The organism is Caulobacter sp. GW821-FHT11A05 (assembly GCF_058809015.1).
The window spans coordinates 172,238-268,499 of the sequence record NZ_JBXASF010000006.1 but is presented as its reverse complement, the minus strand read 5'-3'; the positions used below and the strand labels follow the sequence as shown (position 1 = coordinate 268,499).

Genomic DNA, 96,262 nt, shown 5'->3' with positions numbered 1-96,262 from the left:
CCAGGCCTTCGCCCCGCCGCCGCCCCCGCCGCCGCCGCCCCCGCCGCCGGCGGCCCCGACCGAGGCGACCTCGGTGCTGATCAACGACGTGTTCAAGAAGGTCTGCATGCCGCTGGTCCAGGGCGGCGACATCACCAAGCTGGCCCCCGCCTTCGGCATGAAGCTGAAGAAGCGCGACATGGTCTGGGAAAAGACCTGGGCTCAGGGCCTGAAGGTCACGCTGCGCGAGCAGGGCGTGAACAAGAACGTCTGCAACGTCTCGGTCCAGCACACCATCAACGGCCTGGAGCCGACCATCGTCGATCTGCACAACTGGGCGATCTACAACGGCTGGACCCTGGAAGATAACGCCAAGCGGACCACCGACATGGAACGCACCAACCGCAAGTGGTCGCACGTCACCGCCGACAACAAGCGCGAAGACGTCATCCTGATCACCGTCCGCAAGATCGGCGGAACGCCGGTCAACTCCAAGTACGACCAGACCGACGTGGTCTACGCGATCACGCCGTAGGTGTTACGGGCCGGCGGGACGACCCGCCGGCCTTTTCTCCATCTCGGGACGACCCGGCATCTGGGAGACCCCGCATGGCCTGGATCATCCTCGTCATCGCCGGCCTGTTCGAGACCGGCTGGGCCGTTGGCCTGAAATACACCGAAGGCTTTACCCGCCTGTGGCCGACCGTCTGGACGGCCGTCGCCCTGGTCATCTCCATGGTCCTGCTCGGCTGGTCGGTGAAGACCCTGCCGCTGGGCACCGCCTATGCGGTCTGGACTGGGATCGGCGCGGTCGGCACGGTGATCGTCGGCATCCTCCTGTTCAAGGAGCCGGCCACGGTGGCGCGGCTGGTCTGCGTCGGCCTGATCGTCGCCGGCATCGTCGGCCTGAAGATTTTCTCCTCGCCCAGCGCCTGACCGCTTGAAGGCGCGAGGCCGCCGTTCGACAGTCCCTTCTCGACGTCGGACGGGGCCTGCATGAACATCCACACGCGCTGGGCGCTTGCCGCCCTGGTCAGCCTCGCCCTCGCCGCGCCGGCCCTGTCGGCGCCCGCCCTCGCAGCGCCCAAGGGGACGATGAACGAGGAGATCCGGCAGGTGCGCGAGGTCCGCGCCCTGGCTCTGTCGCCCTCCGGCGCCCAGGTGGCGGCGGTGATCAGCGACAGCACGGCCGACGGCGGCAAGACCCACATCTGGCTGCTGCCCGCCTCCGGGGCCGAGGGCCGCCAGCTGACCCGCTCGCCGGCCGACAAGGACGGCGGCGAGGACAGCCCGGTCTGGTCGGCCGACGGCCGCTACCTCTACTTCGCCGCCAGCCGGGCCGAGAGCCGCCGGCTGATGCGCCTGCCGCTGGACGGCGGCGAGGCGCAGCCCTTCCGCCTGGCCCGCAAGGACGAAAAGCTCAGCGCCGGCTGGTCGGTGAAGGCCGAGGGGGTCGAGACCTCGGTGAAAGGCTTCGTCCCCTCGCCGGACGGCAAGTGGCTGGCGGTGACCGCCACCGACGGCGACGACCCCAAGGTCGAGGAGGCCAAGGGCCGCAAGGACGACGCCCGCCGGGTCGGCTTCGAGGACAGCAAGACGCGGCTCTACCTGGTCGACGCCGCCACCGGCGCCGCCCGCGAGATCGCCCTGCCGCTGAACGCCGGAACCCCGACCTGGACGAGTGATTCCAAACGCCTGACCCTCGTCGTCGACCCCGAGAGCGACGACCTCGGCCCGGCCAGCCAGGCTTGGCTGGTCCCCGTCGAGGGCGCCGCTAAACGCCTGGAGGCCGCCCCCGTCACGGTCGGCGCCGCCCGGCTGGCCGGCGAGGCGCTGGTCTACACCGCCCAGTGCCAGGACGACGCCCCGCCCGGATGCTCCGACCTCTATGTCGTCGACAAGGCCGGCGCGGCGCCGCGCAACCTGACCCGGGGCCTCAAGGGCTCGCTGACCGGAGACTTCATCCTGACCCGCGACGGCACGGCGGCGGTGGCGTTGATCGACGTCGGGGTTCAGCAGCGCATCGGCGCCATACCCCTGGCCGGCGGCGAGATCGCCTGGATCGACACCGGCCTGCCGGTCACCAGCGGCCTGTCGGTGGGGCCCGGTCAGAGCGGCTGGACCTTCGTCGCCGGCTCCAGCGTCCAGCCGATGACGCCCTACGTCGTCGGAGCGCTGGGCGACAAACCCGTGAAGCTGACCACCCCGGTCCTCGTCCCGGCCAGTTGGAAGCCGGTCCAGAGCGAACTGATCCGCTGGCAGAGCGACGGCCTGACCATCGAAGGCCTCCTCTACCTGCCGCCCAACGCCAAAGGCAAAGTCCCGCTTATCGTCAACGTCCACGGCGGCCCGGCCGGCACCTTCCTCGACAGCAACTCCAACCTGGTCAACCTGCTGGTTTCCCAGGGCTGGGCGGTGCTGCAGCCCAACCCGCGCGGCGGCACCTCCTACGGGACCGCCTTCCTGGCCGCCAACAAGAACGACATGGGCGGCGGCGACTATCGCGACATCATGGCCGGCGTCGACGCGGTCATCGCCGACTACCCCATCGACGAGAAGAAGATGGCTCTGATCGGCTACAGCTACGGCGGCGAGATGGCCGGCTTCGTGGCCGGCCGCACCGACCGCTTCAAGGCCCTGGTCAGCGGCGCGCCGGTCATCGACCAGTTCAGCGAGTACGGCACCGAGGACTCCAGCTGGTATGACCGCTGGTACTACGGCCTGCCCTGGCGCAATTTCCAGGACGCCTGGCGTCAGAGTCCCTTGTCCACCGCCCACAAGGCCACCACGCCCTTCCTGCTGCTGCAGGGCGAGGACGACACCACCGACCCGCCCGGCCAGGCCTGGGAGATGTACCGCGCCCTGCGGCAGGAGGGCGTGCCGGTCGAGCTGATCCTCTACCCGCGCGCCAACCACGGCGTGCTGGGCGGCGCCTTCTCCGGCCGGGTCAGCCGCGAGCCCTGGCATGGGGTCGATCTGCGGCGGCGCATGATCAACTTCATCCAGGGCGCCTTCGACGGCGAGAAGATCCCTAAGGCGGAGTAGCCCCCGGTTTTGGGGCTGACCGCCAGCGGTGATCGGCGCTCATCTGGACCCCTCTTGAAAGGGAGTCCGCCATGCGTTCGTTGATCCTGGCCGCCGCCATCGCCGGCCTCGCCCTGCCGGCCGTCGCCCAGACGCCGGTCGATGAGCTGACCGGCTTCAGCCAGGGCGTGCAGGCCTGTCGGATCCTCGTCGAGGGCGGTGGAACGGCCGCCGCCAGGAAGGCCGGCGGGCTGGTCGACGGGCCGCCCGAGCCGGTCGGCCTGCAGAGCTACTTCTTCAAGGATGCGGTTCGGGTCGACTGGTGGGTGCGGCCGGTGACGGCCGGCCGGGTTCATGTCGGCTACGATCCGGCCGCCAACAAGTGCCGGGTCTTCCTGATGGCCGTCACCCGCCGTGACGCCGCCCAGCGGGCGCGGGACGCCCTGCCGCCGGGCTGGTTCGCCTATGAGGACGGCAAGACCTGGGTCCGGCGACGGGACGACGGCACCCTCTCCGTCCTGACCATCCTGCCGGGCGACGAGAGCAAGGGCATTGGGCCCAACACCCTCGCGGCCATGGCCCACCTCTGGCACAACACGGCGGAGTAGGTCAGGCGGCCTTCGAGAGCTTGCCGTCCAGCCAGGTCAGGCAACGGGCGGCGACGGCCTCCCAGCCGGGTTCGCCGGGCAGCCAGTGGCTCATGTCCTCGAAGATCACCGCCTCGCCGCCCATCCGTTGGGCGGTCTGGCGGATGGTGACCGGCGGGTGGATGACATCCTTGCCGCCGGCCATGGCCAGAACCGGCAGGCCGGGCTTGCTCGAGACCTGGGTGGTCATGAAGGGGTCCAGCCACCAGTTCAGCGTTTCCCACAGGGCCCGGCCGCTCTCCGGAACCATGCGGGCGAAGGCGGCGTCGCGGGCGGCCTTGTCCAGGCGGTCGAGGCTGTAGCTGTGGGCCAGGGTGCGGTCGGGGGTGATCGACTGCAGCCAGAAGGGGCCCAGCGCATAGAGGCTGACGGCGCTCGCCCCCTCCTCCATGGTCGAGCCGTAGACGCCCCAGGGGGCCGACGGGGCCAGCAGCACCAGGGCCGACAGCCGGGCCTTGCCGGCCGCCATCTGAGCGACCAGGCCGCCGAGCGAATGGCCGATCAGCACCGGCGGCGTCTCGCAGGCGGCGCAGACGGCGGCGATGTGGTCGGCGTAGTCGCTCATCGACTTGCCGGCCGGGTCCGCGCCCGGTGAATGGCCGGGCAGGTCGGGGGTCAGCACGGTGTGGCCGGCCGCCTCGAAAGACGTCTTGAAGTCATCCCAGATCCAGCCGCCGCAGAAGGCGCCGTGGACCATGACGATCGGCGGCAGGCTCAAGACTTCGGCTTCGCGGCCGGCTTCTTGGCCGCCGGTTTCTTGGCGGGGGCCTTGGCCTTGGGCGCGGGCTTGGCGGCCGCTTTCGGGGCGGCGGCCTTCGCGGCGGCCGGCTTCTTGGCCACGGGCTTGGGCGCCGGTTCAGCCTTGGCCTTGGCCGCCGCTTTCGGTTTGGCGGCGGCCTTCTTGGCCGGGGCCTTGGCGACGGGCGGGGGAGCAACCGGTTCCACGACGGCCGGCGCGGGCGCGGGCTTCACGGCCGGCTTGGCTTTGGCCGCGGCCTTCGGCTTGGCTGGCGCCGCCTTCTTCGCGGCCGGCGCTTTTGCCTTGGCGGCCGGGGCCTTCACGGCCGGCGGATCGGCGGTCAGGCCCTTGCTGTCCAGCCAGGCGGCGATGTCGGCGATCACCTGGTCGGTGCCGGGCTCGTCGACGATCCAGTGGGCGTTGTTGGGGTATTCCAGATAGTCGCCGCCGACCCGGCCGTACTTGGCCCCGACCCGGCGCACGTCGGCGATCGGGGTGGCGCGATCCTTGGCGCCGCCGATGGTCAGGAGCGGGATGGTGACCTTGCTCTCGTCGATGGTGGCGATCCGGTGCTCGTCCTTATCCGGATAGGCGATGTCGTTGTAGACCGCGCCGCTGTCGTAGACGGCGGTGGCGTAGATCTCGGCATGGCGGGCGGCGGGCACGCGGTTGAGCACGCCCCATTTGAAGCCGGTCGGCCATATCTTGTGCGGCTTGGTCTCCGGCTTGCCGGAGAACAGGATGTTGCCGAAGGTCACGGCCTGGGCCAGCGAGCTGCCGCTGCGCGCATCGGCCGGCGAGGCGGGGGTCAGCAGGACGGCGGCCCGGCCGACGCCGCGCTCGGCCAGCTTCTGGACGATCAGCCCGCCCATCGAATGGCCCATCAGCACCGGCGGCTGGCCGGTCTCGGCCTCCAGCTGGCGGGCGAGGGCCTCCATGTCGTCGACATAGTCCTTGAGGCGGATCAGCGGCAGGTCGGCCGGCGGCTTGCCGACGGTGCGCTTGTCAGGACGCAGGGTCGGGGCCTCGACCCGCCAACCCTTGGCGCGGAAGGCCGGCGCCAGCCGATCGAAGGCCTGGCCCGTCGCGCCCACGCCATGGATCATCAGGATCGCACCACTCATCGCCGTCTCCGCATATTGTCTGAAAGCTTCGACGACCTGGTCATAGGCCGCGCGCTTGAACGGTACGATGAGCCCGGGCGCCTCGTCGAGTCGCGCCCATCGCCAGGCGTCGAACTCGGGCGTTCCGTGCGCATCCAGCCGAACCTCCTTGTCCTTACCCGTGAAACGCATGGCGAACCACACCTGCTTCTGGCCGGTCCAGCCCTTGGTGAACTTCGAGCCGCGCGCGTAGTGGGGAAAGTCGTAGACGATCCAGCCCTCGGTGCGGCCGAGGACCTTGGCCGAGGTGATGCCGGTCTCCTCCGCCAGCTCGCGGCGGGCGGCGGCCTCGAAGTCCTCGCCGGGGTCGACGCCACCCTGCGGGAACTGCCAGCGATGCGCCGCATCGGTACTAGCGCGCCGGCCCAGCCAGACGCGGCCATCGCGATGGAACAGGACGACCCCGACGTTGGGGCGATGCTTGGGAAATGAGTCGGTCAACGTCCGCTGAGTAGAGCAGACGCCGGCGCCAGCTGGAAGCCGCGCGCTTCAAGCGACCGCGTCCAGATCGCCGCGCTCTCGACCGTCACCGGCCAGGCGTACCCGGAGCCCATGGCGTGGCCGTTGCTGCGGGCGCCGGCTTCCAGCGCCGCGAACTGGCGGACGATGGCTTCGGCCGACAGGTCTTCATCGACGACGCGGTCGGCGCTGGCGCGGGGCGGCCCCATGCCTTTGCGGGCCCCCAGGCCGTCGTCGATGAAGGCGACGCCGCGTTGTTTGAGCACGCCGCTGAAGCTGGCCATGGCGGGCTGAGAGGCCATGAAACGGCCGCCCTGGTAGTTGGTGAGGCCGAAGTAGCCGCTGGCCCGTGACAGCACCCATTCGGTCTTCTTGACGATCTCGCCCGGCGCCCCGCCGGCCAGCAGGGTGTAGGGCCCCGGGTCGTTCTGCGGATAGTTGTTGGGCTCCATCGGCGTCTCCAGCAGCACCTCATGGCCGTGGGCGCGGGCCAGGTCGATCCAGCCCTGCAGGCCCTCGGCATAGGAGGCGAAGGACAGGGTCACTTCCGGCGGCAGCAGTTCGATGGCGCGTCGGGTGATGGTGGGTTCGAGGCCCAGGCCGCCGATGATCAAGGCCACCTTGGGCTTGCCGTTGGCCGTGAACGGACGGGCGTAGGCCTGCCAGGGCTTGCGGCCGTCGCCGCCGATGACTGGCAGGACGGTGTCGCCGGGGCCGGGACCGGTCAGGCCAGAAAACGGCGCCTGGGCCAGGGCCCCGACGCCGGCGGCCATCGGCACGCCGGCGCCTTCGAGGCGTCCGCCCTCGGGCAGGGTGATGATCGCCGAGCCGCCGATCATGCCGTTGTCGGCCAGTTGGATGGGCTCGTCGGAAAGGGTCAGCTCGTCGGTGGTGACCAGGGGGGCCTCGCCCTCGTCGACCAGGGCTTCCTTCCAGCCGGGCACGTCGGAGCCGGCCTGGGCGGCGTGGGCCAGCGACAGCCGCACGACCGGTGTCCCGGCCTTGGCGTCGCCCATCACCAGGATCAGGATGATCAGGGTCAGCAGGAACAGCAGCCCGGCCCCGCCGGCGCTGAGCCAGGGGTTGTTGGCCACGCGCAGGGCGATGGCGCGCGCCTGCCCGGCCTTGCTGGCCGGTCGGGCGGGAGGCGTATGCGGAATCTGCGGCTTGCGCGAGAACATGGGCGGACGGCGCCGGAGGTAAGGAAAGGGTCCGCTGAAGGTGGACGACTATGGTTAATGAACCATGCAACTCCCTTCTCCCGCTTGCCGGGAGAAGGTGGCCCCGAAGGGGCCGGATGAGGGCAGCGCCGGCCCCTCCACAACCATCACCGTCATCCTAGGCCTTGTGCCTAGGACCCACCGTTCAGCCGCCGCGAGCTTTTGCCATGGAGGCGCGGCCGCGCCTCCACCCCACGGTTCGTGCGAGCGGACGCGTGGGTCCTAGGGACAAGCCCTAGGATGACGACGGTGGGGTGGCCGGAAAGGCCAGCGCTCTACTTCTTCGGAACCGACCCCGGCTTGGGAGCCACCGAGGCGATCTTCGGGGCGGGGGCCGGAAGCTTGGGCGTGGCCTGCACCGAGCCGTACTTCAGAACCTCGATGGCGCGGGCCAGCTGGAAGTCCTTCTTGTCGTCGAAGCTGGTCGGCGGGGCCTCGGCCGGGCTGTGGGCCTCGCGGCGCACCTTGCCTTCCTCGGCGTTCAGCGAGTTGCGCAGGGACGCTTCGCTGAACTGGAAGGAGCGGTTGGCGATCAGTTCGGCCTGCTCGCGGGTGGCGGCGACCTCGAGGTCCGGCTCGATGCCGGTCTTCTGGATCGAACGGCCGGCCGGGGTGTAGTAGCGGGCGGTGGTCAGCTTGACCGCCCCGTCGCCCTGGCCGGGCAGGGCGATGACCGACTGCACCGAGCCCTTGCCGAAGCTGGTCAGGCCGACGATCTCGGCCCGCTTGCGATCCTGCAGGGCGCCGGCGACGATCTCGGCGGCGCTGGCCGAGCCGTTGTCGACCAGCACCACCACCGGCAGGCCGTTCAGCAGGTCGCCCGCCTGGGCGTTGTAGCGTTCGATGTCCTTGGGATCGCGGCCGCGCTGGCTGACCACCTCGCCGCCGTCGAGGAAGATGTCGGCCACCCCGACCGCCTGGTCGAGCAGCCCGCCCGGATTGCGGCGCAGGTCGAAGACCAGGCCCTTCATCTTCGGGTTCTTTTTCTGCAGGTCCTTGATCGCCGCCTGCGTCTCCTCGGTGGCGTTCTCGTTGAACGAGCTCAGCCGCACATAGCCGTAGTCGCCCTCCACGCGGGAGGTGACGACCTTCTGCTTGATCACTTCGCGCACCAGGGTGACGTCGAAGGGGTCGGACTTCTCGCGGGCGATCGACAGCACGACCTTCTCGCCGGGCTTGCCGCGCATCTGCTTGACGGCTTCCGAAACCGGCAGGCCCAGCACGCTCTCGCCGTTGACGGCGGTGATGAAGTCGCCGGGCTTGAGGCCGGCGCGGTCGGCCGGGGTGTTGTCCATCGGCGAGACGATCTTGACGACCCCGTCCTCGCTGGTGATCTCGATGCCCAGCCCGCCGTATTCACCGCGGGTGGTTTCCTGCATGTCCTGGAAGGCTTCGCCGTTCAGGTAGCCCGAGTGCGGGTCGAGCGAGGAGAGCATGCCCTCCATGGCCGCCTCGATCAGCTTCTTCTCATCGACCTCGACGACGTACTGCTTCTCGGCCATCTCCAGCACGTTGCCGAAGACTTCCAGCATCCGGTAGGTCTCGGACTTGGGCCGGGCGGTCGCCTGGGCCTGCTGGCTGATATAGGCCATCGAGCCGGCGCCCAGGACGAAGGCGCAGCCGCCGATCAGAAGATGCTTCTTGAACATGACCAACCTTAAAGGGCTCCAATGCGGCGCCTTGAGGGCCGCGACACGCAACAAAACTATCCCTGCTGAACAGGAATATATCTCTTAACGCGCCGACAGCCAGCGGGCTGGATCCATCGGGGCCCCATCGCGCCGGAGCTCAAGATACAGCTCCGAAGCGCCGGGCGCACTTGCGGCCATGCGTCCCACCGGCTGGCCCGCCGTCACCGGGCTGCCGGCCGGAACCGTCGCCTGGTCCAGACCGGCCAGCACCAGATGGAAGCCGGTCTGTGTCCGGATGATCAGGATGACCCCCCAACCGGTCACCGGCCCAGCGAATTCAACCCGCCCTTGAACCGGACTGACCACTTCGCCGCCGGAAGGCGCGCGCAGCCATAGCCCGGGCGAGGCCGGCGCCTGGTAACCGCGCACCACCTGGCCCTCGACGGGCCGCCGCAGGGTCCCGGGGCCTTCGCCGGAGGCGCGGCGGGGGAAGCTGTCGACCAGGACGCCGGGGGAGCCCAGTTCGCGGCCGGCCGCCTGGGCGGTGCCCGGATAGCGGGCCTCGATCGCCTGCTGCTGGGCCAGCAGCCGTTCCAGGTCGCCCCGGCGGCCGGCGACGCGGCTCTCGGCGGTGAACAGCGAGGCGCTGGCCCCGGCCGCCTGGCGGCGCAGGTTGGAGATCTCGCGGGCCTCGACGGCGTAGGAGCGGGCGCGGCGCTCCAGCTCCGGGGTCATGGCCCGCATCAGGATGGCGGCCCGCACCGCGTCGCGGGCGTCGTCGGGCCGGACCAGCAGGGCCGGCGGCGGATCGCGCCGGAACAGGGTCAGGGCGGCGAGAAGGCCGCCCAGGCGCGAACGCTCGCGGCCCATCTGGGCGGTCAGGGCGGTCTCGCGGGTGTTGAGCAGGCTGAGGCGTTCGCGGGCGGCGTCGACGTCGCGGCCGCCCTGGGCCTGGCTGGAGGCGATGCGGCGCAGCTCCTCGCGCAGGGCGGCGATCTCCTGGCGGGCGGCGTCCTGGCTCTCGGGACTGCCGGGGCCGATGATCAGCATGGCCCGCGGCGACGGCGCATCAGCCGGCTCCTGCGCCACGCTGGCGGCGGCGAGGGCGGAGAGCGCTAGAACGGTGGCGAGGGCGAGGGGGCGCATTCGCCATCAGCTTTACACAGTTCCTCCCTCGGCGCGAAGCGGCGGGGGAGGGGGACCGCCGGCCCGACTCAGGGCCGGTGGTGGAGGGGGCAGCGCCGGCTTGTCAGGAGAAGGCGCGTTCTGGCGTGGTCGAAACAGCTGCGTTCATGACAAACCCGATCCGCCGGCGCTGCCCCCTCCACCACCGCCGCTAAGTCGCGGCGGCGGTCCCCCTCCCCCGTCAGGCCTCCGGCCTGCCGGAGGAGGAACTGTCGCTAATCCCGATGGTAGGGAGACCCCGCCAATATCGTCACCGCCCGGTACACCTGCTCGGCCAGCATCATCCGCGCCATCGCATGCGGCCAGGTCTGCGGCCCGAAGGCCAGGGTCTCGTTCGCCGCGCCGAGCACCGACGGATCCAGCCCGTCTGCGCCACCAATGATAAGAACCAGCCGCCGCGTCCCCCCGTCGCGCAGTCCGGCCACCCGGCCCGCGAAGGCGCGGCTGGTCCAGGCCTTGCCGTGCTCGTCGCAGGCAATGACATGGGCGTCCTTCAGATGGGGATGAAGCACCTCGGCCTCGGCGGCCTTGCCGGGTTTGCGGGCCTCGACCTCGATGATCTCGACCGGACCCAGGCCCAGCGCCCGGCCGGAAGCCGTGGCCCGCTGGGCGTAGTCGGCGGCGAGGGCGGCCGCGGGGTCTCGCCCCAGCCGCCCCACCGTCAGCAGCGTGACTTTCAGTTGGCCGCCTTGATGTGGTTGGAGTCGACCGACCAGATCTTCTCGATGTTGTAGAAGGTCCGCACTTCCGGCCGGAACAGGTGGACGACGACGTCACCGGCGTCGATCAGCACCCAGTCGCAGTGCGGCAGGCCCTCGACCCGGGCGCGGCCATGGCCGTTGTCCTTCAGCGTGCGCAGCACATGGTCGGCCAGCGCGCCGACATGGCGGTGCGAACGGCCGGACGCCACGATCATGGAATCCGCCATCGGGCTTTTGCCCTTCAGGTCGATGAGGACAATCTCTTGAGCCTTATCGTCGTCCAGCTTGGACAGGATCAGCTCTTCGAGCGAGCCCGGACGGGGCTCCTCGGTGGAGGCCGGGATAACGGCTTCCTGCGCCTGGGGCGCCAACTCGCGATTCAGCGGAGTGCTCCTTGTTCTCTCTCGCTACAAAAAGGAGCCATAGCAGGTTTTACGGCCTCCGTCAGGGCGCCTGATTCGGAGCGCTGCAAACGGCCCCCCGGGACAGTCCGTCGCATGCCGTGCAAGACCGGCCGCTGCCCGTTCTGGTCAAACCAAATCTAAACACAAGGGCGGCTAAAAAGTCCGCCTGATGAACGCCAGAACGACGTCCATTTCCCGCCGGTTCCTGATCAGCGTCGGCCTGCTGTCGATTGTGGTCACCCTGATCGCCTTCGGGGCCGCCTTCGTCGCCTTCCAGCAGGAGCTGGAGCGGCGCGAGATCGCCTACCTGCGCGACTACGTCACCCAGCGGGCCAATCAGGAAGAGCGCCGGTTCACCGACCTGGCCGACCTGCACCGCGACGCCGGCGCGGCCATGAAGGTCCGCATGGCCAAGCTGACCGACGCCGAGACCGACGGCCTGTTCGACCTCTACTTCCCGCTGCGGGCCGACGGCACCCGCCGCAGCCGCGACGCCGCCTTCGACGGCATGGCCAAGGCCGACGGCGACTACCTGTACGGCGTCGGCGCCTTCATCAAGGACGGCAAGCATGTCCCGATGGTCGAGAAGAAGGCCCTGGTCGCCGCCTTCCAGGTGGTGCCGCGCTTCGGCGAGGCGGCGGTCACCCGCTACGACAACTTCTACTTCTTCACCCCGGGCGCCCGGCTGGTGATGTTCGCGCCCAGCCGGCCCGACCGGCTGATGTTCTATCGCCATCAGGCCCCGGCCGACCTCGACATCTCTGGCGAGGAGATGAGCAAGATCACCGGCATGGCGCTCAACCCGGCGCGCAGCATCCGCTGCACCAGCCTGCAGCGGCTGTTGCAGGACAATGTCGGCGAGCGGCTGGCGACCGGCTGCATGACGCCGGTCGATGTCGAGGGCAGGCACCTGGGGGCGTTCGGCTCGTCGATCGAGCTGTCGGGCTATTTCATGCGGGCCATCCGCGACACCAGCCGCGGCGCGGTCAACCTGATCACCACCGGCTCGGGCGAGCTGATCGCCTATCCGGGCTTCGCCACCCCCGGCAAGGCGCCGGAGGCGACCCTGGCGGCCTACGAGAAGGACATGGGGCTGAAGGCCCTGGTGGGGTCGATCAAGGCGCAGCACAGTCCCCGCGGCGTGGTCCGCAGCCAGGACGGCAAGTACATCATCGCCTACGGCAAGCTGCGCGGGCCCGACTGGTATTTCCTGATCCGCTATCCGGCCAGCGCCGTGACCATGGCCGCCGCCAAGTCGGCGGCCTGGATCCTGCTGCTAGGCGTCGTGGCCGCCGTCCTGCAGGCCCTGCTGGTCATGGGCATGGCCCGCAAGGCCATCGGCCGGCCGCTGCAGAAGCTGGCCGAGTTCGCCGACACCCGCCGCCGCGACCCGCAGGGCCCGGCGCCGGCCGAGGAGACGGCCGAGCTCGCGGCCATCGAGGGCCGGCCCGACGAGATCGGCGCCCTGGCCCGGGCCCTCAAGGCCGCCCGCGCCGAGGCCGGCCAGGTGATGGCCGAGCTGGAGGACCGCGTCCTGGCCCGCACCGCCGAGCTGGAACGCGCCAACCAGGAGAAGTCCCGCTTCCTGGCCAACATGAGCCACGAACTGCGCACGCCGCTGAACGGGGTGGTCGCCGTCTCCGAGACCCTGGCCCGCGAACAGACCACGGCCCGCGGCAAGGAGCTGGCCGAGCTGATCTCCTCCTCCGGCCGCCTGCTGGAACAGGTGCTGACCGACATCCTCGACTTCTCCAAGATCGAGGCCGGCGAGCTGCGGCTGGAGATGGGGGTGTTCGACGCCCAGACCCTGGTCAACCGCATCGGGGCCCTGCATGCCGAGGCGGCGGCGACCAAGGGCCTGACCCTGGAATGGAGCGTCGATCCGGACGCCGACGGCGCCTGGCGGGGCGACGCGGTGCGCATCACCCAGATCCTCTCCAACCTGCTGTCCAACGCCGTCAAGTTCACCGACCGGGGCAGTGTCACACTCCATGTCGCCCGCCGCGAGACGGGCCTGACCTTCGGGGTCAGCGACACCGGCATCGGCTTCGATTCCGAGGCCGCCGCCCGCCTGTTCCGCCGCTTTGAACAGGCCGACGCCTCGATCACCCGGCGCTTCGGCGGCACGGGCCTGGGCCTGGCCATCTGCCGCTCGCTGGCCGAGCTGATGGGCGGCGCCATCCAGGCCATCTCCAACCCGGGCGAGGGCTCGACCTTCATGGTCATTCTGCCCCTGGAGCCGGCCGAGGCCGGCGCCGAAGGCGAGGCCGCCGCGCCCGCCGCCGAGGCCGAGGTCGCCGGCGTCCATGTGCTGCTGGCCGAGGACCACCCGACCAACCAGCGGGTCGTGCGCCTGATCCTGGAGGCCGCCGGCGTGCGCCTCGACGTCGTCGAGACCGGCGTCGCCGCCCTCGAACGGCTCAGCGTCCAGGCCTACGACGTGGTGCTGATGGACATGCAGATGCCGGAGATGGACGGCCTGACCGCCACCGCCCTGCTGCGCGAGCGCGAACGGACCCTGGGCATCCCCCGCACGCCGGTGATCATGCTGACCGCCAACGCCCTGGACGAGCACGTCCGGGCCAGCCTGACGGCCGGCGCCGACGCCCACCTCTCCAAACCGGTGCGGGCCGACAGCCTGCTGGCGGCGGTGTCGGCGGCGCTGGAGCCGATCGAGCCCGAGTTGGCCGCGGCGGGTTAGCGCTGCTCGGTATTCAAGTCCGTCACGGCTCGTCCCAAAGTCGGGCCGGTCGTTGCTTGAACTGGATAACCAGCGCGTCGCGCGCGTTCCGGCGGATCACCAGGTCAGGCACGGCCTGATCTTCGAGCCGCATGGTCTGCTCGACGGCGGCGAGCTGGCGGTCGGCGAGTTTCGTTGCCCGCTCCTCGATCGTTTCCCCGAGCGGCTTGATGGGCACGAAGGCATAGACGACCCTGCAGCCCATGGCCTCGGCGGCCCGTTCGAGGCTGTGCAGGCTGATGTTTCCGTGAAGCTCGGCCTTCTCCATTTCCGTGATGCGAGGCTGGGTGACGCCGATCCGCTTGGCGAGCTGAGCGGTGGTCATTCCGAGCGCATCGCGAATGGCCCGAATCCAGCCGCGCGAGGGCCGCGTCGCCTGCTCGAGAGCGGGGCGAAGTTCGGCGAAGCGACGGTCGAGCTGTTGTGAGGGCGTTATCACAAAATCAGAAATATCTGATTTAACTGGTGATTGTCAATCAGAAATATCTGATCGCTATTCGTATAAAAAATCAGAAATATCTGATCATCTTGGCTTGATTCAATATGTCTAGACATATTGGCGAGGTTCCCGAGCCCCTCCGGGGCTGCATCCGCCAGACCGTCACCAGCAAGGGCACATGCCGACCCACATCCAGCAACAGTCGACCACCGTTCCGGCCAACCGCGCGGACTACATTCGCTGACCCTCGACCATTCGAAAGAAGCCATATTTCAAAGGGTTTTGAAGAAACGCCGGCTGGCGGGCCGAGCGCTTGGTATAATGTTGGTCCGCTTCGATAAGCCTACCGCCCGGCCCGCATCCGCTCCCGCATGGCCGTCGAGGAGGCGAAGTTGAACGGGCCGCGCAGATAGACCCAGGCCGGCGTCTTCATGGTGGCCAGCAGCGGCGCTTCACGGGCCGGCCGGCGGTAGTGGGCGAAGCGGCGGGCGGCGGGCGACAGCCGCGCCTTCAGCGAGGCCCAGGGGCGCGAGACGACGGCGACCGGCACCTCCCGCATCAGCTGGGTCCAGCCGCGCCAGCGGTGGACGTCCTTCAGGCTGTCGGCGCCCATGATCCAGACGAAGTGGACGCCGGGATAGCGAGCTTTCAGGAGGCGCAGGGTGTCGATGGTGTACTGCGACCCCAGGCGGGTCTCGATGTCGCTGACCATCATCTGCGACCCGCCGACGGCCTTGCTCACCTCGGCCAGGCGCTGCTTCAGGGGGGCGGTGTCCTTCGAGGCCTTCAGCGGGTTCTGCGGCGAGACCAGCCAGATGACCCGGTCCAGGCCCAGCCGGGTGATGGCCGTGCGGGCGACGTGGAGGTGACCTTCATGCACCGGATTGAACGAGCCGCCGTAGAGGCCCACGCGCATTCCGGGCTTGAGGACGAAACCCGTCCGGAGGGCGGCCGGGCGGCCGGCCTCAGGGACGAGTCTGGCCGGACCCGCGAACCACATATTTGAATGTCGTCAATTGTTCCGCGCCCACCGGTCCCCGGGCGTGCAGCCGGTCCGTGGCGATGCCGATCTCCGCGCCGAATCCAAACTCTCCCCCGTCGGCGAACTGGGTGGAGGCGTTGACCAGGACGATGGCGCTGTCGACCTGCGCGATGAACTGTTCGGCCGCCGCCGGATCTTCGGTGACGATGGCGTCGGTGTGGCCCGAGCCGTAGGCGGCGATGTGGCGGGCGGCGCCGGCCACCCCGTCGACGATGGCGACGCTGAGGATGGCGGCCTGGTATTCGGTGGTCCAGTCGGCCGTGGTGGCGGCCTTCATCGAGGGTTCGATGGCTCGCGCCGCCGCATCGCCGCGCAGTTCGCAGCGCTCGCGGATCAGGGCGTCGGCGATCGGCGGCAGCAGGCGCTCGGCGGCGGCCTTGTCGATCAGCAGGGTCTCGGCCGCGCCGCAGACGCTGACCCGGCGAAGCTTGGCGTTGACGACGATCTGGACAGCCTTGGCCACATCGGCCGCCGCATGGACGAAGACATGGTTGAGGCCTTCCAGGTGGCCCAGCACCGGGGCCCGCGCCTCGGCCTGCACCCGCGCCACCAGGCCCTTGCCGCCGCGCGGGATGATCAGGTCGACCTGGTGGTCCAGGCCGGACAGCAGTTCGCCGACGGCGTCGCGGTCGGTGGTGCGGACGATCTGCACGGCGCTCTCGGGCAGGCCGGCGGCGCGCAGGCCGGTGGCGACGCAGGCGTGGATCGCCAGGTTGCTGGTGATGCACTCCGACCCGCCGCGCAGGATGACGGCGTTGCCGGCCCGCACACAGAGGGCGGCGGCGTCGGCGGTGACGTTGGGCCGGCTCTCATAGATCATCGCCACCACCCCGATGGGCGTGCGCACCCGGGCGATGTCGAGGCCGTTGGGCCGGGTCCAGCGGGCGATCTCGGCCCCGACGGGATCGGGAATGGCGGCGACGGTCTCGAGGGCGAGGGCCAGATCCTCGACCCGGCCCTCGTCCAGCATCAGCCGGTCGAGCAACGGGCCGGCCACCCCGGCGGCCTTGGCGGCGGTCAGGTCGCGGGCGTTGGCGGCCAGGATGGCGCCGGCCCCGTCGCGGATGGCGGCGGCCATGGCGGCGATCGCCGCCGTGCGCTGCTCGGGCGTAGCGAGCCGCAGGGCGCGCGCGCCTTCGCGCGCCGCCCGGCCCATGGCCAGCATCCTGCCCCGCAATGTCTGGCCCGCGTCGTCCATCCGCTCCGTATCCGGATTTGCTCGCGGTGAGCATTAGCGGGTTTGGCTCCGAGTGGATAGCGGCAAGGCCGGAGAGATCGGAACAAGGGGCCGGGACCGGGTCAGCCGCCGTGAGAGGTTCCTTCTCCCCTTGTGGGAGAAGGTGGCGCGAAGCGCCGGTTGAGGGGTCGATAGGTCTTCAAGCTGCGCAGAGGCGGTGGCGACAGACGGTGTCGGAGGCCGGTGCGACCCCTCATCCGCCCCTTCGGGGCACCTTCTCCCACAAGGGGAGAAGGGAGCCCGGAGGCGAACTCACGGACGTCCTCGTTACTCTTCGCCGTAGTCGAATTCGAACTTGGGGTTCTCCGCTTCCAGGCACTTGCCGTCGACCGGCGCCGTCGGGTTCTGGAAGAAGCCGCGAACCATCCCCCGGGTGCAGGGGCTGCGGAAGCTCACGCCGTGGGTGACATTCGGGGCGATGAACAGCTGGCCCTTGGAGAAGCGGGCGGCGGCGGCTTTCGCGAACTGCGGCGGGCAGCCGGGGTCGATCTCGGCGGCCAGGAACAGGGTGGGGACGTCGCTCGACTGCGGGGCGCCGTCGACGGGATAGGGCTTGCCGACCGGCCAGGCGTCGCAGACCTCGAAGTAGCGGCTCATCGAGGGGACCAGCAGGGCGGCGATCGGGTCGTCGCCGACGGCGGCGACCTTGGCGCGGTCCTCGAAGGGGAACTCCTCCTTGCAGAGGTGGGTCAGGTGCTGGCCCTCGTAGTAGGGGCTGCGGTCGGCGCGGTGGGCGTCCAGCGCCGCGAAATCGCTGGCCGCGATCTTCGCCAGGTCGACCGGCAGGTGGCGGGCCCCCTCGTCGCTGTAGGCGGCGTCCATCAGGAAGCCGCCGAGGTCGGAGGCGGTGTAGCTGCGGTTCTTGGCGGTCTGCGGGCCGGCCACGAAGCGTTTGGCCATGGCCACGACATCGGCTTCCAGGGTCGGGTAGCGCTTGTGGCACTCGGCGTCGGCAGCGCACTTTGCCATGACCAGGCGGACGGCGTCGGAGACCAGCTGCGGTCCGCCCTCGGCCCATTTGGCTTCGGGCGGCCAGGGGGAATCGAGGACCACGGCGCGGACGCCCTGCGGCGCGTGGCGCAGGATGGCCATGGCGGCGCTGGTCCCGTAGGAGGCGCCGAAGAGGTCGATCTGATTGTAGCCCAGCGCCTGGCGCAGGTCCTGGACGTCGAGGGCGACCTCGCGCTCGTTGTAGCGGGAAAGGTCGATGCCGGCGGCGGCGTTGCGCATGGCGCAGGCCTTCAGGCTCTCGGCGGCCCCGGGGGTCAGGGGGCCGGCGTCGTTCATCGGCACTTCGCCGCAGTCGAGCAGCGGCACGGCGAGGCCCGAGCCCCGCTCGTCGAAGAAGACCCAGTCCTGGTCGACGGCGATCATGTCCTTGGCCAGGGGCGAGCGGACGAGGCGGGAGACGCCAGCCACCGCCGCGCCGCCGGGGCCGCCCTGCAGGTAGAAGACCGGCGGCTGGCCGGGGCGGGGGGTCTGGGCCTTGATGACCGCCACCGGGATGGCGATGCGCCGGCTGTTCTTCACGCCCCGCGCCTCATCGACGATCAGCACGCCGCAGGAGACCCGCTCGGCCCCGACCGTGAAGTCGCCGGCGCAGGGCGTCGCCTTGTAGACGGGCTTGGCGGCCTGGGCCGGCAGGGCGAGGGCGACGCCGGCCAGGGCGAGGGCGGCGGCGAGAAGGGGGCGGATCATGCGATGGCTCCGAAGGGTTGCGGCACCCTATCGAAGCTGTCGGCCGGCGGGGATGAAATCTGAGACAGGTCCGGCGGCGTCAATCGGCCTCGACGTCGGGCAGGCGCTGCATGATCCGGTCGAACATCGAGCGGCGGGCCAGGGCGTCGTCGAGGCGGTCGAGCAGGCTGACGATGTCGCCCGCCTCGTCGTTCAGCTCGGCGGCGGCGGCGTTGAAGGCTTCCCAGACCGGGGCCAGCTCCCGCGCCAGGGCGCGGCCCTCGTCGGTGAGGTTCAGGTTGCGCTTGCGGCCGTCCTCGGGGGCGGCGGTGGAGGCGACGATGCCGGCCTTCTCCAGCGACCGGCTGGCCTCGCTGACCGAGACGTGGGTGATGCGCAGCACCGATGCGATGGCCCCCACCGACATCGGGCCGTTGGCGATCAGCTGGCGCAGGATGCCGTACCAGCGCTGCTCGAAGCGCACGTTGCGGGCGGCGTAGACCCGCGTGCCGTCACGGTCGAGCTGCTCCGACGCCCGGCGCAGGCGGGCGGCCAGGGCCGATCCCCGGAAACTGCGGCTGTAGTCGAAATCGTCGCTCATGCTTGAGCCATACCGCGATCCGCGCCGGCTGTGACCAGCCTTCCGCCCCAGCCTTCCGCAAGCGTCAAACAAGCGCTTGAATGCCGCAGCGTGAGGGCGCTTAGGTTCGCCGCGAATTCCAAATAGGAGGCGTTCCATGCCTGAAGCTCTGATCATCGACGCGGTCCGCACCCCCCGGGGCATCGGCAAGATCGGCAAGGGCGCCCTTGCCGAAATCCATCCGCAGGAACTGGGCGCCACGGTCCTGAAGGCCCTGGCCAAGCGCAACAATATCAACACCTCGGAAGTCGACGACATCTTCTGGGGCACCAGCAGCCAGGTCGGCATGCAGGGCGGGGACCTGGGCCGGATGTCGGCGCTGTCGGCCGGCTACGACATCAAATCCTCGGCCATGACCCTCGACCGCTTCTGCGGCTCGGGCATCACGGCGGTGAACCTGGCGGCCCACGCCATCATGTCGGGCATGGAAGACCTGGTCATCGCCGGCGGCACCGAGATGATGTCGATGGCCGGCCGTCGCGCCCCGTCGGACGGCCCGCCGATGCTGATGGACCGCGGCAACAAGAACCTGCGCGAGCTGCATCCGCAGTCGCACCAGGGCGTCTGCGCCGACGCCATCGCCACCCTGGAAGGCATCACCCGCGAGGACGTCGACGCCCTGGCCCTGGTCAGCCAGCAGCGCGCCGCCGCCGCCATCGCCGGCGGTCACTTCGACAAGTCCCTGGTGCCGGTCTACCACCCCGACGGCACCCTGGCCCTGGACAAGGAAGAGTTCCCGCGGCCGGAAACCACCGCCGAGGGCCTGGCTGGCCTGAAGCCCTCCTTCGCCGCCATGGCCGACGTGCCGCTGGACGAGGAAGGCACCACCTTCCGCAAGCTGATCACCGCCGTGCACAAGGACCTGGACATCCAGTTCATGCACCATGCCGGCAACAGCTCGGGCGTCGTCGATGGCTCGGCCGCCCTGCTGCTGGCCTCGCCGGCCTATGCCGCCAAGCACGGCCTCAAGGCCCGAGCCAAGGTCATCGCCACCGCCAACATGGGCGACAGCCCCACCCTGATGCTCAACGCCCCCGTCCCGGCCGCCAGGAAGGTGCTGGAGAAGGCCGGCCTGACGGTCGACGATATCGACCTGTGGGAAATCAACGAGGCCTTCGCCGTCGTCGCCGAGAAGTTCATCCGCGACCTGAAGCTCGACCGGGCCAAGGTCAATGTGAACGGCGGGGCCATGGCCCTGGGCCACCCGATCGGCGCGACGGGCGCCATCCTGATCGGCACCATGGTCGATGAACTGGAACGCCGCGGCCTCAAGCGCGGCCTGGTCACCATGTGCGCCGCCGGCGGCATGGCCCCGGCCATCATCATCGAGCGCGTCGAGAGCTAGGCTCTCGGTTCGACCAGACGAGAGGGGCCCCGGAGCGATCCGGGGCCCTTTTCATGAAGGCTTGCGGCCTGCGAGCGCCGTCGCCGCGATGCCGGCGCCGATCAGGACCACCCCGGCGGCGTGATAGGGATGGAAGGGCTCGCCCAGCAGCGCCACCGCCAGGACGGCGCCGAACATCGGCATCAGGTGCATGTACTGGCCGGCCGGGCCGGCCCCGATCAGCTCGACCCCACGGTTGAAGCACAGGTAGGCGAGGAAGGACGGGAAGAGGGCGACATAGCCGATGCCGGCCAGGGCCTGCCACGTCGGCTGGAAGGTGCGCCCCTGGACCAGTTCGTGAGCGTAGAGCGGGGCGGTGACCAGCGCCGCCAGCACGAAGTTGACCAGCAGCAGGCTCAAGGGATGCACCTGCGGGCGGCGGCGCAGCAGCAGGGAATAGGCGGCGTAGAGCACCACCCCGACCAGGATGACGCCGTCGCCGGGGTTGAGATGCAGGGAGAGCAGCGCCCAGGGCCGGCCCTCGCTGATCACCACCAGGACGCCCAGCAGCGACAGGGCGACGCCGACCAGGGCGCCGACGCCGATGCGGTCGCGCAGCAGGACGAAGCCGAAGAACAGGATCAGGGGCGGGATGGCCGCCTGCATCAGCAGGCTGTTCAAGGCGGTGGTGCTCTCCAGGCCCCAGTAGAGCAGGGCCCCGAACGAGGCGACGCCGCTGACCGACAGCAGCAGCACCATCCGCCAGCGGCGGCGCAGCTCCGGCCAGTCCGTCTTGAGGTGCTTCCAGGCCAGGGGCGCGACCATCAGGCTGGCCAGCACCCAACGCCAGAAGGTCAGGGTCATCGGCGGCACGACGCCGGCCATGGCCCGGCCGGCGATGGAGTTGCCGGCCCAGAACAGCATGGTGGCGGCGAGCAGCAGCGGGGCCGCGGCCCACAGACGATCCTTCAGACTCACGCGCCGATCGCCACGATCTCGACCTCGCCGCCGGCGACCATGGCGGTGTCGCCCTCGCCCTTGCCGAGCAGGGCCTGGGCGACGGGCGAGACCCAGGAGACGCTGCCCTTGGCCGGGTCGGCCTCGTCCTCGCCGACGATGCGGAAGGTCTGGCGGCGGCCGTCCTCGCGGTCGAAGGTGACACTGCAGCCGAACTGGACCGTGTCGCAGGTCTCGGGCGGCTGGGTCAGCTGGGCGCTGGCGCGGCGGGCGTTGTAGTAGCGCAGGTCGCGGGTGGCGCGGGCCATGGCGGTGCGGTCGGTTGAGACGTCCCCTTGCTGGGCGGCGCGATAGGCGGCCTGGGCGGCGGCCAGCGCCTCTTCCAACAGGGCCAGGCCCTGTGGGGTGACGAGGTTGGGGTGGGAGGAAATCGGGCGGTCCGGCAGGTCTGCCGCGGTGGCCTCGAGATCTCCCTCCTTGGTGAAGGCGACGCTCATCGGGCGGTTGTAGGCCGCCGCTTCCGCCGGACCAAGCCTAGAGGAAGAGTTCCTCGCCGGCCGGCCGTTCCGGCGGCGCTTCGGGCGACGCGGCCGGCGGACCGGCGGCCGGGGCCCCGGGCCGCAGCAGGCGGCGGACCCGGCGCAGAAGCATCTGGTCGTTGAACGGCTTGGCCAGGTAGTCCTTGGCCCCCAGGGCGATGGCCCGCTGCACGTCCTCGGCGGCGTTGCGGGCCGTCAGCATCAGGGTCGGCGGCGGCGCCCGGCGGGTCTTCCGCAGGGTCTCCAGCAGCTGGAAGCCGTCCATGCGCGGCATGCTGACGTCGAGCAGCATGGCGGCGGGCCGGCAGTTGCCCAGCTGGGTCAGGGCCTCGACGCCGTCGTTGGCGCTGATCGTCGTCAGGCCGTCCAGTTCCAGGCGGGTGCGCAGCAGGGCGCGGATGTGCTCGTCGTCGTCGACGATCAGCACCAGGGGGCTGTCAGGCCGCATGGCTTGTCGCCTCCTCGGCGAAAGGGGCTTCCAACGCCAGGCTGATGGCGGTCCGCAGGGCCTGCAGCTGGATCGGCTTGTCGATGACGCCAGCGAACACCGGGTCGAGGGCGCCGTCATGGCGCTGGGCGGTGAAGGCCAGGATCGGCACCCCGTCGTTGGGCCCGCCGCCGGTCTGGATGGCGCGCGCCGCCTCGACGCCGCCGAGCACCGGCATGCGCATGTCCATCAGGATCAGGTCGAAAGCCTGCTGCTCCGCCGCCTGCACGGCCGCCTGGCCGTCGGCGACCAGGTAGCAGTCGGCCCCCAGGGCCTCGAGCAGGGCGCGGGCGAGGTTGCGGTTGGCCGGGTTGTCGTCGGCGACCAGGATGCGGACGCCTGACAGGTCGCCGTCTTCAGCGTCCGGCGCGGCGCCAGACTCGCTGCCGGCGTCGACGCCCGAGCCGGCCAGCGGGGCCGGCAGTTCGAACCAGAAGATCGAACCCTGGCCGGGCGTGCTGTCGACGCCGATCTTGCCGCCCATCGCCTCGGTCAGGCCGCGGCAGATGGCCAGGCCCAGGCCCGTGCCGCCGTGACGGCGGGTGGAGGAGGCGTCGACCTGCGAGAACTTGCGGAACAGCAGGGCCTGGTTCTCGGCCGAGATACCCTCGCCGGTGTCGATGACGCCGACCCGCAGGCGATCGTAGGCCCAGGCCAGGCGTACGGTGACGCCGCCCTGGTCGGTGAATTTCACGGCGTTGCCGACCAGGTTGAGCAGGACCTGTCGCAGGCGGCCGGGATCGAGCCACAGGCCGGCGGGGGCGACGCCGTCGATGGCCAGGGTCAGGCCCTTGGCGTCGGCGCCTGCCTCGAACAGCTCCAGCGCCTCGCGGGCGACGGCGGCCGGGTCGCAGGCCTGGTGGCGGATTTCGACCTGGCCGGCTTCCAGCTTGGAGAAGTCGAGGATGTCATTGACCGTGGCCAGCAGGGCGCGGCCGCCGCTCTGGATGCGGCGCACATGGTCCTGGGCCTTGGCCGGCAGGTCGGGGCTGGCCGCCAGCAGGCCGGAGAAGCCGATGACGGCGGTCAGGGGCGTGCGGATCTCGTGGCTCATGTTGGCCAGGAATTCCGCCTTGGCGGCGGCGGCGGCCTCGGCCTCGGCGCGGGCGGCGACCAGTTCGGCCTCCATGGCCTTGCGCGAGGTGATGTCGCGCAGGACGGTGACCACCTCGGCGATCTCGCCGGCCTCGTCGCGGATAATCTTGGGACTGCCTTCAAGCCACAGTTCGCGGCCGTCGGGCGTGTGGATGAAGTGTTCGCGACGGGTCGAGCCGTCGGGCTCGATGCCGTCGAAAAGGCTGTCCATCACCGCCTGGGAATGGGCGACGTGACCGGGGGCGACGAGGCTGAGGACCGACTGGCCGGTCATCTTGTCCGGATCGGCGCCGATGCTGCGGCAGGACGGCGAGATGTAGCGGATGATGCCGTCGGGGCCGACGCGGACCAGGATGTCGGAGACGTTCTCGGCCAGGGTGCGGTAGCGTTGCTCGCTGTCGGCGAGGGCCTCTTCCATGGCCCGGCGGGCGGTGACGTCGCGGATCACCGCCACCATCTCGGCCGGATGGCCCTCGGCGTCGCGGACCAGCTTGAAGTGGGTCTCGACCCAGACGATGCCGCCGTCCTTGCGCACGGCGCGGTGCTCCAGGGTGCGGTGCTCGGCGCCCGAGGCCAGGGCGGCGTAGACGTCGAGGAGCATGCCGCGGTCGGCGGGGTGGACGAAGGACTGGGCAGTGCGGCCGGTCATCTCGGCGGGCTTGTAGCCAAGCAGCTCCTCGATGGCGGGCGAGATGTAGCCGCTGCGGCCGTCCAGCCGGATGCGGGTGATGACGTCGCCCATGTTGTCGGCCAGCAGGCGGAAGCGAGCCTCGCCGCGGCGGGCTTCGCGCAGGGCCGAGACCTGTTTGGTGACATCCTGCAGCACGCCGAAGATCGAGACCACCCTGCCGGCGGCGTCCCGTTCGCAGGCCGCCTTGCAGGTCATCACCCGCTCGCGCAGGTCATGGTCGATGAGCCGGGCCTGATACTCGAAGCCCTGCCCCTTGAGAATGGCGTCGCTGAAGTGCTGGCGAACGCGCTCGCGGTCGTCGGGGTGGTAGAAGTCGGTGGTTTCGACGGCGCCCGGGTCGAAGTTTTCGCGGGTGACGCCATGGAGGGCATAGACGGCGTCGGACCAGGTCAGCTCCCGGCTCCTGCAGTTGTAGCGCCAGGCGCCGATGCCGGACATCTGCTCGGCCATGCTGACCAGGGCGCGTTCACGCTCGGCTTCCCGGGCCCGGCGCCGGGTCTGCAGGCCCTCAACGACCATCTCGGCCAGGGCGACGAGCTGCTTCAACTGGCGGCCGGAGGGCTGGGGGCGGGCGACTGTGTCGAGCACGCAGAGGGAGCCGAGCACCGCGCCGCTGGCGGTGGTCAGGGCGGCGGCGGCGAAAAAACGCAGGCCCACCGGGCCGGTGACCAGCGTGTTGGCGGCAAAGCGCGGATCGAGGCTGGCGTCGGGCGTCACCAGAATCTCGCCGGGCGCCAGGTCGAGGGTGATCTGGCTGCAGCCCTCGTCGCGCGGGGCGCTGGCCTCGGTCACGCCATGGCGCGACTTGAACCACTGGCGGTCCTCGTCGATCAGCGACACCAGGGCCATGGGGGCGTCGAACAGGTCGGCCGCGAGGGCGGTCAGCCGGTCGAACGTCGGCTCAGGCGGGGTGTCGAGCACCTCCAGCGCCTTGAGGGCGGCGAGGCGCGCCTGTTCGGACACGGGCACTGCGGAAACTCCAGTTTGTCGGATTAGTGACTCCGGAGGCCTGCAAAGGTCTTAACCGGCCCTGTGGCCCGCTGACGCACGCACAGGTTGGGCCGCAACCATCCTGGGCCATGTAAATGGATCGCCCACGCCAAAGGCGCTAACAAGGCCGGCCAAAAGGAGCGTCCGTCATGCGTCTTGTCCTCGCCTTCAGCCTCGCCGCGCTCGCCGCAACCCCTGTGCTGGCAAGGGAAATCGATCCCAAGGCGCTGTCGGAAGACACCAAGGTGCTGGCCTCCGAAGCTTTCGAGGGCCGCGCTCCGGGCTCCGCCGCCGAGCAGAAGACGGTTGACTACATCGTGAAGCGGTTTTCCGAGTCCGGGCTGGAGCCGGGCGGCGAAAACGGCGGCTGGACGCAGAAGGTGCCGCTGGTCCGCACCCAGGTGAAGCCTGGCGGGGCCATGGCCGTGACCGTCGGCGGCAAGGTCCGGACGCTGGAGCAGTTCAAGGACATCTACGTCAACACCGTGCGGCCCACCGACCGCATCGCCGTCAAGGACGCCGGGCTGGTGTTCGTCGGCTATGGCGTCAACGCGCCCGAGCGCGGCTGGGACGATTTCAAGGGCGTCGACGTCAGGGGCAAGATCGTCGTCTTCCTGATCAACGACCCGGACTTCGAGGCGGGGCCGGGCGAGCCGGTGGCCGGCAAGTTCGGCGGCCAGGCGATGACCTACTACGGCCGCTGGACCTACAAGTACGAGGAGGCGGCCCGGCGTGGCGCGGCCGGGGCGCTGATCGTCCATGAGACGCCGGGGGCGGGTTATGGCTGGATCACCGTCGTCGCCCCCCGGGCCGAGAACTTCGATGTCGTCCGCGCCGACGGCGGGGCCGGCCGCGTGCCGTTCCAGGGCTGGATCGAGCGTGGCGTGGCCGCCGAGTTGCTGGCCTCGGCCGGGTTGGATCTGGAGACTTTGAAGAAACAGGCCCGCACGGCCGGGTTCAAGCCGGTCGAATTGAAGGGCGCGCGTTTCAGCGCCGACCTGGCGGTCGAGCACAGCCGGGTCGAGAGCCAGAACGTCATCGGCAAGCTGACCGGCGCCAAGCGGCCGGGCGAGACGGTGGCCTTCGCCGGTCACTGGGACGCCTACGGCCTGGCCGACAAGCCGGACGCGGCGGGACGGCGGGTGCGGGCGGGGGCGCTGGACGACGCCATCGGCATCGCCGGCCTGTTCGAGATCGCCCGGAACTTCAAGGCCGGACCGGCGCCGGAGCGCACGGTGCTGTTCGCCGCCTGGACAGGCGAGGAGCGGGGCCTGCTGGGCTCGGAATACTTCGCCCAGCATCCGACCGTGTCGCTGGAGAAAATGGCCGGGGCCTATACCCTGGACGTGCTGCAGCCGATGGGGCCGGCCAAGGACGTGGTGCTGGTCGGGGCCGGGCAGAACGAGCTGGAGGACGGGCTGGCGTCGGCGGCCAGGGCGCAGGGGCGGGTGATCACCCCGGACGCAAGGCCTGAGCGTGGCCTGTTCTATCGCGCCGACCATTTCTCGCTGGCCAAGCGCGGCGTGCCGGTCATCCTGATCATGGCGCTGGGCGGTGGGGCCGACCTGGTCGAGGGCGGCAGGGCGGCCGGCGACAAATGGGTCAGCGACTACACCGCCACGGCCTACCACCAGACGGGCGATACCTGGAGCGGCGACTGGGACCTGCGTGGCGCGGCGATGGACGTCGACCTGGTGTTCCAGGCCGGCAAGGCGCTGGCGAATGGCAACGCCTGGCCCGGCTGGAAGGCCGGGTCGGAGTTCGGGCCGGTGCGCGAGGGCTCGGCGGCCTCTCGCAAACCCTAGACCCTGTTAGACAGGGTCTGGATTCAGACGTTTGGAGCATGTCCGGGCGGCCGAACCGCAGACACTTCGACCTGACATGCTCCCGTCAATCCTGGGCGCCCTTGAGCCGGCGAGCGTCGGCCTTGCGGGTGGCCGCGTCATAGGCGGCGGCGTTCGACCGTGACGAGCTGACGGCGGCCGGCGGGGCCTCGGCGAAGTCGGGCTTGGGCCGGGCGCTGATCAGCCAGAGCAGGCCCAGGATGACGAGGGCCATGCCGAGCAGCATCAGGACGAAGGGTGACGGCAGCGGCAGGCGACGACGCGCGGGCGTGTCGCTCACGAAGCCGCGGCTTCGGCGGCGGCGATGCCGCTCTCACCCACCTGGCCGATGACCGTGGCGACGCCCAGCACATGCATAACCCCGTCGACGAAGCGGATCTCGTCGTCGGCGAACACCGGGCTGCGCTTGATCAGGGCGGTGTCGCGCAGGGTCAGGCGCAGGACCAGGTCCTGCGGTTGATGGCCGTTGGCCAGGGCCTCGTCGAGCCGCTTGCGCAGCTGGGCCATGGTCGGCGGCGGGGGGGGAGTCTGGGTCTTGGACATGCGGCGCCTTTCGCCCCCGACCTCCCGCGGCGCGGGAGCAGAAAATCGGGCAGGTCGGCAGAACAGGCCGGCAGGGTTCCTATGAGGATGCGGAACGGTGAGGCACTCTAGCACGACCCTTCGCCCCGTGGCGCCTAATCGTCGCCTTGGGCCGGCTAGCCATCGCCGAGGATGGCGCGGCGGCGGGCCAGGCTCTGCGCCGGCCACAGGGCCTGCATGTCGTAATAGACCTCGAACACCGCCGCTTCGGCCGTCAGATCGACCCAGGGCAGCTTGGAACGGGTAAAAATATGGGCGTCCGGCGGCAGGGCGGCGGGCGTATCCAGCGTGCCGACCCGCAGGAAGCGCAGGGCCGGACGGCCGCCATAGTCGCTCCACAGGGCCGTCTGGCAGGTCGGGCAGCGATAGATATCGTGCACCCGATCGCTCTCCGAGGGGCCGGGCGTCGGTTCTGGCGCGCCTTGCAGGATTTCGATCCGGTCGGTCTCGATCAGCGCGTTGATGACAAAGGCGCTGCCGGTCAGCCGCTGGCACTGGCTGCAGTGGCAGCAGTTGACGAACATCGGCGCGGTGGTCATCCGGTAGCGGACCTGACCGCAGGCGCAGCCGCCTTCGTGCATGATCCTTAAGCCTCCGCCCAGCGCCGCAGCAGGTTGTGGTAGACGCCGGTCAGGCTGACCAGGCTGGGATGGTCGTCGCCGACCTCGCCGCGCAGGCCCTGCAGGGCCATGTCCATGTCGAACAGCAGGGCCCGGGCGGCGTCGTCGCGCACATGGCTCTGGATCCAGAAGAAGCTGGCCGTCCGGGCGCCGCGCGTCACTGGCGTCACCTGATGCAGGGAGGTCGCCGGGTAGAGGATCAGCGAACCGGCGGCCAGCTTGACCGCATGGGCGCCGTAGACGTCCTCGATGACCAGTTCGCCGCCGTCGTAGTCTTCGGGATCGGTGAGGAACAGGGTGGCCGACAGGTCGGTGCGCAGGCGGCCGCCGTCCGGCAGGGCGCGCAGGGCGTTGTCGACATGGACGCCGAAGCTGTGCTCCCCCTCGTATCGGTTGAACAGCGGCGGGAAGACGCGGGTCGGCAGGGCCGCAGACTGGAACAGCAGGTTGGACGCCAGGGCCCGTTCGACCTGGGCGCCGAGGTCGCGAGCGACCTCGCTGGTCTCGGGAAGCTGCAGGTTGTTCTTGGCCAGGGCCGACTGGTAGCCGGCCGTCGCCTTGCCGTCGGCCCAGGGCGCGTCGGCCAGGACCGCCTGGAAATGGGCGACCTGGGCCGGCGTCAGCAGGTTCTCGATCTGGATCAGCATGGCATCGCAGCTAGACCCTTTGAGAACAGCTATCAACTGAAAGGGCGAGCACCGCCTCGGCGTCGCGCAGGCAAAGGCTGTGGTAGCGCCGGACCTCGGGGCAGGCGGCGGCCATCTCGGCGCGATGCCAGGCGGCGAGACGGGAGAGGTCGCGGCGGTGCAGGACGCGGGCGCCGCGCTCGGCGAGCGGCAGGGGACCGCCGAGGGCGAGGATCTCGCCGCCGCAGGTCCAGTAGCGGGCGAGGGCGTCGGGGGCGGCTCTCAAGAGACGGCTCCGGCGATGCGGAAGGCGCGGCCCTGGCACTCCAGCCAGCCCTCGCGCGGGGCCGGCGGCGGCAGACGGCGGCAGAAGCGCAGGCCGGCGCGGTCGAAGCTGTAGGCCAGGCCGCCATCGACGGCGGGCTGGAAGAAGACCCGGCCATAGTCGGGCTCCTCGGCCCCGTCGGGCCGCAGGCGGGGCAGGGTTGCGAACCACGCCGGATCGGCATGGCTCACCGGACGCGGCGGCGCGGTCAGGGGCGACTCCTGTGATGTAGGGAATATGCAACTGTACAAAAAATACAGTCACCCAGTCAAGAGGCGCCGTGCGGCCTGCTCTGTATTCGGAGGATCGAGGCCGCCGATCCCTGGCGCCGAACCCGAATTGGGGTTAACGGCCATTTTGCCGCATGGACCCGGAGATCAGGCGCGGTACCTAGCCTTCTGGGGCGGAAACGTCGGTTTTGTCGAGCGGCGGGAGATCGGGCGGGGGCCCGCCTGGCGGTTCGAGAGGGGGGAACAGAACTTGAAGGGCATTTCACGTGATCCCGCGCTGCGCACGCCGGTGCAGGAGCGGTTCCTGCTGCGGCTCGGCATGGATTATTTCCTGCGCCAGATGTCGGTGCTCAGCGCGCCGTTCGACGGCGACGTCATGCTGGCGGCGACCTTTCTGGCCATCTGCCAGGCCAGCGTGAAACATCTGAACGAGCCGGCGCTACCCAGTCCGCTGGCGGTCGAGGGGGTTTTTCCGGACGGCATGCGGCGGGCGGTGACCATCGCCTCGGTGGCCCGGACGCTGGGCATCCCGCGCGAGACGGCGCGGCGCTATGTGCATCGGCTGATCGCCAGCGGCCACTGCCGCCCGGTCGGGGCGCGGGGGGTGACCGTGCCGGCCGAGGTGCTGCGCTCCGAGCCGATCAATCGCCTGGCCCGCGAGCACGTCGACGCCCTGAACGACCTGTTCGAGGGCTTCGAACGCAGCCGGGAGCTGCTGCAGGCTTAAACCCGCAGGCCCATGAACGGCAGGGCCCAGAGCAGTTCGACATCCTCGATCGGCTTGAAGCGGGTGTTGATGCTCTCCAGGGTCCACAGGCCGGGGGCGGCGCCGCGGCGCAGGATCTTGACCATCTTGCGGCCGTCGGCGAGGCGGGCCATCACCTCCTGGCCGACCAGGGGGCTGGGGTCGTCGTAGCGGCGGCCGAAGATCAGGTGCTCGCCGTGGCGGAAGCGGGGCATCATGCTCTCGCCGTCGACGATCAGCACGATGCCGTCCTCGGGGACCATCGGGTCCAGCCAGTCGGCGGCGGCGCCCATCTCGTAGTCGTCGTCGAACAGGGCCTCGGCCCCGGCAGCCACCTTGCCCAGCACCGGCAGGCCGGCCCGCCTGGCCTTCATCGCCCCCTTGCCGGCGTACAGCCACTCGGCCCGCACCCCGAAGGCGCGGGCGTAGTCCTCGGCCTTGCGGAAGGAGAAGCTGGCGTTGCCGTTTTCGTTGGAAGCGTAGGTGTTGAGGTTCCAACCGTGGGCGCGGGCGGCCTCGGCGGCCGAGCCCAGGCCCTTGGCCCGGCGGGCGCGGCGCAGCCGCTCAGCCCCGGCTGCGAGAGGCGATGGGAGGTCGATGGTCGGGCTCATGTAGGAAACCTACGTTAATTCCTGTATGTTGTCTACAGATGGGGGTTGAGCTGGAGCTGTATTTTTTGTACAGTATGATCATGCCCGATACAGAACCCCATCGGAGCCACCGCGACGTCATTGCGCTCGCCGGTGGACCCTCACGGCTGGCCCGGCTGCTGAAATGCCCGGCCGGCCGCGCCCATCAGTGGAAGCGGTCGGACTCGATTCCGCCGCGTTACTGGGCGGCCATCGTGCTGCGCGGCCATGCCAGCTTGGAAGAGCTGGCGGGGGCGGCGGCCCGGCGGGCGCGCGCCTCGCCGGGCTGACCGACGGCGCCTGAGCCTTCCTCCCTTCCTCCTGTTTCAATGAGTGACCGACATGCAGATCGCCGCCGCTTCCGGCGCGACGGGGTGTTCCCGCGCGCCTGCTTCCCAGACCCCCCAACGGACGCGGGCTGAATGGCCGCGCGAGCGGCTGGACCAGCTGCGCGGCCTGTTCGACGCCGGCCTGTCGCACCTGTTGATCGCCGGCCGCATGGGGGTCGGCAAGGGCCTGATCAGCGCCAAGATCGCCCGGCTGGGCTGGCGGCGTGGCGAGACGCTGGAGGCGCAGGCTCCGGTCCGCGGCCCGGCCCCGCTGGTGATCGAGCCCGCGAAGGCGCGTCGGCTGGAGCAGCTGGGCGAAGAGGATTGCCACTGGCCGGTGGCCGAGGACGGCTGGGGCGTGCAGCTGTTCTGCGGCTGCGCCAGGGCGGCCAAAGGAGCCTACTGCGAGGGACACCGGGCGCGGTCGGTGCGCCGGCCGCGGGCCTGGGAGCGGCGGGCCATGGCGCCGGGCGCGCCGGAGCCGCCGCGCGAGGGGCTGGGCTGGGACCGATTCAAGGTCAGCGACAGGCCGCGCCGGGAGGAATGGTGAGCGAGCCCGGCGGCGCTTGACACTGACCGGGGGTCAGTAGCTAATGACCGTGGGTCAGCAAGGGAAGGTCGATGGACAAGCCGCTGCGTCGCCGCCTTCAGCCCGAGGCGCGGAAGCTGGAGATTGTCGAGGCGGCCGAGCGGCTGCTGCAGGCCCAGGGCTCGCGGGTGCGGGTGGAGGACGTGGTCCGCGAGGCGGGCGTCGCCAAGGGCACCTTCTTCCTCTACTTCCCGACCTGGGACGACCTGCTCGAGGCGGTCCGCCATCGGCTGGTGTCCGAGTTCGACACCGCCCATCCCCTGCCGACCGAGGCCCAAGGGCCGGTGGACTGGCCGAGGCTTGTGGAAGAGCAGGCGGGCGCCTTCATCGATTTCACCCTCTCGCGCCGGGGTCTCGGCGAGGCGATCTTTCACTCGGACTTCGCCGAGCGCCGACCGTTGGCCGACAACGCCATCCTGCGGCTCTCGGCCGTCATCCGCGCCGGCCAGGAGGCCGAGGCCTTTGGGCCAGTCGATCCGGAGCCGACGGCGCGGCTGCTGTTCGCCGCCATCCACGAGGCCGCCGACGCTGTGGCCGACGGCGCCGACCGCGCGGCCATCCTGGCGGCGCTGCGGGGCCTGCTGCGCGGCGCCCTGGCGCCCGATCGCCCTTGAGGAGGACCCCCGATGAGCGACACCCAAGTCAACGTTCGATACATGGTCGGTGACGTGCAGACCTGTGTCGACTGGTACGTCGGCAACTTCGGTTTTGGCGTGCAGCTCAATGCGGCGCCGGCCTTTGCGTCGGTGGAGCGCGGCGCGCTGCGGCTGCTGCTGAGCGGCGTCAAGAGTTCGGCCGGTCGGCCGATGCCGGATGGCCGGCAGCCGGAGGCCGGCGGCTGGAACCGCTTCCAGCTCATCGTCGAGGATATCGCGGCCGAGGTCGAACGGCTGCGCGGGGCCGGCGTGGCGTTTCGCAACGACATCGTCACCGGGCCCGGAGGGTCGCAGATCCTGGCGGAGGATCCGTCGGGCAATGTGGTCGAGCTGTTCCAGCCGGCGGGGCGCGGCTGAAGCTGGGGTAGCGTTCCTTCTCCCGGAAGCGGGCGAAGGCCTCATCTTGGATGATTACATCCCCGTAACTTACTTAATCTCACGTCATTCTCTTACAACGACGTCATGACGCAGGCTTAACAAGCCTTTTCAGACCTCATTCAGTATACCTCAAATCACAGCAGCGCAGGGACGCGCCGCCCAACACAAACAGAGGGACTACTGCAATGACCGTTCGTATCGCCAACCTGGCCAGCCTGCTTCTCGCCGCGCTGCCCGTCGTCGCCATCCTGGGCATCGCCCAACTCGAAACCGCCGCGCGGGTTCTCGGCGCTTGAGCCGCCGCGCCCAACTCCACCGGGTCTGACACCTCCCCCCTGCTCAGATCCGGTGGAGCACCGCGCTCCACCAAACGAGACAAAGGCGCCCTTCACGGGCGCTTTTTTCGTTGGCGGATCAGGCGGCTCTAGTCTCGCGGGCGTCGGGGGCGCTCCAGCGGTCGAGGCAGGAGAGGAGCGCGGCGGTGTTGATCGGCTTGCCGAGATGGTCGTCGACACCCGCGTCGCGGCACCGCTGGATCTGGTCAGGCAGGACATTGGCGGTCATGGCGATGATCGGCGGCTGCGGGATCGGCAGCTGGCGGATCGCCCGCGTGGCGGATAGGCCGTCCATGACCGGCATCTGCATGTCCATCAGGACCAGGTCATAGGCGCCGGCGCGAACGGCGTCGACACCCTGGGCGCCGTCGTGGGCCTCGGTGATCTCGACCTCGAAGGGGGCGAGGAGGGCGGCGACCAGTTCGCGGTTGACCGGATTGTCCTCGACCAGCAGCAGGCGCAGCGGGCGGTCCAGGTGGTCGGGCGCGGCGGGCGCTTCCAGAGCGGGGGCCAGTTCGGCGGCGGGCAGGTCGAGCTCGAACCAGAAGGTCGCGCCCTGGCCGGCCTGACTGGCGGCGCCGATGCGGCCCTCCATGCCCTCGATGATGCGGCGGGCGATGGCCAGGCCCAGGCCGGTGCCGCCGTACTGGCGCGAGATGGTGGCGTCGGCCTGGGTGAAGCGTTCGAACAGGGCGTCGATCTTGTCTGGCGCGATGCCGGCGCCGGTGTCGACAACCTCGAAGCGGAGGCGCTGGAGCGTCTTGTGCGGCTTTCGGGTCACGCGGACATGGACGCCGCCCCGGGCGGTGAACTTGACGGCGTTGGACAGCAGGTTGAGCAGCACCTGGCCCAGGCGCGGCCCATCGCCGAGCAGGCCGCCGGCGGCGTCGGCGGCGTCGAGGGTGAGGCGCAGGCCCTTGGCACTGGCCTGTTGTTCGACAAGGCCGAGCACGGAGGCGGCCATGGCGGCGGGGTCGAACGGCTGGCGGTCGAACTCCAGGCCGCCGGCCTCGAGCTTGCTGTAGTCGAGCACGCTGTTGACGATGCCCAGCAGGGTGTCGCTGGCCTCGCGGATCAGGCTGACCTGGCGGGCCTGGTCGGCGGCCAGGCCGGTGGAGCGGCCGAGCACCTCGGAGAAGCCGATGATGGCGGTCAGCGGCGTGCGCAGCTCGTGGGTCATGTTGGCCAGGAAGTCGGCCTTGGCGGCGCTGCTGCTTTCGGCCCGGCGGACAGCGGCGACGAGGTCGGCCTCCAGGGTCTTGCGCGCCCCGATGTCGCGCGAGGTCATGACCAGCTCGCCTTCGCCGAACCGCGACATGCTGGACTCGATCCAGACCTCCTGGCCGTCGCGGTGGCGGACGCGGTAGTCGACGGTGCGGACCGTGCCGGAGGCGCGGGCCTCGCCGAGCGCGGCGATGACCCGCGGCAGGTCCTCGGCGTTGACCATCTCGCGCGGGTTGGCGAGCAGTTCCTCCGGCGTGTAGCCGAAGACCCGAATGGAGGAGGGGGAGACGTAGGTCAGGCCGCCGCCGGGGGCGTAGCGGGCGATGACGTCGGTGACGTTGTCGGCCAGGATGCGATAGCCGTCCTCGCTGTCGCGCAGGGCGCCCTGGGCGTCGACGAAGCTGCGGCGGGAAATCATGGTCTGGTTGAAGCCGGTGGCGGCGAAGCCGACGGCGATGGCCAGGATCATCCAGACCGGGATCATCGCCGCGCCAGGAATCGGCATCGCCAGGGTGAGGAGCAGCATGCCCACCGCCGGCAGGCCGCCGCTGACCAGCGAGCCGACCGGCGACTGGAAGGCGAAGGCCTGGCCATAGCTGATCAGGCTGAGCCAGACGGTGATGGCGCAGATGGCGCCGGCCACCGACCCCGACAGCCAGAACAGCGCCCCGACGATGAACCAGGCGGCAGAGATGGCGACGAGATTGGCGAAGTGGTTGCGGCGTTGGCCGGGGCCGATGCGGACGGCCTTGAACTGCGGCCGGGTGGCGAACCAGCTCCAGGCCTCCAGCCCCAGGCAGGCGGCGGTCCAGGCGAGGGCGACGGGCCAGGTGAGCAGCAGGAGCGAAACGCCGCCGACACCGAGGGTCACCGCCGCGCGCAGTGGCAACATCCGATGGCTGTGGAGGGCAAGCTCGTCCAGCCCCTCATCCAGAATCAACCGCATTCTTGCCCCCCGCCGTCTATTTTTGACGATCGTGCCAGTTCCGGGCTGCGATTGTCTTAAGGCGAACGATCGACGTTATCGGAAGCAGCGATTGTCCCTTGCGGGGGCTGGACGTGGGATAATGGTCTCACCGCTTCGATAAGGAGAGCCCATGGAACCGGACATGAAACCGCCGCGGCCGACCCCGCCGCCGCCGACCATCAACGACGCCCGCAAGCGCGCCGAGGAAACCGACCGGCTGCGCCGGCGCGAAGGGCGGGGCGCCACCTTCCTGTCGAACGCCCTGGGCCGCAGCGAGGGCGGGGTGGCGACCAAGGTGCTGATGGGCTGAACGGAGAAGGCCCCGCCGGGCGGCCACGGCTGCTGTCCGCGAGAAAGAATCAGAGCAGCCAGCCGCCCCAGTCGCCGGTGACGTCGCCGTTGAGCTTCATCTGGTACTCGGCGACGCCGTTGCCATCGATGTCGAGGCGGACGGAGGTGATGCCGGCGGCATAGGTCAGGGTCATCTCGCCGGCGGTGTGGGTGAAGGCCGAGACCTTGGCGATCACGCCGGCGAAGGCGCCGGTGAGGTCGAGGCGGTCACCCTCGAGGGTCGAGAAGTCATAGACCTGATCGGTCTCCAGGGCGCCGCTGAAGGCGTGGCCGACCAGGAAGGTGTCGGCCCCCAGGCCGCCGCGCAGCAGATCGTTGGCCTCGCCGCCGATGATGATGTCGTCGCCGTCATTGCCGTTGAGGGTGTCGACACCCGCCAGGCCCGAGAGAGTGTTGTTCCCGCTGTTGCCCTGCAGGTTGTTGGCCCCGGCGTTGCCGGTTCCGGCGGCGTTGGCGGCGGCCTGCAGTTCGAGCGCCTCGATGTTGTCGGCCAGGGTCCAGGAGAGGGTGGTGCGGACGATGTCGTAACCCTCGCCCGCGACCTCGATGGTCTGGTCGCCGGCGTCGTCGACGATGTAGACGTCGTTCTCGGTTCCGCCGGTCAGGATGTCGGCGCCGGCCCCGCCGTCGAGGGTGTCGTTGCCGGCCCCGCCGGTCAGGGTGTCGATGTCCGACTGGCCGTCCATGCGATCGTTGCCGGTCCCGCCGTTGAGATTGTCGGCCCCCGTGCCGCCGAACAGCTTGTCGTTGCCGTCGCCGCCGGAGAGGACGTCGGCGCCGTCGTCGCCCTGCAGGATGTCGCCGCCGGCCCCGCCGACCAGGTCGTCCGCCCCGTCGCCGCCGTAGAGCAGGTCGGCGAGGTCGCCGCCGTCGAGCAGGTCGTCGCCGCCCTCGCCGCGCAGGGTGTCGTTGCCGCCCTGGCCGCTGAGCTGGTCGTTGGCGGCGCCGCCGGCGTAGCTGTCGTTAGCGCCGGTGCCGGCCTGGATCACCGGCGTGGGATCCGCCAGCCGGCCGAAAACGACATAGGCCGCGCCGGCATAGGGAGCGCCGATGATCAGGTCCATCGCCCCGTCGCCGTCGACATCACCGGCCGAGGCGACCGAGTAGCCGCTGCGGCCGCCGTTCACGTAGCCGTCGACGCGGAAGCCGGTGGCTCCGTCGAGGGCGGCGAGGCTGGAACTGGCGGTAAAGCCGCCCGCCTTGCCGAACACGACATAGGTGGAGCCGGCCTGGCCGACGCTGCCGGGGCTGGCCAGCCAGCCGCCGATGATCAGATCGTCGAAGCCGTCGCCGTTGACGTCGCCGGCGTCCAGGGACCAGCCGGCGAAGCTGGACGAGGGGCCGTCGAGCCTGAAGCCGTTGGTCCCGTCGAGGTCGGCGAGGTTGACGGTGGGATCGAAGCCGCCGGCCGCGCCGAACACCACATAGACGCGCCCGGCCCCGATGGAGTTCGGCGCCGCATAGGAGGCGACAATGAGGTCCGAGAAGCCATCGCCATTGATGTCGCCGGCTGAGACCGAGCGGCCCATCCGATCGTTCGCTGCCACCCCGTCGATCTGGAAGCCAGTGGTTCCGTCGAGGCCGGAGAGGGGGACGTCGGCCGCGAAGCCGGCGGCCTTGCCGAACACCACATAGGCCGAGCCGGCGCTGGACAGGCCGCCGGGGTCGGCGTTGAAGGCGCTGACGATCACATCGTCGAAGCCGTCGTTGTTGACATCGCCCGCCGAGGCCACCGACCAGCCGGCCTGGTCGTTCCCAGCGACGCCCGAGAGTCGGAAACCGTCGGTCCCGTCCAGGTCGGCCAGTTCGATATCGGCCGCGAAGCCGGCGTCCGTGCCGAACACCACGAAGGCGCCGCCGGCGTAGCTGGGGCCGAGGTCGCGGCCGGCGATGATGAGATCTGTGAAGCCGTCGCCGTTGACGTCGCCCGCCGAGGCGACCTGCCAGGCCGTCCGGGGGACGCCCGGGTCGGGGCCGTGCAGGCGGAAGCCCGAGGTTCCGTCGAGGTCGGCCAGGGACTGGACGGCGCTGAAGCCCGAAGCCTTGCCGAACACCACATAGGACACCCCATCAGCGTTGTCGGCGTAGGGGGCGGCGACAATCAGGTCGCCGTAGCCGTCGCCGTTGACGTCGCCGGCCGAGGCGACGCTGCGGCCGCTCTGTCCGGAGGCGACGGCGCCCTCCAGGCGAAACCCGTTGGTTCCGTTGAGGCCCGCCACGTCGGTGGTGGCGGCAAAGCCGCCCGCCTTGCCGAACACCACATAGCTGGCGCCGGCGAAATTGGTCCCGCTCGTGTGGAAGCTCCTGGCCCCGACGATCAGGTCGCCGTAGCCATCGCCGTTGATATCGCCGGCCGAATTGACCGAGAAGCCGAAGTTCTGGCTGGGCGTCAGACCCGTGAGGGCGAAGCCCGTCACCCCGTCGAGGGCCGAGATCTGAACGACTGCCGGGAAACTGGCCATGACGCACCCCTTGGGCGCGGCGGCGACGCGGACCGGTGCGGCCCGCGTTCGGGACCGCGCTCAGATCGGGTAGCTGATCGGCCCGCCGCCCGGCAGTGGAATAAATTGGAACGATCGCGCTTTCCTGGCGCCCGCCGGCCGTCTTCTTTTTCCCTGTTGCCCCACCGGCGCCGCAGCGAGGGCGGGGGGCGACCAAGGCGCCGATGGGCCGAGTTCAGAGCAGCCAGCGGCCCGAGTCGCCGGTGACGTCCCCGTTGATCTTCATCTGGTAGTCGGCCTTGCCGTCGCCGGTGATGTCCAGCCGCAGGAGGGTGACCCCGTTCGCGAAGCTGAGGGTCATCTCTCCGGCGTGCCTGGTGAAGGTCGTCCCGACATAGGCGAAGGCGTCGTTGGCGCCGCCCGGGATGGCGTCGATGCTATTGAGAATGATGCGGTCGCCCTCGGCGATCGAGAAGTCGAAGACCTGGTCGAGCTCCACGGCCGGCTGGCCGAAGTTCTCGGCTATGACGACGAAATAGTCGCGGCCGGCGCCGCCGTAGAGCCGATCGCTGCCCTGGCCGCCGAAGAGGGTGTCATCGCCGTCGCCGCCGTTCAGGGTGTCCACCCCCTCCTGACCCCGGAGGAGGTTGTCGCCGAGATTGCCCTTGATGTTGTTGGCCAGCGCGTTGCCGTTGCCGAACAGGTCGTCCCAGCCCGTCAGTTCCAGGCCCTCCAGGTTTTCGGCCAGGGTATAGCTGCGCAGCGACCGGACGAGGTCGTAGCCGGCGTTCGCGGCCTCCACGATGGTGTCGTGGTCGTTGAAGTCGGAATAGTCGAAGACGTTGAGGATGTAGATGTCGTTGCCCAGACCCCCGGCCAGAGTATCGGCGGCGACGCCGCCGTCCAGGTAGTCGGCGCCATCGCCGCCGGTGAGGGTGTCGCTGCCGTCGCCGCCATCGAACCGGTCATTGCCAAGGCCGCCGACCAGGGTGTCGTCGCCCGCCCCGCCGAACAGCTTGTCGCCGCCCTCGCCGCCGTCGAGGCTGTCGGCGCCGTTCTCGCCGTACATGAGGTCGCCGCCCGATCCGCCCGTCAGGGTGTCGAGACCATCGCCGCCATAGAGGCGGTCTGAAAGATCGCCGCCGTCCAGCAGGTCGTCGCCGGCCAGGCCGCTGAGCACGTCGTTGCCGCCGCCGCCGCTGAGCTGGTCGCCATGGATGAAGCCGACATAGCTGTCGTTGCCGTTGGCGCCCGCCAGGACCACAGTCCTGAGCTGGCCCAGGACGACATAGGCGGCGCCGGCGGTCTGGCCGGCTCCACGGGCGCCGACGATGACGTCGTCTAACCCGTCGTTGTTGATGTCGCCGGCCGAGGAGACCCAGCCGCCGGCGAACGCGGTGAGCCCCGCGCCTTCGAGGCGGAAGCCATTCAGCCCGTCGAGGCTGGAGACGTCGATCGCCGCCGAGAAGCCGCCCGCCTTGCCGTAGATGACGTAGGCCGCGCCGGAGTTGCTGCCGTAGGGGTCGGCCTTCTCGGCCCCGACGATGATGTCGTCGTAGCCGTCGCCGTCGATGTCGCCGGCGCCGGCGACGGACCAGCCCAGTTCGTCGCTGACCGCGGCGCCGAGGATGGCGAAGCCGTCGGTCCCGCTGAGGCCGGGCAGGTAGTAGCTGCCGCCGAAGCCGCCGGCGTGGCCGAAGAAGACGTAGGCCGCGCCGGCGTTGACGCCGCCCCCATCTCTGAACCGGGCGCCGACGATGACGTCGTCGAAGCCGTCGCCGTTGACGTCGCCGGCGCTGTCGACGGCCCAGCCGCTGTAGTCATTGGCGGCGCCGCCATCGAGGCGGAAGCCGTTGGAGCCATCGATGTCCGACAGGTAGAGAACCGGGCCGACCCCGCCGGCCCTGCCGAGGACGACATAGGTGGCGCCTGAGCGCAGGCCGTGCGGCCCGCCGTCGCCGGCGCCGACGATGAGATCGTCCAGGCCATCGCCGTTGACGTCGCCGGCGGCGCTGACCGCGACGCCCGCCGTCGCGAAGTTGGGGCCATCGACGCGGAAGCCGTTGGTTTCATCCAGGCTGGCCAGGCTGATGTTCGCGTCGAAGCCGCCGGCCTTGCCGTAGACGACGTAGGTGGAGCCGCCGAAGGCGCGGTTGGGCGCGCCGATGATGATCTCGTCATAGCCGTCGCCGTTGAAGTCGCCACCTGCGGAGACGGTGAAGCCGACGAAGCCGTTGGCCTGGCTTTCGACCATGCGGAAGCCGTTGGTCCCGTCGAGGCCCGAGAGGGTCATGCTGGCGGCGAAGCCACCGGCCTTGCCGAAGATCACATAGGCGCCGCCGGAGTTGCCGGCGCCGAGGTCAGCGGCATAGGCGCCGATGATGAGATCGTCGTAGCCGTCGCCGTTGACGTCGCCGGGGCGGCCGGCGGTCCCGGCCCAGTCGCCGGCCGCCGCGCCGTCGAGGCGAAAGCCGTTGGTCCCGTCGAGGGCGCCGAGGCTGAGGTTGGTGAAGCCGCCGGCCCTGCCGAAGACGACGTAGGCCGTGCCGGCGTCCGCACGGCCGCCCGGATCGGCCTTGGTGGCGGTGACGATCAGGTCGTCATAGCCGTCGCCGTTGATGTCGCCGGCCGAGGCGACCTGCCGGCCGGCGAGGTCGCCGAACGCCTGGCCCGAGAGAATGAAGCCGAGGGTCCCGTCGAGCGTGGACAGGGCGAGGGTGGCGGCGGGCATGGCGGACCTCCGAGACGGGACTGCGCCCGCCGGCCGGGCCGCTGGGCGTCAAGGGTCGCGTTACAAAGCACAGGGAAAATCGGCCCGGCAGTGTGCAAATTTGACATCTGGGGTCCGCCGAGTGGCGAGGTGTCGGCGCCTGTCTTTTTCCCTGTTGCGCCGCCGATGTGGGATAATAGTCCTGCCGCTTCGATAAGCGGCTTTCAGTTCAGACACAGCACGAATGGCGCGCGCGGAGGTCCTCTCCACGGCCTTGCCGATCCGTGCCTTCCGGAGAGCCGAATGACCGACAGTCGCGCCGAAGAGGTGTTGCGCCGCCAGGCCCAGATGGAAGCCGAACGGGCCCCGCTGGACGGGGTCTGCCAGGAGGTGGCCGAGCGGGTGCTGACCCGGCAGCGGGACTTCACCGGCAAGCAGAGCGGGGCGGCCGCCTGGCGGTCGGAGAAGGTGTTCGACAGCACCGCGCCGCTGGCGCTCGACAAGTTCGCCGCCGCCATCGAGAGCATGCTGACGCCGCGGACGAGCCGCTGGCATGAACTCGCCATCAGGAACTGGCGCGACGCCCGGGACCGGCCGGCAGCGCTGCCGGAAGGGGTGCGGGGCTGGCTGGGGCAGGTCAACGAGACGCTGTTCTCGGCCCGCTATGCGGCGGGGGCCAATTTCGCCAGCCAGGCGCACGAGACCTATGTCGGCCTGGGGGCTTTCGGCAACGGCGCGCTGTTCGTCGACGAGGCGCCCCAAGAAGGTATGGGCGGCGGCGGCCTGCGCTATCGCTCGATCCCGTTCGCCGAGACCTGGTTCGCCGAGAACTTCCAGGGCCAGGTCGACACCGTGCACCGCAAGTTCGAACTGACCGCCCGCCAGTGGCTGCAGCGGTTCGGCGACGAGACTCCGGACAGCATCCGGCGGGCGGCGGAGAGCGAACCGCACCGCAAGTTCGAGCTGGTCCACTGTGTCGGGCCGCGCGAGGACGCCGACTGGTCGCGCAAGGACTGGCGGGGCATGGCCTTCGCCAGCTGGTACGTCAGTTTCGAGGGCCGCAAGCTGCTCAAGGAGCAGGGCTACCGGACCATGCGCTATGCGGTGGCGCGCTATGTGACGGCGCCGCGCGAGGTCTATGGGCGCGGGCCGGCGATGACGGTGCTGGCCGACATCAAGACGGTCAACGAACAGCAGAAGACCCTGCTGCGCACCGGCCAGCTGATCGCCGAACCGCCATTGCTGCTGTCGGACGAGGGCGGGCTGACGGCCTTCAAGCTGCAGCCCCGGTCGATCAATCGCGGGGCCCTGTCGCAGGACGGGACCGAGCTGGTGCGGCCGCTGTCGGTGGGGGCCAACCTGCCGATCACCCTGGAAATGGTCAACCAGACCCGGGAGTCGATCAACCAGGCCTTTCTGGTCACCCTGTTCCAGATCCTGGTCGAGACCCCGCAGATGACGGCCACCGAGGCCATGCTGCGGGCCCAGGAGAAGGGGGCGCTGCTGGCGCCGGTGATGGGACGGCTGCAATCGGAGCTGTTGGGGCCGCTGGTGCAGGCCGAGCTGGACATCCTGGCGGGGGCCGGGGCGCTTCCGCCGATGCCGCCGGAGCTGGACGGGCTGGAGGATGTGGTCACCGACATCGACTACACCTCGCCGTTGGCGAGGGCCCAGAAGTCGGACGAGGGGCTGGCGATCCTGAGGTTGCTGGAGGACGCGGCGGCGGTCGGGCAATTCGACCCCTCGGCGGTGAAGATGATCAAGGGGCCGGAGACCCTGCGGCGGCTGGCCGAGATCCGCGGGGCGCCGGCCGGTCTGCTGCGCAGTCACGAGGACATGGAGGCGCTGGCCGGGCAGGAGGCGGCGATGGCGCAGCTGCAGACGATGCTGGGCGCCGCCGGGCAGGCGGCGGGGGTGGCCAAGGACGCCGCGGCGGCCGGGCTGCTGGAGGGCTAGTCGGTCAGGCCGCAGGCTCCGGCAATCTCGACGATCTTCTCGCGCGAGCCGGCGCTGGCCAGGGGTTGGATGATGGTCTGGTTTGCCTGTTCGAAGGCCTGTTCGCCGGCATCGCCCTGGTCGTGAAGCCGGTCGAACCAGGCTTGGGACTGGGCCTCGAGCGATGTCTTGTCGAACCCCGGCGGCAGGGTGTCGCTGCTGTTGATCCAGTAGATGGTCCAGAGCATCTGCCAGGCGGCCGAACAGCGCGCCTCCTCAGCCAGGGTCCTGGGCGGCGCGGGCTTTGCTGCCCCGCGCTTCCAGGCGGCCGCGTAGCGGTTGGGGTCAGCCGGCGCCTGCTGCGCCTGGGCCAGGGCCGGCGCGGACAGCGCCGCGATCAGGGTCAGGGTGAGCAACTGTTTGGACATCGGACCTCCTGCTGAGCTGATCCTGGCCCGGCCGACCGGCGCCGTCATCCTCCGATCCGGGGGTATCGAGTCTTGAGAACAAAATGGGAACTGTTGCGCCTCGTCCGTGGGATAATAGTCCTGCCGCTTCGATAAGCGGCGGGAGAGATTGATGGACATCCTGCATCCGCTGCTGCGCCGCAAGCGCGCCTACCAGGGCCTGTTCGGCGATGGCTCGGGCGGCGAGGCGCGGGCCGTTCTGGCCGATCTGAAGCGCTTCTGCATGGTCCCCGAGGCGCCGGTGGCGCGCAGCCCCGACGGGGCGGTGGATCCGCTGGCCTCGATGCGGCTGGTCGGCCGCCAGGAGGTGTTCAACCGCATCCGCGCCATGGTCGCCATCGACGACCGGGCCCTGTTCAACCTGAAGGAAGAGGCCATTGATGAGTGAGCACGGGATGAGTGACGAAACGCCGTCGATCGAAGCGCTGATGGAAGATGTCGGTGGAGCGGTGGCTCCCTCGGGAGGGCGCGACGCCGTGTCTCCCGACGCTGCCGCCGCCGACAATCAAGGGACCGCATCCGCGCCGGATGCAAAGAGCCACGGCGCGTTCCTTGACCAGTTCAGTGATGACGTCACCCGCAGCTACATCGAGCGCAAGGGTTTCAAGGACGTGCAGTCGCTGGGCGCGAGCTTCGCCTCGCTGGAGCGGATGATGTCCGGCGGGCGGGTGCCGATGCCGGCCGGCGAGGACGACGAGGCCGGGTTCGCCCGGGCCTTCGCGGCCCTGGGGCGGCCGGAGACGCCGGCCGAGTATGGCTTCGGCGACCTGGCCGGGGTGGACGAGAATTTCAGCAGCAAGGCGGCGGAATGGCAGTTCGAGGCCGGCGTCGGCAAGGCGCGGGCGGGGGCGCTGGCCGAGAAGTGGAACGCCTATGTCGGCGAGCGCGAGGCCGCCGCCCGTGAAGCCTTCGAGGTGCAGAGCAAGGCCGACTGGATCGACCTGCAGCGCGACTGGGGCAAGAGGTTCGCCAAGAACACCGAGGCCTTCCGGCGCGGCGCCGCCCAATTCACGCTGGGCCGCGACGAGATGATTGCCATCGAGGGGGCGCTGGGCACCCGGCGCACGGTCGAGCTGTTCGCCAGGATCGGCGAGGGCCTGGCCGAGGACAAATTCATCGAGGGCGAGAGCCCGGCGAAGTTCGGCATGACCGCCGAGGCGGCCGAGGCGCGGATTGCCGCCCTGCGCCGCGACCAGGCCTGGCAGGCGCGATGGATGGCGGGCGGTGAACTGGAGAAGGCCGAGTGGTCGCGGCTGACGCGGATCGCCAGCGGACAGCAGGGCTGAGCCGGGCGGCCATGACCCGGAGCTTCGGACAGATCATCATGGACGCGGGCGGGGCGGCGAAGGTCGCCCGCCTGATCGGGGCCAAGAAGAGCAGCATCCAGAACTGGCGCCAGCGCGACCAGATCGAGGCCGGCAGCTGGGACCTGCTGGAACGGCACGGCATCGCCACCCGCGCCGAACTGGAGGCGGCGGAGGCCTGGCGATCCCTGCCCGACGATGTCGCCGGCCGCAAGCATGCCGCGCTGATCACCGCGCTGGGCGTGGAAAGGCTGGCGGAGATGTTCGGCGAGCGCGCGGAGCTGGTGCGGGAATGGCGTCGGCGTAACGCCATTCCCCGTCACCGCTGGCAGGCGCTGATCGAGGCGGGGCTGACCGACCGCAGCGCCCTGGTGGAGGGGTCGGTCAAGCGCCGGCTGGATATCGGCGGCCTGAGGGTGGCCGCGCCGCCGCCGCCCGAGCAGCAGGCGGCGACGCGCGCCCGGCATCGGGCGGCGCGGGAGCGGCTGACGGTGTTCGCCCGGGTGATCAGCGTGCCGGGCGCGCCGCAACGGCTGCCGGGCGGGCCGCCGATGCTGGCGGCGCATCACCGGCTGTGGCTGCGCAAGCTGGAGGCGCTGGAGCGGGGCGATATCCGGCGGCTGATGGGCTTCATGCCGCCGGGCGCGGCCAAGTCGACCTATGCGGTCGACGTCTTCACGCCCTGGTTCCTTGGCCGGGCGAGGGACCGCAGCGTGCTGACCGTGACCTACGCCACCAGCCTGGCCGGCCGGCGCGGTCGCAAGGCGCGCGGCGTGACGCGGCAGCCGGTCTTCGCCCAGGTGTTCGGGGTGCGGCCGCAGGCCGGCCATGCCCGGACGCTCGACTGGAGCCTCGACAACGGCAGCGACTGGATGGGCGCGGGCATCCTGGCCGGGATCACCGGCAATCGCGCCGACCTGATCGTCATCGACGACCCGGTGAAGGGGCGCAGCGAGGCCGACAGCGAACCGACCCGCCGGCGAACCCGCGAGGAGTTCGACGATACCGTCCGTACACGGCTGAAGGCCGGCGGGCGGATCGTGCTGATCCAGACGCGCTGGCATGAGGACGACCTGGCGGGGAGCCTGTTGCCGACCGACTACGATGGTCGGTCGGGACCGGTGCTGTGCCGCGACGGCGAGGTCTGGGAGGTGGTCAACATTCCCGCCCAGGCCGAGCGCGAGGATGATCCCCTGGGGCGACAGGTCGGGGACTATCTGTGGCCGGAGTACTGGCCGCCGACCCACTGGCCGCAGTTCAGGCTGAACCCGCGCACCTGGAACGCCCTCTACCAGCAGAGGCCGAGACCCGAGGAGGGCAGCTATTTCGAGCGGGGATGGTTTCGGCGGTTCCAGGAGCATGAGCTGCCCAAATCGCTCCGCTACTATGGGTCCAGCGACTATGCGGTCACCGAGGGCGGCGGCGACTTCACCCGGCTGACCGTCTGGGGCGTCGACGCCGACTTCAACCTGTGGCGGGTGGCCAGCTGGGGCGGCCAGACCAGCAGCGACCAGTGGATCGAGCGGCAGTGCGACCTGATCTCGGACTTCCGGCGCCGGGGCGGCATCCGCCGCTGGTTCGGCGAGGCCGGGGTGATCCAGCGGGCGGTGGAGCCGATGCTGCGGGCGAAGATGCGGGCGCGGTCGGTCAGCTGTCCGCTGGAGTGGCTGAGCTCGGCGCAGGACAAGGCGACGCGGGCGCGGTCGGCGCAGTCGCTGGTTCGGGAGGGCCGCATCATCGTGCGCGATGACGGCGATGGCGATTGCTTCATCGACGAGTGCGTGGCGTTTCCGACCGGGCGCTACGATGACGAGGTGGACTGCCTGTCGCTGATCGGCCGCGCCATCGACCGGCTGACGCCGCCGGTTCCCAGCTGGCGGCCGTTGCCGGAGTTCGCGGACTGTGGCTCGGTGTGGGAGCCGGGGGTGAACAGTGGGTGGGGGCCGGCGGAGTTTGCGGATTGTGGGCGGGTGTTTGACGATTGAGACTGGCGACCGCTTCTGATCTCCTGGCGGAATTTCACAATGCCTGCTTTCGAGTCAGCGGATCGTCCTTATTTGCGGTCACGGCCTTTGGACGCGAAGCAGGCGAGAGGTCGATCATGTGGCGCTTCCGGCTTGCATCGCGACCTAGCCCGAGTCGTGCTCGGTCGCCTCAACGTGACGACCCGCTCGTTAGGCGCGATGGGCAGGCACGGCGCGCCAAGAGGCGAGCGAAGCGCGTCGGGCTGCCAAATTAAAGTTCTCGGCGTGCGGATGAGTCGCCAGGCGCTCCCGAGGCGTCTGGGACCAATAGCGAGCTCGCTAAAGGAGCCAGCCTCCGGTGCCAACGGGCTCAGTGCCCGCCAAAACCGGCTCCGTGGTGACAGCAGCATAGATTGTCAGCGAGTGGTCAACCGCCTTGTCGCCGTTCACGTCCAGCAACAGTACCCTGAAGCCGTAGTTCTCTGAGATCGTCAAGATTGCCTCGCCGCCGCCTCCGGTGAACTTGGGAACGAAAATGAAGGCTTGGTCTCCGTCAACGTTGACGTTGGCATCGATCAAGGAGAGGTCGATCCGGTCGCCCTCCGTGAAGTCGACATCAAGGAGGGTGTCCTTCTCGATCAGGCCGCCGCCGCTTTCGAAGACGGTGCTGACCTGAAAGGTGTCGGCACCGTCGCCGCCGGTAAGCGTGTCGTTACCCCAGCCGCCATCCAGGATGTTGTTGCCGCTGTTGCCGTTCAGTTCGTTGCGGTCGTAGGAGGCTTCCGCGCCGAAGCCGTTGATATCGGCCGAGCCCGTCAGCACGAGATTCTCGACGTTGCTGCTCAATTGATAGCTCACGCCGGCGTAGACGAGATCGATGCCCTGGTTGGTCTGCTCCAGGATCTGATCGGCCGATGTCCCAATGTAGTAGGTGTCGTGACTGGCCCCGCCTTCCATCGTGGCCGAGCCGCCCCGTGCATCGAGAACGTCCTGGCCGCCGCCGCCCATGAGGTGGTCGTTGCCGCCGCCGCCAATCAGGATGTCATCCCGCGAGCTGCCGATGAAGGTCTCGCTGCCAAATGACCCGACCATTCTGGCCGCCCAAATGGGATTGGCGCTGAATGTTCCGCCGTCGTGGCCCGCCTCCAGCCGTATCTCCTCAATGAGTTGGTCTCCGACCGACCACGCACTCAGGTTGTCTTCGACAATGACCGTGTCATAGCCAGGCTTCATCTCCATCACCTTGTCGCCGGTGTCGTCGATGTAGAACGTGTCGTTTCCTTCAAAGCCAGCCATGGTGTCCGCGCCGGTACCACCGACCAGGATGTCGTCACCCTCATAGCCGACCAACGTGTCGTTGCCGTCGCCTCCGGAAAGGAGGTTGTTGCCAGCATTGCCCCAGATCGCATTGCTTAGGCCGTTGCCGGTTCCGTCTAAGGCGCTTCCAACCAGCTGGAGCCATTCGATCCCAGCGCCCAAGGCAAAAGAGACGCTCGCTTCGACCATGTCGACATCGGCACCGCCTTCGTCTTCGATTGTCTGGTCGCCAGCGTCGTCGACGAAATAGCGATCAGCGCCGAGGCCACCGCGCATCGCATCGGCGCCTGAGCCGCCATACAGGGTGTCGTTCCCGCTCCCACCGCGCAGGTCATCGCTCCCATCGTCTCCGTACAGGAAGTCGCTGTCATCGCCTCCGTCGATCAAGTCATTGCCATCGTCGCCATACAGCTTGTCCAGCCCGCTGCCGCCTCCGAGGACATCGTTGCCGTTGCGGCCGCTGATCAGGTCGTTCCCACCACCGCCGTTAAGCTCGTCCATCCCGGCCCGGCCGTAGATTTTGTTGGCCAGATTGTTGCCAGTCACTTTCGCGCCGACGTCGGTGTAGACTAGCAGCGTCTCCACGGACTGGTCGTTCCCCAGCACCCATGCGCCCGTGACGTAGACCTTGTCATCGCCTTCGCCGCCGACCTCGATGACGGTGTCATTGGCGTTGTCCACGAAATAGACGTCGTTGCCGGCCCCGCCTGTCATGCTGTCCGCGCCAACCCGCCCATTCAAGGAATCGGCAAGCGCCCCGCCGACAAGCACGTCGTCACCCGCCGTACCTACAAAGCTAGCCATCCGTCTTCCCCCAATGAGGCTACGATCCTGCCCGCCGCGATGTGCGGCGACAAGTGCGCGACCCGACACAGCGTGAGGTTTTGCCGACAGCCGCAGATCAGTGGCGATGACGACGCCGGCGACACCCGGCCCATATGTCCAATCGTGTCTGGGCTTCCCGGGCCTGAACGTTACGGTTTCGACCTGGACAAATGCCTGTTGTCCGCTGATCGCGGTATAATAGGCGTGCCGCTTCGATAAGAGGCCCGCAGAGCTGGGCCCCATAGAATGGCGGTCAACGCACCCGACATCGCCGGTCGGACAAGGCACAAGACGGGGATGGCGAAGAGTGAGCGGGGCGACCCAGTCGACTACTCACAGCTTTAATTTGCTTCACACATCTTAGGGAAGACTCCCCATTCCGAGGTGTGATTTCCTTCATTCGCGCCTTGCGGGATGCGCTCGCACTGGCCGCTCAAAATCGGAGCTTGATCATGCCGACGTACACGGGAACTTCCGGAGCTGACACAATCACCGGCTCGGCCGGTGATGACATCATCGACGGCTTGGCCGGGGACGACATCCTGAACGGTGGCGCCGGGGTCGACACGCTCAACGGCGGGGATGATGCCGATACGCTCAATGGGGACGACGGCAATGACACCCTGAACGGCGACGCCGGCAACGACACGCTGTACGGCGGTGCGGGCAACGATACGCTCGACGGCGGGACGGGCGCCGACCTCATGGACGGCGGAGCCTTCGGAGACACCTACATCGTCGACAACGTCTTCGATACGATCATCGAGACATCCACCGGCGGCACCGACACCGTCAAGGCCTACGTCAACTATGCCCTGGCGGCGTATGTCGAACGGCTGACGCTGATGGGCACTGCCATCTCGGGCACCGGTAACGCCCTCAACAACATTCTCACCGGCAACGCCAGCGACAACTATCTGTTCGGCGACAACGGCGCGGACACTCTCAACGGCGATGCCGGCAACGACACGCTCTACGGAGGCTCGGACTCCGGGAAGGATCTGCTGGATGGCGGAACGGGCGATGACACCATGTACGGTGGCTCGGGCGACGACATCTTTGTGGTCGATAGCCTGAGCGATGCTGCTGTGGAGAACGCCGGCGAGGGGAATGACACGGTCCGGGCCTTCATCGACTGGACCCTGACCAACACGGGCAACATCGAGAGCCTGCAACTCCAGGGCGCCGCTAATCTGAATGGAACCGGTAATTCCGGAAGCAATCAGATGCTCGGCAACAGCGGGGACAACATCCTCAATGGAGCAGGCGACACTGACACCCTCCATGCCGGCGCCGGCAACGACACGCTTGTCGGCGGACTGGGCAATGATCACCTCTACGGCGAGGCTGGCTACGACACCTTCAAGTTCCTCAGCGAAAGCATCAATGTCTCGATTGAGAAGGACGAAATCTACGACCTCGACATGGCGAACGGCGATCGCATCGACGTCTCGGCGATCGATGCTGACACTGGGACCGCTGGCGATCAGGCCTTCGTCTTCGTGTCGAGCTTCACCGGTGTGGCGGGGCAGATCACCTCCGCCTATGCGCCTGGAACGACCCCCTACACGGACTTCAAGTTCGACGTGAACGGTGACGGCCTGGAAGACTTCCGAATTCGGGCTCAGGGCGACCAGACCGGAACGATCACCGATGTCCTGACCGGTGGTGAGCCGATCGGCGACGGCGGTTGGCTGCTCTAAGGGCAGCGCAGCAGGAGCCTCCCGGCACCCGCCGGGAGGCTCTCGCAATTTGGCACTTTGAACGGCGTGGGCGGCGCAGAATTATTCCGCATCTGAGATGCGGAATAATTGCAATCCTCTCCTGGCCATCCGCAGGCCCGGCCCGCACCGGACGTCCGCTCACTTCCCCTTGAGCGTCGCGGCGACGATCGAGGCGTTGTAGTCGCGGTAGGCGGCGCGGACGAGGTTTTCCCAGGCCGGCAGGTCGACGATCACCGCGTCGCCGCGCGCCACGCTCTCGCCCATCACCGATAGCGGCGCGACATCGGCGGCGCCGGCCTCGTCGCGGGCGAAGGGCGTGGCGACCCCGTAGTCGGCTTCCGGGCGGATGAAGAAGGCGAAGACGTAGCCGCGGTCGATGGCCTTGGCGAAGAAGATGCCGGAGACGACGCCGCGAATGCCGAAGACGGCCGAGCCGCCGGCGCTGGCGGTGTTGCGCTTGGAGCCGCTCTGGACGTTGGCGGACATGTTGGCGAAGTCGATCACCAGGTTGGGAATCACCGCCAGGGAGCCTTTCGGCTGGCCTTTGACGAGGCGATTGTTGAAGGGCCCCATGGCCATGACGTTGGCGCCGTTGGAGGCCAGTTCGCTCCGGTAGGGGGCGAGCAGCGGGGCGTTGGTGGCGCCGACTGAAATGTAGCTCTGGCGCAGGCTCTTGTTGACGGTGATGCCGCCCTTGGCCTCGACGACATAGCGATTGTTCGGCTGCAGCGGGATGGTGTTGGCGGCGATCATGGCCTGGGCCGTCTCGTCCGAGGCGACCGGCAGGCCGGCGGCGGCAAACTGGGCCCGCAGGTCGGCATGGGCCTCATCCGCCAGCTTGCGCATGGTGGCCTCGTCGACCCCGGCCAGCACCTTGGTGTTGCGGGCGCGGGCCCCGCCGCCGACGGCGGTGGCCTGGTTCCCGGTGATGAAGGTCAGCTGGTAAGTCGGCAGGATGATGGCGTTGGAGCCCTTGAAGTAGCCCTTGTCGTAGCTCGCCATCTTGATCGGGAAGGTCTGCCCCCCCGAAGAAGATTGGGCGGCGAAGGCGACGCCGACCCCGAGGGTCAGGGTCGCGGCGATGGCGGCGGCGAGGGCGAGCTTTTTCATGGGGCGGACTCCGGACGTATCGCCCTCAACGTGAGGGCGCTGTCTGGATAGGCAGGGCGAGGATAGCCGTCGTCCCCAAAATCAGGGGGTCGGGCGCAAAGGCGAAAAGTGCTGTTGCGGGCCGACCGCGGTATAATAGGTGAGCCGCTTCGATAAGCCGAAGCGCTCCCCACACAGCTTCCCCGCCCAGCGGGATACGGACCCGCGGACGACGCGGACAAGCCGATCGGTTCACTTTTCAACCCTTCGGCGCGCAAGCGCGCCTCTTCCCCCACCACCACGCTACGCGCGGTCCCCCTCCCCCGGAGGGGGAGGAAATGGAGACACGCAGTCCATGACGGACCTTTCCGCTCAATATCGTATCGAGTTCGCCAAGACGGCGAGCCTTCTCCTGCAACAGCGCGGCAGCAAGCTGCGCAATCATGTGATGGTCGGCAGCCACAAAGGCGAGGGCGCTTCGCCCGTCGACCAGTACGGCGTCACCGAGGCGCGCGAGCGCACGGGCAGGGCCGTGCCCAAGGAGAGCGCCAACACGCCGGTCGACCGGCGCTGGGCCTATCCGCGCTTCTTCGACTGGAGCGACATCGTCGACAACATCGACCTGCTGCAGACCGCCTCCGACCCGCAGAACCCGCTGGTCCAGGCCTGCACCGCCAGCCTCGGCCGGCGCATCGATGACGAGATCATCCGCGCCTTCTTCGCCGACGCCCGCACCGGCAAGCAGGGCGGGACCACCACATCCTTCCTGGCCGGCCAACAGGTGGCGGCCGGCGGCCTCGGCCTGACGTTCGAGAAGCTGCGGGCGGCCAAGAAGATCCTGATGGCCAACGAGGTCGACCTGGCCAACGACCCGATCATCTGCGTGGTCAACTCGGTGCAGCACGACGCCCTGCTCGGCGAGATCGAGATCACCAGCGCCGACTTCAACGGCGGCGACCGGCCGGTGCTGAAGGAGGGGATCATCACCCGCTTCCTGGGCATCGAGTTCGTGCACTGCGAGCGGCTGACCCTGTCGGGCGCCAACCGGCGGGTGCCGATCTACGCCAAGAGCGGCATGCACCTGGGCATCTGGTCGGACGTCGCCACCGACATCGGCCCGCGCCGCGACCTCGAGGGCAATCCCATGGAGGTGACCGGCTCGGTGACCATCGGGGCCACCCGCACCGAGGAGAAGAAGGTCGTCGAGGTGCTCTGCGCCGAGAGCTGATGCCAGTTGCTCCCCCTGCGGGGGAGCTGTCGCCCGCCCCCGGGCTCGGCCGACGGCCGACCCGAGGACAGGCTACGCGGGGGACTGAGGGGGTCCTCAGCGGACGGCGGCGGCTTCGCGGATGAGGCGGCCGCCGGTGGGGACCCCCTCCACCACGCTTCGCGCGGTCCCCCTCCCCCGAAGGGGGAGGAGCTGTGATCGCGCTCTCACTCCGAAATTCGAGGAAGATCCATGGCTATCGCCAACACCAAATCCACCGTCGTTTCCAACCGTGACGCCAGCCCGCGCGTGCCCAGCCCCGCCCATCTGGTGCGGGGGCCGCTGTTCGAGGCGGTGGGGACGGTCGAGATCGCCGCCGCCGATGACGATACCTCCGTGTACCGCATGGCGCGGCTGCGCAGTTCCGACCGGGTCTCGCAGCTGACCGTCTTCAACGACGCCATCACCGGCGGGACCGGCTTCGACCTCGGCCTCTACCGCACCGCCGACGACGGCGGGGCGGCGGTCGACGCCGACCTGTTCGCTTCGGCCATCAGCCTGGCGACGGCGACGACGACGGGCACCGACGTCGTGTTCGAGAGCGCCGCCACCGACATCGCCAAGATCGAGAAGCGGCTGTGGGAACTGCTCGGCCTCAGCGCCGATCCGCAGCTCGACTACGATGTCGCCTTCACCGGCGCGACCGTCGGCACGGCGGCGGGGACGGTCAGCCTGCGGGTGCGGTTCACCGGCGCGACCGTCGGCACGGCGGCGGGGACGGTCAGCCTGCGGGTGCGGTTCACCGGCGGGTACTGAAGGCAAACGGGGACACATTGAATTTCCAAGGAAATTCAATGTGTCCCCTCTCTCGCGAGCTTTGAGGACATCCGATGCCCACATCCTCCACCGCCGTCGGCAACGCGGCGCTCGGCAAGCTTGGCCAGGGCGCGGTGCTGTCGTTCGACGATCCCGACGACCGGGCGCGCTGGCTGAAGAGCCGGTTCGCTGATGTCCGCGACCTGTGCCTGCGGGCCAACCGCTGGCATTTCGCCATGGCCCGGGCGCGCCTAAGCGCCGAGGCCAGCGCGCCGGCCTTCGGTTATCAGCGGCAGTTTCCTCTGCCCACGGACTGGCTGCGGCTGGTCGAGGTCGGCGGCGTCGCCGTGACGCCGGGGCTGGCCGACTACCAGGGCGCTTCGCAACCGGCCTTCGCGCTGGAAGGCGGGCGGATCCTGACCGACGCGGCCGCGCCGCTCGACATCCGCTACGTGCGCCGTGTCGAGGATGTGGCGGCCTGGGATCCGTTGTTCGCCGAGGCCGTGGCCTGCCGGCTGGCCTTCGACCTGGCCGAGAAGCTGACCCAGTCGTCGGGCAAGAAGGAGGCGGCGCTGCGCGACTATCAGCTCAGCGTGCGCGAGGCGGTGCGGGTCAACGCCATCGAGACGGCTCCGGAATCCGCGCCCGACGGGGCGTGGGTTCTGGCGCGACTGTGAGGACGCGATGAAAGCCAATCCCGCCATCACCAGCTTCAACGCCGGCCTGCTGTCGCCCCTGCTGGGCGGGCGGCCGGACCTGGAGAAATGGCAGTCGGGCCTGATCCGCTGCGACAACCTCATTCCCCGCGTGCAGGGGGCGCTGCAGCGGGCGGCCGGCAGCGTCTTTGTCGGATCGGTCAAGGACAGCGGCGGGCCGTGCTGGCTGGCCCCCTTCGTGTTCAGCCAGGAGGACGCCTTCGTGCTGGAGTTCGGGCCCGGCTACATCCGCTTCTTCTGGAATCGCGGCCGGCTGGTGAAGACGGACGGGGAGATCTACGAGATCGGCACGCCCTATCTGGCCACCGACCTGACGCGGGCTGACGGCAGTTTCGGCGTGCGGTTCGAACAGTCGGGCGACGTCGTCTACCTGGCCTGCGCCGGCCATGCGCCGCGGGTGTTGAAGCGGAAAGCGAACCTGGACTGGACGCTGGAGGTTTTCGAGGCCAAGGGCGGTCCGTTCCAGGACGCCAACATCGACGAGGCCGTGACGGTCTCGGCGGCCGGGACCTTGACCGTCGGCGGGACGGTGACCCTGACGGCGAGTGGCAACATCTTCCTGGCCAACCACGTCGGCGGCTTGTTCGAGCTGGAGCTCAAGGACGGGGCCGATGTGCGGGCCTGGCAGGTGCGCACCACCACCGACGTCGGCGACCGGCGGCGAGCCGACTATCGGCACTACATCTGCACCCAGGTCGGGCCGGTCGACACCACCGACAAGCCGGCGATCTGTGGCGAGGAACTGCCGCTGCACACGCGGGGCAAATACTGGGACGGCACCGGCGAGGAGCAGAAGGGCGACGGGGCGGTCGGTTCGATCGGGGTGGAGTGGGAATACCTGCACTCCGGCTATGGCCATGTGCGGATCACCGGGGTGACCAGCGGGACCGAAGCGACGGCAGTGGTGCTGTCGCGGTTGCCCGATGAGCTGACGGCGCAGGCCAGTCATCGCTGGGCGTTCGGGGCCTGGTCGGCGGAGGCGGGCTGGCCGGACAATGTCTGTTTCTTCCGCGAACGGCTGAGCTGGTTCCGGGGCCAGCAGGTGTGGCATTCGACGGCTGGCGACTTCGCCAATTTCGAGGCGCGGACGCACGGCGAGGTGCTGCCCGACAGCGCCGTGGTGCTGTCGATCCAGTCGGCGCAGGGCAATCCCATCGAATGGGCGGCGCCGACCCGCTCGGTGCTGTTCATCGGGGCCGGCGGCGGCGAGCACAGCCTCAAGGCCCAGACCAGCGCCAGCCCTTACGGCCCTGGCAACACCCAACAGGACCCGGAGACCGCCTGGGGCGGGGTCGGAGTCGAGCCGGTGCAGGTGGGGGCGGGGGTGGTGTTCGTCGAGAAGCTGGGCCGGCGCCTGCGGCTGCTGGTTCCGGCCCAGGACGGCTATGAGGCGCTGGATCTGAACAAGTATCGCGGGCTGATGGCGCCGGTCGTCGCCATGGCCTGGCAGCAGACGCCGCATGAGAGCGTCTGGTGCGTCACCGCCGATGGCGGCCTGGAGGCCTTGACCCTGCAGCTTGAGGACAAGGTGTTCGCCTGGCGGCGACACCAGCTGGCGGGCGCGGTGGAGTCTGTGGCGGTGATCCCGTCGCCGGACGGGACGCGGGACGACGTCTGGCTGATCGTCTGTAGGCAGATCGATGGCGAGACGCGTCGCTACATCGAGGTGATGGCGGCCGAATACGAGGCCGGCGATACGCAGGCCTTGAGCGTCTACGCCGCCAGCGCCCTGACCTATGACGGCGCGCCGACGGCGACCCTGTCGGGCCTGGAGCACCTTGAGGGTGAGCTCGTGACGGTGAAGGCCGGCGGCGCGGCCCATCCGGACCGGCGGGTCGTCGGCGGGGCGATCACATTGCAGGCGCCGGCCGCCAAGGCCGTGGTCGGCCTGGCGGCGCCCTATGCCGGCCAGCTGATGCCGCTGGAGGCCGGTGCGGCGGCCGGCAGCGCCCAGGGCCGCATCAAGCGGGTGCATGCCCTGACCGTGCGCCTTCTGGACAGTCTGGGTGGGCGGTTCGGGCCGGCCATCGGCCGCTGCGATCCGCTACAGCACCGGCAGGCGGGCGAGGCGATGGACGCGCCGCCGGGCCTGACCAGCGGCGACATCACGATGACCTTTCCCGGCGGCTACGACGGGGCGGCGACCATCGCCTTCGAGGGCGACGACGGGTTTCCGTTCACCCTGATCGGGCTGTACCCGGAGCTGGTGACCTATGAAGCCTAGCCGCGACGCGCGGCTCCGGCCCTCGCCACCGCCCGCTCCGCGGGCGGTCCCCCTCCCCCGATCACGCGAGGCGCTCCGGGGGAGGATTGAGGTCGTTCCTTTCCGGGCGACGCATCTCGAGACCCTGGTGCTGCAACCAGCGCAGGCCGCCTGGCGCGGGCGGATCGATGGACAGGCCGGGGCGGCGCTGGAAGCATCGGGCGGGGCCTGGAGCCTGCTCGCGGACGGCGAGGTCACCGGCTGCGGCGGCGTCATCGACCGGGGCGGCGGCCGGGGCGAGGCCTGGGCGCTGATCGCCCAGGACGCGGGTCCGGCCATGCTGGCGGCGACGCGCGTGGTGTGCCGCTATTTCGAGACCGCGCCCTACCGGCGGATCGAGGCGGTCACCGCCTGCGGGTTCAAGCCGGCGGCGCGCTGGACCCGTCTGCTGGGGTTCGAGAACGAGGGCCGGATGCGAGCCTTCTGCGACGACGGAGGCGACGCCGAACGGTGGGCATTCATCAAGAGGGAGGTCGGCCAATGGCCTGGGCCGGACAGATATTAAACCTCGTCGGCGCCGTGGCCGGGGTCGCCGGCGGCGTGGCCGACGGACAGGCGAGCGCCGCCCAGCGGGCCTTCTCCAGCAAGGTCGCGCGCGAAAACGCCCGAACCGTCGGCGACCAGAGCGCCATGCGGCAGGAGGCCATGCGGCGGGAGTCCGGGCAACTGCTCGGCGCCCAGCGCGCGGCGATCGCCGAGAGTGGAACGGGAAGCGGCGGCTCCAACGGCCTGATCGCGGCGCAGGACGCCGCCCTGGCCGAGCTGGACGCCCTGACCGAGCGCTACGAGGGCCGGCTGAAGATGGCGGAGTACGACAACCAGGCTGACCTGCTGGGCGCCGAACAGGTGGGCGGGGTGCAGCGGTTGTTTGGCAAGCGCGGGCTGGGCGGCTTTTCCACCTTGAACCGCCAGTGGCAGACCTTCAGCGGCGGCGGGCTGGAGTGGAACAACGGCAAAGGGAGGGGCTGGTAGATGCCGATCATTCCACGATACCAGCCGCGCGGTGGACCGTCCGTTGGCGGACTGAACTACGCGGGCGCCTATTCACCGCCCGATGGGTCCGATTGGAGAATGCTGGGACAGGTCGCCAGGGCGGCCGGCGGCGTGTTCGACATGTTCGGCGGGGAGCGTGAGCCAGAGGCGCCGAACAGGGGCGGGGGGCGGCCCTCGTCGACCGGGCGCTCTGATCCCCGCAGCGCGTCCCACGGCCCGTCAGCCGACAAGCCGACCCCGATCAGCCGCGGCGGAGGCTTCGGCGAGGCCGTCGGCAAGGCGTTTTCGGCCGTGGGATCGGCGCTGGCGGCGGCGGGCAGCTCGCTGGCCGATGCGGAGTCGCTGACCAATCTGGGGGAGCTCGGCGGGACGCCCGATGCCCTGTCGCGGGCCATCGACGGCGCCTATCGGCCGGCCATCGAGGCGGCGACCACGCCACAGGAGCGCCGTGTCCTGGAGGCCAACCAGCGATCGCTGGGGGCGTTCTGGACGCAGCACGGCGCGCAACTTCAGGCCGCTCATGACGCGGCCGAACACGATGCGCTGACCGACCGGACCCTGCGGGTCGGGCGGCAGGCCATCCGACGGGCCCCGATCTACGAGGCCGTCGACGGCATCGCCGAACGGCAGATGGTCTTCAATGATGTCATCCTGCGGCAAAGAGAGGGGGATCCTCCGGGCGTGAGCCGGCAACGCCTGAGCGCCGCCCGGACGCTGTGGGCGGACGCCGAACTGCGCAAGGCGGAGCTGGACCCGCGACGATACCTGAAGACGGCGTTCCAATCGGCCGAGGGCGCTTCCCTGGCTGAGCGTGAGCGGCCGGTGGGACTGCTGACCCCCCAGGCGCGGATCGCGGCCGTTCAGGCGGCTCAGGCCGCCGTCGACGCGCAGGAGCGCGAAATCGACCGAAACCTGGTCGCCGGGGCCCGCAAGGGCCAGGTCGGCGAGGCCTGGCTGCACGAACAGGTCGCGGTCGGCGCGCTGTCGGCTGACCGCCCGGCCGTGGCGCAGGCGATGAAGATCGCCGGCGCCATCAGCGAGGCGGGCCGTCAGGCCCAGGCGGGCGCGGCGCTGATGGCCGAGGTTCGGCGCGGCGCCGGGCCAGCTCTGGACGTGAACGCGCCCGAGCATCGGCGCGCTCTGGACGACGACTTCGCCGCCTTCTATCGCCAGGCGCCGCCGGACGAGCGGGGCGAGGCGATCACGGACTACATCGCCGCGCTGGGCGTCGCCTCACCGAGCGCGCTCGGTCAGTTGAGCGCCCTGCTCACCTCCGATCGTCCCGAGGATGTGGAACAGGGGGCGGCGGCTTATGCGGGCCTGCGGGACCTCGACCCTGACCTCCTGAATGGCCTGTCGCCGGCGGCGGTCCAGCGAGTCGAGGCGCTGGGACAGGGTGGCGTCGACGCCTCGCCGGGAGACGCCGTCGAAACGCTGGGGATGACACCCAGCTGATCAGGGCATCGTACGCGCCGCCCGAGCCGCCGTCCCCGATGGTGGCGACATCGGGTTGGCGGTCGATCTGGCGTCCAACCGCTGGCAGCCGGCCGAGTCGAAGCCCGACATCATCGCGCGTTTCCAGGCGGAACTGGCCAAGGAGAAGGCCAAGGATGCCGCCAAGGCGCGGACAGCCGGTCCGGCGAGAGCGCTCTGACAGCTCTTGACGGCTCGATATTGTTCATGAATTGTTCCTGAAACCACAGGAGAGGCCGGTGAGGAGGTTGCTGCTGGCCGCGTCCGCGGTCGTCGCGCTGGGCGTGGCGGGATGTAAGGCGCACGAGCCGCCGCCGGCGGCTCCGGCCTCGAAGCCTGGCAGGGTCTCCGCGGCGGTGGAGGAACATCTTCCGCGCCTCTATTCGGACGAGGCGGTCCGCGCCGACCTCGCGGACTGGCGCGACAGCGAATGCAATCGCGACCCGGGCCCGGAACCCACGGAACCACCCGGCGAGGGGTCGGAAGAGCTGGCCCGGGCGATCAAGGCCCACGACTGGCGCAAGGCGGCCTGGGAACTGGCGCGCCATGACGGCGCGCCGAGCGGGCTGTCGGTCGCCGACAGCGCGCGGGTGACCCAAATCCGCAAGTCGGTCGAGATGACGGACGCGGCGCGGCGCGGCGACCTGGCGCGGGTCGAGGCTCTGCTCAAGGCCGGCGCCGACGCGAACTTTGAGGTTCCGGACTTCATGGGTCCAATGCATTGGGCGGCGCGGTGCGACCGGGCCGAGGTGCTGCGGCGGCTCTTGGCGGCAGGCGCCCGGGTCGACCAGCGCAGCCAGTGGTCGGTGAGCCGCCTGGAGTATCGCAGCACGCCGCTGATGCTGGCGGTGTTCCACGGGGCGGCCGGCTCGGTGCGGGTGCTGCTGGCGGCCGGGGCCGATCCGGATCTGTATGAGCAGGTGCGCGACAACAGCGGCCCCTGGAGCCGCCAGGACCATGTCGCCCTTGAGTTCAGCACCACCCACGACATCGTCCGCCTGCTGCTGGAGAGCGGCGCCGACCCCAATCGGGTTTCAGCCGGTGGTTGGCGGCCGTTGATGAGCGCCGCGGAAGACCGCGATCCGGAGCGGGCGGCGCTGCTGCTGCGCTTCGGCGCCGATCCGGCGGCGCGCAATGACGAGGGCCAGACGGCGGCGATGATTGCGCGGCGCGTCGGCGCGCCGGAGGTGCTGACCCTGCTCTCTGACGACGGGCCGAAGGCCGATCGCAAGAAATAGGGCTTTGCCGGCCGGCCATGCGATAATGGTCTGGCCGCTTCGATAAGCGCCGCATTCCACAACCGTCGGGGAACCATCACGCTCCCCGCGCCGGACCCGCCGCCGCCTCTCACCCTGAAGGCGGCCGGACGGACAAGCCGCCCCCAACCCCATCACGCCAGGCCGCGGCCCGCGCCCTCATGCCTCGTGCATGGGAGGCCCGCGCCGCCAGAGGGAGCCGCATGACCGTCACCGCCCCGTCCCCCCGCTCTGTAGCCTACGCCGGCGACGGCGGCTCCGGCCCCTTCCCCGTGCCCTTCCGCTTCCTGGAGGCCGCCGAGGTCAGGGCCGTGGTCATCGCCCCGGATGGCGCCCGCGAGACGCTCGCGAATCTGGTCGTCGAGGGGGTCGGCGAGCCGGGGGCTGGCGGGCTGAACGGAGGCCAGGCGACGACCCCGCGCGCCATCCTGGCGGGCGAGACCCTGGTGCTGTGGACCGAGACCGCGCTGGTGCAGCCGGCCGACTACATCGCCGCCGACGCCTTCCCGGCCGAAACCCACGAGGCCGCCCTCGACCGCCTGACCCTGATCGCTCAGGACCAACGCCGCGACCTCGCCCGCGCCCTGACCGCCCCGCCCGGCGACAGCGTCGGCCCGCTGCCGGACACCGCCCGCCGTAAGGGCATGCTCCTGACCTTCGACGCCGAAACCGGCGACCCGGTGACGGACCGCGACTACACAGGGTTTGTGGCGGAGGTGGTTGGCGGGCTGGATGTTACGGCGGAGGCGGTGGCGGCGGTCGGAGCGAGCCAAACTGGCGCCCTCCTTGACATCAATGATGCGCGAAGCGGAGGCCTTGCCGAGATAGCGGAGGCGGTGTCAGCAGGAGCAACTGCACTGGGCCTTCCGTCCGGAGGAGTGATCGATGTCGTGTCCGTCGAAGGTGGCTATGACGAGGGTTGGGCCTACACCGACGAGAACGGGTGGACGACCGACGAGTATCATTTCTCGCCCTCCGGAGATGTCGGCCAAGTAGTGCGTCACAAGATTCCTGGCGCCGACTTTTCAGGCCTGTCCGGTGCCTACCGCATCTTCGAGCCACCGCCGGTATTGCCTTACGACATCAACATCATCGTCATCAGCGGCCAGTCAAACTCAGAAGATGCGGACAGTGTCCCGATGCTGCCCCGCACCGCTAGTGCCATGGTGCAGATGCTAGACACCACCCGGCCACGCCACTTCAGCGGTACGTTCGGGCTTTCGGGCTTTAGCAACGCAGTTGGCACCGAGTACATCGCCAGCCAGAGCCACTGGGGCGGCAACATGGCCCCGGCGGTCGGCGACATGATCGAGCAGTTGATTGAGGACGTGAACGGCAAGAACTTCGCCGTTCACGGTCGGGTCGTCGTGCCCGTCCACATCGGCATGTCGTCGTCGTCAGTTGCCCAGATCAGCTACGGCACACCGCACTTTGCCACGATCATGGCTTGGTTCACGGCCGCCAAGGCGGAGGCCGACGCGGCGGGCAAAAGCATCGGCATCATTGCTGGCGCGTGGTTATGGGGGGCGGACGCCTATGACAACACCATCGGCCAGGCGGCCGCCGAGACCGCCATCCATAACTACTGGAACGGCTCAACCGGTGACGTGTACACCTCCCTGCAGCTAGGCGCCCTGGGATTGAGTGCCGACTTTCCGGTCGGATTCTTTAGCAGTCACGCCCACCTACGCGGCGGCAACGACGTCAACCCGTTTGTCGCCGAAGCGGAGGCGGCGTTGGTGGTTGCGCACCCGACCAAGTACTGGATCATCAACGGAGAGGGACAGTTCTTCCTCGCTGGCCGGCGGCGCGGTTTCGCGGGCTCCGGTGTCCACCATAGTGCTCACGAGGCGGCCCTCGTCGGGGCGCACATCGGCTGGTGGGTCCATACCATCGTTAGCCTGGGCAACAGCTGGAACAGCTGTATTCCGACCTTCAGCCGTACCGGTGCCAATCAGGTCACGATTTCGGGCCTGCCCTCAGCTGGCTACAGCTGGGACTTTCTGGCTACGGGTCTGGCACCGACCGTCGCCCAGGCCAACCACGGCTGGTTCTTCTATGATCCGGCGTCAGCCAGCACGGAATTGGCGCTTGCCCGACCACCCCGTGCTGGGCCCGGTGGAACACTGATTGCGGACTTCGTTTCGTCGCTGCCGACCAACCTGTCGGTGCGTTATGGCGCTCGCGCCTCGGGCTCGACTATCGCCGGTAACGACATCTGGAAGGAGCTCTCGCCGGTCGCCTTCATGATCGACGCCGAGCCCGTTGATTTGCATCGCAACATCCCCGCTCTCAACAAGGTGATCCCGTAGATGGCAATCTGGGCCCCCGACGACGACAATTTGATCTTCGAGCACCACTTTGGAGGCACCGAAGCCGATAGCCTGCTCAACCATGTAACCGGCACGACAGTAGCCAGCGTCGCGGGCACCTGGGCCGGCGGTACCGGCTACATGGACATCAACGGCAATACCGGCCCGCGCGTCGATTTCGGCTATGCGATCCAGCAGCGACTAGCCACCGTGACTGCCGTTGTCGATCCGAACACAGCAATGGCCTTCCTTGCCAGCTCTGGGACGAACCCAGCGCTTGCGGCGACCGCTCGCATCTGGGTGGACGCAAACCCCCCGGCCGGTGTTGCGCGAAGCATCAATGCCCAGACGGTCACCTTCGTAAGCTCAGGCGCTGCCGGCTTCCAGGTGAACATCGGCGCTACCCCCCAGGAAACCGCTGCCAACCTCACCGCATTGATCAACGCCCAGACTGCAACCTTCGCCTGCGGGGCCTTCTGTCCGGCTGGAAACAGCGTCATCGAACTGACCGCCAACGCAACCGGCACCGGAGGCAACAGTATCGCATTGGGGGGCGGCGGCGCGCCGATCCGCTTTACGGCCGCTGGGGCCACGTCGGCCGTGACTGCAATGAGTACGGGCACGGCAGGTGAGGTGGTGACCGCCGGTCTGTATCACGTCTCGACGAACTTCCAGGGCCGCAACAGCGCGCTTGGCGCTGGAGGACTTGCCAGCTACGCCAACCCTGGCGGCGCCAACTACTATTACATGAGCAGCATCCTGCGCGAGCGTGACTTTCCGGAGTTTCGCTTATACGGCGGCGGGGCGCTACTCGGCAGGGCCTTCGGTACAACAGCAGGCCGTACCAGGGACACCACTGCCCACCTCTGGGCAGCCCTGACTGGCGGAGGGACGGGCAACAGCAAGATCGCATGCGCCCAGCTCTTCGACGGAAGGGAACTGAGCGACGCCGACGACTTGGCCAACTACCTAGCACTCAAGATCGCTATTCAGGCCGTTGGGCCGACGGTCATTTGATGCCGCCGAAACTCCTCATCGACCTCTTCACAGGCCCTGACGGCCGAACCTGGGCGATCGGGCGGGTCTACAGCCTGCCGATGCTGCTCTGCGGATTGGCATTGCCGTTCGTGGCGGTGCTGCGCGGTCAGGTCCTGGATCTCATGGCGCTGGGCGGGCTGTTCGGGGGACTCGGCGCCGCGGTCTGGGCCTTGATCCGGGGCACCAGCGCCACCGAGCCCGCTGTCCCGGCCGATGGAAAGGACTGAGCCGCATGTGGACCTATCACCAACGCAGCGGTCGTCTGCGACACGACGGAACCCTCGTCGGCAAGGGGTACAGCGGCGATGGCCCGGCCCTTTGCGAAGGACGCAACAATCCATCGATGGAGGCGGTGCGGGGCAAGGGGCCGATCCCGCGGGGCCGCTGGCGCATTGGGCCGCCCCGTGACAGCCGGCGGGTCGGACCGCACGCCCTGGACCTGACGCCGATCGGTCACGACGCCCATGGCCGCTCCGCCTTCATGATCCATGGCGATGACCGGGAGAACGACGCGTCGCGCGGCTGCATCATCCTGTCCCGGATGCTGCGGCGGCGGATCAGCGACAGCGGTGATTGCGACCTGGAGGTGGTCGAATGAGCGGCCTCGCCGCCCTGGCGGGCCAGCTGCTGCGCCGGTTCGCCGGTCCCTTGATCCTTGGCCTGACGACCTTGTCGCTGTTGCTTGTGGCCGGCGGCCTGCTGTGGGGGAACTGGCGTGACGCGGGGGCCAGAAACCAGGCGCGCGAGGCCGCCCGCCAGCGCGCCGAGGTAGAGATCGCCCAGGCCTCCGACAAGGCCTCCCGCGCCGCCCTCGAAGCCGTTGCCCGCCAGGGCCAACGCGAAACGGACCGACAGGTCCGGGAATTGGAGACCCGCGATGACATTCTCTCCGCGCCGGACGCCGGCGCTTCTGCTGGTATTGCCGGCGATGCTGGCCTTGCCGGCCTGTGTCGGCGGGCCGTCTATCGTGACCATCCCCGTTGCGCTGGACTGCGCCGGCCGGATTCCGCCGCAACTCCGCGCTGAGGTGTCCGCCGCAGCGCCGCCGGCCGACAACAGCGTCGGCGAGTGGGTGGCGTTCGGCGACGCGCAGACCGGCCGGCTGGAGACCGCCAACGACCGCAAGGCGACGATGCTGTGGATTCTGGAGGCCTGCGAGGCCGAGGAACGCGCCGCCGCCACGCGCCTGGCGCCCCGACCACCCTGGTGGCGCCGGCTGACCAGCGGGGCAGGGCGATGAGCGAGGGACGCCAGACGGTGGCCGGCGCCTATATGAAGATCGCCGCCCACGAGGAACTCTGCGCCGAGCGCTATCGCGGCATCAACGAGAAGCTGTCCTGGGTGCTACGCAGCCTGGTCGGCATGTTGCTGGCGTTGCTCGCCTGGGCGCTGGTGCAGCTGTATGCGTTGGAGCCGTTGCGGCGAGGGGATCGTCAGATGGCTCCGGATAGTCAGCGATCAACGGCCTTCAGTCGCTCGCCTGAACAGGTGCTATGCGGAGAAGCTTGCGTATTGGCGCACCGATCAGGACCTCACTGGCCTTTCGTCGGAACGCCTCAGTGGGCTCTTCGACTAGGCGATATACAAGCCACGCTGCGGCAATTGCGAGAACCGAAACCAGGACAACTTCCAACTGGGGCGGCAGGTGCATCTTCCGCAAGATGATGTAGCCGATGTGTGCGTGGAGTAGATAGAGCGGGTAGGTCACCCTTCCTGCGTCTCGAGCGATCGGCAGACCGGGTCCTTGTTTCATGAAAAGCAGAAATGGAACCAGCGAGGCCATCACCGTCAACGCTGCAATCAAGGGCACGATGTCTCGACCTGCCTCGACCTGGCTTGCCGCTCGGGAGAATACTCCCTGCGCCGCAAGTGCGCTGCTGACGACCAGTAGAGTGGTGAGTAGGCGGTCCCATCCGGTCCGACGAATGAGGGCTAGGGCGCAACCCACAGCGAAGAGGTCAAAATAGCCCCCGAGAAGAGGGAGCGACGGAATCGACCAAACTTCCTTTGCGATGCGAGACAGCAGTAGGAGCGTGACCCATGACGTTAGTATGCCTCGCACATGATGCATCTGCTTGAAGGCTAGAACTAAGAATACCCCGCCGTAAAAAACCAACTCCAAGGCAAGCGTCCAATAAACGCCGTCGACGGGCTTTTGTTGTAACCACTCCGGCACCATCGTGAGATTTGCCAAATACCTCAGGATGTCGACATGATCTCCTGGAAGTCCCCAGAGGTTCTTCGCGATGGCCGTTAGAGTCATGCAAAAGGCGAAAGTTCCCCATAGCCGAACCGCGCGGGATACCGCAAATTGATCGGCAGTCCGGCCAATGGCTGAAAACAGGATGACGAATCCGCTGACGAGGAAAAAGACGTCCACACCGAGATATCCATACTCGGCGATTGCCCCAAACACCCCGAAGTCGGCCGTCTCGCCGGTCTTGCCATTCCGAGGGCCGTTGGCGAGGTAGTGAAACAACATAACCGCCGCTGCGGCGACGAAGCGGGTGTAGTCCAGCCAGTCTAGCTTCTTGCTGACCTTTGCTGATCCCTCGAACCCCATTCCTCGTCCCCAGCAGATGGCGCGCTACGGGACGGCGCGCCCGACCATCCGTCTCGTGTCTTGCGCTACAAAAACGGGTGTTGATCCCGTGATCGACATATTGGATCAGAGAGCCTTGGCTCGACGCCCCGTCACTGGCGCGGTACGTGGAAGACCCAGCCTGGAGTGTCAAGCGTTGCCGCCGAAGAGGATGTACCTTCAGTTGGCGGCGTCCGCCTCTATCTTGGGGGGGAACGTGGTTCTCGCCTATGGTGTGTCAGTCGTTCTAACGCGCCTTCTCGGCCAGGCTGGGTTTGGCATTTATTCAGTCGTGATTGCGTTGGTTACGGTCCTGACCGCCCCCGCGATCTTCGGCCTGCCAAATCTGATTGGTCGCGAGGTTGCCTGGGGAACCTCAAAGGGCGAATTCGGGCTGGTGGCCGGATTGGTGCGAAGGTCCCACCAGTTTATCGTCGGTATGGCGGTGTTGATGCTGGTCTGCGCGGCGGCTGGCTATCTTGTGACCGCTAAAACAAACGAGGCCTTCCTATGGGGCCTGCCGTTAATCCTCCTTATGTCCCTTGCTGCCGCTCGTTCGGCGATGTTGCGCGGGATTGGAAAGGTATTGGCGGGCCAATGGCCGGAGCAACTGCTGCGCCCGGCGTTGCTTGTAGCGTTAGCCTTAGGCTGGGTCGGACTCCACGGTCATCTCAAGCCAGTGCACGCCGTGGCCCTCACGGCGCTCTCGGCTCTAGTCGCGCTATGCGTGACGGTAGTGCAGTGGCGATTTGCCAGACCAAAAGAGCTGCGGGGGGTCGCGCCAGCCTATCGCGATGCAGCTTGGCTTAAAGCCGTCATTCCGTTTGCGCTGAGCACTGGCGTGCTCGTCGTCTCTGCGCAAGTTGGTCTGATCATCATCGGAGCTCTCAAAGGACCGGAAGAGGTCGCGCTCTTTAGGGTTGCAAGTCAAACTGCTCAGCTAGGTGCGCTTGGCTACACGGCCGCCATCATGAACATCAGCCCAAGAATCGCGTCTGCCTTCGCGCGAGACGACCAAGCCTCGATCCGACGTACGGCTCAGCAGGGGGCAGCATTTGCAACAGCCTTCAGTGTGCCGGTTGCGATAGTCATGATTGTTGGTGGGACGCCATTGATGGAGCTGATGTTTGGACGCGAGTTCGGAGCAGCAGCGGCACCCCTTGCAATTCTTGCTATCGGTCAGATCATCAATAGCGCGTTTGGTTGCGGGGCGTCTCTGTTGAACATGACCGGCAATGAACGAGACTGCACCTACGCGCTAGGAGCCGGACTCGTGGCGCAGCTCATTTTTGCTGCGCTGCTCATTCCTGCTTTCGGCACGGTCGGTGGAGCCGTTGCCAGCGTAGTCGGGGTGATCGGGTCCAATATTGCCCTTCAACGTATGGCCATCATTCGGACCGGCATAAATCCAGCGATCTGGGCCGGGCTCTTCATCGGTGCCGTGCGTTAGTTCTCCGGCACACTCTTGGAGAGGTTGTTGAACCAGCGGCGGCCCTGGTTCTCCACCCAGTAGTAGGTCAAGCTCGCTACACCAACCGTTAGTGCAAGGAAGCAAATTGCCGCGAGGTCTCCGACCAACAAGTTTGGCATGTTGATAACTTGAGCATTGAATATGCCACGCACTACAATGGCATTGAAATTTAACGCCGATCCCAAGACGCTCGCAGTGCCAAAAATGACGAGGACAAGGACGTAGTGGATTAGGTAGATAGAATAAGAAATTTCGCCCAGGAAAGACAATGCACGTTGCTTGAGGATGTGAGAGAGCGGTCCCGATTGGGCGGCAAAAATAAGAACTAAAGCCGCGAACAAGAACGGAGGGATGACGGGAACCTGCCAGTGCTTGAATAGCACGGTAAAGACCAACAGGAAGGGTGCGAGCCACTCCAGCCACCCAGGAATGGCGATTTTCCGCGCGGTGAGGAAACCAAAAAGCCGATACACCAGAGACCCGAGGAAGAAGCCAAAAAGGCCCCTCACAAGCGCGGTGTGCCCCTCAGGTGGATACCAAGGCAGACTGCTCATCCAGAGCGTCGCAAAACAGCCTGCTATAGCCAGCACTACTGCTAGCAGAACTGGGCGCTTGAAGAACGAGATAGCTACGAAGACCAGGCAAAGCGTCCACTCCACGCTGATGCTCCAACTCGGAATGTTCCAGGTGAAGTCGCGAAACAGCCCGAGCGCGTGGATAAGCAATACATTCGCAGGTAGCGCCCACAGATTCGTGTCGCCGGTGAATGCGGGCCGTCCAAGGGTGACATCTAGGGTCAATGAACCCATCCAACGGGCCGTCTCTAGAAACACGACCGCCAACAATGTCACCAAGTGAAGTGGATAGAGGCGTCCAAAGCGTCGGATTAAGAAACGCCATCGGGACGTGCTTGAATCTAGGCCCTCTCCGTAAGCGTGGGTCAAAACGAAGCCGCTTAATACAAAGAAGAAGTCAACGGCAATATCGCCGGTTCGAACCCAGAGCCAATCATACACATGGGAGACAGCGCGGAAATGGTATAGCACAACCCAAAGCGCGCAGAGGCCCCGCCAACTGTCGAGCGCCTCGAATCGAAGTGCTTGCCTCTTCATGCTCATACAAGCGGTCATAGTGTTCACCGCTTGTAGCGAACAGACCTTATCTTCGGTCTGGCGCAACGACCCCACCACCGTCCTCTCGGACCTCGCGCGCATTCCCCCTGATTCCGCTGTTGGCCCTGCTCGCCGCGGTGCTGCTGTCCGGGCGGCGGCTGAGGCCGGCGGAGCTGGTCGAGGCTCTGCCGGTCTATCGCACTCGCGCCTGGCTGGCCGGGCTGGTTCCCATGGGGCTGACCGGCGGGGCGCTGCTGATCAACGGCCAGATCGGGGTGTTGCTGTCGGGGCTGAACGGGGCCGAGACGGCTGGGCTGTACCGGATCGCGATCCAGACCTCGCTGATCGCCGGCCTTGGTTACACCGCCGTGATCGCCGCCCTGGCCCCCCGCTTCGCCGCCGCTCATGCCGGCGGCGACCGCGAGAGTCTGGCCCGCGCGGCGGCGGTCGGCGCGCTGCTGGCCACGGCCAGCTGCCTGCCGTTCGTGGCGCTGTTCGGGCTGGCCGGAGGTCCCTTCATGGGCCTGGTGTTCGGCGCGCCGTTCGCCGCCGCCGGGCCGGCGCTGGCGGTGATGACCCTGGCCCAGCTGTGCAACGCCCTGTTCGGGGCCTCGTCCTCGGCGCTGATCATGGCCGGGCACGAGCGGCGGGCGGCGGCGGCCTTCATCGCGGCGCTGGTCGTCCATGCCGGCCTGGGGCTGGTGCTGATCCCACCGTTCGGCGTCGTGGGGGCGGCGTTCGCCTACCTGGGGCAGATGGCGGTGATGAACCTGTTGCTGTGGTGGCAGGCGCGCCGGCTGCTGGGCGTCGACACCGGCGTCTGGGCGGCGTGGAGATTGCTGCGGCCAGGCCCGCCGGCCTGATCACGGCAGGCTCCACGCCCTCTTCGATTTCGCGTGCGAGGAGAGTGTTGCGGTCGCGCTGACCGGCCCTATTGTCCCGCCATGGAGTCGGCGGTCGATCTGGCGCAGTTCGTGGCGCGCGTGTTCGCCTGCTCGCCAGCGACGGCGGAGGCGGTGGCGCGGCGGGCGGCGTTGCGGGTCTACGCGGCGCGGGCGGTGGTGCTGCGCCAGGGCGATCCGTGCAGCGACACCTGGCTGGTCATGGCCGGACGGGCGCAGGCGCTGGTCTACGGCGTCGACGGCCAGATGACCCTGGTCCAGGAGTATGGCGGCGGCGACCTGTTCGGGGCGATCACGGCGCTGGACAGCGGGCCGCAGGACGCCGACGTGGTGGCCGCCGAGACGCTGCGCGCGGCCCTGTTCCTGAGCAGTGACTTCCTGGAGCTGATCGAGGCGCACAGCGCCGTGGGGCTGGCGGTGTCGCGGCTGCTGCTGCGCCAGCTGCGGGCGGCCACCGGGCGGATGGTCGAGCGGGTGACCCTGACGGCGGCCGGGCGGACGCGGGCCGAGCTGCTGCGGCTGGCGCGGGACGAGGGCGGCCGGCGGGTGATCCGGCCGGCGCCGCAGTGGACGGCGATGGCGGTGCGTATCCAGACGACGCGCGAGACGGTGTCGCGCGAGGTCAGCAAGATGGAACGGCTTGGCCAGATCCGACGCGAGGACGGGGCGATCGTGCTGGTCTCGCCGCGCGCCATCGAGGAAGGCGTGATCTGATCCCGCCTCAGTCGGCGGCGGCCATCCTCGCGCCTGACGGGCTCCAGAGGTTCAGGCTGTAGACGCCCAGGTCGGTGTCCACGCCCAGCTGGGCCGGATCGACCGGCGGCAGCTCGCCGACCGGCTCGCTGGGAACGGCCTCGCCGTCGGGACCGGCGGCCAGCAGGCTGGCGAACACCGCATCGACCAGGGCCCCGCCGGGCGGCACGGAGGCCAGCAGCCGGGCGGCGGTCTCGACGGGGCGGCCCAGCAACAGGCCGTGCAGCGCCCGTCCGGCCCCGGCCGCCCCGGCGATGCGTCCGCCGTCCAGCAGCGGCGCGGCGACCCGGGCGGCGCGGACCGCCTGTTCGCAGCTGTCGAAGCTGAGCAGCAGCACCTCACCGGTCCAGGCGGGCGGCCGCACCGGGCCCGCGCCGACCCGGTCGAGGGCGGCGAGGATGGCCGGCAGGGCGGCGTCGGCCTGACCCTCGGCCGGCGACAGGTTGAGCACCGCCGCGATCACCGCGCCCTGCGGCGTGGTCAGCGCGCCGCCCGGCGGCAGGTCCCGCCGGCGCGGCGCGGCCAGATCCAGGCTTCGCCGTCCGGTCACCGCCCAGACATCCCCCGCCCAGAGCGTCAGGGAGCCGGCCTCGGCCGCCTCGCCGTCGGATATGGTCAGCTGGATGGCCTCGCTGGCCAGCAGGCGGGCCTGCATCGCCGCCCGGCCCATGGCCGCCCGGCCGGCCAGTTTCAGCGACAGGGGATCGGGACGGTCCTCCAGCCCGCCGACGACGACGACCGTATCGGCCCGCTCCAACACCGCGTCGAAGCGCTGGCCCCAGCCTTCGTCGAGCAGGGAGACGCTGGCGTCCCGGAAACCGGCCCGCGAGCTGGGCAGGACCAGGTGCAGCTCGGCGCCCCGCGCCAGCAGGGCCTCGGCGACGACGATGTCGGCCCCGGCCGCCAGGGCGCCGTAGCCGAAGCCGACGTTCTCCGCCTCCAGGAGCAGGCCCACCCGCTCGGCCAGGTCGGCGTCCTGCGGATCGACGCCCAGGTGGCCGGTGAAATGCAGGGCGCGGGGCGGCCGGAACGGCTCCAGCCAGTCGCTGGGCTGTCCCTGGGCGTCGAGGATCAGGGCGAACTGGCGCAGGGTCGAGGCGTGGTCCTCCCAGGCCCGAGGGGCCAGCGCGACCGCCCCCATCAGGGTCACCCAGGCCTCGCGGGTGCGGCCCAGCAACAGCTCGGCCTCCGACCGGGTCGCCTCCCGCCAGTAGGGGGTGTCGGGCTCGGCGTCCCCCTGATCCAGCCGCGCCAGCACCTTCTCCGCCAGGGCCGCCGCCCGCGCCGGCTCTCCGGCCAGCAGCGACAGGCTGGCGGCGTTGATCAACGGATAGGTCGCCCAGTTCAGGGCCCCGGCCGCACCGTAGGCCTCGGCGGACTGGCCATAGAAGGCCCGCCGCACCGCCCCGCTGGCCCGCCGGCCCTGATCCTTCAGCAGGCGGCCCTTGAGCGAGAGCACGGCGACGTCGTCGGCGACCTCGTCCAGGCCGGCGGCCTGGAACAGCCGCAGGGCATAATCCAGGGCGCCGGCGCGGGCGTGGGCGATGATCGGGAGGAGGGACGGGGACATGGGAACGCCTGGACTGGGGAATGCCTGCTCTAGGGAATGCTGCCGCCGCCGGAGCTGGGAATGTCAGGGTCGAAGACCATCGGCATCCTGTACTCCGTCTCACCGTCCGTCCACACGAACGAGATTTGGAAGTTGAAGGCCTGCTTGGTGTCGTAGATCCGCCGTGCGTAGGCGAAATTCAGGATGCGGCTGCGGAGCGGCGCCAGGGCCCCGCGGGCGGTGGCCGTGCCATCGCTATCGATGAACTGCACGCCGAAGCTGTCGTCGGAATAGAAGTCCTTCGACGTGACGCCCAGGCCGCCAAAGGTGAAGCACCAGTTGATGGCGGGATCGAGCTGCAGCACGACAAACCCCTGGTCGCCGTTGGTCAGGGGCTCGGTCAGGGGAATGTTGTAGGGATTGTCCAGGGGCGCCATTGGTTCCCCGGAGGGTGTGCGGGTCGGAGCCGAATCGCCGGCTTGCGAAAACGGGACATTCAGCGCCTGGCAGTATTTCTCGACCTCCTCGTACGGGTCGCCGGGGGGAAGATCGCTCGTGGTCTCATACGAGAGGAAGCGCAGGTCCTTGGGCGCGCCCGGGTTCGACGCGTCGATCGAGAGCAGCACATGGACGATCTTCTTCGGATTGAAGGGAATGCGCGGATAGGCCTCGGCGTCGTAGTCCCTTGGCAGCTTGAACTCGAGATTGTTGACGATCAGCTGATCTGCGGTCGGTTTGGCCATCAGGGCTTTCCTTTTCTTCCGGCGGCTTCGATCGCCGCGATAGACCGTTCGGCGCTGGTGAGCTGATCCCGCCAGCGCTGGTTTCTGGGTTCCAATGCGATGAGCGCCATCAGGCCGTCGCGGCACCGGCGCGCCCGCGTCAGGGCGGACCTGTAGTCGCCCCCGCGATAGTCCAGCCGGGCGAGCGACCGTTGGGCGCCGGTCCACTGGTCCTTGAGCTTCACATTGTCCGGATCGCGGCGCAGCAGCGTGTCCAGCAGCGCCTCCAGCGTTTCCGCCTCGCGGCGGGCGGCGGCATGATCGGCGGCGAACTCATAGGCCTGTGAGAGCCAGGCATGGCGATTGGCCAGGTCGAGGCCCTTCTCGGTCGTCGCCGGCGTCGCGCCCACGGCCCGCCGCATCAGCGCCAGCGCCTCACGGCAGCTCCGCAAGGCGCGATCGACCTGCTTCTCCTGCTCGATCGCCAGGGAGCAGAGGTTGCCATCGGCGTAGGCCAGTTCGGTCAGGAACTTCGGATTGTCGCCGTCGATCGCGGTCAGGCTCAGCGACAGATCGCGATAGGCCTCGAACCCTCTTCGGGCGGCGGCCGTGTCCTTGCCGAGATAGGCGATGTAGCCGAGCCAGAATTCGCTTTGGCCGTGGGCCCAGATACGGTCCGGATTCTTCGGCTCGCTCTGCAGCAGGGCGGCGGTGACGCGGCGGGCTTCGGTGAACTGGGCGACGGCGGCGGCCAGGTCGCCGCGGTTGGCGTCATCCTCGCCCATGGCCATCAGGATCCGCGCCCGTCGCTCCAGGGACTCGGCCGGCAACCGGTCCAGATCGCGACCGCTGTAGTAGGCCAGCGCCCGCTGGTTGGCGGCGGTCAGCACGTCGAGCCGTCCCACCCCTTCCAAACGGTCGCGCAGATCCGTCAGCATGAACTCCACCAGTCCTTCGGCCTCCCGTCGCTGCCGTTCGGCCTCGGCTCGTGCGCTGAGCGCAAAGGTCGTCATCGTCCCCATGGCTATCACCCCGGCCAGCGAGGCCGCCGTGAGCGCTGTCACGGCTCGCAACCGCCGCTGCGCGTCCCGCTGGACCAGCTGGTCGACCCCGACGCCGGCGATCCCGGCGACCAGCTTCAGCAGCGCCAGCCGCTCGCCGTCGGCCTCCTTGCGGAAATCCGCCGCCAGCGGCTCAACGCCGCCGGCGGCCAGCGCCGGCGGAAACGCCTCGGCCGGCTCCCCCCGGATCAGCGCCGCCAGGATCGGCCGGTCCGGGTGCAGCTCGCGGAAGAGTTCGATCTCCCGGCCGACCCAGGGCGAGGCGGCGGCGTCCGGCGAACAGGCCACGATCAGGCAGTCGGACGCCGCCAGCGCCGCCCGCACCTGGACGCTGAGGTCCTGCGCGGCGGGCAATTCCTCCCGGTCCTTGAAAATCGGCGTCAGTCGCCGGCCGGCGGCGCCCAGCCGCTTGGGGAGGACATAGCCCTCCAGCCGCCGGTGCAGGCGCGCGGCGAAGACGGCGTCGCGATGGCTGTAGCTGATGAAGGCGCGATACCGTCCGCCTGTCGCTTCCGATGCATCCGCCATGCGAATCCCCCCGGCCGCCGTCCGCGCAGGCTGTCAGAGGTTCGAAGGGCGCACAACGTCGCATTGCGCGGTGAGCGCCAAAAGACCGTTGATCGTGCCCATCGGCCTCAGAATCCGTGGAACACCGCGAATGCCTCCACCGGCTCCCGATCGGCCACCAGGCTGTTCACCGCCGCCGTCTCGTCCGGCCACCCCAGCGACAGGCCGCAGACCACATACTGGTCCTCCGGCACGCCCAGCACCGCCTTGGTCACCGTCCAGTAGTTGTTCCAGGCGCCCTGGGCGCAGCTGCCCAGGCCGCGGGCGGCGGCGGCCAGCATCAGGGTTTGGATGAACATGCCGATGTCCAGGAAGCTCATGGCGTCCAGGTCATTGTCGATGGTGAAGATCAGTCCGACCGGCGCGTCGAAGAACTGGTAGTTGCGTCCCCACTGGCGCCAGTTCGCCGCCTGGTCGCCCTTGGGGATTTCCAGGAGACCGTACATCGCCTTGCCCAGGGTGCGCATGCGGGCCAGGTAGGGATCGCGTCGCGCCCCGCCGCGCCGGGGAAACTCTGCGCCGTTGTCGGCCGGGTTGGTCTCACGGTGGGCCAGCACCTCGCGTTCCAGCCGGGCCCGCGTCTCGCCGGCCACGACATGCACCTTCCACGGCTGGATGTTGGTCCCCGACGGCGCGCGCCGGGCCTCTTCGAGCAGCGCGCGGACCAGGGCCTCGGGCACCGGATCGGGCTTGAAGGCGCGGATGGAGCGGCGGGCGCGTAACGCATCAGTGAGCAGCAAGGGGGTCGCTCCGGTGGAACCGGCGCGACCATGCCAACTCGCGGACCCCGGGACCAGATGGACGTGGCGTCAGCCGCCTAGGTCTTCGTCTTCGGTTTCGCCTTCGCCTGCTCCTCGCGCAGGCCGCCGGCCGAGGCCTCGATGAAGCTGACCTTGACCCCGGCCTTGACCTTGCCGGCCAATTCCTCGGCGTCCCAGTTGGTCAGGCGGATGCAGCCGTGGCTGAACTTCTTGCCGATCTCCTTGGGTTCGTCCGAACCGTGGATGCCGAAGGTTTCCTTGCTCAGCCCGATCCAGACAACGCCGACCGGATTGTTGGGCCCGGCCGGCAGGGTCAGTTTCCCCTTCACGCCCGGCTGGCTGTAGGTCAGTCGCTTGGGGTCGAAGGTGTAGGTCGGGTCCTGGGCGACGCCGGTGACCTTCAGCAGGCCCTCGGGGGCGGGCCGCTCGTCGCTGCCGATGGTCGAGGGATAGAAGGCCAGCAGCTTGCCGGCGGCGTCGAAGGCCCGCAGCGCCTTGTCGGCCTTGTCGACCTCGATCAGCGCCACGTCGGCGGGCAACACGTCGTCGCCGACCTGGGCGACGGTGATGGTCGTCCCGGCCTTGGCGAAGTCGACGCCGGGGTTGAGCTGGCCCAGCAGCTCCTCGGTCATATGGAACTTCTCGGCCAGGGCCTCCCTGGCGCTTTCGAAGCCCATGCTCGGCAGCTTGGCCTGGGCGGTCATGTCGTGGCCGAGGGTGACGAAGGGCCCCTTGGCGTCCTCCTCGGTGATCACATAGTCGCCCAGCACCGGCCGGGCGTCGGCGGCGGTCAGCTTGGCGAACACCGGCTCGTCCATCTCGCCGTCGACGGTGAGCCCATTGGCCTCCTCATAGGCCGCCACCGCCTGGCGCAGGTTCTCGCCGGCCGTGCCGTCGATGACGCCGGGCGAGAAGCGGGCCCGGTCGAGCAGGATCTGGGCCCGCAGCACCGCCGGCGCGCGGGCGTCGTCGGCTGGCGGAACGGCGAAGGGGGCCTGGTTGACCGCGCCGGGCGACAGGCCGCCGGCCAGCTGCGGCGAGGGGGTCGGCGTGGCTTCCTGCGGCGGGATGGCCGGGCCCTCGGCCTTGGGCTCGGGAGCCGGACTACAGGCGGCCAGCAGGCTGACGCAGGTCAGGACGGGGAGGAGGCGAATTATCATGCCCCTGTAAGCCGCGAGAGGTTCGGGAGTTCCGGTTCGGCGAACGAGCCTCGCCCCCTCCACCAACCGCTGCGCGGTCGGTCCCCCTCCCCCGCCAGGCCTGCGGCCTGTCAGGGGAGGACCGGCTCGCCCGTCCACTCCCAGTGCCAGGGCTCGTAGGCGTAGTTGACGAAGCCGAACCGGCCGGCGTTGCGGACCATCCAGCGATAGGCCGGGGTGCGCGACTGGGCCAGGCGGTTGAAGGCGGCCGTCGAGGCCGGATCGCCGCCCGGCGCCATGCCGACATGGATGTCCAGCGCCAGGCCGGTGCGGTGGGCCGAGCAGAGGGTGCGGCGCACGCCGTCGCAGTTGCCGTCGGTCAGACAGCGGGCGGCGTCGGCCTCCGGGTCGCGGAAGGCCGAGAAGATCTTCAGGGCGCCCGGCTGGCCAAACACCGCCGGGGCCTCGGCATGGGCGGCGGCGATCATCCGGCGATAGGCGGCCAGGGCCCCGGGCCGCAGCTGCATGGGCCGGCCGTAGACCTCGGACGGGGCGGCATAGACCAGGTTTATCGTCGGCGGCGGGCAGTCCTCGGGCCGAATCTTCGAGAACGGCCGGCGTCGGTGCCAGCGCAGCCGCATGGCCTCGAACACCGCCGGGGTCATGACGCCGTCGGCCACCGGCCCGTTGCGCCGCTGCCAAGCGGCCAGGGCGGCGGCGAAGCCGGGCTCGCCATGGCCGCAGGCGGTGGCGATCTCGGCGGCGATCAGCGGGGCGTAGGTCTCCCAGCCGATCTCCTCGGCGCCGAACGGCGACCAGATCAGGCTGCGGGCCGAGTCGGCGTTGGCGCGGGCGGCGGCGGCGTAGCGGCTGTCGCCGCAGTCGCTGGTCAGCCGGGGCGCGGGCAGCGGTTCGGCCGAGGGCGACGGGGCGACGAAGGTCTCGCCCTGATAGGCTTCCTGCAGGGTTGGGTTCTGCGCCTTGGGCGTGAACAGGAACCAGCCGCCGACCACGACGACCACCGCCAACAGGGCCAGGGCCGCCGCCCAGCCAAGCAGCCGCAACAGTCCCTGGATCGCCCGGTCGAGAATGCGCAGGATGGCCTGCATGCCGCCTCCAGACGGCGCTATCCCGTCACGGCTGAGCTAGCGCGTCAATCGCAGGAAGGTTCAGAAGCCCGGCGGCCCCGCGCGCCGCCGCCAGCCCTGTGGCCAGGCAGGCCTGCAGCAGGTAGCCGCCGGTCGGGGCCTCCCAGTCGAGCATCTCGCCGGCCGCGAAGACGCCGGGCAGGCGGCGCAGCATCAGGCCCTCGTCCAGTTCGGCGAGCCGCACGCCGCCGGCGCTGGAGATGGCCCGCTCCAGCCCCTGCATGCCGGTCAGGGTCACCGGCGTCGCCTTGATCAGGGCGGCCTGGCTGCGCGGCGAGATCGGGATCGGGCCGCCGGTCGCCTCGCGCATCAGGCCGATGGCGGCGGGCGACAGCCCGGCCGCCTTGCGCAGGTGGTTGGACTGGCTCTGACGCCCCTGCGGTGTGACCAGGCGGGCGGTCAGCTGGCCGAGGCTCTGGTCGGGGCGCAGGTCGACGGTGAGCCGCGCCTTGCCGTCCCTGGCGAGCGCCTCCCGCAGGCCGGCCGACAGGGCGTAGACGGCCCCGCCCTCCAGGCCATAGCCGGCGATCATCGCCTCGCCGCGCACGGTCCGGTCGCCATGGGTCAGGGCGATGGCCTTCAGCGGCTGGCCGGCGAAGCGCTCGCGGAAGACCGGCGTCCAGGCGACGTCGAAACCGACATTGGCCGGCTGGAAGGGGGCGATCTCGACGCCGCGCGCCGCCAGCAGGCCGGCCCAGCCGCCGTCGGAGCCGAGTCTTGGCCAGCTGGCCCCGCCGAGCGCCAGGATGACGGCGTCGGCGGTCTCGGTGACCGGGCCGGCCGGTGTCTCGAAGGTCAGGGCGCCGGCGGCGTCCCAGCCGGTCCAGCGGCTGCGCAGCGCCAGGGTGACGCCCAGCTCGCCCAGCCGGCCAAGCCAGGCGCGCAGCAGCGGCGAGGCCTTCATGGCCTTGGGGAAGACCCGGCCGCTGGAGCCGACGAAGGTCTCCTGGCCCAGGCTTGTAGCCCAGGCGATCAGAGCGGCCGGGGTGAAGGCGTCAAGGCGCGGGGCCATCCAGCCGGCCGCCTCGCCGTAGCGGCCGAGGAAGGCCTCCAGCGGTTCGGAATGGGTCAGGTTCAGCCCGCCGCGCCCGGCCATCAGCAGCTTGCGGCCGGCCGAGGGCATGGCGTCGTGCAGGCGGACGCTGGCGCCGGCCCGGGCCAGGACTTCGGCGGCGACCAGGCCGGCGGGGCCGGCGCCGATGACGGTGACTGTTGGGGACATGCCCGGCTTGTAGCAGGTTCGCGGCCCTGTGAACGGCCGTGATGGAGCAGTGGTCCATCCGGGACGTTCCGGGTTTCGGGAAATTTTACCCGGCGGGTTGAAACCAAGCCGAGTCTGAAGCGCTAATCTCCCCGTGCAATAAGACACGGAGGGAACACCCAATGCGTATCGTCATCGCCGCCGCCGCCGCTATCGGCGCCCTGTCCCTGGCCGCCTGCGGCAGCCCCGCCGAGAAGGCCGCCGAAAAACAGGCCGACGCCGTCGAGGCCTCGGGCGAAAAGACCGCCGACAGCCTGGAAGCCCAAGGCGAAGCCGCCAAGGACGCCGCCGTCGCCCAGGGCGAAGCCACCAAGGACGCCCTCGACGAGAAGGCCGACACGGTCGAGAAGGCCGCCGACGCAAAGGCCGACGAGATCGAGAAGAAGGCCGAGCACTAGGCTCCCCGTCTTCAAGGTTCTCAGCAGCGCCCTTCGACTTTGCGGTCGGGGGGCGTTTTGCTTAGGGTGTGGCGTTGGGGCTGGTATCAGAGCCCCATGAGCAACCCGCCCAACACCGCCCAGATCGACTATTGGAACGACGCCGCCGGCCTGACCTGGGCCTCGCTGCAGGCCCTGCTCGACCGCCAGATCGCGCCGCTGGGCGAGGCGGCGATGGCGGCCCTGGCCCCGAGGGCCGGCGAGCGGATTCTCGATATCGGCTGCGGCTGCGGCGACACCACCCTGGCCCTGGCGCTCGGCGTCGGGCCGCAGGGCCGGGTGCTGGGGGCCGACATCTCCCGGCCGATGCTGGAGGTGGCGCGGCAGCGGCTGGCGGCCGCCGAACTGGAGCAGGCCTCGGTGATCGAGGCCGACGCCCAGGCCGAGGACTTCGGAGCCGGCCAGTGGGACGGGGTCTACTCGCGGTTCGGGGTGATGTTCTTCGCCGACCCGCCGGCCGCCTTCGCCAACCTGGCGGCGGCTTTGAAGCCCGGCGGCCGGCTGGCCTTCGTCTGCTGGCGGCCGCTGATGGAGAATCCCTGGATGACGGCGCCGCTCGACGCGGCGCTCAAGCATGTACCGCCGCCGGAGCCGACCGATCCGCTGGCGCCCGGACCGTTCGCCTTCGCCGATCCCGGGCGGGTGCGGGGCATCCTGGCGGGCGCGGGCTTCGGCGACATCGCCATCACCCCGCACGACGCGGCGATCGGCGGCAACAGCCTGGACGAGGCTCTGGTCCTCGCCGCCAAGGTCGGGCCGGCCGGCCGCCTGCTCGCCGACCATCCGGATAAGCGCGAGGCGGTCAAGGCGTCCCTGCGCGAGGTGCTCAGCGCGCACGACACCCCGGACGGCGTCTATTTCGACTCCGCCACCTGGATCGTCACCGCCACCAAAACCTAGCGGCCGCCCTGGCCGTCATCGACCTTGATGCAGGTCCCGGTGACCGCGTCCGAGGCCGGGCCGCAGAGGTAGAGCAGGGTGGAGTCGAGCTGGGCCGGGTTGCCCAGCCGCTTGCGCGGGAAGTGCTGGGTGATGTCGCCGACCCGCTCCAGCATGCCGTCCATCATCTCCGAGGCGAAGGCGCCGGGCGCGATGGCGTTGACGTTGATGTGGAACTTCGCCCACTCGACGGCCAGGGCCTCGGTCATCCGCACCACGGCGGCCTTGCTGACCGAATAGAGGGCCGCGCCGCCGCCCGTGTAGCTGAACGCCGCCACCGAGGCGATGTTGACGATCCGCCCCGGCTGGCCGGCGGCCATGCGCCGGCGGGCGAATTCGCAGGCCAGGATCCAGGGGCCGCGGACGTTGGTGTCGAGGACGGCGTCGATCAGCTCGACGCTCATCTTGTGGGCCCTTTGAGCGTCCGGGATGCCGGCGTTGTTGACCAGGATGTCGACCGGGCCCAGCGCCGCCTCCGCCTGGCCGACCACGGCCAGCAGCTGGTCGGCGTCGGTGACGTCCAGCGCCAGGGCCACGGCCCGGCCGCCGGCGGCGTTGATCTCGGCGGCCAGGGCCTCCAGCCGGTCGACCCGGCGGGCGGTCAGGGCCACGGCGCAGCCCTGGGCGGCCAGCACCTGGGCGAAGCGCTTGCCGAGGCCGGAGCTGGCGCCGGTGACCAGGGCGACGTGGCCGGTCAGGTCGATGGAGGCGTTGGGAAGTTCGTAGGTCATGGGGCGTCCTGGGCGGTCTTTTGACGACTATTCCCGGGCTGACCGTGGGGCAGGGAAGGGTTGTTATCGAAGCGGCCCGACATGATACCACGGGAGCCGATCCGGCAAGCAGCGCGTTTGCTGGAGATTTTCATCAACTGATTGATTTTAAGGGGCTTTATATTGGTTTTGGGTGAGGTTTGGCTGCGGTTTCGATGGGGCCGCCGTTGGGGTTTCATGGGGGGTTGATCAGGGTTTCATGGGGTGGTGAAGCGGGGAGGTGGCGCGCCGGGCGAGGCCGCCCGCTTCTCCCCTCGCTTGGCAACCTCTAGAGAGGACGCAGCGGAGGAAGCATGGCCTGGAGCCGGACTTACCAGGGCGAAGAGCCCGTGCGGGTCAACAAGTGGCTGGCGCAGTCGGGCGTCTGCTCGCGGCGCGAGGCCGAGGGGCTGATCGCCGAGGGCCGGGTGACCATCGACGGGGCGCCGGTCGAGGACGTCGGCCGCAAGATCCTGCCCGGCCAGACCCTGGTCCTCGACGAGGCCGGCAAGGCGGCGCTCGACACCAAGCTGACGGTGGTCATCCACAAGCCGGTCGGCATCGTCTCCTCGCAGCCGGAAGGCGACCAGGTGCCGGCCGTGCGGCTGCTGCGCAAGTCGAACCTGTTTGTCGAGGCCGAGGTGTTTCCCAACAGCGACCACAAGCTGGCCCCGCTCGGCCGGCTGGACATGGACAGCCGGGGGCTGTTGATCCTGTCGGAGGACGGGGTGCTGGCCAAGGCGGTGATCGGGCCCGACAGCGAGCTGGACAAGGAATACTTCGTCCAGGTCGACGGCGACGTCACCGAGGAGAAGGTCGCCCTGCTGCGCCACGGGCTGGAGCTGGACGGGCGGACCCTGCGGCCGGCCCAGGTCGACGAGGTGATGCCGGGCCGGCTGCGGTTCGTGCTGGTCGAGGGCCGCAACCGCCAGATCCGGCGGATGTGCGAACTGGTCGAGCTGGAGGTCGTCGACCTGGTGCGGACGCGGATCGGCCCGATCGAGCTGGACGACCTGCCGGAGGGGATGTGGCGGCCGATGACGAGCGAAGAGCGGGCGGCGCTGCTGGAGGCGTCCAAGCCGCGACCAATTTGACCCAAGGTCACCCACCCCTGTTCAAACGGTCGTTTTAGCCGTATTATCGCTGATAACATAAGAACAGGGAGAGACGGTTTTGACGCAGGGTTCAGAAACCGAGCACTTCGACGTGGTCATCGTGGGGGCTGGCCTGTCGGGTGTCGGCGCCGCCAAGCACCTGCAGGACCGCTCGCCGGACCGCACCTATGTCGTGCTCGAGGGCCGCGCGGCCATGGGCGGCACCTGGGACCTGTTCCGCTATCCTGGCATCCGCTCCGACAGCGACATGTACACCCTCGGCTACGTCTTCAAGCCGTGGAAGGCCGCCAAGGCCATCGCCGACGGCCCCTCGATCCTGGCCTATGTCCACGAGACCGCCGCCGAGAACGGCATCGACCAGCACATCCGCTACGGCCACATGGTCCAGCGCGCCGACTGGGACACCGAGACGGCCGCCTGGACGGTGACCGCCGAGGTGGCCGGCAAGCCGGTCCGCTTCACCTGCAACTTCCTTTTCATGTGCTCGGGCTACTATTCCTACAAGTCGGGCTACAAGCCGGAGTTCGCCGGATCGGCCGACTTCAAGGGGACCATCGTCCACCCGCAGGAATGGCCCGCCGACCTCGACCATTCGGGCAAGAAGGTCGTGGTCATCGGCAGCGGCGCCACCGCCGTCACCCTGGTGCCGGAGATGGCCAAGACCGCCGCCCACGTCACCATGCTGCAGCGCTCGCCGACCTATGTGGTCAGCCGGCCGGCCGAGGATCCGGCCGCCGAATGGCTGAAGAAGAAATTCTCCCCCATGACCGCCTACCGCATCACGCGGTGGAAGAACGTCCTGCTCGGCATGCTGTTTTTCCGCATGGCCCGCAACAAGCCGGAGAAGGTCAAGGAGCAGATCCTCGGCATGGTCCGCGAGAAGCTGGGCCCCGACTATGACGTCGCCACCCACTTCACCCCCCGCTACAATCCCTGGGATCAGAGGCTCTGCCTGGTGCCGGACAATGACCTGTTCGACGCCATCAACAACGGCTCGGCCAGCGTCGTCACCGACCACATCGAGCGCTTCACCGAAACCGGCATCCTCTTGAAGTCCGGCCAGACGCTGGAGGCCGACATCATCGTCACCGCCACCGGCCTGAACCTGGAGGTGCTGGGCGGCACGCAGTTCGCCGTCGACGGCGAGCCGGTCAAGTTCAGCGAGACGCTCAGCTACAAGGGCATGATGTACAGCGGCGTGCCGAACCTGGCCTCCTCGTTCGGCTACACCAACGCCAGCTGGACGCTGAAGGCCGACCTGACCTGCGCCTATGTCTGCCGGCTGCTGAACCACATGACCAAGACGGGCCTGGCCCAATGCACGCCGGTGCGGCGGCCGGGCGACGAGGGCGACGAGGACTGGCTCGACTTCTCCTCGGGCTATGTCCAGCGCTCGGTGCACCTGTTCCCCAAGCAGGGGGCGCGCGCGCCGTGGAAGCAGCACCAGAACTACGCCCTGGACCTGATGACCCTGAAGTTCGGCAAGGTCGACGACGGGGCCATGGTGTTCTCCAACCCGATGTCGAAGGTGGGGGCGGCGCCGGCGGAGAAGAAGCTGGCCGCCTGATCGCCTCTATTGGGGGATTGCATCGATCCGCGGGATGTCCTTAGCCTGCGCGCCAGTAAGCGTGCGTTTGGTCATCAGGGCGTCCCCCACCAGCCACGCTGAGCGGACGGGCGCCGTCTTTCGGGGCCCGCCGATGAAAACCCTCCTTCTCCGCACCGCCGTTGGATGTTCTGCGCTCGCCCTCGTCGGCGCGGGCCAGCCGTCGCAGAAGCAGACCGGCCCGGTGGCGGTCTACTGGATCAGCGCCTCGACCAGCGCCGGGCCGATGGCGGCCATGGCCGGCGGCGGCCCGGCGCAGCGGCCCTCCTTCGGCCAGATGATGAGCGGCGGCTTCGACCCCGGCGGAACCATGCGCACCCTGCGCCTGCAGCTGGGCTCCAGCCGCAAGATCGCCGCCCCGGCCGCCGACCACTTCCTGCCGCCCGGCATGCGGCTGGGCGCCTCCGTGCCGCTGCTGCCGCCCGAACCGGCCGCGGCCCCGCGCGGCCAGCCGAGCAGTCCCGAGGACTACCGGCGCGAAAAACCCAAGGGCAAGATTCTCATCTACTGGGGCTGCGGCGCCAAGGCCGGGCCCGGCCAGCCCTTCGTGCTCGACTTCGCCAAGATGGCCGACGGTCAGCAGGACTTCGCGGCCCTGAGCGCCGGCCAGATCGTTTCCACCGAGCGGGGCCCGTCGGCTCAGACCCATGCCTCCTACGCCGAATGGCCCAACCGCCGCTCCAGCCCGGCCATTCCGCAGGGGGCGTCCCTGGCCGGCGACCACGCGGTGCGCGGCAATTTCGCGCCGGAGATCAAGCTGGCCCTGACGCCTGGGACCGACTTCATGGCCCCCATCCGGCTGGCTCAAACGCCCACCGCCGGGGCCATGCGGCTGACCTGGCCGGCGATGGGCCGGGCGCGCGGCATCTTCCTCTACAGCATGGGGGCCCAGGAGACGCGCGGCGGCGGCTCGACCATGGTCCTCTGGACCTCCAGCAAGGCCCGCAGCTGGGCGATGGCGGCGCCGGACTACCTGAGCGACGGCGACCTGTCCCGGCTGGTGGCCAGCGGCGCCCTGTTGCCGGGCTCGGCGACGGAATGCACCGTGCCGCAGGAGGTGGTGGCGGCCAGCGGCCAGGGCATGCTGATGATGACCGCCTTCGGCCAGGAGGCCAACTTCGCCCATCCGGCCAGGCCCGCCGATCCGAAGGTGGCCTGGAACATCGAATGGACGACCAAGATCCGCTACCGCAGCACCTATGGGACCCTGCTGGGCATGAACGGTGAGGACTTCGGCGATACGAGCCAGGCGGAACCGGAGGAGGGCAAGCCGCCGCCGAAGGAAAGCAAGGGCCGGAAGATCCTGCGGGGGCTGGGGATTCCGGGGACCTGAGGGACCGCGCTACGACGCCCACCGGCCGTGCCGCATAATCCGGGGACACTATATAGATTTTCGCCGCTGCGGTGGCCGAGGTCTGAGGCGAAAATCTATATAGTGTCCCCGGATTATGTCGTGCTGGCGGGTCAGCCGCGGGTCTTCGGCAGCAAGCGCATCCCCAGCAGCACGATGGCGATCAGCACCGCCTCGACCACCATCGGCGGGATGACGCCGGGCCCGCCGCCGGTCAGGATCAGGTTGAGGACCCGTCCGCCCAGCGCCAGCCCAAGGATCAGCAGCACCGGCCACAGCCAGCGGCTTTCCCGGCGCACGGCGGCGACCAGGGACAGGCCGCCGGCGGCGGCGAAGAAGGCGGCCATGTCGGCGCGGATCGTGCCCAGGCCAGCCGCGCCCTTGGGTTCGAGGGCGAAGCTGGCGGCGGTCTCGGCCGGGGCCAGCCAGAAGCGGCTGGCGATCAGCAGGGCCAGGGCGCCGACGACGCCGAGCAGCAGGCGGGCGGCGATGCGGCCCCCGCTCTCGCCGGCCCGGCGCATCCGCCAGGCGAGCCCGGCGGCGACCAGCAGCAGGACCGCCAGGCCGCCGAGGAAGACCGGCCTGTAGGTTCGCACCAGGCTCCGCAGGATGTTCTTCGCCACCTGCTTGTCAGCCGTGTAGCCGGCCGGAATCTCGGCGACGCCGACCCGCTTCGCCCAGGCCTGGTAGTCGGCCTTCAACGCGGCCAGCTCGGCCGGCCGGGCGGCGGCCAGGTCGTTGGTCTCGCCGGGGTCCTTGGCGATGTCGTAGAGCCGCCAGGCGGGGTCGGCCAGCGGGCCGGCGCCCTTGATGGCCTTCAAGCTCCCCTTCCACAGGGCCGCCTCGCCGGCCGCCTCCATGGCGACAGGGGTGACGGCGTCGTAGGGGCTCGGCGCTGTCCCGGCCAGGACGCCACGCAGGCTGCGGCCGTCCAGCGCCTGGCCGGGGGCGACGCCGGCCAGGTCCAGCAGGGTCGGGGTGATGTCGGTGATCACCGAGAAGCCGCGGGTGGTGGCGCCGGCCCTGACCCCCGGCCCCGACAGGATCAGCGGCACGCGCGTGCCGCCCTCGGAGGCATAGAACTTGAACAGCGAGCCGGGCGCCGCCGAGGCGCTGGCCCAGCCGGGGCCGATGGCGTTCCAGGTTCCCTTGGGCCCCAGGCTGTCCGGCTTGGTGCTGTAGCCGACGGCCTTCAGCCAGGTGCGGAACACCGGCTCCAGCAGCGGGTCGGCGCCCTCGGGGCCGTTGTCTGAGAGGACGACGAACAGGGTGTCGTCGTAGCGGCCGGTGGCCTTCAGGTGGGCGACCAGACGGCCGAGGTTGGCGTCCATCGCCTCCAGCATGCCGGCATTGACGGCCATGCGCCTGGCGAAGGCCTGCTGGTCCTTTTTCGACAGCTTGTTCCAGTCGGCGACGTTGGCCGGCGGCGGGCCCATCGGGGTCTCGGGATCGATCAGGCCGGCCCGCACGGCCCCGGCCTTGCGGGCCTGGCGCAGGGCGGTCCAGCCCTCGGCGTACTTGCCTTCGTACCGGGCGACATACTCGGCCGGGGCCTGCACCGGCATGTGGATGGCCAGCATCGGCAGGTAGGCGAAGAAGGGCCGGCCGTCCTTGGGGGCGCTGTCGATGTAGCCGATCATCCGGTCGACCAGCAGCTGGGAGGAATAGAAGTCCTTGGGCAGTTTGGTCTTCCTGCCGTCCTCGTACCACTCGCTGCCGTCGTAGATCGGGAAGTAGGGGCGCTGCTGGAAGTTGTCGCCGCCGGTGGCCTCCAGGGCCAGGGAGCGATCGAAGCCGCGGGCGCTGGGCAGGTCGCCGGCCCCATGGCCCAGGTGCCATTTGCCGGCCATGTAGGTGCGATAGCCGGCGGCCTGCAGCCGGCTGGCGACGGTGGTGACGTTGCCGGCCAGATGGCCCTGGTAGGCGGGGTTGCCGCGATGCTCGGGCGGGGTGCTCTCTGGCAGGTTGGCGACGCCGGCGGTGTGGCTGTCGACGCCGGTCAGCAGCATGGCCCGCGAAGGGGCGCACATCGGCGAGGCGTGGAAGTTGGCGAACTTGGTCCCCGAGGCGGCGAGGGCGTCGATGGTCGGGGTGGCAATCTCCGAACCGTAGGCGCCGAGGTCGGTGTAGCCGGCGTCGTCGATCAGGATGAGGACGATGTTGGGCGGCTTGCCGGGGGCAGGAGCGGGGGCCGGGGCGGCGGCGCTGGGCCCGAAGGCGAGCAGGGTGGTCAGGCCAAGGAGCGCCAGCACGGCCTTCGCCGCCTGCTTGAACTGAACCATTTCCATGCCCCGTCTTTATATTGGCATTTATAATGCCAATATATCATACGCCAGTCGAGACCCAAGGGTAACCTCAGACCCTTTCCGGTTCGGGTGGCACACCCGATCCGGGCGAAAAGGGTCTGATCTCAAGAGTGTCGAGCCCGTCCGGGCGGCGGAACCGGTACCCACTTCCGCCTGACGGGCTCGAAGTTGACGCAACCGTCACTCTTGGCCTCGGCCCCTCACGGGCGCACAGTGCGGGCGACCGGTCCTTCAGAGACTGGCGGGAGAGACGAATGGCCGACGACATGCCGCTGCCCAGCCTGTTGCAGCTGACGCCGCTGGACCCGACCTACCGCGCCGATCCGCATGTGGTGCTGGACGATCTGCGAGCCCGCTGTCCGGTGCACCGCGACGACATGTCGGGCAACTTCGTGCTCAGCCGCTATGCCGACGTGCGCGGTGTGATCTCCGACCTCAATATGCTGCGCGACCCGATCAACGCCGAGGAGGGGGCCATCCTGCAGCGGCGGTTCCTGGGGGCGGTCGATCCCAGCCTGCCGCGCAGCCATGTCTCCAGCATCCTGACCCTCGACGATCCCGACCACGCCCGCATCCGCCGGCCGCTGGCCCAGGCGCTGTACGCCCGGGTCGCCAAGTTCAAGCCGGAGGTCGAGCGGATCATCGGCGAGACCCTCGACGGCCTGGAGGGTGAGGCGAGCTTCGACCTGATGGACCGCTTCTGCGTGCCGATCCCGATCGACGTCATCGCCTGCATCCTGGGCGTCGACCGCGAGCGGCTGGGCGAGTTCCGCGAATGGTCCGAGGGGCTGATCCAGGGTCTCAACCCGTTCCGCAACGAGGCCCAGACGGCGGCCATGGAAACGGCCAGCGCCGCCCTGACCGACTATTTCACCCAGACGATGGCCGCCCGCCGGACCGAGCCGCGCGACGACCTGATCAGCGACATGGTGCGGCTACAGGCCGAGGCGGATCTGGCCGACACCGAGCTGCGCATCAACCTCACCGCCCTGCTGGTCGGCGGCAACCTGACCACCACGGACCTGATCGGCAACGCTGTGCGTCTGCTGCTGCTCAATCCCTCAGAGTTGGACAAGCTGAAGGCCGATCCCGGCATCATCAACGCCGTGGTCGAGGAGGTGCTGCGCTACGAACCGCCGGTCGACATCACCGGCCGCATCGCCAACCGCGACATGGAGATCGCCGGCTGTCCAGTGAAGTCGCACCAGGCCCTGACCCTGTCCCTGCGCGCCGCCAACCGCGACCCGGAGGTCTACGACGACCCCCACGCCTTCAACGTCAGCCGCAAGCACCGGCCGCATGTGGCGTTTGGAGGGGGCGCGCACATCTGCATCGGCGCGCCGCTGGCGAGGCTGGAGGCGCAGGTGGCGCTGGTGCGGCTGTTCGAGCGGTTCCCGGACCTGAAGCTGGTCGAGGGCGAGCCGCAGTGGCGGACCCTGCCGTTCTTCCGGGGGCTGGAGCGGATCGACGTGGCGGTCTAACGGCTCATCCAGGGCTTCGACTTCGATGAGCTGTGCGCCGCCGCCGCCTGCTCGCGCTGGAACTTGCCGCCGCGCGGTGGTTTCGGCTTGGCGTCGATGGCCGCCTTCTTCAGGCGCAGGGCCTTCTGGATGGGGGTCTCGTCCGACGGAACGGGCGGCGGAATGGACGGATCGTCGGTCATCTCCCTGAAATAGGCGCGGTGGCCCGCCAAGGCCAGCCGTTAACCGCCTCCTTCGACGGTTGCGTAACCGCGACGGCGCAAGCTTCGGTTATCGGAGGGACCATGCCGAGACAGACGCGACCGCCGCCGGGCCGGAACATGGGCGAGACGTTGCTGCGCAACGGCGCGCCGATCGCGGCCATCGCCTTCGCCATTCACAGCCTGTGGCCGGTCCTGGCGCCGAACACGCCGCGGCCCTGGGAGGGGTTGCTGACGGGCGCCGGCCAGGTGGTCCAGGCGTCCGGCGCGCCGCAGGCCATGGCCCGGCTGGTCGATGCGCCGCCGGCCGTCGACCACCATTTCAGCGGCTGCGACGAGGCCCGGGCGGCCGGCTACGAGAACATTCCCTTCACCGACCCCTCCTATCGCGAGGCGATGGACGGCGATCACGACGGCTGGGCCTGCGAGCCCTACCGGCGCTAGGCCGGGTCGCGCTCTACAGCAACGCGACGCCGGCCGGCCGCCGCTTTCGGCCGGGGACGCCGGCGCCTGACGCCTGGGTCAGCAACCACCGAGCGGGACGGGCAGACAGGCAGCAACGCGTCCGGTGGCGCGCCGGGCCCTTTGGCAATTGTCTTGCCGGGCCAGATTGAAGCGCGGCGAAGCACCGCCATGCACCAAATACTCTAACCAAAGGAAAATGTATACTGAGCGTATAGTCAAGAATGAATGAGCCAATGTTGTGTAGTGGTGGATTCTATACACGATTCACCAAAGAAATTACTGGCCGATCTTCCGGAAATGATCTCTAGTCCCCCCGCGCGCCACGACGGGAGACCCTCCTCAACGCTCGGACGCCGCCGCGGGGCTCCGCCATGACCAAGTTCACAGCTGTCCACGGCGGCGACATGTCGACCTGGAGTCTTGCGGATATTGAAGACGGCGCGGTCACCGTCCACACCGCCACCACCTGGACGGTGATCGGGGCCAGCGGCGCCACCTACACCTTCAAGGGGACGTTCAGCGCCTACGACGGGGCCAACTTTCCAACCGCGGGTACGGTCACCTCGTTCACCGCCGCCAACGGGCCGTTCTCGGACGGCTATGTGATCAACACCTTCAGCCTGTCGGTGGCGGCGCTGCGGACCTTCCTGGCCAATGACGACGCGGCCGGCCTGCAGACGGCCCTGTTCTCGGGCGCCGACAGCTTCACCGATTCCGGCGCCAACGACACGATGTACGGCCTGGACGGCAACGACGTCTTCCTCTTCACCCTGCCGGCCGGTGAGAACCGGGGCGGCCAGGACACCGTCGACGGCGGCTCGGGCAACGACAACTTCCTGTTCGGGGCCAATTTCACGGGCGACGACAGCGTCGAGGGCGGCGTCGGCTTCGACCGCATCACCCTCAACGGGCCCTACAGCGGCGGGGTGATCTTCCAGGCGGCGACCATGACCGGCGTCGAGGCGCTGAGCATGACGGCCGGCAACAGCTACAGCCTGACCACCCATGACGGCAACGTCGCGGCCGGCGAGAGCCTGACGGTGGCCGGGGGCGCGCTGGCCGCCGGCGAGACGCTGACCTTCGACGGCTCGGCCGAGACCGACGGCGTCCTGCTGGTCACCGGCGGGGCCGGCGACGACGTCCTGCGCGGTGGGGCGGGCAATGACACCCTGACCGGCGGGGCCGGCAACGACACCCTCTACGGCGATGCGGCGCCGGGCGGCGGTGGTGGCGGGGTGGAGCTAACCCGTCTGCTGTCGGTCAACGGGGCCGGCGAGCAGGGGGCGGGGGCCTCGTTCGGCCTGGCTATCTCCAACGACGGAACCAAGGTCGCCTTCATCAGCGGCTCGAGCAACCTCGTCGACGGCGACCTCAACAACACCTGGGATGTGTTCGTGAAGGACCTGACGACCGGCCAGGTGACCCTCGTCTCCCAGACCCAGGCCGGGGTGCAGCAGAACAGCACCCAGCCCAACAACCTGCACTGCAACTTCTCGCCCGACGGAACCAAGGTGGTGTTCACCACCCAGGCCTCCAACCTGGCGGCCAGCGACACCGATGTGGTGATGGACGCCTATGTGAAGGATCTGATCACCGGCGAGCTGACCCACGTCTCGACCAGCTCGGCCGGCATCGACGGCGGCGGACTGGTCTTCCGGCCCGCCTTCTCGCCAGACGGGACCAGCATCATCTTCTATTCCGAAGGCGCGGGCTATGTGGCCGGCGACACCAACAACAGCTTCGACATCTTCATCAAGAACCTGACCACGGGCGTCGTCACCCGCGTCTCGACCGCCGGCGGCGGTGAGCAGAGCGACTGGTCGTCCGTGGGCGGATCCTTCTCGCCCGACGGAACCCGGGTGGTGTTCCAGAGCCAGTCCAACAACTTCGGGGCCCTGCCCGACGAGGACTTCGACCTCGACCGCAACATCTTCATCAAGGACATCGCCACCGGCGGCATCATCCAGGTCAGCAGCAACAGCATCGGCATCACCGCCAACGAGGACTGCTGGCAGCCGGTCTGGTCGCCGGACGGGACCAAGGTGATGTTCGGCAGCTTCGCGTCCAACCTGGTCGGCGACGACAGCAACGGCCAGTACGACCTGTTCGTGAAGGACCTGGTCACCGGCGCGGTCACCCGGATCAGCAAGGCGACGGACGGGACGCAGGGCAACGCCAGTTCGGGGACCCTCACCGGCGGGGCCTGGTCGCCGGACGGAAACTTCATCGCCTTCGAAAGCTTCGCCACCAACCTGGTGGCCGGCGATACCAACGACAGCGCCGACATCTTCGTCAAGAACCTGACGACCGGCGAACTGATCCGGCTGACCGTCGACGCCAACGGCGTCGAGGGCAACGACCATTCGGGCGACAAGATCGTCTGGGCCCCGGACAGTTCGGCCGTCGGCTTCGGCAGCGACGCGTCCAACCTCGTCCCGGTCGACACCAACAACCCGTTCAACTCCGTTCACACCAACACCGGCCGCGATGTCTTCCTCGCGCCCCTGCCCTCGGCGCCGGTGGTGGTCGGGTTCGGCAACGACATTCTGAACGGCGGCGACGGCGACGACACCCTCTGGGGCCTGCGCGGCAATGACCAGCTGACCGGAGGGGCCGGGCTGGACACCCTCTACGGCGGCGAGGGCAATGACATCCTAGTCGGCCTGGGCGACGCCGACCTGCTCTACGGCGACGTCGGCAATGACGCGATCCGGGCCGGCGACGGCGACGACATCGGCCAGGGCGACGGCGGTGACGACAGCCTGTCAGGCGAAGGCGGCCACGATCTGCTCTACGGCGGCGACGGCAATGACCTGGTCGACGGCGGGACCGGCGACGACACCCTGTTCGGCGAGGAGGGCGACGATGCCCTGGTGATCGGCGGCGGCGGCGCGGATGTCGCGGTCGGCGGCAATGGCGCCGACACCTTCATCGCGGCGGCGGGGTTCAACAGCAATGACGCCTTGGACGGGGGCGAGGGCGACGACGTCCTCAAGCTGGCCGGCGAGTACGCCCTGACCGTCTTGAACGACACCACCCTGGTCAATGTCGAGACCATCCAGCTGGCCAACGGCTACAGTTACGACCTCTACACGGCCGACGGCACGGTCAGCGCCGGGGGCCTGCTGGTCCTCGACGCCACCCTGCTCGGCGCCGCCTTCACGGCCCGCTTCGCCGGCTTCCTGGAGACCGACGGCGCCTTCTTCCTCAAGGGCGGGGCCGGCACGGACCACCTCAGCGGCGGCCAGCAGGACGACACCATCCTCGGCAACGGCGGCCTCGACTACCTGAATGGCGGGGCCGGCGGAGACACCCTGCGCGGCGGTCTTGGCGCCGACACCGTCCACGGCGACACCGGCGACGACATCGTCTTCAACACCGACATCGGCTCCGACAGCCTGTTCGGCGACGGCGGCAATGACCTGTTCTACTTCGCCGCTACCCTGGACGCCGCCGATAGCGTCGACGGCGGCGACGACTACGACACCGTCAGCCTGCTGGGCAGCTATCTGAACGGCATGGTCGGGGCGTTGGGCGACGTCGAACTGCTGCGGCTGGACGGCAATTTCAGCTACAAGCTGACCCTGGCCCAAACCACCGTCAACGCCGGCGACACCCTGACCATCGACGCCTCGGCGCTGGGGGCGCTCAAGTTCCTGACCCTGCTGGGGGCCCTGGAGACCAATGGCGGGCTGAACGTCATCGGCAGCAACGGCGCCGACAAGATCACCGCCGGCGCCTGGGATGATGTCGTCAGCGGCGGGGCCGGCGACGATCTGGTGCAGGGTCTCGGCGGCAACGACGAAATCCACGGCGGCCTCGGCAAGGACATCATGTCGGGCGGGGCCGGGGTCGACGACCTGTACGGCGACGACGGGGACGACATCCTGTCGGGCGGCGTCGATGCCGACCGCTATTTCGGCGGCCTCGGCAATGATCGGATCTTCTTCGACGCGGCCGCCCATCTGATCGGCGCGGCGCGCATCGACGGCGGGGCCGGAACCGATGTCGTCGAACTGGCCGGCGACTATTCCGGCGAGGTGGTCTTCGAGGCGACGACGCTGACTGGGGTCGAGAAGATCCTGCTGGCGACCGGTTACCACTATACCCTGGTCCTGGCCGACGGGAATGTCGCGCCGGGGCAGGGGCTGATCATCGACGGCGCCGCGCTCGGCGCCACCACGATGGACATCGACGGCTCGGCCTCCCACAGCGGCTACTTCACCATGCTCGGCGGGGCCGGGGCCGATACGCTCACCGGCGGTGACGGCGGCGACGTGTTGCGCGGCGGAGCGGGCATCGATGTCCTCTATGGCGCCGCGGGCAATGACGAGCTGGACGGCGGCGCCGGCGACGACGCCCTCTATGGCGGCGACGGCAATGACCTCTTGGTCAGCACCTCGCTGGGCGAGAACAACATGTTCGGCGGCGACGGCGACGACGTGGTCAGCTTCACCATCGGCTACGACGCCCTGGACTACATCAACAGCGGCCTGGGCATCGATATCCTCAACCTTAAGGGCGCCTATGGGACGGTGGCCATGGACCTGTTCGGGGTCGAGGTGGTGCAGGTGCAGGGGGCCTTCAACTACAACCTGGTCCTCGGCGATGGCGACATCGCGGCCGGCGAGACACTGGCCATCAAGGCCAACCTTCTGACCGCCATCGGCGGCTATGCCCTGACGGTGACCGCCACCGAGGAACTGGACGGCCGGCTCGACCTTCTGGGCTACAACGGCAACGACGTCTTCGCGGGCGGACAGGCCGGCGACCTGATGGACGGCGGCGGCGGCAACGACTCCCTGCTGGGCGACGGCGGCGACGACATCCTGGTCGGCGGCCTGGGCGACGACTCGCTGAGCGCCGGGGCCGGCGCCGACATGCTCTACGGCGGGGCCGGAAATGATATCCTCACTGGCAGCGGCGACGTCGACCAGATGTTCGGTGAGGCCGGCAACGACCGCTTCTTCTTCAACCCCTTCGACGGGCTGATGACAGCCGGCCACCGCATCGACGGCGGCGTCGGGATGGACACCCTGTTCCTCAGCGGCGACTACAGCGCCGGGCTGGTCTTCGATCCGACAAGCCTGACCAGTATCGAACGGCTGGTCCTGGAAGCGGGCAATATCTACGATCTGACCTTCGCCGACAGCAACATCGTCGGCGGCGGCCTGCTGACCATCGACGCCTCGGAACTGAGCGACGGCCTGACCTTCACCCTGCACGGCGAAGGGGAGCTGAACAGCCACTTCACCGTCAACGGTGGCGGCGCGGTCGACATCCTGCACGGCGGCCAGAACAGCGACATCCTCGACGGCGGCGCGGGCGACGACGTCCTCGAAGGCAACGACGGCAATGACACCCTGATCGGCGGCGCCGGCGCCAACCAGCTCTATGGCGGCGGCGGCTTCGACAAGCTGACCGGCGGCGACAACAACGACTATCTCGACGGGGGCGCCAGCAATGACACCCTGACGGGCGGCGGCGGCGATGACGAAATGCTGGGCGGGGCCGACACCGACACCCTGCTGGGCGGTTCCGGCAACGACCTGATGAGCGGCGGCCTGGGCGTCGACAAGCTGTACGGCGAGCTGGATGACGACGAGCTGCACGGCGATGCCGGCGCCGACACCCTGGACGGTGGCCATGGCGAGGACCTGCTCTACGGCGAGGCCGACAACGACATCCTGCTCGGTGGTTTCGGCGACGACATCCTGTTTGGCGGCGACGGCATCGACACCCTGACCGGCGGCGACGGGCGAGACGTCATGACCGGCGGGTTGGGGGCGGACAAGTTCCTGTTCGGCGGCGGCGACTTCTTCCCGGACATCGGCTCCGGTCACGACCGGATCGTCGATTTCGTTCACTCACAACTGGACAAGATCAACCTGGCGGCGGTCGACGCCGACTACCTGACCGCCGGCGACCAGGCCTTCAGCTTCATCGGCGCGGCGGCCTTCAGCGGGGTCATCGGCCAGCTGCGCTATGCCTTCGTCGGCGGCGACACCCAGGTGACCGGGGACCTCGACGGCAATGGCACGGCCGACTTCGCCATCGACCTGACCGGCAACCTGGCGCTGGTGGCGAGCGACTTCGTCCTCTAGCGGCCGTTAACTGCCCTCTTCGACGGACGGGTAACCAGAGGCGCGCATTCTTCGGCTTCGGGGGGGTATTCCCGATGCCTGATCGAAGCGCCCTTTGGGGCAACCTGCGTAACCTGGCGATCATCGTGGTGATCGCCCTGACCATCCACAACCTCTGGCCGGTCTGGTTCCCGAGCACGCCGCGCCCGTGGAACGGCCTGGTCGCGGGCGCCGTCCGGACGCTCGGTTTCTAGAGCCGCAGCAGCAGGCGGGCCATGATGTCCCGCTGGATCTGGTTGGAGCCGCCGTAGATGGAGGCCGCCCGGTTGTTCAGGTAGCGGGCCATGGCGGTCAGGCTGTGGGCCGGGCCGATGGCGTCGATATTGCCGCCGGGCTCGCGGGCCTCGGGCTGGTGGACGGCGGCGTAGTGTGCGGCCGTCTCGATGGCCAGCTCGTCGAGGCGCTGCATGGCCTCGGTGCCCTGGGTCTTGAGCATCGAGGAGGCGGCGCCCGGGTTCTTGCCGCCGCTGAGGGCGGCCATCACCCGGTGCTCGGTCATCTCGATGGCCTCCAGGGCGATGGCGGCCTCGGCCAGGCGGGCGCGGAAGTGGCGGTCGGCGAGCAGCGCCTGCCCGTCGCTGGTCTCGGCGGCGGCCATGGCCTGGATGCGGCCCAGGCTGACCTTCAGGCCCGGCGCGGAACTGCCGCCGCGCTCGAACTCCAGCAGATATTTGGCCACCGTCCAGCCGTCGTTCTCTTCGCCGAGGCGACCGGACTTGGGGACCCGGACATTGTCGAAGAAGACCTGGTTGACCTCATGCTCGCCGGCCAGGGTGATGATCGGTTTGACCTCGATGCCGGGCGTGTCCATCTCCAGCAGCAGGAAGGTGATGCCCTGCTGCGGCTTGCCCTCGAAGTTGGTGCGCACCAGGCAGAACATGCGGTTGGCGTGGTGGGCGTGGGTGGTCCAGATCTTCGAGCCGTTGAGGACATAATGATCCCCGTCGCTGTCGGCGCGCATCTGCAGGGAGGCGAGGTCGGAGCCGGCGCCCGGCTCGCTGTAGCCCTGGCACCAGTAGTCCTCGCCGGCCAGGATGCGCGGCAGGTAGAAGGCCTTCTGCTCAGGGCTCCCGTAGCCCATGATACAGGGGCCGACCATCTTCAGCCCCATCGGCGACAGCGACGGGGCGCCGGCCCGGGCGCATTCGGCCGC

Annotated in this window: 86 protein-coding genes and 2 pseudogenes (1 of these 88 only partly in view); 45 read left to right on the top strand and 43 right to left on the bottom strand. The window is 69.2% G+C overall.

From position 1 onward, the window contains the following. From AC1RSK_RS11400 to AC1RSK_RS11385, 4 genes are all read left to right on the top strand, one after another. Positions 1-514, top strand: a 514-nt coding sequence (locus AC1RSK_RS11400; RefSeq protein WP_492907648.1) for a hypothetical protein, incomplete at its 5' end; no start/stop codon positions are given. Between the two features lie 74 nt (positions 515-588). Then, positions 589-915 (top strand): quaternary ammonium compound efflux SMR transporter SugE, encoded by a 327-nt coding sequence (gene sugE, locus AC1RSK_RS11395; RefSeq protein WP_492907647.1) that lies wholly within the window; start codon positions 589-591, stop codon positions 913-915. A 60-nt stretch (positions 916-975) separates the two neighbouring features. Next, the gene (locus AC1RSK_RS11390; RefSeq protein WP_492907646.1) at positions 976-3,024 is read left to right on the top strand and encodes a S9 family peptidase; all 2,049 of its coding nucleotides are present in this window, start codon (positions 976-978) and stop codon (positions 3,022-3,024) included. 71 nt (positions 3,025-3,095) lie between these two features. After that, positions 3,096-3,611 carry a hypothetical protein gene (locus AC1RSK_RS11385; RefSeq protein ID WP_492907645.1) on the top strand — a complete coding sequence of 172 codons (516 nt, stop codon included), beginning with the start codon at positions 3,096-3,098 and terminating at the stop codon, positions 3,609-3,611. Between the two features lies 1 nt (position 3,612). Here the strand turns inward: AC1RSK_RS11385 and AC1RSK_RS11380 are convergent, their stop codons facing one another. The 8 genes and pseudogenes from AC1RSK_RS11380 to rsfS all read right to left on the bottom strand — a co-directional run bounded on the left by AC1RSK_RS11380 (position 3,613) and on the right by rsfS (position 11,119). Continuing rightward, the gene (locus AC1RSK_RS11380; protein WP_492907653.1) at positions 3,613-4,347 is read right to left on the bottom strand and encodes an alpha/beta hydrolase; all 735 of its coding nucleotides are present in this window, start codon (positions 4,345-4,347) and stop codon (positions 3,613-3,615) included. A gap of 17 nt (positions 4,348-4,364) precedes the next feature. Further along, positions 4,365-5,498 (bottom strand): annotated as a pseudogene (locus AC1RSK_RS11375) (alpha/beta hydrolase); the annotation flags it as partial. Between the two features lie 24 nt (positions 5,499-5,522). After that, positions 5,523-5,993, bottom strand: a pseudogene (locus AC1RSK_RS11370) (RNA pyrophosphohydrolase); the annotation flags it as partial. Continuing rightward, positions 5,990-7,192, bottom strand: coding sequence for a divergent polysaccharide deacetylase family protein (locus AC1RSK_RS11365; RefSeq protein ID WP_492907644.1), 1,203 nt, complete (start codon positions 7,190-7,192; stop codon positions 5,990-5,992). The pseudogene AC1RSK_RS11370 and the gene AC1RSK_RS11365, both read right to left, overlap by 4 nt. 314 nt (positions 7,193-7,506) lie before the next feature. Further along, positions 7,507-8,880 carry a S41 family peptidase gene (locus AC1RSK_RS11360; protein ID WP_492907643.1) on the bottom strand — a complete coding sequence of 458 codons (1,374 nt, stop codon included), beginning with the start codon at positions 8,878-8,880 and terminating at the stop codon, positions 7,507-7,509. Positions 8,881-8,964: 84 nt separating this feature from the next. Further along, positions 8,965-10,008, bottom strand: a complete 1,044-nt coding sequence (locus tag AC1RSK_RS11355; RefSeq protein WP_492907641.1) for a murein hydrolase activator EnvC family protein — start codon at positions 10,006-10,008, stop codon at positions 8,965-8,967. Between the two features lie 254 nt (positions 10,009-10,262). Then, positions 10,263-10,727 (bottom strand): 23S rRNA (pseudouridine(1915)-N(3))-methyltransferase RlmH, encoded by a 465-nt coding sequence (gene rlmH / locus AC1RSK_RS11350; RefSeq protein WP_492907652.1) that lies wholly within the window; start codon positions 10,725-10,727, stop codon positions 10,263-10,265. Then, entirely contained in the window at positions 10,724-11,119 is a 396-nt protein-coding gene (gene rsfS, locus AC1RSK_RS11345; RefSeq protein ID WP_492907640.1) for a ribosome silencing factor, read from the bottom strand. The genes rlmH and rsfS overlap by 4 nt, the downstream gene beginning before the upstream one ends. 202 nt (positions 11,120-11,321) lie before the next feature. Here rsfS and AC1RSK_RS11340 point away from each other — a divergent pair, with 202 nt between their 5' ends. Further along, positions 11,322-13,853 carry an ATP-binding protein gene (locus tag AC1RSK_RS11340; RefSeq protein ID WP_492907639.1) on the top strand — a complete coding sequence of 844 codons (2,532 nt, stop codon included), beginning with the start codon at positions 11,322-11,324 and terminating at the stop codon, positions 13,851-13,853. A 22-nt stretch (positions 13,854-13,875) separates the two neighbouring features. On the opposite strand, the gene AC1RSK_RS11335 is transcribed toward AC1RSK_RS11340, so the two are convergent. From AC1RSK_RS11335 to AC1RSK_RS11315, 5 genes are all read right to left on the bottom strand, one after another. Next, positions 13,876-14,331: a mobile mystery protein A gene (locus tag AC1RSK_RS11335; protein WP_492907638.1), complete on the bottom strand. Its 456-nt coding sequence runs from the start codon at positions 14,329-14,331 to the stop codon at positions 13,876-13,878. A gap of 343 nt (positions 14,332-14,674) precedes the next feature. Next, entirely contained in the window at positions 14,675-15,331 is a 657-nt protein-coding gene (locus tag AC1RSK_RS11330) for a nicotinate-nucleotide adenylyltransferase (protein ID WP_492907637.1), read from the bottom strand. Further along, positions 15,297-16,571, bottom strand: a complete 1,275-nt coding sequence (locus AC1RSK_RS11325) for a glutamate-5-semialdehyde dehydrogenase (RefSeq protein WP_492907636.1) — start codon at positions 16,569-16,571, stop codon at positions 15,297-15,299. Before AC1RSK_RS11325 ends, AC1RSK_RS11330 begins: the two co-directional genes overlap by 35 nt. A 306-nt stretch (positions 16,572-16,877) precedes the next feature. After that, positions 16,878-18,308, bottom strand: a complete 1,431-nt coding sequence (locus tag AC1RSK_RS11320) for an alpha/beta hydrolase (protein ID WP_492907635.1) — start codon at positions 18,306-18,308, stop codon at positions 16,878-16,880. Between the two features lie 79 nt (positions 18,309-18,387). After that, a complete protein-coding gene (locus tag AC1RSK_RS11315) occupies positions 18,388-18,888 on the bottom strand; it encodes a MarR family winged helix-turn-helix transcriptional regulator (protein WP_492907634.1) in 501 nt (166 codons plus the stop codon). 136 nt (positions 18,889-19,024) lie between these two features. Here AC1RSK_RS11315 and AC1RSK_RS11310 point away from each other — a divergent pair, with 136 nt between their 5' ends. Further along, positions 19,025-20,272, top strand: coding sequence for an acetyl-CoA C-acetyltransferase (locus AC1RSK_RS11310; RefSeq protein ID WP_492907633.1), 1,248 nt, complete (start codon positions 19,025-19,027; stop codon positions 20,270-20,272). Positions 20,273-20,323: 51 nt separating this feature from the next. Here the strand turns inward: AC1RSK_RS11310 and AC1RSK_RS11305 are convergent, their stop codons facing one another. From AC1RSK_RS11305 to AC1RSK_RS11290, 4 genes are read right to left on the bottom strand one after another with little or no spacing between them, the layout of a single operon-like run. Then, positions 20,324-21,229, bottom strand: a complete 906-nt coding sequence (locus tag AC1RSK_RS11305; RefSeq protein WP_492907632.1) for a DMT family transporter — start codon at positions 21,227-21,229, stop codon at positions 20,324-20,326. Further along, positions 21,226-21,705 (bottom strand): transcription elongation factor GreA, encoded by a 480-nt coding sequence (gene greA, locus AC1RSK_RS11300; protein ID WP_492907631.1) that lies wholly within the window; start codon positions 21,703-21,705, stop codon positions 21,226-21,228. Before greA ends, AC1RSK_RS11305 begins: the two co-directional genes overlap by 4 nt. Positions 21,706-21,742: 37 nt before the next feature. Continuing rightward, positions 21,743-22,195: a response regulator gene (locus AC1RSK_RS11295; RefSeq protein WP_492907630.1), complete on the bottom strand. Its 453-nt coding sequence runs from the start codon at positions 22,193-22,195 to the stop codon at positions 21,743-21,745. Then, entirely contained in the window at positions 22,185-24,989 is a 2,805-nt protein-coding gene (locus AC1RSK_RS11290; RefSeq protein ID WP_492907629.1) for a PAS domain S-box protein, read from the bottom strand. Before AC1RSK_RS11290 ends, AC1RSK_RS11295 begins: the two co-directional genes overlap by 11 nt. A 170-nt stretch (positions 24,990-25,159) precedes the next feature. Between AC1RSK_RS11290 and AC1RSK_RS11285 the strand changes: the two genes are divergently transcribed. Continuing rightward, on the top strand, positions 25,160-26,815 hold the full coding sequence (locus tag AC1RSK_RS11285) for a M28 family peptidase (RefSeq protein WP_492907628.1): 1,656 nt from the start codon (positions 25,160-25,162) through the stop codon (positions 26,813-26,815). Positions 26,816-26,900: 85 nt separating this feature from the next. Here the strand turns inward: AC1RSK_RS11285 and AC1RSK_RS11280 are convergent, their stop codons facing one another. The 6 genes from AC1RSK_RS11280 to AC1RSK_RS11255 all read right to left on the bottom strand — a co-directional run bounded on the left by AC1RSK_RS11280 (position 26,901) and on the right by AC1RSK_RS11255 (position 29,198). Beyond that, complete coding sequence (locus AC1RSK_RS11280; protein ID WP_492907627.1) at positions 26,901-27,134, bottom strand: hypothetical protein; 234 nt, start codon at positions 27,132-27,134, stop codon at positions 26,901-26,903. Further along, positions 27,131-27,397: a hypothetical protein gene (locus tag AC1RSK_RS11275; RefSeq protein WP_492907626.1), complete on the bottom strand. Its 267-nt coding sequence runs from the start codon at positions 27,395-27,397 to the stop codon at positions 27,131-27,133. Before AC1RSK_RS11275 ends, AC1RSK_RS11280 begins: the two co-directional genes overlap by 4 nt. A gap of 155 nt (positions 27,398-27,552) precedes the next feature. Further along, a complete protein-coding gene (locus AC1RSK_RS11270) occupies positions 27,553-28,017 on the bottom strand; it encodes a GFA family protein (RefSeq protein ID WP_492907625.1) in 465 nt (154 codons plus the stop codon). A gap of 5 nt (positions 28,018-28,022) precedes the next feature. Next, on the bottom strand, positions 28,023-28,703 hold the full coding sequence (locus tag AC1RSK_RS11265) for a Fe2+-dependent dioxygenase (RefSeq protein ID WP_492907624.1): 681 nt from the start codon (positions 28,701-28,703) through the stop codon (positions 28,023-28,025). A 10-nt stretch (positions 28,704-28,713) separates the two neighbouring features. Then, positions 28,714-28,968 (bottom strand): hypothetical protein, encoded by a 255-nt coding sequence (locus tag AC1RSK_RS11260; protein ID WP_492907623.1) that lies wholly within the window; start codon positions 28,966-28,968, stop codon positions 28,714-28,716. Continuing rightward, positions 28,965-29,198 carry a hypothetical protein gene (locus AC1RSK_RS11255; protein ID WP_492907622.1) on the bottom strand — a complete coding sequence of 78 codons (234 nt, stop codon included), beginning with the start codon at positions 29,196-29,198 and terminating at the stop codon, positions 28,965-28,967. The genes AC1RSK_RS11260 and AC1RSK_RS11255 overlap by 4 nt, the downstream gene beginning before the upstream one ends. A gap of 289 nt (positions 29,199-29,487) precedes the next feature. On the opposite strand from AC1RSK_RS11255, the gene AC1RSK_RS11250 reads away from it, so the two are divergent. After that, positions 29,488-29,964 (top strand): hypothetical protein, encoded by a 477-nt coding sequence (locus AC1RSK_RS11250; protein WP_492907621.1) that lies wholly within the window; start codon positions 29,488-29,490, stop codon positions 29,962-29,964. On the opposite strand, the gene AC1RSK_RS11245 is transcribed toward AC1RSK_RS11250, so the two are convergent. Continuing rightward, positions 29,961-30,593 (bottom strand): S24 family peptidase, encoded by a 633-nt coding sequence (locus AC1RSK_RS11245; protein WP_492907620.1) that lies wholly within the window; start codon positions 30,591-30,593, stop codon positions 29,961-29,963. The two genes, AC1RSK_RS11250 and AC1RSK_RS11245, sit on opposite strands and share 4 nt — an antisense overlap. An 80-nt stretch (positions 30,594-30,673) precedes the next feature. Here AC1RSK_RS11245 and AC1RSK_RS11240 point away from each other — a divergent pair, with 80 nt between their 5' ends. The 4 genes from AC1RSK_RS11240 to AC1RSK_RS11225 all read left to right on the top strand — a co-directional run bounded on the left by AC1RSK_RS11240 (position 30,674) and on the right by AC1RSK_RS11225 (position 32,542). Beyond that, positions 30,674-30,901 carry a hypothetical protein gene (locus AC1RSK_RS11240; RefSeq protein ID WP_492907619.1) on the top strand — a complete coding sequence of 76 codons (228 nt, stop codon included), beginning with the start codon at positions 30,674-30,676 and terminating at the stop codon, positions 30,899-30,901. Between the two features lie 52 nt (positions 30,902-30,953). After that, a complete protein-coding gene (locus tag AC1RSK_RS11235) occupies positions 30,954-31,490 on the top strand; it encodes a GcrA family cell cycle regulator (RefSeq protein WP_492907618.1) in 537 nt (178 codons plus the stop codon). A 71-nt stretch (positions 31,491-31,561) separates the two neighbouring features. Next, the gene (locus AC1RSK_RS11230) at positions 31,562-32,143 is read left to right on the top strand and encodes a TetR/AcrR family transcriptional regulator (protein ID WP_492907617.1); all 582 of its coding nucleotides are present in this window, start codon (positions 31,562-31,564) and stop codon (positions 32,141-32,143) included. 12 nt (positions 32,144-32,155) lie between these two features. Beyond that, positions 32,156-32,542: a VOC family protein gene (locus tag AC1RSK_RS11225; protein WP_492907616.1), complete on the top strand. Its 387-nt coding sequence runs from the start codon at positions 32,156-32,158 to the stop codon at positions 32,540-32,542. 435 nt (positions 32,543-32,977) lie between these two features. Here AC1RSK_RS11225 and AC1RSK_RS11220 read toward each other — a convergent pair whose 3' ends face one another. Beyond that, positions 32,978-35,068, bottom strand: coding sequence for a PAS domain-containing hybrid sensor histidine kinase/response regulator (locus tag AC1RSK_RS11220; RefSeq protein ID WP_492907615.1), 2,091 nt, complete (start codon positions 35,066-35,068; stop codon positions 32,978-32,980). 163 nt (positions 35,069-35,231) lie between these two features. On the opposite strand from AC1RSK_RS11220, the gene AC1RSK_RS11215 reads away from it, so the two are divergent. Then, positions 35,232-35,399: a hypothetical protein gene (locus AC1RSK_RS11215; protein WP_492907614.1), complete on the top strand. Its 168-nt coding sequence runs from the start codon at positions 35,232-35,234 to the stop codon at positions 35,397-35,399. A gap of 49 nt (positions 35,400-35,448) precedes the next feature. Here AC1RSK_RS11215 and AC1RSK_RS11210 read toward each other — a convergent pair whose 3' ends face one another. Both AC1RSK_RS11210 and AC1RSK_RS11205 read right to left on the bottom strand, forming a co-directional pair. Next, positions 35,449-37,902 carry a hypothetical protein gene (locus tag AC1RSK_RS11210; protein ID WP_492907613.1) on the bottom strand — a complete coding sequence of 818 codons (2,454 nt, stop codon included), beginning with the start codon at positions 37,900-37,902 and terminating at the stop codon, positions 35,449-35,451. 214 nt (positions 37,903-38,116) lie between these two features. Then, the gene (locus AC1RSK_RS11205; RefSeq protein WP_492907612.1) at positions 38,117-40,612 is read right to left on the bottom strand and encodes a hypothetical protein; all 2,496 of its coding nucleotides are present in this window, start codon (positions 40,610-40,612) and stop codon (positions 38,117-38,119) included. 282 nt (positions 40,613-40,894) lie between these two features. Between AC1RSK_RS11205 and AC1RSK_RS11200 the strand changes: the two genes are divergently transcribed. Continuing rightward, a complete protein-coding gene (locus tag AC1RSK_RS11200; protein WP_492907611.1) occupies positions 40,895-42,547 on the top strand; it encodes a portal protein in 1,653 nt (550 codons plus the stop codon). On the opposite strand, the gene AC1RSK_RS11195 is transcribed toward AC1RSK_RS11200, so the two are convergent. After that, positions 42,544-42,954 carry a hypothetical protein gene (locus AC1RSK_RS11195; protein WP_492907610.1) on the bottom strand — a complete coding sequence of 137 codons (411 nt, stop codon included), beginning with the start codon at positions 42,952-42,954 and terminating at the stop codon, positions 42,544-42,546. The two genes, AC1RSK_RS11200 and AC1RSK_RS11195, sit on opposite strands and share 4 nt — an antisense overlap. Positions 42,955-43,105: 151 nt before the next feature. Between AC1RSK_RS11195 and AC1RSK_RS11190 the strand changes: the two genes are divergently transcribed. From AC1RSK_RS11190 to AC1RSK_RS11180, 3 genes are read left to right on the top strand one after another with little or no spacing between them, the layout of a single operon-like run. After that, a complete protein-coding gene (locus AC1RSK_RS11190; protein ID WP_492907609.1) occupies positions 43,106-43,381 on the top strand; it encodes a Bbp19 family protein in 276 nt (91 codons plus the stop codon). Between the two features lie 7 nt (positions 43,382-43,388). Beyond that, positions 43,389-44,279 (top strand): hypothetical protein, encoded by an 891-nt coding sequence (locus tag AC1RSK_RS11185; RefSeq protein ID WP_492907608.1) that lies wholly within the window; start codon positions 43,389-43,391, stop codon positions 44,277-44,279. Positions 44,280-44,290: 11 nt separating this feature from the next. Next, complete coding sequence (locus AC1RSK_RS11180) at positions 44,291-46,282, top strand: hypothetical protein (RefSeq protein ID WP_492907607.1); 1,992 nt, start codon at positions 44,291-44,293, stop codon at positions 46,280-46,282. 318 nt (positions 46,283-46,600) lie between these two features. Here AC1RSK_RS11180 and AC1RSK_RS11175 read toward each other — a convergent pair whose 3' ends face one another. Next, a complete protein-coding gene (locus tag AC1RSK_RS11175) occupies positions 46,601-48,382 on the bottom strand; it encodes a calcium-binding protein (protein WP_492907606.1) in 1,782 nt (593 codons plus the stop codon). A gap of 473 nt (positions 48,383-48,855) precedes the next feature. On the opposite strand from AC1RSK_RS11175, the gene AC1RSK_RS11170 reads away from it, so the two are divergent. Then, positions 48,856-50,106: a calcium-binding protein gene (locus AC1RSK_RS11170; RefSeq protein ID WP_492907605.1), complete on the top strand. Its 1,251-nt coding sequence runs from the start codon at positions 48,856-48,858 to the stop codon at positions 50,104-50,106. A 159-nt stretch (positions 50,107-50,265) separates the two neighbouring features. Here AC1RSK_RS11170 and AC1RSK_RS11165 read toward each other — a convergent pair whose 3' ends face one another. Then, positions 50,266-51,237: a hypothetical protein gene (locus AC1RSK_RS11165; protein ID WP_492907604.1), complete on the bottom strand. Its 972-nt coding sequence runs from the start codon at positions 51,235-51,237 to the stop codon at positions 50,266-50,268. A gap of 334 nt (positions 51,238-51,571) precedes the next feature. Here AC1RSK_RS11165 and AC1RSK_RS11160 point away from each other — a divergent pair, with 334 nt between their 5' ends. The 15 genes from AC1RSK_RS11160 (at position 51,572) to AC1RSK_RS11090 (ending at position 64,530) form a co-directional block, all read left to right on the top strand. Then, positions 51,572-52,444 (top strand): phage capsid protein, encoded by an 873-nt coding sequence (locus tag AC1RSK_RS11160; RefSeq protein ID WP_492907603.1) that lies wholly within the window; start codon positions 51,572-51,574, stop codon positions 52,442-52,444. Between the two features lie 231 nt (positions 52,445-52,675). Next, complete coding sequence (locus AC1RSK_RS11155; RefSeq protein ID WP_492907602.1) at positions 52,676-53,239, top strand: hypothetical protein; 564 nt, start codon at positions 52,676-52,678, stop codon at positions 53,237-53,239. Positions 53,240-53,313: 74 nt separating this feature from the next. Continuing rightward, a complete protein-coding gene (locus tag AC1RSK_RS11150) occupies positions 53,314-53,916 on the top strand; it encodes a phage connector family protein (RefSeq protein ID WP_492907601.1) in 603 nt (200 codons plus the stop codon). A gap of 7 nt (positions 53,917-53,923) precedes the next feature. Then, on the top strand, positions 53,924-56,179 hold the full coding sequence (locus AC1RSK_RS11145) for a phage tail protein (protein WP_492907600.1): 2,256 nt from the start codon (positions 53,924-53,926) through the stop codon (positions 56,177-56,179). Between the two features lie 127 nt (positions 56,180-56,306). After that, positions 56,307-56,723, top strand: a complete 417-nt coding sequence (locus AC1RSK_RS11140) for a GNAT family N-acetyltransferase (protein ID WP_492907599.1) — start codon at positions 56,307-56,309, stop codon at positions 56,721-56,723. After that, positions 56,699-57,190 carry a hypothetical protein gene (locus AC1RSK_RS11135; RefSeq protein ID WP_492907598.1) on the top strand — a complete coding sequence of 164 codons (492 nt, stop codon included), beginning with the start codon at positions 56,699-56,701 and terminating at the stop codon, positions 57,188-57,190. Before AC1RSK_RS11140 ends, AC1RSK_RS11135 begins: the two co-directional genes overlap by 25 nt. Beyond that, a complete protein-coding gene (locus AC1RSK_RS11130) occupies positions 57,191-58,666 on the top strand; it encodes a hypothetical protein (RefSeq protein ID WP_492907597.1) in 1,476 nt (491 codons plus the stop codon). A 55-nt stretch (positions 58,667-58,721) separates the two neighbouring features. Continuing rightward, a complete protein-coding gene (locus AC1RSK_RS11125) occupies positions 58,722-58,865 on the top strand; it encodes a hypothetical protein (protein WP_492907595.1) in 144 nt (47 codons plus the stop codon). A 58-nt stretch (positions 58,866-58,923) separates the two neighbouring features. Continuing rightward, entirely contained in the window at positions 58,924-59,922 is a 999-nt protein-coding gene (locus AC1RSK_RS11120) for an ankyrin repeat domain-containing protein (protein ID WP_492907594.1), read from the top strand. Between the two features lie 221 nt (positions 59,923-60,143). Then, a complete protein-coding gene (locus AC1RSK_RS11115) occupies positions 60,144-62,252 on the top strand; it encodes a hypothetical protein (protein WP_492907593.1) in 2,109 nt (702 codons plus the stop codon). Further along, entirely contained in the window at positions 62,253-63,269 is a 1,017-nt protein-coding gene (locus tag AC1RSK_RS11110; RefSeq protein WP_492907592.1) for a hypothetical protein, read from the top strand. After that, positions 63,269-63,517, top strand: a complete 249-nt coding sequence (locus AC1RSK_RS11105) for a hypothetical protein (RefSeq protein ID WP_492907591.1) — start codon at positions 63,269-63,271, stop codon at positions 63,515-63,517. Before AC1RSK_RS11110 ends, AC1RSK_RS11105 begins: the two co-directional genes overlap by 1 nt. Positions 63,518-63,522: 5 nt before the next feature. Next, positions 63,523-63,888 carry a tlde1 domain-containing protein gene (locus AC1RSK_RS11100; protein WP_492907590.1) on the top strand — a complete coding sequence of 122 codons (366 nt, stop codon included), beginning with the start codon at positions 63,523-63,525 and terminating at the stop codon, positions 63,886-63,888. After that, positions 63,885-64,316, top strand: a complete 432-nt coding sequence (locus AC1RSK_RS11095; protein WP_492907589.1) for a hypothetical protein — start codon at positions 63,885-63,887, stop codon at positions 64,314-64,316. The genes AC1RSK_RS11100 and AC1RSK_RS11095 overlap by 4 nt, the downstream gene beginning before the upstream one ends. A 1-nt stretch (position 64,317) precedes the next feature. Then, a complete protein-coding gene (locus tag AC1RSK_RS11090) occupies positions 64,318-64,530 on the top strand; it encodes a hypothetical protein (RefSeq protein ID WP_492907588.1) in 213 nt (70 codons plus the stop codon). A gap of 228 nt (positions 64,531-64,758) precedes the next feature. On the opposite strand, the gene AC1RSK_RS11085 is transcribed toward AC1RSK_RS11090, so the two are convergent. Beyond that, positions 64,759-65,853, bottom strand: a complete 1,095-nt coding sequence (locus AC1RSK_RS11085) for an acyltransferase family protein (protein WP_492907587.1) — start codon at positions 65,851-65,853, stop codon at positions 64,759-64,761. A 235-nt stretch (positions 65,854-66,088) separates the two neighbouring features. On the opposite strand from AC1RSK_RS11085, the gene AC1RSK_RS11080 reads away from it, so the two are divergent. Continuing rightward, entirely contained in the window at positions 66,089-67,321 is a 1,233-nt protein-coding gene (locus tag AC1RSK_RS11080) for an oligosaccharide flippase family protein (RefSeq protein ID WP_492907586.1), read from the top strand. Here AC1RSK_RS11080 and AC1RSK_RS11075 read toward each other — a convergent pair. Further along, on the bottom strand, positions 67,318-68,520 hold the full coding sequence (locus AC1RSK_RS11075) for an acyltransferase family protein (RefSeq protein WP_492907584.1): 1,203 nt from the start codon (positions 68,518-68,520) through the stop codon (positions 67,318-67,320). The two genes, AC1RSK_RS11080 and AC1RSK_RS11075, sit on opposite strands and share 4 nt — an antisense overlap. A 53-nt stretch (positions 68,521-68,573) precedes the next feature. On the opposite strand from AC1RSK_RS11075, the gene AC1RSK_RS11070 reads away from it, so the two are divergent. Together AC1RSK_RS11070 and AC1RSK_RS11065 are read left to right on the top strand one after the other, a co-directional pair. After that, complete coding sequence (locus tag AC1RSK_RS11070) at positions 68,574-69,317, top strand: lipopolysaccharide biosynthesis protein (protein WP_492907583.1); 744 nt, start codon at positions 68,574-68,576, stop codon at positions 69,315-69,317. A gap of 81 nt (positions 69,318-69,398) precedes the next feature. Next, positions 69,399-70,070, top strand: a complete 672-nt coding sequence (locus tag AC1RSK_RS11065; protein ID WP_492907582.1) for a Crp/Fnr family transcriptional regulator — start codon at positions 69,399-69,401, stop codon at positions 70,068-70,070. Positions 70,071-70,077: 7 nt separating this feature from the next. Here the strand turns inward: AC1RSK_RS11065 and AC1RSK_RS11060 are convergent, their stop codons facing one another. From AC1RSK_RS11060 to AC1RSK_RS11030, 7 genes are all read right to left on the bottom strand, one after another. Continuing rightward, entirely contained in the window at positions 70,078-71,679 is a 1,602-nt protein-coding gene (locus AC1RSK_RS11060) for a hypothetical protein (protein WP_492907580.1), read from the bottom strand. A 29-nt stretch (positions 71,680-71,708) separates the two neighbouring features. Beyond that, the gene (locus AC1RSK_RS11055; protein WP_492907579.1) at positions 71,709-72,401 is read right to left on the bottom strand and encodes a nucleotide synthetase; all 693 of its coding nucleotides are present in this window, start codon (positions 72,399-72,401) and stop codon (positions 71,709-71,711) included. Next, positions 72,401-73,969, bottom strand: a complete 1,569-nt coding sequence (locus AC1RSK_RS11050) for a toll/interleukin-1 receptor domain-containing protein (RefSeq protein WP_492907578.1) — start codon at positions 73,967-73,969, stop codon at positions 72,401-72,403. Before AC1RSK_RS11050 ends, AC1RSK_RS11055 begins: the two co-directional genes overlap by 1 nt. Before the next feature lie 107 nt (positions 73,970-74,076). Further along, positions 74,077-74,748 carry a nitroreductase gene (locus AC1RSK_RS11045; protein WP_492907577.1) on the bottom strand — a complete coding sequence of 224 codons (672 nt, stop codon included), beginning with the start codon at positions 74,746-74,748 and terminating at the stop codon, positions 74,077-74,079. A 77-nt stretch (positions 74,749-74,825) separates the two neighbouring features. Continuing rightward, positions 74,826-75,929 carry a L,D-transpeptidase family protein gene (locus tag AC1RSK_RS11040; RefSeq protein ID WP_492907576.1) on the bottom strand — a complete coding sequence of 368 codons (1,104 nt, stop codon included), beginning with the start codon at positions 75,927-75,929 and terminating at the stop codon, positions 74,826-74,828. Positions 75,930-76,039: 110 nt separating this feature from the next. Then, a complete protein-coding gene (locus tag AC1RSK_RS11035) occupies positions 76,040-77,017 on the bottom strand; it encodes a D-alanyl-D-alanine carboxypeptidase family protein (protein WP_492907575.1) in 978 nt (325 codons plus the stop codon). 25 nt (positions 77,018-77,042) lie between these two features. Beyond that, positions 77,043-78,278 carry a TIGR03862 family flavoprotein gene (locus tag AC1RSK_RS11030; protein WP_492907574.1) on the bottom strand — a complete coding sequence of 412 codons (1,236 nt, stop codon included), beginning with the start codon at positions 78,276-78,278 and terminating at the stop codon, positions 77,043-77,045. A gap of 161 nt (positions 78,279-78,439) precedes the next feature. Here AC1RSK_RS11030 and AC1RSK_RS11025 point away from each other — a divergent pair, with 161 nt between their 5' ends. After that, positions 78,440-78,715, top strand: coding sequence for a hypothetical protein (locus AC1RSK_RS11025; RefSeq protein WP_492907573.1), 276 nt, complete (start codon positions 78,440-78,442; stop codon positions 78,713-78,715). Between the two features lie 96 nt (positions 78,716-78,811). Beyond that, positions 78,812-79,654, top strand: a complete 843-nt coding sequence (locus tag AC1RSK_RS11020; RefSeq protein WP_492907572.1) for a class I SAM-dependent methyltransferase — start codon at positions 78,812-78,814, stop codon at positions 79,652-79,654. Here the strand turns inward: AC1RSK_RS11020 and AC1RSK_RS11015 are convergent. Beyond that, entirely contained in the window at positions 79,651-80,424 is a 774-nt protein-coding gene (locus AC1RSK_RS11015) for an SDR family NAD(P)-dependent oxidoreductase (RefSeq protein WP_492907571.1), read from the bottom strand. The two genes, AC1RSK_RS11020 and AC1RSK_RS11015, sit on opposite strands and share 4 nt — an antisense overlap. A gap of 332 nt (positions 80,425-80,756) precedes the next feature. On the opposite strand from AC1RSK_RS11015, the gene AC1RSK_RS11010 reads away from it, so the two are divergent. The 3 genes from AC1RSK_RS11010 (at position 80,757) to AC1RSK_RS11000 (ending at position 84,496) form a co-directional block, all read left to right on the top strand. Then, positions 80,757-81,536: a pseudouridine synthase gene (locus AC1RSK_RS11010; RefSeq protein WP_492907570.1), complete on the top strand. Its 780-nt coding sequence runs from the start codon at positions 80,757-80,759 to the stop codon at positions 81,534-81,536. Between the two features lie 79 nt (positions 81,537-81,615). After that, positions 81,616-83,124, top strand: a complete 1,509-nt coding sequence (locus AC1RSK_RS11005) for a flavin-containing monooxygenase (protein ID WP_492907569.1) — start codon at positions 81,616-81,618, stop codon at positions 83,122-83,124. Positions 83,125-83,257: 133 nt separating this feature from the next. After that, a complete protein-coding gene (locus AC1RSK_RS11000) occupies positions 83,258-84,496 on the top strand; it encodes a hypothetical protein (protein ID WP_492907568.1) in 1,239 nt (412 codons plus the stop codon). Positions 84,497-84,627: 131 nt separating this feature from the next. On the opposite strand, the gene AC1RSK_RS10995 is transcribed toward AC1RSK_RS11000, so the two are convergent. Further along, positions 84,628-86,802 carry an arylsulfatase gene (locus tag AC1RSK_RS10995; RefSeq protein WP_492907567.1) on the bottom strand — a complete coding sequence of 725 codons (2,175 nt, stop codon included), beginning with the start codon at positions 86,800-86,802 and terminating at the stop codon, positions 84,628-84,630. Between the two features lie 272 nt (positions 86,803-87,074). Between AC1RSK_RS10995 and AC1RSK_RS10990 the strand changes: the two genes are divergently transcribed. Further along, on the top strand, positions 87,075-88,301 hold the full coding sequence (locus AC1RSK_RS10990) for a cytochrome P450 (protein ID WP_492907566.1): 1,227 nt from the start codon (positions 87,075-87,077) through the stop codon (positions 88,299-88,301). Here AC1RSK_RS10990 and AC1RSK_RS10985 read toward each other — a convergent pair. Then, positions 88,298-88,483, bottom strand: a complete 186-nt coding sequence (locus tag AC1RSK_RS10985) for a hypothetical protein (protein WP_492907565.1) — start codon at positions 88,481-88,483, stop codon at positions 88,298-88,300. The two genes, AC1RSK_RS10990 and AC1RSK_RS10985, sit on opposite strands and share 4 nt — an antisense overlap. Positions 88,484-88,585: 102 nt before the next feature. On the opposite strand from AC1RSK_RS10985, the gene AC1RSK_RS10980 reads away from it, so the two are divergent. The 3 genes from AC1RSK_RS10980 (at position 88,586) to AC1RSK_RS10970 (ending at position 95,303) form a co-directional block, all read left to right on the top strand. Further along, complete coding sequence (locus AC1RSK_RS10980; protein WP_492907564.1) at positions 88,586-88,945, top strand: excalibur calcium-binding domain-containing protein; 360 nt, start codon at positions 88,586-88,588, stop codon at positions 88,943-88,945. A 392-nt stretch (positions 88,946-89,337) separates the two neighbouring features. Next, the gene (locus tag AC1RSK_RS10975; RefSeq protein ID WP_492907563.1) at positions 89,338-95,070 is read left to right on the top strand and encodes a hypothetical protein; all 5,733 of its coding nucleotides are present in this window, start codon (positions 89,338-89,340) and stop codon (positions 95,068-95,070) included. A 74-nt stretch (positions 95,071-95,144) separates the two neighbouring features. Continuing rightward, complete coding sequence (locus AC1RSK_RS10970) at positions 95,145-95,303, top strand: hypothetical protein (protein WP_492907562.1); 159 nt, start codon at positions 95,145-95,147, stop codon at positions 95,301-95,303. Here AC1RSK_RS10970 and AC1RSK_RS10965 read toward each other — a convergent pair. Beyond that, on the bottom strand, positions 95,300-96,262 hold the 3' portion of the coding sequence (locus AC1RSK_RS10965; RefSeq protein ID WP_492907561.1) for an acyl-CoA dehydrogenase family protein. 237 nt of this gene lie beyond the right edge of the window; 963 of the gene's 1,200 nt are visible here — the last part of the coding sequence; the start codon falls outside the window, past its right edge; the stop codon is at positions 95,300-95,302. The two genes, AC1RSK_RS10970 and AC1RSK_RS10965, sit on opposite strands and share 4 nt — an antisense overlap.

Bases quoted from the DNA above. Each gene is read 5' to 3' on its own strand.
- sugE (WP_492907647.1), top strand. From the start codon at position 589: ATGGCCTGGATCATCCTCGTCATCGCCGGCCTGTTCGAGACCGGCTGG.
- AC1RSK_RS11390 (WP_492907646.1), top strand. From the start codon at position 976: ATGAACATCCACACGCGCTGGGCGCTTGCCGCCCTGGTCAGCCTCGCC.
- AC1RSK_RS11385 (WP_492907645.1), top strand. From the start codon at position 3,096: ATGCGTTCGTTGATCCTGGCCGCCGCCATCGCCGGCCTCGCCCTGCCG.
- AC1RSK_RS11380 (WP_492907653.1), bottom strand. From the start codon at position 4,347: ATGGTCCACGGCGCCTTCTGCGGCGGCTGGATCTGGGATGACTTCAAG.
- AC1RSK_RS11365 (WP_492907644.1), bottom strand. From the start codon at position 7,192: ATGTTCTCGCGCAAGCCGCAGATTCCGCATACGCCTCCCGCCCGACCG.
- AC1RSK_RS11360 (WP_492907643.1), bottom strand. From the start codon at position 8,880: ATGTTCAAGAAGCATCTTCTGATCGGCGGCTGCGCCTTCGTCCTGGGC.
- AC1RSK_RS11355 (WP_492907641.1), bottom strand. From the start codon at position 10,008: ATGCGCCCCCTCGCCCTCGCCACCGTTCTAGCGCTCTCCGCCCTCGCC.
- AC1RSK_RS11340 (WP_492907639.1), top strand. From the start codon at position 11,322: ATGAACGCCAGAACGACGTCCATTTCCCGCCGGTTCCTGATCAGCGTC.
- AC1RSK_RS11330 (WP_492907637.1), bottom strand. From the start codon at position 15,331: ATGTGGTTCGCGGGTCCGGCCAGACTCGTCCCTGAGGCCGGCCGCCCG.
- AC1RSK_RS11325 (WP_492907636.1), bottom strand. From the start codon at position 16,571: ATGGACGACGCGGGCCAGACATTGCGGGGCAGGATGCTGGCCATGGGC.
- AC1RSK_RS11320 (WP_492907635.1), bottom strand. From the start codon at position 18,308: ATGATCCGCCCCCTTCTCGCCGCCGCCCTCGCCCTGGCCGGCGTCGCC.
- AC1RSK_RS11315 (WP_492907634.1), bottom strand. From the start codon at position 18,888: ATGAGCGACGATTTCGACTACAGCCGCAGTTTCCGGGGATCGGCCCTG.
- AC1RSK_RS11310 (WP_492907633.1), top strand. From the start codon at position 19,025: ATGCCTGAAGCTCTGATCATCGACGCGGTCCGCACCCCCCGGGGCATC.
- greA (WP_492907631.1), bottom strand. From the start codon at position 21,705: ATGAGCGTCGCCTTCACCAAGGAGGGAGATCTCGAGGCCACCGCGGCA.
- AC1RSK_RS11295 (WP_492907630.1), bottom strand. From the start codon at position 22,195: ATGCGGCCTGACAGCCCCCTGGTGCTGATCGTCGACGACGACGAGCAC.
- AC1RSK_RS11285 (WP_492907628.1), top strand. From the start codon at position 25,160: ATGCGTCTTGTCCTCGCCTTCAGCCTCGCCGCGCTCGCCGCAACCCCT.
- AC1RSK_RS11275 (WP_492907626.1), bottom strand. From the start codon at position 27,397: ATGTCCAAGACCCAGACTCCCCCCCCGCCGCCGACCATGGCCCAGCTG.
- AC1RSK_RS11270 (WP_492907625.1), bottom strand. From the start codon at position 28,017: ATGCACGAAGGCGGCTGCGCCTGCGGTCAGGTCCGCTACCGGATGACC.
- AC1RSK_RS11265 (WP_492907624.1), bottom strand. From the start codon at position 28,703: ATGCTGATCCAGATCGAGAACCTGCTGACGCCGGCCCAGGTCGCCCAT.
- AC1RSK_RS11245 (WP_492907620.1), bottom strand. From the start codon at position 30,593: ATGAGCCCGACCATCGACCTCCCATCGCCTCTCGCAGCCGGGGCTGAG.
- AC1RSK_RS11240 (WP_492907619.1), top strand. From the start codon at position 30,674: ATGCCCGATACAGAACCCCATCGGAGCCACCGCGACGTCATTGCGCTC.
- AC1RSK_RS11235 (WP_492907618.1), top strand. From the start codon at position 30,954: ATGCAGATCGCCGCCGCTTCCGGCGCGACGGGGTGTTCCCGCGCGCCT.
- AC1RSK_RS11230 (WP_492907617.1), top strand. From the start codon at position 31,562: ATGGACAAGCCGCTGCGTCGCCGCCTTCAGCCCGAGGCGCGGAAGCTG.
- AC1RSK_RS11225 (WP_492907616.1), top strand. From the start codon at position 32,156: ATGAGCGACACCCAAGTCAACGTTCGATACATGGTCGGTGACGTGCAG.
- AC1RSK_RS11220 (WP_492907615.1), bottom strand. From the start codon at position 35,068: ATGCGGTTGATTCTGGATGAGGGGCTGGACGAGCTTGCCCTCCACAGC.
- AC1RSK_RS11215 (WP_492907614.1), top strand. From the start codon at position 35,232: ATGAAACCGCCGCGGCCGACCCCGCCGCCGCCGACCATCAACGACGCC.
- AC1RSK_RS11210 (WP_492907613.1), bottom strand. From the start codon at position 37,902: ATGGCCAGTTTCCCGGCAGTCGTTCAGATCTCGGCCCTCGACGGGGTG.
- AC1RSK_RS11205 (WP_492907612.1), bottom strand. From the start codon at position 40,612: ATGCCCGCCGCCACCCTCGCCCTGTCCACGCTCGACGGGACCCTCGGC.
- AC1RSK_RS11200 (WP_492907611.1), top strand. From the start codon at position 40,895: ATGACCGACAGTCGCGCCGAAGAGGTGTTGCGCCGCCAGGCCCAGATG.
- AC1RSK_RS11195 (WP_492907610.1), bottom strand. From the start codon at position 42,954: ATGTCCAAACAGTTGCTCACCCTGACCCTGATCGCGGCGCTGTCCGCG.
- AC1RSK_RS11190 (WP_492907609.1), top strand. From the start codon at position 43,106: ATGGACATCCTGCATCCGCTGCTGCGCCGCAAGCGCGCCTACCAGGGC.
- AC1RSK_RS11185 (WP_492907608.1), top strand. From the start codon at position 43,389: ATGAGTGACGAAACGCCGTCGATCGAAGCGCTGATGGAAGATGTCGGT.
- AC1RSK_RS11180 (WP_492907607.1), top strand. From the start codon at position 44,291: ATGACCCGGAGCTTCGGACAGATCATCATGGACGCGGGCGGGGCGGCG.
- AC1RSK_RS11175 (WP_492907606.1), bottom strand. From the start codon at position 48,382: ATGGCTAGCTTTGTAGGTACGGCGGGTGACGACGTGCTTGTCGGCGGG.
- AC1RSK_RS11170 (WP_492907605.1), top strand. From the start codon at position 48,856: ATGCCGACGTACACGGGAACTTCCGGAGCTGACACAATCACCGGCTCG.
- AC1RSK_RS11165 (WP_492907604.1), bottom strand. From the start codon at position 51,237: ATGAAAAAGCTCGCCCTCGCCGCCGCCATCGCCGCGACCCTGACCCTC.
- AC1RSK_RS11160 (WP_492907603.1), top strand. From the start codon at position 51,572: ATGACGGACCTTTCCGCTCAATATCGTATCGAGTTCGCCAAGACGGCG.
- AC1RSK_RS11155 (WP_492907602.1), top strand. From the start codon at position 52,676: ATGGCTATCGCCAACACCAAATCCACCGTCGTTTCCAACCGTGACGCC.
- AC1RSK_RS11150 (WP_492907601.1), top strand. From the start codon at position 53,314: ATGCCCACATCCTCCACCGCCGTCGGCAACGCGGCGCTCGGCAAGCTT.
- AC1RSK_RS11145 (WP_492907600.1), top strand. From the start codon at position 53,924: ATGAAAGCCAATCCCGCCATCACCAGCTTCAACGCCGGCCTGCTGTCG.
- AC1RSK_RS11135 (WP_492907598.1), top strand. From the start codon at position 56,699: ATGGCCTGGGCCGGACAGATATTAAACCTCGTCGGCGCCGTGGCCGGG.
- AC1RSK_RS11130 (WP_492907597.1), top strand. From the start codon at position 57,191: ATGCCGATCATTCCACGATACCAGCCGCGCGGTGGACCGTCCGTTGGC.
- AC1RSK_RS11115 (WP_492907593.1), top strand. From the start codon at position 60,144: ATGACCGTCACCGCCCCGTCCCCCCGCTCTGTAGCCTACGCCGGCGAC.
- AC1RSK_RS11110 (WP_492907592.1), top strand. From the start codon at position 62,253: ATGGCAATCTGGGCCCCCGACGACGACAATTTGATCTTCGAGCACCAC.
- AC1RSK_RS11105 (WP_492907591.1), top strand. From the start codon at position 63,269: ATGCCGCCGAAACTCCTCATCGACCTCTTCACAGGCCCTGACGGCCGA.
- AC1RSK_RS11100 (WP_492907590.1), top strand. From the start codon at position 63,523: ATGTGGACCTATCACCAACGCAGCGGTCGTCTGCGACACGACGGAACC.
- AC1RSK_RS11095 (WP_492907589.1), top strand. From the start codon at position 63,885: ATGAGCGGCCTCGCCGCCCTGGCGGGCCAGCTGCTGCGCCGGTTCGCC.
- AC1RSK_RS11085 (WP_492907587.1), bottom strand. From the start codon at position 65,853: ATGGGGTTCGAGGGATCAGCAAAGGTCAGCAAGAAGCTAGACTGGCTG.
- AC1RSK_RS11065 (WP_492907582.1), top strand. From the start codon at position 69,399: ATGGAGTCGGCGGTCGATCTGGCGCAGTTCGTGGCGCGCGTGTTCGCC.
- AC1RSK_RS11060 (WP_492907580.1), bottom strand. From the start codon at position 71,679: ATGTCCCCGTCCCTCCTCCCGATCATCGCCCACGCCCGCGCCGGCGCC.
- AC1RSK_RS11055 (WP_492907579.1), bottom strand. From the start codon at position 72,401: ATGGCCAAACCGACCGCAGATCAGCTGATCGTCAACAATCTCGAGTTC.
- AC1RSK_RS11050 (WP_492907578.1), bottom strand. From the start codon at position 73,969: ATGGCGGATGCATCGGAAGCGACAGGCGGACGGTATCGCGCCTTCATC.
- AC1RSK_RS11040 (WP_492907576.1), bottom strand. From the start codon at position 75,929: ATGATAATTCGCCTCCTCCCCGTCCTGACCTGCGTCAGCCTGCTGGCC.
- AC1RSK_RS11035 (WP_492907575.1), bottom strand. From the start codon at position 77,017: ATGCAGGCCATCCTGCGCATTCTCGACCGGGCGATCCAGGGACTGTTG.
- AC1RSK_RS11030 (WP_492907574.1), bottom strand. From the start codon at position 78,278: ATGTCCCCAACAGTCACCGTCATCGGCGCCGGCCCCGCCGGCCTGGTC.
- AC1RSK_RS11025 (WP_492907573.1), top strand. From the start codon at position 78,440: ATGCGTATCGTCATCGCCGCCGCCGCCGCTATCGGCGCCCTGTCCCTG.
- AC1RSK_RS11020 (WP_492907572.1), top strand. From the start codon at position 78,812: ATGAGCAACCCGCCCAACACCGCCCAGATCGACTATTGGAACGACGCC.
- AC1RSK_RS11015 (WP_492907571.1), bottom strand. From the start codon at position 80,424: ATGACCTACGAACTTCCCAACGCCTCCATCGACCTGACCGGCCACGTC.
- AC1RSK_RS11010 (WP_492907570.1), top strand. From the start codon at position 80,757: ATGGCCTGGAGCCGGACTTACCAGGGCGAAGAGCCCGTGCGGGTCAAC.
- AC1RSK_RS11000 (WP_492907568.1), top strand. From the start codon at position 83,258: ATGAAAACCCTCCTTCTCCGCACCGCCGTTGGATGTTCTGCGCTCGCC.
- AC1RSK_RS10995 (WP_492907567.1), bottom strand. From the start codon at position 86,802: ATGGAAATGGTTCAGTTCAAGCAGGCGGCGAAGGCCGTGCTGGCGCTC.
- AC1RSK_RS10990 (WP_492907566.1), top strand. From the start codon at position 87,075: ATGGCCGACGACATGCCGCTGCCCAGCCTGTTGCAGCTGACGCCGCTG.
- AC1RSK_RS10985 (WP_492907565.1), bottom strand. From the start codon at position 88,483: ATGACCGACGATCCGTCCATTCCGCCGCCCGTTCCGTCGGACGAGACC.
- AC1RSK_RS10980 (WP_492907564.1), top strand. From the start codon at position 88,586: ATGCCGAGACAGACGCGACCGCCGCCGGGCCGGAACATGGGCGAGACG.
- AC1RSK_RS10975 (WP_492907563.1), top strand. From the start codon at position 89,338: ATGACCAAGTTCACAGCTGTCCACGGCGGCGACATGTCGACCTGGAGT.
- AC1RSK_RS10970 (WP_492907562.1), top strand. From the start codon at position 95,145: ATGCCTGATCGAAGCGCCCTTTGGGGCAACCTGCGTAACCTGGCGATC.